Annotated in this window: 99 protein-coding genes, 1 rRNA gene and 3 riboswitches; of the genes, 73 read left to right on the top strand and 27 right to left on the bottom strand. The window is 36.8% G+C overall.

Features of this window, described 5'->3' with window-relative positions; genetic code table 11:
• Nucleotides 1-283: 283 nt before the first annotated feature.
• Nucleotides 284-817 (bottom strand): dihydrofolate reductase family protein, encoded by a 534-nt coding sequence (locus tag C7437_RS11025; RefSeq protein WP_111439739.1) that lies wholly within the window; start codon nucleotides 815-817, stop codon nucleotides 284-286.
• 201 nt (nucleotides 818-1018) lie between these two features.
• Nucleotides 1019-1657: a TetR/AcrR family transcriptional regulator gene (locus C7437_RS11020; protein ID WP_111439738.1), complete on the bottom strand. Its 639-nt coding sequence runs from the start codon at nucleotides 1655-1657 to the stop codon at nucleotides 1019-1021.
• A gap of 109 nt (nucleotides 1658-1766) precedes the next feature.
• Between C7437_RS11020 and C7437_RS11015 the strand changes: the two genes are divergently transcribed.
• Entirely contained in the window at nucleotides 1767-2516 is a 750-nt protein-coding gene (locus C7437_RS11015; RefSeq protein WP_111439737.1) for an SDR family NAD(P)-dependent oxidoreductase, read from the top strand.
• A gap of 948 nt (nucleotides 2517-3464) precedes the next feature.
• On the opposite strand, the gene C7437_RS11000 is transcribed toward C7437_RS11015, so the two are convergent.
• Nucleotides 3465-3839 carry an MFS transporter permease gene (locus C7437_RS11000; RefSeq protein ID WP_111439735.1) on the bottom strand — a complete coding sequence of 125 codons (375 nt, stop codon included), beginning with the start codon at nucleotides 3837-3839 and terminating at the stop codon, nucleotides 3465-3467.
• Nucleotides 3840-3960: 121 nt separating this feature from the next.
• Here C7437_RS11000 and C7437_RS10995 point away from each other — a divergent pair, with 121 nt between their 5' ends.
• Nucleotides 3961-4539, top strand: a complete 579-nt coding sequence (locus C7437_RS10995; protein WP_111439734.1) for a TetR/AcrR family transcriptional regulator — start codon at nucleotides 3961-3963, stop codon at nucleotides 4537-4539.
• A 281-nt stretch (nucleotides 4540-4820) separates the two neighbouring features.
• Here the strand turns inward: C7437_RS10995 and C7437_RS10990 are convergent, their stop codons facing one another.
• Complete coding sequence (locus tag C7437_RS10990; protein WP_111439733.1) at nucleotides 4821-5405, bottom strand: PepSY domain-containing protein; 585 nt, start codon at nucleotides 5403-5405, stop codon at nucleotides 4821-4823.
• Between the two features lie 528 nt (nucleotides 5406-5933).
• Between C7437_RS10990 and C7437_RS10985 the strand changes: the two genes are divergently transcribed.
• The 5 genes from C7437_RS10985 (at nucleotide 5934) to C7437_RS17335 (ending at nucleotide 16894) form a co-directional block, all read left to right on the top strand.
• Complete coding sequence (locus C7437_RS10985; protein ID WP_111439732.1) at nucleotides 5934-7544, top strand: DUF2075 domain-containing protein; 1611 nt, start codon at nucleotides 5934-5936, stop codon at nucleotides 7542-7544.
• A gap of 344 nt (nucleotides 7545-7888) precedes the next feature.
• Nucleotides 7889-9586: a DNA phosphorothioation-dependent restriction protein DptF gene (dptF, locus tag C7437_RS10980; protein WP_245909275.1), complete on the top strand. Its 1698-nt coding sequence runs from the start codon at nucleotides 7889-7891 to the stop codon at nucleotides 9584-9586.
• Entirely contained in the window at nucleotides 9586-10965 is a 1380-nt protein-coding gene (gene dptG, locus C7437_RS10975; protein WP_211310014.1) for a DNA phosphorothioation-dependent restriction protein DptG, read from the top strand. Before dptF ends, dptG begins: the two co-directional genes overlap by 1 nt.
• Nucleotides 10946-16216 (top strand): DNA phosphorothioation-dependent restriction protein DptH, encoded by a 5271-nt coding sequence (gene dptH / locus C7437_RS10970; protein WP_111439731.1) that lies wholly within the window; start codon nucleotides 10946-10948, stop codon nucleotides 16214-16216. The genes dptG and dptH overlap by 20 nt, the downstream gene beginning before the upstream one ends.
• 543 nt (nucleotides 16217-16759) lie before the next feature.
• Nucleotides 16760-16894 carry a hypothetical protein gene (locus C7437_RS17335; RefSeq protein WP_281269951.1) on the top strand — a complete coding sequence of 45 codons (135 nt, stop codon included), beginning with the start codon at nucleotides 16760-16762 and terminating at the stop codon, nucleotides 16892-16894.
• A 193-nt stretch (nucleotides 16895-17087) separates the two neighbouring features.
• Here C7437_RS17335 and C7437_RS10965 read toward each other — a convergent pair whose 3' ends face one another.
• Nucleotides 17088-19493 carry a DEAD/DEAH box helicase family protein gene (locus tag C7437_RS10965; protein WP_111439730.1) on the bottom strand — a complete coding sequence of 802 codons (2406 nt, stop codon included), beginning with the start codon at nucleotides 19491-19493 and terminating at the stop codon, nucleotides 17088-17090.
• Nucleotides 19486-19812 (bottom strand): nucleoside triphosphate pyrophosphohydrolase, encoded by a 327-nt coding sequence (locus tag C7437_RS10960; RefSeq protein ID WP_111439729.1) that lies wholly within the window; start codon nucleotides 19810-19812, stop codon nucleotides 19486-19488. Before C7437_RS10960 ends, C7437_RS10965 begins: the two co-directional genes overlap by 8 nt.
• 181 nt (nucleotides 19813-19993) lie before the next feature.
• Between C7437_RS10960 and C7437_RS10955 the strand changes: the two genes are divergently transcribed.
• Nucleotides 19994-20365, top strand: coding sequence for a rhodanese-like domain-containing protein (locus tag C7437_RS10955; protein WP_111439728.1), 372 nt, complete (start codon nucleotides 19994-19996; stop codon nucleotides 20363-20365).
• A gap of 267 nt (nucleotides 20366-20632) precedes the next feature.
• On the opposite strand, the gene C7437_RS10950 is transcribed toward C7437_RS10955, so the two are convergent.
• Entirely contained in the window at nucleotides 20633-21010 is a 378-nt protein-coding gene (locus C7437_RS10950) for a hypothetical protein (protein WP_111439727.1), read from the bottom strand.
• A gap of 26 nt (nucleotides 21011-21036) precedes the next feature.
• Entirely contained in the window at nucleotides 21037-21174 is a 138-nt protein-coding gene (locus C7437_RS17190) for a nucleoside triphosphate pyrophosphohydrolase family protein (RefSeq protein WP_245909274.1), read from the bottom strand.
• Nucleotides 21175-21549: 375 nt separating this feature from the next.
• On the opposite strand from C7437_RS17190, the gene C7437_RS10940 reads away from it, so the two are divergent.
• The 8 genes from C7437_RS10940 (at nucleotide 21550) to purU (ending at nucleotide 30120) form a co-directional block, all read left to right on the top strand.
• Nucleotides 21550-22668 carry a GGDEF domain-containing protein gene (locus tag C7437_RS10940; RefSeq protein WP_170122365.1) on the top strand — a complete coding sequence of 373 codons (1119 nt, stop codon included), beginning with the start codon at nucleotides 21550-21552 and terminating at the stop codon, nucleotides 22666-22668.
• A gap of 342 nt (nucleotides 22669-23010) precedes the next feature.
• Nucleotides 23011-23868: a MurR/RpiR family transcriptional regulator gene (locus tag C7437_RS10935; protein WP_111439724.1), complete on the top strand. Its 858-nt coding sequence runs from the start codon at nucleotides 23011-23013 to the stop codon at nucleotides 23866-23868.
• Complete coding sequence (locus C7437_RS10930; protein WP_111439723.1) at nucleotides 23865-25001, top strand: M20 peptidase aminoacylase family protein; 1137 nt, start codon at nucleotides 23865-23867, stop codon at nucleotides 24999-25001. The genes C7437_RS10935 and C7437_RS10930 overlap by 4 nt, the downstream gene beginning before the upstream one ends.
• Nucleotides 24998-25822, top strand: a complete 825-nt coding sequence (locus C7437_RS10925; protein WP_111439722.1) for a GNAT family N-acetyltransferase — start codon at nucleotides 24998-25000, stop codon at nucleotides 25820-25822. Before C7437_RS10930 ends, C7437_RS10925 begins: the two co-directional genes overlap by 4 nt.
• Nucleotide 25823: 1 nt before the next feature.
• Nucleotides 25824-26933: an o-succinylbenzoate synthase gene (menC, locus tag C7437_RS10920; RefSeq protein WP_111439721.1), complete on the top strand. Its 1110-nt coding sequence runs from the start codon at nucleotides 25824-25826 to the stop codon at nucleotides 26931-26933.
• An 88-nt stretch (nucleotides 26934-27021) separates the two neighbouring features.
• The gene (locus C7437_RS10915; RefSeq protein ID WP_111439720.1) at nucleotides 27022-28080 is read left to right on the top strand and encodes a YkvI family membrane protein; all 1059 of its coding nucleotides are present in this window, start codon (nucleotides 27022-27024) and stop codon (nucleotides 28078-28080) included.
• Between the two features lie 220 nt (nucleotides 28081-28300).
• The gene (locus tag C7437_RS10910) at nucleotides 28301-29050 is read left to right on the top strand and encodes a 3D domain-containing protein (protein WP_111439719.1); all 750 of its coding nucleotides are present in this window, start codon (nucleotides 28301-28303) and stop codon (nucleotides 29048-29050) included.
• A 167-nt stretch (nucleotides 29051-29217) separates the two neighbouring features.
• Entirely contained in the window at nucleotides 29218-30120 is a 903-nt protein-coding gene (gene purU / locus C7437_RS10905; protein ID WP_111439718.1) for a formyltetrahydrofolate deformylase, read from the top strand.
• Nucleotides 30121-30172: 52 nt separating this feature from the next.
• Here the strand turns inward: purU and C7437_RS10900 are convergent, their stop codons facing one another.
• Nucleotides 30173-30778 (bottom strand): hypothetical protein, encoded by a 606-nt coding sequence (locus tag C7437_RS10900; RefSeq protein WP_111439717.1) that lies wholly within the window; start codon nucleotides 30776-30778, stop codon nucleotides 30173-30175.
• The gene (locus C7437_RS10895) at nucleotides 30775-31416 is read right to left on the bottom strand and encodes a phosphate starvation-inducible protein PhoH (RefSeq protein ID WP_111439716.1); all 642 of its coding nucleotides are present in this window, start codon (nucleotides 31414-31416) and stop codon (nucleotides 30775-30777) included. The genes C7437_RS10900 and C7437_RS10895 overlap by 4 nt, the downstream gene beginning before the upstream one ends.
• A 247-nt stretch (nucleotides 31417-31663) precedes the next feature.
• Here C7437_RS10895 and C7437_RS10890 point away from each other — a divergent pair, with 247 nt between their 5' ends.
• Genes C7437_RS10890 through C7437_RS10880 form a run of 3 tightly spaced genes read left to right on the top strand, consistent with a single transcriptional unit; the run spans nucleotide 31664 to nucleotide 34615 of the window.
• Entirely contained in the window at nucleotides 31664-32788 is a 1125-nt protein-coding gene (locus C7437_RS10890; RefSeq protein ID WP_111439714.1) for an ABC transporter substrate-binding protein, read from the top strand.
• Between the two features lies 1 nt (nucleotide 32789).
• A complete protein-coding gene (locus tag C7437_RS10885) occupies nucleotides 32790-33794 on the top strand; it encodes a FecCD family ABC transporter permease (RefSeq protein ID WP_111439713.1) in 1005 nt (334 codons plus the stop codon).
• The gene (locus tag C7437_RS10880) at nucleotides 33791-34615 is read left to right on the top strand and encodes an ABC transporter ATP-binding protein (protein ID WP_111439712.1); all 825 of its coding nucleotides are present in this window, start codon (nucleotides 33791-33793) and stop codon (nucleotides 34613-34615) included. The genes C7437_RS10885 and C7437_RS10880 overlap by 4 nt, the downstream gene beginning before the upstream one ends.
• Nucleotides 34616-34824: 209 nt before the next feature.
• Here the strand turns inward: C7437_RS10880 and C7437_RS10875 are convergent, their stop codons facing one another.
• Nucleotides 34825-35631, bottom strand: coding sequence for an IclR family transcriptional regulator (locus C7437_RS10875; RefSeq protein ID WP_211310008.1), 807 nt, complete (start codon nucleotides 35629-35631; stop codon nucleotides 34825-34827).
• A gap of 191 nt (nucleotides 35632-35822) precedes the next feature.
• Between C7437_RS10875 and C7437_RS10870 the strand changes: the two genes are divergently transcribed.
• From C7437_RS10870 to C7437_RS10840, 7 genes are all read left to right on the top strand, one after another.
• Entirely contained in the window at nucleotides 35823-36590 is a 768-nt protein-coding gene (locus C7437_RS10870) for a dioxygenase family protein (protein WP_111439710.1), read from the top strand.
• Nucleotides 36591-36672: 82 nt separating this feature from the next.
• The gene (locus C7437_RS10865; protein ID WP_111439708.1) at nucleotides 36673-37521 is read left to right on the top strand and encodes an alpha/beta fold hydrolase; all 849 of its coding nucleotides are present in this window, start codon (nucleotides 36673-36675) and stop codon (nucleotides 37519-37521) included.
• Nucleotides 37522-38244, top strand: a complete 723-nt coding sequence (locus C7437_RS10860; protein ID WP_111439707.1) for a carboxymuconolactone decarboxylase family protein — start codon at nucleotides 37522-37524, stop codon at nucleotides 38242-38244.
• Nucleotides 38245-38256: 12 nt separating this feature from the next.
• Nucleotides 38257-38943, top strand: a complete 687-nt coding sequence (locus C7437_RS10855) for a CoA transferase subunit A (protein WP_111439705.1) — start codon at nucleotides 38257-38259, stop codon at nucleotides 38941-38943.
• A complete protein-coding gene (locus C7437_RS10850) occupies nucleotides 38940-39578 on the top strand; it encodes a 3-oxoacid CoA-transferase subunit B (RefSeq protein WP_211310007.1) in 639 nt (212 codons plus the stop codon). Before C7437_RS10855 ends, C7437_RS10850 begins: the two co-directional genes overlap by 4 nt.
• A gap of 20 nt (nucleotides 39579-39598) precedes the next feature.
• Nucleotides 39599-40717, top strand: coding sequence for a muconate cycloisomerase family protein (locus tag C7437_RS10845; protein WP_111439704.1), 1119 nt, complete (start codon nucleotides 39599-39601; stop codon nucleotides 40715-40717).
• Between the two features lie 4 nt (nucleotides 40718-40721).
• A complete protein-coding gene (locus C7437_RS10840) occupies nucleotides 40722-41915 on the top strand; it encodes a thiolase family protein (protein WP_111439702.1) in 1194 nt (397 codons plus the stop codon).
• A gap of 269 nt (nucleotides 41916-42184) precedes the next feature.
• Here C7437_RS10840 and C7437_RS10835 read toward each other — a convergent pair whose 3' ends face one another.
• A complete protein-coding gene (locus C7437_RS10835; RefSeq protein WP_111439701.1) occupies nucleotides 42185-43225 on the bottom strand; it encodes an acyltransferase family protein in 1041 nt (346 codons plus the stop codon).
• Nucleotides 43226-43323: 98 nt separating this feature from the next.
• Between C7437_RS10835 and C7437_RS10830 the strand changes: the two genes are divergently transcribed.
• Nucleotides 43324-43935, top strand: a complete 612-nt coding sequence (locus tag C7437_RS10830) for a GDSL-type esterase/lipase family protein (protein ID WP_111439700.1) — start codon at nucleotides 43324-43326, stop codon at nucleotides 43933-43935.
• Nucleotides 43936-44095: 160 nt separating this feature from the next.
• Nucleotides 44096-44509 (top strand): YugN family protein, encoded by a 414-nt coding sequence (locus C7437_RS10825; protein WP_111439699.1) that lies wholly within the window; start codon nucleotides 44096-44098, stop codon nucleotides 44507-44509.
• Nucleotides 44510-44690: 181 nt separating this feature from the next.
• Here the strand turns inward: C7437_RS10825 and C7437_RS10820 are convergent, their stop codons facing one another.
• Complete coding sequence (locus C7437_RS10820) at nucleotides 44691-45434, bottom strand: SDR family NAD(P)-dependent oxidoreductase (protein ID WP_111439698.1); 744 nt, start codon at nucleotides 45432-45434, stop codon at nucleotides 44691-44693.
• A 305-nt stretch (nucleotides 45435-45739) separates the two neighbouring features.
• Here C7437_RS10820 and tsaE point away from each other — a divergent pair, with 305 nt between their 5' ends.
• Genes tsaE through tsaD form a run of 4 tightly spaced genes read left to right on the top strand, consistent with a single transcriptional unit; the run spans nucleotide 45740 to nucleotide 48342 of the window.
• Nucleotides 45740-46192 (top strand): tRNA (adenosine(37)-N6)-threonylcarbamoyltransferase complex ATPase subunit type 1 TsaE, encoded by a 453-nt coding sequence (tsaE, locus tag C7437_RS10815; RefSeq protein ID WP_111439697.1) that lies wholly within the window; start codon nucleotides 45740-45742, stop codon nucleotides 46190-46192.
• On the top strand, nucleotides 46189-46875 hold the full coding sequence (tsaB, locus tag C7437_RS10810; RefSeq protein WP_111439696.1) for a tRNA (adenosine(37)-N6)-threonylcarbamoyltransferase complex dimerization subunit type 1 TsaB: 687 nt from the start codon (nucleotides 46189-46191) through the stop codon (nucleotides 46873-46875). Before tsaE ends, tsaB begins: the two co-directional genes overlap by 4 nt.
• Nucleotides 46865-47326 (top strand): ribosomal protein S18-alanine N-acetyltransferase, encoded by a 462-nt coding sequence (gene rimI / locus C7437_RS10805; RefSeq protein ID WP_111439695.1) that lies wholly within the window; start codon nucleotides 46865-46867, stop codon nucleotides 47324-47326. Before tsaB ends, rimI begins: the two co-directional genes overlap by 11 nt.
• The gene (tsaD, locus tag C7437_RS10800) at nucleotides 47323-48342 is read left to right on the top strand and encodes a tRNA (adenosine(37)-N6)-threonylcarbamoyltransferase complex transferase subunit TsaD (protein WP_111439694.1); all 1020 of its coding nucleotides are present in this window, start codon (nucleotides 47323-47325) and stop codon (nucleotides 48340-48342) included. The genes rimI and tsaD overlap by 4 nt, the downstream gene beginning before the upstream one ends.
• A 470-nt stretch (nucleotides 48343-48812) precedes the next feature.
• Here tsaD and C7437_RS10795 read toward each other — a convergent pair whose 3' ends face one another.
• Nucleotides 48813-50747 carry an ABC-F family ATP-binding cassette domain-containing protein gene (locus tag C7437_RS10795; protein WP_111439693.1) on the bottom strand — a complete coding sequence of 645 codons (1935 nt, stop codon included), beginning with the start codon at nucleotides 50745-50747 and terminating at the stop codon, nucleotides 48813-48815.
• 130 nt (nucleotides 50748-50877) lie between these two features.
• Between C7437_RS10795 and C7437_RS10790 the strand changes: the two genes are divergently transcribed.
• Nucleotides 50878-51525 (top strand): redox-sensing transcriptional repressor Rex, encoded by a 648-nt coding sequence (locus C7437_RS10790; RefSeq protein ID WP_111439692.1) that lies wholly within the window; start codon nucleotides 50878-50880, stop codon nucleotides 51523-51525.
• 60 nt (nucleotides 51526-51585) lie between these two features.
• Here the strand turns inward: C7437_RS10790 and C7437_RS10785 are convergent, their stop codons facing one another.
• Nucleotides 51586-52299 (bottom strand): CPBP family intramembrane glutamic endopeptidase, encoded by a 714-nt coding sequence (locus C7437_RS10785; RefSeq protein ID WP_111439691.1) that lies wholly within the window; start codon nucleotides 52297-52299, stop codon nucleotides 51586-51588.
• A 187-nt stretch (nucleotides 52300-52486) separates the two neighbouring features.
• Between C7437_RS10785 and groES the strand changes: the two genes are divergently transcribed.
• Complete coding sequence (gene groES / locus C7437_RS10780; protein WP_111439690.1) at nucleotides 52487-52771, top strand: co-chaperone GroES; 285 nt, start codon at nucleotides 52487-52489, stop codon at nucleotides 52769-52771.
• 54 nt (nucleotides 52772-52825) lie between these two features.
• Nucleotides 52826-54454 carry a chaperonin GroEL gene (gene groL / locus C7437_RS10775; protein ID WP_111439689.1) on the top strand — a complete coding sequence of 543 codons (1629 nt, stop codon included), beginning with the start codon at nucleotides 52826-52828 and terminating at the stop codon, nucleotides 54452-54454.
• 615 nt (nucleotides 54455-55069) lie between these two features.
• On the opposite strand, the gene C7437_RS10770 is transcribed toward groL, so the two are convergent.
• A complete protein-coding gene (locus tag C7437_RS10770) occupies nucleotides 55070-56095 on the bottom strand; it encodes an NAD(P)/FAD-dependent oxidoreductase (RefSeq protein WP_111439688.1) in 1026 nt (341 codons plus the stop codon).
• Nucleotides 56082-58421, bottom strand: coding sequence for a hypothetical protein (locus C7437_RS10765; protein WP_245909273.1), 2340 nt, complete (start codon nucleotides 58419-58421; stop codon nucleotides 56082-56084). Before C7437_RS10765 ends, C7437_RS10770 begins: the two co-directional genes overlap by 14 nt.
• 972 nt (nucleotides 58422-59393) lie before the next feature.
• Between C7437_RS10765 and C7437_RS10760 the strand changes: the two genes are divergently transcribed.
• A complete protein-coding gene (locus tag C7437_RS10760; protein ID WP_111439686.1) occupies nucleotides 59394-59963 on the top strand; it encodes an SF0329 family protein in 570 nt (189 codons plus the stop codon).
• 392 nt (nucleotides 59964-60355) lie between these two features.
• On the opposite strand, the gene C7437_RS16990 is transcribed toward C7437_RS10760, so the two are convergent.
• Nucleotides 60356-60523, bottom strand: coding sequence for a hypothetical protein (locus tag C7437_RS16990; protein ID WP_170122364.1), 168 nt, complete (start codon nucleotides 60521-60523; stop codon nucleotides 60356-60358).
• Between the two features lie 296 nt (nucleotides 60524-60819).
• On the bottom strand, nucleotides 60820-62853 hold the full coding sequence (locus C7437_RS10755) for a sensor domain-containing protein (RefSeq protein ID WP_245909280.1): 2034 nt from the start codon (nucleotides 62851-62853) through the stop codon (nucleotides 60820-60822).
• Between the two features lie 303 nt (nucleotides 62854-63156).
• Between C7437_RS10755 and C7437_RS10750 the strand changes: the two genes are divergently transcribed.
• Nucleotides 63157-63570 carry a BlaI/MecI/CopY family transcriptional regulator gene (locus C7437_RS10750; RefSeq protein WP_111439684.1) on the top strand — a complete coding sequence of 138 codons (414 nt, stop codon included), beginning with the start codon at nucleotides 63157-63159 and terminating at the stop codon, nucleotides 63568-63570.
• Between the two features lie 65 nt (nucleotides 63571-63635).
• Nucleotides 63636-64169: a thiol-disulfide oxidoreductase ResA gene (gene resA / locus C7437_RS10745; RefSeq protein ID WP_111439683.1), complete on the top strand. Its 534-nt coding sequence runs from the start codon at nucleotides 63636-63638 to the stop codon at nucleotides 64167-64169.
• Nucleotides 64170-64556: 387 nt separating this feature from the next.
• Here resA and C7437_RS10740 read toward each other — a convergent pair whose 3' ends face one another.
• Nucleotides 64557-65072, bottom strand: a complete 516-nt coding sequence (locus tag C7437_RS10740) for a CarD family transcriptional regulator (RefSeq protein ID WP_111439682.1) — start codon at nucleotides 65070-65072, stop codon at nucleotides 64557-64559.
• 133 nt (nucleotides 65073-65205) lie between these two features.
• Between C7437_RS10740 and C7437_RS10735 the strand changes: the two genes are divergently transcribed.
• The 15 genes from C7437_RS10735 (at nucleotide 65206) to C7437_RS10670 (ending at nucleotide 83559) form a co-directional block, all read left to right on the top strand.
• On the top strand, nucleotides 65206-65634 hold the full coding sequence (locus C7437_RS10735) for a MarR family winged helix-turn-helix transcriptional regulator (protein WP_111439681.1): 429 nt from the start codon (nucleotides 65206-65208) through the stop codon (nucleotides 65632-65634).
• A 168-nt stretch (nucleotides 65635-65802) separates the two neighbouring features.
• A complete protein-coding gene (locus C7437_RS10730) occupies nucleotides 65803-66096 on the top strand; it encodes a DUF1292 domain-containing protein (RefSeq protein WP_111439680.1) in 294 nt (97 codons plus the stop codon).
• A gap of 226 nt (nucleotides 66097-66322) precedes the next feature.
• Entirely contained in the window at nucleotides 66323-67039 is a 717-nt protein-coding gene (locus tag C7437_RS10725) for a 3-ketoacyl-ACP reductase (RefSeq protein WP_111439679.1), read from the top strand.
• Between the two features lie 1197 nt (nucleotides 67040-68236).
• Nucleotides 68237-69253 (top strand): sulfate ABC transporter substrate-binding protein, encoded by a 1017-nt coding sequence (locus C7437_RS10720; protein ID WP_111439678.1) that lies wholly within the window; start codon nucleotides 68237-68239, stop codon nucleotides 69251-69253.
• Between the two features lie 33 nt (nucleotides 69254-69286).
• Nucleotides 69287-70126 (top strand): sulfate ABC transporter permease subunit CysT, encoded by an 840-nt coding sequence (gene cysT, locus C7437_RS10715; protein WP_111439677.1) that lies wholly within the window; start codon nucleotides 69287-69289, stop codon nucleotides 70124-70126.
• Between the two features lie 11 nt (nucleotides 70127-70137).
• Entirely contained in the window at nucleotides 70138-71010 is an 873-nt protein-coding gene (cysW, locus tag C7437_RS10710) for a sulfate ABC transporter permease subunit CysW (protein ID WP_111439676.1), read from the top strand.
• Between the two features lie 16 nt (nucleotides 71011-71026).
• Nucleotides 71027-72100, top strand: coding sequence for a sulfate/molybdate ABC transporter ATP-binding protein (locus tag C7437_RS10705; RefSeq protein WP_111439675.1), 1074 nt, complete (start codon nucleotides 71027-71029; stop codon nucleotides 72098-72100).
• A 15-nt stretch (nucleotides 72101-72115) separates the two neighbouring features.
• Nucleotides 72116-72838 (top strand): phosphoadenylyl-sulfate reductase, encoded by a 723-nt coding sequence (locus C7437_RS10700; protein ID WP_111439674.1) that lies wholly within the window; start codon nucleotides 72116-72118, stop codon nucleotides 72836-72838.
• The gene (sat, locus tag C7437_RS10695; RefSeq protein WP_111439673.1) at nucleotides 72835-73977 is read left to right on the top strand and encodes a sulfate adenylyltransferase; all 1143 of its coding nucleotides are present in this window, start codon (nucleotides 72835-72837) and stop codon (nucleotides 73975-73977) included. Before C7437_RS10700 ends, sat begins: the two co-directional genes overlap by 4 nt.
• Nucleotides 73978-74000: 23 nt before the next feature.
• The gene (gene cysC / locus C7437_RS10690) at nucleotides 74001-74594 is read left to right on the top strand and encodes an adenylyl-sulfate kinase (protein WP_111439672.1); all 594 of its coding nucleotides are present in this window, start codon (nucleotides 74001-74003) and stop codon (nucleotides 74592-74594) included.
• Between the two features lie 65 nt (nucleotides 74595-74659).
• On the top strand, nucleotides 74660-74803 hold the full coding sequence (locus C7437_RS16985) for a hypothetical protein (protein ID WP_170122362.1): 144 nt from the start codon (nucleotides 74660-74662) through the stop codon (nucleotides 74801-74803).
• Between the two features lie 583 nt (nucleotides 74804-75386).
• Nucleotides 75387-75495, top strand: a riboswitch (SAM riboswitch).
• A gap of 158 nt (nucleotides 75496-75653) precedes the next feature.
• Nucleotides 75654-77513: a bifunctional homocysteine S-methyltransferase/methylenetetrahydrofolate reductase gene (locus tag C7437_RS10685; RefSeq protein ID WP_111439671.1), complete on the top strand. Its 1860-nt coding sequence runs from the start codon at nucleotides 75654-75656 to the stop codon at nucleotides 77511-77513.
• Nucleotides 77494-80931, top strand: a complete 3438-nt coding sequence (metH, locus tag C7437_RS10680) for a methionine synthase (RefSeq protein WP_111439670.1) — start codon at nucleotides 77494-77496, stop codon at nucleotides 80929-80931. Before C7437_RS10685 ends, metH begins: the two co-directional genes overlap by 20 nt.
• Before the next feature lie 523 nt (nucleotides 80932-81454).
• Entirely contained in the window at nucleotides 81455-82690 is a 1236-nt protein-coding gene (locus tag C7437_RS10675) for a Zn-dependent hydrolase (RefSeq protein WP_111439669.1), read from the top strand.
• A gap of 272 nt (nucleotides 82691-82962) precedes the next feature.
• Entirely contained in the window at nucleotides 82963-83559 is a 597-nt protein-coding gene (locus C7437_RS10670) for a TetR/AcrR family transcriptional regulator (protein WP_111439668.1), read from the top strand.
• Between the two features lie 257 nt (nucleotides 83560-83816).
• Here C7437_RS10670 and tatA read toward each other — a convergent pair whose 3' ends face one another.
• The 4 genes from tatA to C7437_RS10650 form a co-directional block, all read right to left on the bottom strand.
• Nucleotides 83817-84023: a twin-arginine translocase TatA/TatE family subunit gene (tatA, locus tag C7437_RS10665; RefSeq protein ID WP_111439667.1), complete on the bottom strand. Its 207-nt coding sequence runs from the start codon at nucleotides 84021-84023 to the stop codon at nucleotides 83817-83819.
• Between the two features lie 108 nt (nucleotides 84024-84131).
• Nucleotides 84132-85859 carry a GMC family oxidoreductase gene (locus tag C7437_RS10660; protein WP_111439666.1) on the bottom strand — a complete coding sequence of 576 codons (1728 nt, stop codon included), beginning with the start codon at nucleotides 85857-85859 and terminating at the stop codon, nucleotides 84132-84134.
• A gap of 33 nt (nucleotides 85860-85892) precedes the next feature.
• The gene (locus C7437_RS10655; protein WP_111439665.1) at nucleotides 85893-86642 is read right to left on the bottom strand and encodes a gluconate 2-dehydrogenase subunit 3 family protein; all 750 of its coding nucleotides are present in this window, start codon (nucleotides 86640-86642) and stop codon (nucleotides 85893-85895) included.
• 30 nt (nucleotides 86643-86672) lie between these two features.
• Nucleotides 86673-86930, bottom strand: coding sequence for a hypothetical protein (locus tag C7437_RS10650; protein ID WP_111439664.1), 258 nt, complete (start codon nucleotides 86928-86930; stop codon nucleotides 86673-86675).
• Nucleotides 86931-87473: 543 nt separating this feature from the next.
• On the opposite strand from C7437_RS10650, the gene C7437_RS10645 reads away from it, so the two are divergent.
• Nucleotides 87474-89069, top strand: a complete 1596-nt coding sequence (locus C7437_RS10645; RefSeq protein ID WP_111439663.1) for a catalase — start codon at nucleotides 87474-87476, stop codon at nucleotides 89067-89069.
• 155 nt (nucleotides 89070-89224) lie between these two features.
• Here C7437_RS10645 and C7437_RS10640 read toward each other — a convergent pair whose 3' ends face one another.
• Complete coding sequence (locus tag C7437_RS10640; RefSeq protein ID WP_111439662.1) at nucleotides 89225-89731, bottom strand: PhaP protein; 507 nt, start codon at nucleotides 89729-89731, stop codon at nucleotides 89225-89227.
• A gap of 77 nt (nucleotides 89732-89808) precedes the next feature.
• A complete protein-coding gene (gene phaQ, locus C7437_RS10635) occupies nucleotides 89809-90216 on the bottom strand; it encodes a poly-beta-hydroxybutyrate-responsive repressor (RefSeq protein WP_111439661.1) in 408 nt (135 codons plus the stop codon).
• Between the two features lie 225 nt (nucleotides 90217-90441).
• Between phaQ and C7437_RS10630 the strand changes: the two genes are divergently transcribed.
• From C7437_RS10630 to C7437_RS17330, 4 genes are all read left to right on the top strand, one after another.
• Nucleotides 90442-90912 carry a polyhydroxyalkanoate biosynthesis repressor PhaR gene (locus tag C7437_RS10630; RefSeq protein WP_111439660.1) on the top strand — a complete coding sequence of 157 codons (471 nt, stop codon included), beginning with the start codon at nucleotides 90442-90444 and terminating at the stop codon, nucleotides 90910-90912.
• Nucleotides 90913-91042: 130 nt separating this feature from the next.
• The gene (locus C7437_RS10625) at nucleotides 91043-91792 is read left to right on the top strand and encodes a beta-ketoacyl-ACP reductase (protein WP_245909279.1); all 750 of its coding nucleotides are present in this window, start codon (nucleotides 91043-91045) and stop codon (nucleotides 91790-91792) included.
• 63 nt (nucleotides 91793-91855) lie between these two features.
• Entirely contained in the window at nucleotides 91856-92938 is a 1083-nt protein-coding gene (gene phaC, locus C7437_RS10620) for a class III poly(R)-hydroxyalkanoic acid synthase subunit PhaC (RefSeq protein WP_111439658.1), read from the top strand.
• Between the two features lie 428 nt (nucleotides 92939-93366).
• Complete coding sequence (locus C7437_RS17330) at nucleotides 93367-93495, top strand: hypothetical protein (protein WP_281269950.1); 129 nt, start codon at nucleotides 93367-93369, stop codon at nucleotides 93493-93495.
• 78 nt (nucleotides 93496-93573) lie between these two features.
• Here C7437_RS17330 and C7437_RS10615 read toward each other — a convergent pair whose 3' ends face one another.
• A complete protein-coding gene (locus C7437_RS10615) occupies nucleotides 93574-94359 on the bottom strand; it encodes an SDR family oxidoreductase (protein WP_111439657.1) in 786 nt (261 codons plus the stop codon).
• A gap of 172 nt (nucleotides 94360-94531) precedes the next feature.
• Here C7437_RS10615 and C7437_RS10610 point away from each other — a divergent pair, with 172 nt between their 5' ends.
• The 15 genes from C7437_RS10610 to C7437_RS10535 form a co-directional block, all read left to right on the top strand.
• On the top strand, nucleotides 94532-95287 hold the full coding sequence (locus C7437_RS10610) for an exodeoxyribonuclease III (protein WP_111439656.1): 756 nt from the start codon (nucleotides 94532-94534) through the stop codon (nucleotides 95285-95287).
• A 103-nt stretch (nucleotides 95288-95390) separates the two neighbouring features.
• Nucleotides 95391-96671: an aminotransferase class I/II-fold pyridoxal phosphate-dependent enzyme gene (locus C7437_RS10605; RefSeq protein WP_111439655.1), complete on the top strand. Its 1281-nt coding sequence runs from the start codon at nucleotides 95391-95393 to the stop codon at nucleotides 96669-96671.
• Between the two features lie 183 nt (nucleotides 96672-96854).
• On the top strand, nucleotides 96855-98336 hold the full coding sequence (locus C7437_RS10600; RefSeq protein ID WP_111439654.1) for a nicotinate phosphoribosyltransferase: 1482 nt from the start codon (nucleotides 96855-96857) through the stop codon (nucleotides 98334-98336).
• A gap of 2 nt (nucleotides 98337-98338) precedes the next feature.
• Nucleotides 98339-99166: an ammonia-dependent NAD(+) synthetase gene (nadE, locus tag C7437_RS10595; protein WP_111439653.1), complete on the top strand. Its 828-nt coding sequence runs from the start codon at nucleotides 98339-98341 to the stop codon at nucleotides 99164-99166.
• A gap of 142 nt (nucleotides 99167-99308) precedes the next feature.
• On the top strand, nucleotides 99309-99929 hold the full coding sequence (locus C7437_RS10590) for a nitrous oxide reductase accessory protein NosL (RefSeq protein WP_111439652.1): 621 nt from the start codon (nucleotides 99309-99311) through the stop codon (nucleotides 99927-99929).
• A gap of 76 nt (nucleotides 99930-100005) precedes the next feature.
• The gene (locus tag C7437_RS10585) at nucleotides 100006-101298 is read left to right on the top strand and encodes a right-handed parallel beta-helix repeat-containing protein (RefSeq protein WP_111439651.1); all 1293 of its coding nucleotides are present in this window, start codon (nucleotides 100006-100008) and stop codon (nucleotides 101296-101298) included.
• On the top strand, nucleotides 101295-101744 hold the full coding sequence (locus C7437_RS10580; protein ID WP_245909272.1) for a nitrous oxide reductase accessory protein NosL: 450 nt from the start codon (nucleotides 101295-101297) through the stop codon (nucleotides 101742-101744). Before C7437_RS10585 ends, C7437_RS10580 begins: the two co-directional genes overlap by 4 nt.
• Entirely contained in the window at nucleotides 101741-102556 is an 816-nt protein-coding gene (locus C7437_RS10575) for an ABC transporter permease (protein WP_245909271.1), read from the top strand. Before C7437_RS10580 ends, C7437_RS10575 begins: the two co-directional genes overlap by 4 nt.
• Entirely contained in the window at nucleotides 102553-103236 is a 684-nt protein-coding gene (locus tag C7437_RS10570) for an ABC transporter ATP-binding protein (RefSeq protein ID WP_111439649.1), read from the top strand. Before C7437_RS10575 ends, C7437_RS10570 begins: the two co-directional genes overlap by 4 nt.
• Nucleotides 103237-104438: 1202 nt before the next feature.
• On the top strand, nucleotides 104439-105389 hold the full coding sequence (locus tag C7437_RS10560) for an AAA family ATPase (RefSeq protein ID WP_111439647.1): 951 nt from the start codon (nucleotides 104439-104441) through the stop codon (nucleotides 105387-105389).
• Nucleotides 105386-106591 (top strand): DUF58 domain-containing protein, encoded by a 1206-nt coding sequence (locus C7437_RS10555; RefSeq protein ID WP_111439646.1) that lies wholly within the window; start codon nucleotides 105386-105388, stop codon nucleotides 106589-106591. Before C7437_RS10560 ends, C7437_RS10555 begins: the two co-directional genes overlap by 4 nt.
• A complete protein-coding gene (locus tag C7437_RS10550; RefSeq protein ID WP_111439645.1) occupies nucleotides 106588-108774 on the top strand; it encodes a transglutaminase-like domain-containing protein in 2187 nt (728 codons plus the stop codon). Before C7437_RS10555 ends, C7437_RS10550 begins: the two co-directional genes overlap by 4 nt.
• 34 nt (nucleotides 108775-108808) lie before the next feature.
• Nucleotides 108809-108910, top strand: a riboswitch (purine riboswitch).
• A gap of 167 nt (nucleotides 108911-109077) precedes the next feature.
• The gene (gene guaA / locus C7437_RS10545) at nucleotides 109078-110631 is read left to right on the top strand and encodes a glutamine-hydrolyzing GMP synthase (protein WP_111439644.1); all 1554 of its coding nucleotides are present in this window, start codon (nucleotides 109078-109080) and stop codon (nucleotides 110629-110631) included.
• A gap of 83 nt (nucleotides 110632-110714) precedes the next feature.
• A riboswitch (purine riboswitch) is annotated at nucleotides 110715-110816 on the top strand.
• Nucleotides 110817-110902: 86 nt separating this feature from the next.
• Nucleotides 110903-112234, top strand: coding sequence for an NCS2 family permease (locus tag C7437_RS10540; RefSeq protein WP_111439643.1), 1332 nt, complete (start codon nucleotides 110903-110905; stop codon nucleotides 112232-112234).
• Between the two features lie 530 nt (nucleotides 112235-112764).
• Nucleotides 112765-112855: ribosomal RNA gene (locus C7437_RS10535) — 16S ribosomal RNA — on the top strand; the annotation flags it as partial.

The following is a 112855-nucleotide window of genomic DNA, read 5'->3' as shown; positions in this document are numbered from 1 at the left end:
GTGCTCTGGTTCTTGCAGCGGTAGAAGAAGCTTCAGAACCTCAATATTTACTTAAAATGATTACAGATGCATTAAAATTAGATACTCTTAACATGGTCCAATTAGGTAACGAAGAGTCCAGTAATTATCAAGTAATGAAAATCCTAGTGAAAATCCTGACCCTGTGTTAGAAACAACTTAAAAACAATTCAGAATTATGTTCGAGTTGTTTCAGATAAAAGGAACAAAAAATTACGAAAAGGACAAGACAGGTGTATGAGCTTCACTGTCTTGTCCTTTTTGCTTATCTTTTTACTTCATAACGGATCTCAGCGAATTGATTAAAACGATTGATGCTCTTTAAGGTAAGCTCTAATTCGAAATCAACTTCTTTAAACAAAGGAATTCCTTTCCCTATTAACACAGGAGATACTGTAATAATCAGCTCATCCACTAATTTTTTATTGATAAAAGAGTGTATTAGGTCACCACCGCCCATTACCCAAATATTTTTACCTTCCTTGTTTTTCAATTGATTCGTAAAGTCGACTACATCTCCACTGAAGAATTTGACGTTTTCATTATCCTGACTGACGGTTCTAGAGAAAACATAGCATTCCTTGCCCTCATAGGGGAAGCTTTCCAATTCTTGTTCTAGAAGCCAGTCATACGTGCGTCTGCCCATAATTACCGTATCTACTGTGTCGTAGAAGTCGGAATATCCATTATCGCCATCACCTTCGACCTTAAACAACCACTCAAGGGAGTCGTCCTCTGTCGCGATATACCCATCTAAGCTTGTCGCAATAAACAACACTATTTTTCTTTGATTTGTCATAAAATGCTCCTTATAATTCTCTTGAGCGAATATCTCTGTGTTCCAAACAAGCCTGACGCAATTCAGAAAAGTGTCTGGAACCTACATAATGGGTGGTCAACCGCCTTATAATGTTATAAGTTCATAAGAACCTGGTACAAGTAAAATACTTCATGCTTTGGTATTCAATTCTTCGTATTTGTTTGCTACACAGAGACAAAATCAGCGTGGCCGTACATATGATAAGAGTATCTCTTTTAATACCCTTTGCTGAATATGCGGTTCTATATCTTCTTCCTTAAAGGAAATGGATGATTTCAAAACGACATTATTTACGAAAGTACCAAAAGTATTAATAATAGTTATGAGGGCTTCTTTGATGGATAGATCCGTTCGAATAGATCCATCTTTTTTCCCATCTTCAATAATTGGAATAAGGCTATTGCTAATTTGTTTCTGAATCTCGATATAGTCATCCATGTCTGGTAATGGCTCTTTTGTAAAAGAAGCATAGCTTTCAAAAGCTTCTTGAAATTTAGAAGAGTTACTTTCAGGGGAGTTTTGATCTTCGAGCAAGTAATTTAACACATCTTCTAACCGTTCATACGCCGACTTAGGTAAGGCTGCAATCTGTTCGAATGCAGGAAGTATTCTTTCAAGGTTTTGAATAGCAACAGCAACAATAAGTTTATCTTTTTTGGGGAAATATCGAAAAACTGTGGCGATTCCGACTTCTGCTTCGTTTGCTACATCTTGCATTTGGACGCTATCTAATCCAAGTTTAAGAAACAAGCGCTGAGCTGCAGAAACAATATGTTGATAACGTGTAGATTTATTTAATTCACGAACACTTAGTGGCATTGGATAACCTCCTTTACTTTTTTATTATACATCGTTTAAGTTTGCACTTGTTCATTTTTAGGAGTAAAATAAGTGATAGTTAGACTATCAAAAATATGAGGTGAATGAAATGAGATTAACAGGTAAAGTAGCAGTAATTACAGGAGCAGGAAGCGGAATGGGAGAAGCGGAAGCATTTTTGTTTGCAAGAGAAGGTGCTAAAGTTGTTGTAACAGACATTAACTTTGAAGCAATAGAAGTAATAGTCGCACAAATAAATGAAGCTGGTGGAGAAGCGATTGCTATCAAACATAATGTAGCTTCAAAAGAAGATTGGCAAAACGTTTATAACAAAACAATTGAAGCATTTGGCAAATTAGACATTTTAGTAAACAATGCAGGAATTTCTTTGGCTAAGCCATTCATGGAACAGACAGAAGAAGACTGGGCACGTACATATGCCATCAACATCAACGGTACGATGCTCGGAATGCAATTAGCAATTCCGCTTATGGAGAAAAATGAAGGTGGTTCCATCGTGAATATTTCTTCCATCTCTGCATTAACAGGTATGGCAGGAGCAGGAGCTTACACAGCTTCTAAAGGTGCTGTACGCTCCATCACAAAAGCAGCGGCTGTTGACTACGGCAAGAAAAATATCCGTGTTAACTCCGTATATCCAGGCTATATCGTTACACCAATGAGTGCATCGCATATGGAGAACCCACAATACAAAAATCATTTCTTGTCACAAATTGCCTTGCCGAACCTGGGGAAAGCAGAAGAAGTAGCTGCAGCGGTATTATTCTTGGCGTCAGATGATGCAAGCCATATCACAGGCATCGAGTTACCAGTAGATGGTGGCGTTACAGCGAAATAATAGAAAAGAGCTTCTGAAGACGAGGCGATCAGATAAATAAAAAGAGCTTGTGGAAGTGATGATGTCACTTTCTCAAGCTCTTTCTATTTGAGAGATTGAATGTCCTTGTGTTGCGAATAATTCGGATAAAATTCAGAATAGTGTTCGGGTTGTTTCTGACACAGGGAACATAAATTAAATGCTCTGGTTCTTGCAGCGGTAGAAGAAGCTTCAGAACCTCAATATTTACTTAAAATGATTACAGATGCATTAAAATTAGATACTCTTAACATGGTCCAATTAGGTAACGAAGAGTCCAGTAATTATCAAGTAATTGGGCAATACGATGTTTCCAAGTATGAAGAAAAACCTTTCAAAACAGATTTCGATACGAAATAATTTCATTTTACAAACCGATTAAATAGAGTGAAGATTCCCTGTGTAAGAAACAATTCAGAATAGTGTTTGAATTGTTTTTGGCACAGGGAATAAATAATAACTTCATCTTTTGACAAAGTATTCACTTTAGAAACAGAAGAAGCAGTGGAATCATTCATTCGCATCGTGAACAATCCAAAAAAAGTGTGGAAATCGATCGTTCAGTTATAGCTCCTGAAAAAGTAAAGCAGGGTGAAGAACGATTAAAACGAATGTTATCTTGCTAAAGAAACTGATAGAAATAAGTGGTGAGGAGCGCACTCATGAACTTATTTCTATTTTTTTTGTCAAAAAGATCCCGATATTGTAGGTTTTTTGAGATAGACTGGGTGACTGGCACCGAAAGACTACAATTTGAAGCAATTCAGAATAGTATTCGAGTTGTTTCTGACGCAAAATCAAACGTTTGGAAGAATAACTTGAAAAGTTGGAAGAATAACTTAAAAAATTGGAAGGATCCGCCTTACATTTGGAAGAATAACTTCGAAAGTTGGAAGAACACATATCAAAAAGATGACACAGGGAACAAAATCAAGCTTTTCGGGCTTTTTGATAAACTAATCCAAATATAATTGTAAAGAAGAATACACTAGCTGCAGTTGTGATAATACAAGGCAAAATGTATTCTGAATCCATCGCAAATATTACATTTTTTCGGAACCAGTTTTGAAAAGGCAAGCCAAAGCCTAGTAGGACCGAAAAAAATAAAATCTTAATGCCGATATGCTTCCCTTTAATCTTTTTAATAGCACTATTTACACCTATACGTAGTAGCGCTAGACCTAAGCCAACAAACGTAAAGATCACTAGATAATATTTGACACTTTCATTTAAAATAAAACTTTTACCAATCATTATAAGTAATATAGTTAAAGCAATAGATAAAATAATCGATTTTTTCTTCATAATAGACCACATTTCCTTTCTAATGTTGTGTTTAATGTCTATATAAAGCTTACATTTTCGGGTATTCTTAAGCAATAAACAATATCGAACACAGTGTTGGACGGTTTGAAAGGAGAATATAATGTCTGTATACAATGAGATGAATAAAAAGACACAAGATGCCATTCAAAATGCTTTTATTGACTTACTGTTGGAAAAAGATTTTTCTAAAATTACAATTCGGGAGATTGCAGATTATGCTCAAGTGAATCGGGGAACAGTATATTTTCATTACGAGGATAAATTCGATTTATTAGCCAAAATAGAAGAGCAATTAATCATTCGATTAGCAGAGACAATCGAACATTTATCACCTAGCGTAGTTCTTCAGGAAGCACATGATGGTGTAATATCCAACTTTTCGAAAAGTGTATTTCAATATATTGAATCCAATCAAAAAGTTTTTAAAGCCTTACTCTCTCCTAATAGTGATGCTACATTTGCTAGGACCTTACGCCAATTTTTTGTCGATCAATTTTTATCAAAATTTACGAATGAAGATTTTTCAGCAAATAAAGCTCCAATAGAATATGTAGCTTCTTTTGCTGCATCTGCTTTCTTAGGTATCGTTGAACATTGGCTCACTACTGGCACAGAAAATGGCGATACAGCAGCCGAATATTATATCGATACGATTTTACTCATTCAGCGACTAAAATGATAGAAGCTGTTCAGCGAATGGCTGACCATTACTACACGCATAATATTTCTTCTGAATTTATTACCCATGATTGAGTGACGATTCCCTGTGTCAGAAACAACTAAAAAAAAATTCAGAATAGTGTTTGAGTCGTTTCAGACACAGGGAACAAATTAATTTAATGGTGTAGAGAGAGATAGACATTCCCTTTTCTCTTGTCACGGCAGTTTCAGCCCTATCCAGTAAATCGGAAATCAAAAAAACTGACAATCCTAGAACAAAGGGTAGCCAGTTAGGGGTGCTTAGTCGTTTTCGCTAGATAAAAATTCACCAGTTTCAGCATTCAAATGTACATCTACTTCATTGTTTCCTTCTTTAAATTCTCCTGTAAACAATGGTGTATTTGTGTTGTCATCTACTTCTAAATTCCACGAAACGAGTACAGCATTTTGAGCTTCGTCCTCCGATTTTGTAATCAATTCATCAATGGTCATCAAATCATCGACCATTAATTCTCGATCATCATTGTCTGCGTCTTTCTTTTCTGTATTATTTTTTGTTTCTTTTCCGTTTTCAGCATTTATTTCCCATTCAATTTCTTGAGTATCATCGAAACCATTTATTTCAAATGAGTATGCTCCGAAACCCTTGTCAAAATCAATTGAAGAAATAGCTACACTTGGATGAGCTTCTTGGAAATCAGCAATAGCTTGTTCATACGTGACTGAAAAACTTTTCCCCTCAAAGTTTGGTGCTGCAGAACTAGAATCAGATGATTCTGTTGTTGAACTTGCTGAATTATTTGTGGGTTCTTCTTGACCGCCACATGCTGCTAAGAGTATTAGTGCACTCCCGCTGATTAATCCTACTTTTAATTTCGTTAACATCGTCTCTCCTCCTCCTAGTAAAATTCTATATTAACACAAAAAATCGTTATGAACATTCAAATCCAGATAGACACCTACCATTACTACACGCATAATATTTCCACTAAATTTATTACCCATGATTTTTAAAATCAAGCAAAATGACTATACGACTTATCGGTAAATAAGTGCAAAAAGGGGCTTTTCTCCTGTATTTGCGCTTATTTTTAATTATGTCGTATGTCTATTTTGCTCATTTTTGGTTTTCGCGGTTTTAATATTGGTGATTTTTTTTAGGCATATTAATTCTAGGTGGACCATAACTACCTTTCATCATTTTAAAAAGACAGGGTATGGGATTATTTATTCAGAAATATTTACTGAGCTATACATTAATCGACATAATAAGACTAAACAATTGTTAAATGAATGGTAAAATATAGCTACTAGTATTTATTTCTGAAGGTTTGATTTATTTTGAGGTTATATCAAGTATCTGATTCTCAAGAAATTCTAAAAATAATTCCTTAGTTGAGAGGTGAATTGAATATGAGTAATGTAAGCATAAAAACAATGCCGTTTAATAAGTTGTCGTTAGATACTTTGCATAACAAACAATATACGGATTACCCGATTGTTTACTTTTTAAATAATAATACAACGGTCTATATAGGTGAGACGGTAGCTGTTAGAAATCGCATGAGAGATCATTTGAATAATCCTGAACGGAAATCATTAGATCAGATGACATTAATTATTCATGAAAAGTTTAACCGTTCAGCAACGTACAATATTGAAACAAAGCTAATCAATTATTTTTTAGCAGATGAACGATACAAGTTGCAAAACAAAAGCCAGACTTCCCAAAGTGTCATGCATAATTATCATGATAAACACTTTTATAATGAAGAAGTGTTTAATGATATCTGGAATGAATTATTGAAGAAAAATGTAGTTACTCATTCTAGAAGTGCTATTGAAAACAAGGATATTTTTAAAGTATCTCCATTTAAAGAATTATCAGTGGAACAGCTTGAGCTGAAAGAGAAAATTATTGATGTTTGTGAAGAGCGTATTAATGATGAAAAATCATATGTGTTTTTAATTAAAGGAGAAGCGGGTGTAGGGAAAAGTGTGGTATTAAGCTCCGTCTTCAACCGCATTCAAGAGTTAACGAAGGAAAAATCCTCCATTCTGTATAAGAAAGAGAACTATTTATTAGTAAATCATTCTGAGATGCTCAAAACTTATAAAAATATAGCAGGAAACGTGAAAGCACTTAGCAAAAATAATTTCGATAAACCCACTCCGTTTATTAATAAACGGAAGAAATTGAATAAGAAAGCTGACATTGTACTTGTGGATGAAGCTCATTTGTTACTAACGAAGCCAGATAGCTTTAATAATTTCGTGGAAGAGAATCAATTACAGGAAATTATAAAGCATAGTAAGGTCGTCATAATAGTTTACGATGAGAAGCAAGTATTGAAGATGAAAAGCTTTTGGAATGATGATAAGTTAATGCAAATTTTAGGTGATTGCAATACAGAAAAACCTTATATTTTAAGTGAACAATTCAGAATGCAAGCAAGTGATGAAATGATTCGTTGGATTGATCATTTCGTAGATAAAAAGATTGAAGCGAAACCTAAGAAAAATCAGTACGATTTTAGAATTTTTGATTCTGCTGCAGCGATGTATGATCTGATTCAAGAAAAGAATGAAGAATCCGGATTAGCAAGAATTGTCTCTACTTTTGACTATGTACATAAAAAAGATGGCGGAACTTACTATATAGAAGAAGATGAACTTAAAATACCGTGGAATACTACGGAAGGAAATGTTACTTGGGCAGAGAAAGCAGGAACTGTCCATGAAGCGGGGTCTATATACACAATCCAAGGGTTTGATTTAAATTATGTTGGTGTCATTTTAGGCCCATCTGTGTCCTACGATGAGGAAACAGATACTGTGAAGATTTTGACAAGTAACTATAAGGACACGGAAGCTTATAGGGGGAAAGATGGGTTTCTAGATAGTGAATTCGTAAAGGAAAAAATAATATTGAATTCTATTAATGTACTGATGAAAAGAGGGGTTCACGGACTATATATTTATGCGAGTGATCCTAAATTAAGAGCTAGATTGGTGGGTCTTTAAAAGTTTCCCTGTGTTAGAAACATTCACGTTAATTCAAACAATCGTGAATGTTTGAACTTTCATGTTTATTTCTGACGCAGGGAACAAAAATACAAGATTTTATTCTTTTGTCCTTTTTAGTAGAAAGAAATTAGTAGCATTAACTGATGGTCAAAAAAATGGAAATAATTCCACAAATTTACAAATTACAGTTATGCTACAATTATAGTAAAGTAATATAATATGGAGGGTTAAAGTTTATACTAAAGGAATTAATTTTAAGGGATCAATTCGCTAGTTTATCAGTCACTTCCGAGTTTTTGCAGGTTAATATTTTCCAACTAAATAAGTTAAGGTGATGACGAATGACTCAATATAAAGAACCCCTATTTTTAAAACAAATAAATATGTTACAAAGCTCATCAAAGGAAACGGTAGTGCATGCAAATTCTTTTGATGCTTTTCCAAACTATATGCATACCGAACGTCCGATAGAAAAGAAGATAATAGAGGCAATCGAGGAATTAGAGCATCAACCAAAAAAGCAATTAATATTATTAGCTGGATCGGTTGGAGATGGGAAAAGTCATCTTCTATCATTCTTAAAATCGAAATATCCGAATTATTTTCACCAGATTAACGTGCATAACGATGCTACAGAGTCACACAATCCAGAAGAATCCTCTATTAATACCTTAGAAAAGGTTTTACAAGAATTTAATGATAACCAAATACCCGAAAAACATACAATTGTAGCTATCAATATTGGTGTATTGCACAATTTTTATCATAAACAACAAGAAAAGCAGCAATTTAATGCATTAAGAGCATTTATAGAAGAAAGTGGTGTCTTTGACATCAATTCAAAGAAAACAGTAGAGCATGAGCAATTTCAGTTATATAACTTTGCTAGTGATATGATTTTTCATCTAGGTGAGCAAGGGGCATATTCCCCATTTCTTGAAGAAATTTTAAGGAAAATCATTGCCAATCATCCAGAGAACCCGATTTATCAAGCCTGGAAGCAGGATATGGAAGCGGGTTACACTACTATGGCGCACTTTAATTATCAACTACTGCAAAATTCAAGTGTTCAAAAACATGTGCTTGAAAAGCTATATCATATTATGTTGCTGGATAAAGTGCTATTATCTACGCGTGCTTTTTATCACTTTATTTTTACGATAGTTGTGCCATCTATTCAAGAAATGGATAATACAAAGACCGGTTTTGACCTCGAGCATGCTTTACCTAATTTATTATTTAATCATCCAGAACGCTCAAATTTACTCGAGCATATTCATAAAATCGATCCTTTAAATATTCGCAACCAAGCAACAGACGATAGTATTACAAAGTTGCATATTATAACGGACAAGTGGAATTATATTTCCCAGCAATTGCAGGAGAGAGAGAATAATAATTATCTGGCAGAAATATATCAACCTTTCATTAAAAATAAAATAGCTCAAAATGATATTTTATCGCTATCAAAATTTATAGTCCGTGCGAAAGATTTAATTGAGTCAACTATTTATCCTAACTATCATGAATTTATACGATACTTGCATAGCTATTACAAAGGGAGTGCCAACGATTTATCGCAGTTATTTAGGATTTTAAGATCAGCGTTTCTCAAATGGAAGGGGTCTCCGAAAAAAGATTATTACTTTGTAACAAATGATGTTACGAGAGCCTATCGCATGGCATTACACTTAAAGCTCAAAGAAAATGTGGGTGCAGATTTTGCGCAATCAAAAGATGCAACGGAAGTTAAACAGTTCAAAAATTTCTTGACAGTAGGTTATGGAAATATGTTATTTGAGCTTGATTTTCATTTATTTGAGTTATTAAAGAAAGTGCAAGGCGGTTATCGACCGAACACAGCTGAACTGAATAGTGCAATTCAATTCGAGGATTTTTATAAGCAATTAATAGGAAAATCGGAAGAAGAGAGCGAAGAATTGTTAATTGTTAGAACTCTGGACCAAAAGCAATATATTGTATCGAGACCAGGTTTCAGCTTTAACGGCAAGAAATTTAAAGTGGAGAAGATAAAGTGATGGAGTATACATTAGATTTTGAACGTATTAAAGATTTTGTGACGGATAAAAATGATAAGTATTCATTTGAACGAAGAAAGTATGTACGGGTTTTACCCTTACCTTCAAGAACAACGGGTGATCGTGCTGAGTATAAAGAAGGTTTTTCCACAGTAACAGCCGCATTGCTTCGTCTAATTGGTGGAGAAGCATTGGTTTTTTCCCAGCAATCGAGCTTCTATGAAGAAATTTTAGAGGCTGGAGAGTTTGACACAGATGAAACGAAAGAGGTTTTTAAAGAATTTTTACAGGCTGAGCTAGGAGAAGTAGATCGAGATCATGTGAATACAATTCAAAATATAAAGTATATAGAACAGCCGAGTTCAAAAGCAGAAGTTAAAGGCCAAACGCAAATTATTGAGTTTTTCTATGATATTTATATACGTGATCAACATGAAGAAATTGAACAAATCATCAATCAGCTTCAATCGAAAGGCTTAATGCAAGAAATTTTAAGTGGACACGTAGAAAAGAGCTCATTGAAATTAAAACAAAAATATAGAGTTTTGTTTACCTCATATCAAAAGCTTTTTAAAGAGGATTTAAGAGCATTAGCTAAAAATCCAGGGTTTTTTATTGGAAATATAGATGAGTTTTTTAGTCATTATACATTTATCGCGTTAACGCAAATTATTTTACAAACCAACAAGTTTAGTCGTTTTGAAAGTAATAATCTTCAATCATTGCCTTTTATGATGAACAATGAACAAGCTTCTACTTGGCGTATAAGTTATAAAGAGGGCTATAAACGACTAGAAGAACAAGTAGAAAGTTTTTATGCTCATGAACACCTGTTGAACATTTTAGCGCTTAATACGTTCACCGATGATGAAAACTTGTATTATCACGACTATAAAGCGGTATTGGAACAAGCTGGTGAGGATGCTAAAAGATGTTATATTGAGTCACTCTATAAGTGGGTGAACACAGTATATTGTTCATATAAAAATTTAGAACCACAAGTCCAATATGAAGGTCAAGACTTAGATGCAGCCTATAAATATATGTATGAAATGATTTGTAAAGGATTATCAAAAGAGCACTTTTCTCGTTTTCCTCAAGGATATACAGTTTTTATGAAAAGGTTTTATAGAAAGAACGGTGGTCAATTAGGAACGATTTTATCACTGAATTTAAAACAGTTATTACTTTTTGTTGCAGTTTCTGTTGGAGATAATTTAAGAATTGAATTAAATGAATTATGGAGGCAATTGGAACTACGGGGTATTGCATTTGATGATAATTCGAAAATGACCGTAGTAGCAATGCTAGATAAGCTCAATTATATTGATAAGAAAAGTGATAGTGGGGATGCACAGTATGTTAAGTCCATTTTATAAAATTGTAGCGAAACAACTTCAAAGCTTTTTTAATCAAAAAGCTAAAAAAAATGAAATAGGTCGGTATTATTTAGAATTACCTTCTGAAGAATACATGGAAAATATCGTGACAGCATTAAAAGAGTTGCCTGAAACTGAAAGGTTTGTGTATCAGGCATCAGAAGAAGCAAAGCCTTACGAAACCATTGCATTAGCTTATGATAATGCGAAATTTATAATAGCTTCCACATTAAATAATACACATGTAGATTTCATCGTTACATTACGTAATGAAATGAGTGAGCAAAAAGAAGATTGGGAAAATGCCTCAATTGTGATGATTTCCAACAAAAAATTAGATTCTATTCGTGGAGGTAGTATAAGTCTAACTGCAGAAGGATTCCCACTACATAGTTCTCAGGTTGTTGGTAATATAATGACAATGGTATTGAACAGTAGTTTACCAAGCCAAGATAAAGAAATGATTAAACATTATTTAAAACGGCATGGTGAAGTTCAACAATATCAAAATGTGTCTTTTTTAGATTTTGAAGACCTATTGAAATGGGTGAATCAAGAAGAAATGCAAAATGAGGATTATCGGATGATTAGTTATTTTCCGGATCCAGATTTAGCTAAGCTGATTGAAGAGCGTAATGTATTTGAAGAAAATACGAAAGATTTTAGTTTGCGTGATAAAAAAATTCAAGAAAGATTACGTGAAAATACAAATATGTATGAAGAAATTTCACGTATAAAAGAGCTTGGAGACGAAGAAAGAATTTTAAAGGAAAGATTTGACCAAAAGGTTGGAAGTAAACTAGTAAAAGATAAAGAAGATATCACTTTTGGAGATCTTATTTCCGCACAAGAAAAAGTTAATAAGATGAAGGCAATTTCCTATAAATCAGAGGAATCAAAGGTTTGGGTTGTTGAAAATGATGAAACGACTATTTTGAAAACTGTTTGGAAAATTGAAAGTCAATTGCGCACACATGATTTTATTATCTTTGTTCCAGCGTTAAAAGAAAATCAGTCAGTACGTGTAAGGTTACCATTTACGACAAATACAAATGAAATGTATATTAATACGAAATCTCGTCAACATACACGTTCATCAGGGTATGCTTTAGAGGTGAATATTCCATATAGTAAGAACTCTACTTTCGTCCAATCCAAGTATAAACATGAAGATTTAACGAAGGGTTCCTTTACATTTCGATTTTTAGTATTACCCATAGCCTCCAATCTTTTATCTAGACACCGTCAAAGCTTCTCACTTAATAAGGATGGCCACTTGGTGTTGGAGTTTAATGAAGAACAGGTTATTTTTGGTGACAATCCAGTTGCTGAATTTGAGATCACTGAAAAAGATTCCGTAATAAAAATACCGGAGACGGGAATGAAGTTAACATTTGCACCAGACGTGCTGGAAACAGAGACAACGAAAATTAACTTTGTTGTTAATATTGATAATATCAATATTACTTGCGAAGTGGAGGATGAGATTTTAGGTGCACCAACACTAACTGCTGCACAACTATGGCAGCGGAAAATTCAGCGTAAAATGAGTGTTGATTTTGTTGAGTTGGACCAGCGTATTATTTTAGGTGATAAACCATTTGTTACGAAAAAAGAAGCTCGTCATTTTTATGAAATAGAAGAAAAATGGGTAGCTGAAGGTTGGCAAGCTGTTCATAAGAAAATGACGAATCATTCTCCCATAGAAATTAGTATGCCTGAAAAATTGGCAACTAGTTATCAAGCATTTTTAGCCTACTTTCAAGTGCAAAATAACATACCATCATTCATGTTTTATAACGAAGAGTTGCGTATTTTAGCAGATAATTACGTAGAAAATTTTATTGATGCTATAGATAACATACAGCAAGGTCAGCATATGTCTGCTGAAGTACGAAACCTTTTATATTTAGGAACATTACAGGAAGACTCTACGATTTATATGACGCCGTTTTCTCCGTTAAATGTTGCTTACCAACTAGCCGTAGTAAATGAATTAGCTGGTGAAGAAGTGGATCGCCGAATTTTATCGAAGTTAAATGCAGCGTATACCATAACTTATCTAGTAAGTCCAGAGGATGAAATCTATAAGCCCGTGGCTAATGCGTCTCACGCAGAGTGGCATGAATTTAGATTGCAGCAACAGGTATCAATTGGTGAAACGAATGAATATTTAGCCAAGGTTGTGGAGGAAAAGCTAAAGCAATTTTCTGTGTACTATAAGTATTTATTTAGCTTAACGGAACAAGCCGAGTTTATTGTAAACGTAGTGAACATCGAGAATGATGAAGAAATTTTACGTGGAGTTGTTAATTGGTTAAAGTCTGAAATACAAAGACGGAAATCCATACAAGGGATACCAACTATAAAAATTTTAGGATATTCGCAGGGACATACAACATTATCTGCTTTTGAACGCTTTAATACTATTGAAAATATAGAGAAGTTGAATGAGATATTCAACATTGAATTTAAAATAGCCCAGTTTGAGGCGATAGATGTGTTCCAAGAAATTCAAAAGAAATTGATTTACGTTAAGAAGGAAATTAATATAGATGAATTTGAATATAGTCATCTGACATTTTATAAAATGTTAAGTGAAGAATTTATCTCTACTCAGACAGTACGACAAGCACCTAATGCATTAAATTTAGAAGGATTATACGTAACGCCGATCTCTAAGCGAACAGATGATGGGGGATATCGTGTTGGTTTTGGTATTGGTGAGTCCAATGTAAATAGATCACAATTAACGAAATTTGCAACGAAAATTAATGAACTAAGTGCTAATAGGAAAAATAAGGGAACAAACATTTATCAAAAGGATGTTATGTTGTGCTTGCATATAGCACCAGAGAATGAAAAATTTTTAAAATCTCTATATGATTCTTGTGTTTGGTTAGTATTTATTGATCCAGTAGTAGATTTAACATACTTCCAACAAACAGTAGATAATTTAGTCATAGTGCATTATTCAGACCAGTTATCGTCTTCATCACATTATGATGCAATTACTGTAACCAACAAATCGATACAGTATTATCAAGTTATTGAAGAATTTTTAGCTAGTGTCGAAATTCAAATGCCTAAAGAGAATATTACTCAGGTGATTAAAGCATTTAATACGTTTAATGGTGAATGGTTACTTCGTGCAGTCCAAGGGAATGGACATGATCGCCGAGAAAAAATGAGCGTAGTAGCCGCTATAAAGTATATGTTAATCGAAAAGCAAAATGAGCCAGATACATTGTGGATACCAATATCGATGGAAGAAATTGTTCGAGTAGCGGGGAATATTGGTTTAAGTAAAAAAGACGGTACATTTTCACATAAGCTTGCATCAAAAGGTAAGATGAGTGATGACCTATTGATGTTAGGGGTTAAGAAAACAGGTGACAAAGTAGAACTTATTTTCTATCCTGTTGAGGTTAAGATAGGAAAAAATAATGGATCGGTTATTTCGACTGCTATTCAGCAAATTACATCATTAGCAAAAGTAATAGAAAAAGAATTAACAGCTACCGTAAGCTTTGAAGCAAAATTTTTACGTAATTTCTTTGCAAAAATACTTATTGCAAACGCACGTAAAATGTTATTGAATGACTTTTACCCTGAAAAGAATTATGACTTGTCAGAGTCGGTAATTGAAAAATTATTAAATGATGAATTTGATGTTATCGTGAATCAGGAAATTATAGGTGCTATTGTTTCGTTTAAGGCAGAATCGTCAAAAATTCATCGTGAATTAATTAGTGATATTGCGATTATTGAAATTCCAGAACATTTAGCTTATAAGGCGATTGGATTAAGTATGGAAGATCTTGAGAATGAAGATTTTAGTAGTATTATGAAGATTGATGCGCCTGAAAGTGCGCAAATTGAACTTAATAATCCACCGGAAGAATTGCAGATATATGCTGATGAAATAATACTGTTAACTGATAATAGTGAGCCAAAGCAGAATGAATCATCCTCACTAGATACTCAAGTATTTAAAGAATCAGCTGCTACAACTGAAGACACTGATAAAATCGATGAAATGCCAGATATTATCAAACCACAACAGCCAGTAGAAACAAAGGTTGAGAAAATAGTAGTAGAGGAAAATGATTTAGCGATAAAAAAAATTCAGAAAACAAATAATGATGTTTCAGCGATTCGACCATTATTAGGGGATACATTAAGTGACCAGAAAAGTATTTATTGGGAATTCGGTCATTCAGCTTTGAACAATCGTCACATTGTAGTTGGTGGACGTTCAGGCGAAGGGAAAACTTATTTTATCCAATCACTGATTAAACAAATGGCTGAGCAAGGACAATCAGTGTTGATCATTGACTATTCAGCTAGTTATACACGAAATAAATTAGACGCAAATTTATTAGCTGAATTAGGTGATAAAGTTGTTGAGCGAATAGTATACGATGAAAAATTACCAATTAATCCTTTAAGACAGAGGAAATTTAAGACTGAGCTCGATACATTCCGGTTAGAGCAGCCTTATCAAGTAGCGGGTCGTGTAAAAGAAGTTTTTGAAAGAATTTTTGAGTTTGGTCCACAGCAATCAAGTGCGATATATGCAGCGATTCGTGACGGAATAGAAACGTATGGTCAGAGTTTTAATCTAAAGAAATTGCTGCTTCAATTACGTGAATCGGAAGATTTAACAACTGCAACATTAGCAACGATTATTAATAAACTACAGCAGTTTATAGATATTGACCCTTTTGATTATGATGAGAGTTTCTCATGGTCACAGTATTTCGAAAAGCCTGGTCAAATTACAATAATTCAATTTGCAGGTTTTGACCAAGACAATATTAAAAAACTAATGACTGAATTATTGTTATGGGATTTGTGGTATTATGCACAGCGTGGCGATGAGCAGCATCCACTACCAATTGTGTTAGATGAAGCACAAAACTTAAGCTTTAAAAGTGGTTCACCATCCGATAAAATTTTACGCGAAGGGCGTAAATTCGGTATTTCAGCATGGTTTGCAACTCAGTCATTTAATACCTTCAAGGCAGATGAACTGAGTGCATTAGAAAATGCACCAACTTCAGTTTTCTTCCGCCCTGTAGATAGCGATTTGAAAATTGTCTCTAGTAAACTACGCTTTGAAAAACGAGACCAATATTTAATCCATACATTAGGCAAAGGGCAATGCTTTGTACGAGGCAAAATTAAAAACAATGCAGGTGAACTTGTAGAAGCGATTAAAATGATACAAGTACCACCAATGAAATAGTAGTTTTAGCAAAAAAGAACATTCCTATGAAATCGTTCTTTTTTTATAAAAAAATTCTTGTGTACTTTTTATAAAAAACTAACAAATAGGTATATCTTGAATATTTTAATTTAATAAAGAGAATATAATAATATTCTGGTATCAATAAAATAATAAATGGAATAATACAGAGTTTTTATAAGGGCTTTAGAATTATAGAGAACCTAACGTAACGAATGAAGAAGATAGGTGAAGGGCTAGAATATAGAAATTGAAACATGGCCATTTAAAACAGGTACCCTATATTAGATACTTTCATGTTAATTCAAACAAAAAGTGAAATTCATGTTTATTTCTTACACAGGGAACAAACAACCATAGGTAGTTACCAGAGATGAATATTACCATCCTGCAACTATTCTTCTTGTCGTTTTAAAAGTTCTAAAGTTTCAATACTACTGCTTCCATCAACAAACAAACCTCTATTAAATCGAGTTATTAAAGCTCGCCAAGATTATTAAATATCCAAAAAAGAATTACTCAGTAAAACCTTGGAGAGAGGTAATGGAAAAAACTATTCTAGCTATTTTTGACGGTAACCAAGAAGTTTATAAAAAAGTCATGGCTAACAATTCTAATTTCTTATCAATTGATGGTAAAGGAATGAGGTTACCGAAAGAAATAATTAATGGACATTAGATGGAAGGCGACTTAAGTGCGCAAGCAATATATAATTTTTGTTTGAAAATTTTTGATGAAGCTGGAAATGATAAAGATAAATGGCATGTTGAAACAGAAATTAAATAGATAGATTAATAAAAAGGACTGAGAAATTTCTCAGTCCTTTTTAGCTGGTGTAGAGTTTCTTTTTGCAAGGTATATGTTAATTAAGTTAAGGCATCTTCTCCCCCTTCTTCTCAAAATACCAATGCAACCGAAACCCACAAATCTCCTTTGTCCACTCATAAACAATCTCATTAACCGAATCCACCACATCAAAATTCAAAGCAAACTCTCCATTATCAAAAGTAATTTTCCCTTTAGAAGATCCGCTCCATTTGGTCATTGGCATTCGCTCTATAAGTGAGGTAGCTTTTTTCAAGTCAGTGTCGATGACGTCTATTTTCTTTCTGTATTCTTTAGCTGTTAAGTAGTCGACAAAGTAGGGAGCAGCATCTTTTGCTTTTACTGGTTCATGCCAACGAACTACACCTCTTGAAAGTATGTAACTTAACAGGACCATTTTGTAGCTTTTAGTCATGGCTGTTCTTTCTACTTCTTCCAGCCAATCTTTATACAATTTATAAGCCTCTAATTCCTGCTCATTTAATTCTCCAGCTTCTTTTAACATTCCAAAATAAGAACCAAATTCTTTTTTGACATTGGTTGCTATAATCCCTGATTTTAGATGGTAGTCGAGATAGGTTGGTCGTGATCCCATTTCTTCTTTTAGTGTGAAATATTCATAGATAAGTCGCTGTTTATGGGATACGGCTTTTCTGGCCATTTCTTTTACTAAATCGATAATTTCTGTTTCGAGATTTACTGAACAAAGCTTCGGTAAGGAAGTTTGTACTGTTTTTAGTTCGAATTTATCTGTTGGTTCTGGTGTGAATACGGAAAGTTTTGTATCAGCGTTTCGGTAGTTTCCGATTAAATCAATAATGACGCAGTGTGATTTTCCTTCTGCTAGTCGTAGTCCACGCCCGATTTGTTGGGTGAATACGGCAATGGATTCTGTTGGACGTACAAATAGAAGGGTGTCTACTGTTGGGATATCGACTCCTTCATTAAATAAGTCGACTGTAAAGATGATATCGATTTTGCCGGATTCTAACTGTTTTCTAGCATTCATTCGTTCATTTCTTGGTGTTGTTCCACTTAGTGCTGTGGAACGATAGCCAGATTGTGCAAAGTAATGACTTAGGAAGTTTGCTTGTTTAACTGTGGAGCAGAATGCGATTGTTCTTGTTTGTTTTCGCTGAATCCAAGCTTGTAATATCTTCTCTGCCATTTCTTCTCTTAATTGAACACGAGCTAATTCTTCCTCATCGTACCCGTTTCCAATCCAACGAATTTGCGAGTAGTCTGTATCATCGTATACTCCGTAGTAATGGAAGGGAGCGAGCCAGTTTCGTTGAATTGCGTCGATAAAATGAATGCGAATTGCAACATTTCCATCACAGATGCTAAAGACATCTTTGTTGTCCAAGCGTTCAGGAGTTGCGGTAATACCTAGTAGAAACTTCGGCTTAAAGAAGTCTATGACTCGTTCATAGCTAGGAGCAGCTGCGTGATGAAATTCATCGATCACGATTAAATCAAAAGCTTCAGGATGAAATTGCTCTAGATGGTATTTTTGAGAAAGTGTGAGAATGGATGCAAAGACAAAGTCAGCATCTTTATTTTTTTCAATAGCATTATATAATCCAGCAGTTTTTGTAGGATGAACATGTAAGAAGGAAGTTTTCGCTTGGTTCAGTATTTCTTCTCGGTGTGCAACAAATAATACTCGCTTGAATTGCTTCGCAAAGAAAGCTGCTAAATAGGTTTTGCCTAGTCCAGTTGCGAGAACTACGAGTGCTTTGTCGTATTCATCGTGCATCGTTTCCTGTAAAGCTTCTAGTGCTAACACTTGTGCTGGGCGGGGAATGAGTTGAGCCGTTTCAGTTACATATAGTTCTTCTTGTTCATTCACTGTTGATTCAGATGAAGAGGGGCCAAACATAACTTCTTGCTCTTCCTGTTCAGACCATTTTTGACTCAGTGGGACAGTCATATTCGCTTGTTCATATGCCGAAGCATAGGTTGCTAGTGTTTCTTTATTTAATGAAATCGTAGAAGAGGAATAAAACAGCTTCATAAATTCATCCATTGCCTCATCGAAAACGGGACCACTTACTGCGGCTGGTGCAAGAAGACTCCATTCAATCCCTTTTTGCAGGGCAGATGCAGATAGATTCGAAGATCCTACTATTAAATGATTATTATTTTCTGAACGAAACAAATAAGCCTTTGGATGAAAGGATATTCCGCTACTTTTATGTAATCGAATTTCTGCTCCGGGTAATTCTTGAAGAAGTAATTCTAATGCTTGAGGTTGTGTGATATAAAGATAATCACCAACTAAAATCTTCAGTTCCGCATTGCGACTCAGTGCTTCTTTTAGTGAAGGGAGGACAAGCTTCACACCTGATTTCATGGCGAATGCTGTGACCCAGTAAATGCTCGTTGCATCACTAGAAAGCTTGGTTAAATCTTGAATCAGATTCGATGTAATGAGCCGCAGATCACTCATCTTCAACCTCTATCAAATAAATCCCTTCTTCAAATCCGCCACGTTTTTCTTTCTTAGCAATACGGATTTCCTCTAGTTCTTCATAGGTAGCCTCATGTATGGGAAGAGCTGCATGGATTAGTTCTAAAATATCGGCTAGTTCTTCCAGTGCATCTTGGCGATTGTTTGTTTCTTGGAACTCTTTTACTTCTTCGTATAATTTATTTTTGATTTCCGTTAAGTGTTCTGCTGGTTCCAACGTTCGTGTGGAGAATTTGCCACCTGACTTTTCGATAACTTGTGGGATTAGATCTCTTACTAGTTTGTTGTAGACTGGCATGAAGATTCCTCCTTTTGTTTCTTATTATAGGGAAGAAATGACAAATTTGAAAGTTGGACTTGTGGAGTTTCTTTTTGCTCGAGAAAGGAAGACGACTCTTTAGGACGAAAAATTGACTCGAAATACCTTATGGGGTATATTAGTTTAAGAAATATTTTATCTCTATTTAGGAGGAGTTATGATGAAGAAGACTTTGGTAGTTCTTTTTATAATGGCGTTAATGCTAGTTTTAGCTGCATGTGGTTCAGAAGAAAGTTATGAAACAATTGATATGGATGAGATTGAAGCAAAGGTACAAGAGGGGTATAAGGTTCTAGATGTACGTGAGCCAAATGAGTATGCTGGTGGCCATATTGTGGGAGCAGCGAACAAGCCTTTATCGGAGCTTCAGTCGAGTAATTTTGAAGGGATAGATCAAGCGTCTTCTTACATTGTCATTTGCCAAAGCGGAAACCGTTCAAAGGAAGCAAGTAAGGTTCTAGCAAGTGAAGGCTATACTATCGTGAATGTGTCGGAAGGAATGTCTTCTTGGACAGGGGAGATAGAGAACTAAAAAGGGGTACCTATTCAACAGATTTTTGTTGGGTAGGTATTTTTTTTGATAGCGATATGGCCCTGTGACAGAAAGATTCATGTTTGTTTCTGACACTGGGAATGAAATTCGTGACCCTGTGTCAGAAACATTCACGTTAATTCAAACAATCGTGAATGTTGTGATATTCATGTTTGTTTCTGACGCAGGGAACAAAAAAATTTCGTTATTTAATCACGAAGAATTCAATCACGAAAATTTGCTATAGTGCGCGGTATTTATTTAAATTTAGCCAAAATCAGATTCATTAGGATTAGGTTGAATTGTATATAACATAATACCGTCATGTCCCTCGTCTTCTAATTTTTGAATTTCTACGTCATTATTTCTATCAAGAGCTTTCTTAAATTTTGCACAAATAAATGATACAGTATAATCCTCTTGAGCTTGAAGGATAATTTCACTATCATTATGCTCAAGAACTAATTCGCTATTACAGATTTCACAATTACCAACGTCATAATTTCCAAAGCCACTTTTCACATTCTCTAAAAAACATGAAGGACAATAATTTTGTATTTCTGCACCATACTCTTTAAACTCATCTGTTTTGATTAATTCCTCGTTTTTTATTGTTTGATTACATTTATAACACTTTGTAGTCAAGATATCATCTCCTTATAGAATATATATTATAAATAGTTAGTTGTACCATAGCAAATTTCCGTTAAGTGTTCCGCTGGATCCAACGTTCGTGTGGAGAATTTGCAACCTGACTTTTCGATAACTTGTGGGATTAGATCTCTTACTAGTTTGTTGTAGACTGGCATGAAGATTCCTCCTTTTGATTCTTATTATAGGGAAGAAATGACAAATTTGAAAGTTGGACTTGTGAGTTTCTTTTTTGCTCGAGAAAGGAAGACGACTGATTTGGCTATATGATTTTCATTAATCCTTAATATGTATACACATAGTGCAAAATACAGTGCTTGTTTTGAATATTTGAATCGTTTAGACTATTAGGTAGATCTAGTTTCTATTTATTTATAGTGTAAAATACAAATCTTACCTTGGATATAAGATAAGGAAACAAGGGAAAAGGTGAATATATGAAACTATTTAACGTAACCAATAATCTTTCAGTTGAAAAGCAGAAAATGCTAGAATGGCAAATGTTTTATGAAAATATTCAGAGGAGTAAGCTTTTGGCCAAAATTGTTATTTTGTTTGAAGTTTTTTTAATTATCATGAATATTTCTTCCTCTGAAAAATTTTTGAATATATATGTCATCCTGTATATAACCTTATTATTTATCGCCACAGTAGTGTTGTTGTTTGCTTTGAGGTTTGAAAAGGGCGATATTTATGACGAGGCTCGTTATAAAAAGTATCAAAAAGGTCTTTTCTTATTGGTGTTTCTATTTTTGTTATGGGGATCAGTTGTGACGCTGGTGGATCAGCTGGGCTACGGACATATTATGGCATTTGTTGTTAATGTAATGTGTGTTTCGGTACTATTAAATACTTCGTATAAGCTGTTTTTTTGGTTGTATACAATTCCAACTGCTGTGTTAGTAGTTGGTTTACCGTTCTTTCAAGCTTCTAGTGAGGTGTTGATAGGACATTACGTAAATTTATCCGTTTTTTTATTCTTCTGTTGGTTAGTATCTAGGATGTTATATATGGGTTATTATAGAAATTTCTATAATAAGGTATTACTAGAAGAAATGAACGAAGAGCTAGCATTTAACATCGATGAAAATGTGCAAATCAATCGGAGGTTAGAGCAAGCGAATGAGCAACTGAAGCAGCTAACATTAATAGATGAATTATCAAAAATTCCGAATCGCAGAGGCTTATATGAATACATTCACAAGTATTTGAGTTTAGCAGATTCGGAGCGTTGTCTGTCAATAATTATGATCGATATTGACTATTTTAAGCAATATAACGATTTATATGGACATGTGGAGGGAGACAAGGTAATTCAATCTGTCGCCCAGCAGTTGAATGCATCGATTGATCGAACCTCTAGCTTAGCTGTAAGGTATGGTGGTGAGGAATTTATCGTCGCAGCTTTTGATATGAAGGAAGCTGAAGCCTACCAACTTGCTGAACGGATTCGCCTTGCAGTTGAAGAAATGAAGATTCCACATGAACTTTCACCTATATCATCTTATCTTTCCATAAGCTTAGGACTGGCAACAAATTATTTAGCAGATGAGGGAGAAATTGAATTATTAATACAAAAAGCAGATCAAGCTCTTTATGAGGCAAAGAAAAATGGTAGGAATCTTGTTGAAGTAAGTGAAAAAATGAACTGAATGATTAATATTTGAAAAAGGTCGCTAAAGGCTATAAAGAAAAGAGTACGTATTCAACAAGTAGTTTGTTGGATACGTACTCTTTTCTTTCATTAATAAGCTGTTACTGCGATTGTAAATAGAACCTGTGTCAGAAACATTCACGTTAATTCAAACAATCGTGAATGTTGTGATATTCATGTTTGTTTCTGACACAAAAATGACTTGCGCTTTTCTCAATATAGAGTGATTAATATATTGTATTCCGCTGAATATTGTGATAAGTTTATAAATATCAAAATGAAGTGAATACTTCATATTTTTAATATAATGATTAATTTCCTTCACAAAGGAGTTTGAGCCTTGGTATTACTAGATTTAATACGAGAACATTTTACAACGATGTCGAAAAGTCAAAAGAAAGTTGCGAACTACGTATTAGAGAATCCAAATGATATTGCCTTATATTCTGCAGCAGAGTTTGGATCCAAAATTGGGATTAGTGAATCCACCGTCATTCGTTTTTCGAATTCACTTGGTTTTTCTGGCTATACGGAACTGCAAAAAATAGTTCGGGAGCAATTTTTTAAAGAAAGTAGTTTAACGAGTTACCAGCAGTCTAAAATGGATATTCCAAAAGATATTAGTTTCCATAAACAAGTGATGGAAAAGGACCGAGAATCCATTTTAGTTACGATGAATCAAATAGATGAAAATGCATATCATGCTGCCGTACAAAGACTGTCAAATGCGACATCCGTCTATGTACTAGGTCTTCGCTCTTCCTATTCGGCTGCCAATTGGCTTTCCTTTTCTTTAGGATTAGTAAAAGAAAACGTCCATTTTATGCGACCTGAGACGGAGGATATTATCCGTACGATCTCACAAATGGATGAGCATTCTGTTGTCATTATCATTTCTTTCCATCGCTATTTGAAAGAAACGATTCAAATAGCCGAGCTTATACGTAACCAAAAGTCATATATTATCGGAATAAGTGACTCCGTCTTAGCGCCAATTCACGCGTATAGTGATGTATTATTTCCTATTTATACAGCAAACAAAACTACGTTAGATGCTGTTTCCCCTCTCTTTTCACTTATGAATGCAATTGTTGCCGGATTAATCGTGGAAGAAAAAGAGAATTTCATGAAAAGGCAAGCATTATATGAAAAGATTCCGGATCATTTTCTATACGAGGAAGGAAAGGATCCATTATGAAACAAGCATTATTAAATATAAAACCCACTGTGGAGTCGTTATTTCAACATCTTCATGCAAATCCTGAACTTAGCTGGAAGGAATTTTTAACGACTGCATATTTGAAAGATTTTCTTACTCGAGAAGGATTTCATGTTACTACTTTTAATGACTCAACCGGGTTAGTAGTTACTGTTGGAAGTGGGAAACCTTGTGTTGGACTTCGGACAGATATGGATGCCCTTTGGCAGGAAGTGGACGGAGAGTTTAAAGCCAACCATTCTTGTGGCCATGATGCACATATGACAATGGCGGTAGGTACACTTCTTTTATTGAAACAATTAGGTATTCCGAAACAGGGGACATTAAAAGTATTATTTCAGCCAGCAGAGGAACAAGGTACAGGCGCTCTTTCTTATATTGATAAAGGGCTAGTCGATGATATTGACTATTTGTACGGTGTTCATCTTCGCCCAATTCAAGAAATTCGAAACGGTTTTGCTGCTCCAGCCATTTTGCATGGTGCTGCAAAACTAATTAGTGGGAAAATACATGGAGTGGAAGCACATGGTGCTAGGCCACATCTTGGTGTTAATGCAATTGAAGTCGGTGCGCAAATTGTGCAAGCAATACAAGCTATTTATCTAGATCCAATGATGTCGTATTCGGCAAAGCTGACTAAATTCCAAGCAGGCGGTCAATCTACCAATATCATTCCTGGCAACGCCGAATTTAGTATGGATGTACGGGCACAGTCTAATGCCGCGATGAATGAATTGATCGCCAAAGTAGAGCATGTGATTAGGTCCGTTGCTACACTAAATAATATAACGATTGATTTTCAAATCGATACAGAAATTGCGGCTGCGGAAGTGGATGATTCAGCGGTTGAATTGATGAAAGTGGCAATCATCGATACGATTGGTCAAAATTATTATGTACCTCCTATCGTTACACCAGGCGGAGAAGATTTTCATTTTTATACATTAAAAAGACCTTCTATCAAGGCAACTATGCTTGGTTTAGGTTGCGATCTAACCCCTGGTTTGCATCATCCAACTATGACATTTAACCAGGAGAGCATGTTAATTGGCATTGAAATTCTAGCCCGTACGATCATGGGTACTTTTCAAACAAAGGAGTATCTAACATGAACCAAATAACGATGCGCGTTTTAAAAACAGTCGAGGAAATGAAGCTAGTTCAGCAATTAGAAGAGAAGGTTTGGGACATGGCTGCAATTCCTGTCCATCAAACACTTACTGCGGTTAAAAATGGTGGATTAATCATCGGTGCATTTGACGAGGGAAAATTAGTCGGCTTTTCTTATAGTTTTGCTGGCTTTAAAAACAAAGAAGCATATTTATGCTCACATATGCTAGGTATTCATCCAGATTACCAGTTGCAAGGCATCGGAAAAAAATTAAAAGAACAACAACTGAGCGTGGCAAAAGAGATGGGTTACAAACTGATTACTTGGACATTCGATCCACTCGAAAGTCGCAATGCCTATTTGAATGTTTCCAAGCTTTATGGCATCGCAGGTACGTATATTGAAAACTGTTACGGGGAAATGACAGGCGGGATTAATGCTGGCTTACCAACTGATCGTTTACAAATTGAATGGTGGATTACGAGTGATCGTGTAGAGGAGAAATGGATGCCAAGCAATATGATTTTCGATAACCCTTTTCAAACTGTTTTGTCGGAACAAAATCAGCCAATCTTAGTGGAACCCGATGTATTTGACCCAACTGGACAAGGATATGAAGTTCCTATTCCTCAGCAATTCCAAGAAATGAAAAAAGCAAGCCCGGAAACAGCTTTACAATGGCGTTTGCAAATACGAAAAATTATCCAAACCCTCTTTTCAAAAGGCTATGCACTCGTTGCCGTACGAAAAACAGTTGAACCGGTAAACTACTATCAATTTGTGCAAAGAACGACAATTCCATTACAAACGAAGGAGAGCTAATATGCTAATCAAAGAAATTAATATCCGCAAAATGAAAATGACGATGAAAGCCCCTTTTACAACAAGTTTCGGAACTTTCCAAGATAAAGAGTTCCTTTTACTAGAAGTTACAGACGAACTCGGAAATACAGGTTGGGGAGAATCCACGGCATTTCACTCTCCTTGGTATAACGAAGAAACACTCGAAACAAATTTACATATGATCCGAGATTTTTTAATCCCACTTGTATTAGATAAAGAGATTGCGCATCCAGACGAAATAAATGAACTTTTTGCTCCTATTCGCAAAAATAATATGGCGAAAGCAACAGTTGAAGGTGCCATTTGGGATTTATATGCTAAACGCAATCAATTAACTTTGGCCCAAGCACTTGGTGGAACCGCTGAAAAAATTGAAGTTGGTATTAGTATCGGTATACAACAAAACGTAGAAGATTTAATCGAATTAGTGCGAGGATATGTAGCGGAAGGTTACAAACGGATCAAAGTTAAAATAAAACCTGGCTTTGATGTGGATGTAATTAAAGCACTTCGGGATGCATTTCCTCATGTTCCATTAATGGCAGATGCGAATTCAGCATATACATTGGATGATATCGACGTTTTAAAACAATTAGACGAATTTAATTTGACGATGATTGAACAGCCTTTAGCTTCGGATGACATTATCGATCATGCAAAATTACAAAAAGAATTAAAAACACCTATCTGTTTGGATGAGAGCATTCATTCATTGGAAGATGCTCGCAAAGCAATTGAACTTGGTAGCACAAAGATTATTAATATTAAAATCGGACGTGTTGGTGGCTTAACTGAATCGAAAAAAATTCATGACTACTGTATGGAGAATGATATTCCTGTATGGTGTGGTGGTATGTTAGAGTCAGGAATTGGACGTGCTCATAACGTGGCATTAACGACCCTTCCGAACTTTATCTTACCTGGTGATACGGCTGGTTCTTCGCGCTATTGGGAGGAAGATGTTATTACGCCGGAAGTAGTAGCAGTAGATGGATATATTACGGTTCCTACAAGTTACGGTATTGGATATGAGCCAAATATAGAGGTAATGGACCGTTTTACTGTAGAAACATTTAATTTTAAAGAATAACTGAATAAGCGCCCTTTACATTTTCACAGATTGGGCGCTTTTTATCTCAAATTGTCGGAATAGTATAAATAACGAGGAGTTCAAATATATGAAAAAAAGTTTTCAAATTGGATCAGCTTTTATCGGAATAATTGTAGGTGCAGGTTTTGCTTCAGGTCAAGAGATTTTACAGTTTTTCTCCAGTTTTGGTTATGTAGGTATTGCAGGCTCTATACTCGCTACTATTCTTTTTGCTTTCCTCGGGATGAATTTAACCCAGTTAGGAAGCCGTTTACAAACGACTTCTCATAAGGATGTCATTTACCATATTTGCGGTCGATATTTAGGTGCTTTTGTTGACGTCATTATTACGTTTTTCTTGTTCGGAGTAACGGTGGTTATGTTCTCTGGCGCTGGTGCTATTTTTGAAGAACAATTTGGTTTACCTGCAATTGCCGGAAGTCTTTTTATGGCTGTTATTACAATCGCAACTGTTACGTTAAATGTTCAAAAAGTAATTGGTTTGATTAGTGCGGTTACGCCATTCTTATTAGTAATGGTAGTGGTGATTGCTGCATATTCTTTGTACCATTTCGATCCTTCTTCTATTGATATGGATGCGGCCGTTGCCAAAACATCTCCGGCAGCTTCTAATTGGATAATGGGTGCGTTATTGTATGTTTCTTATAATATTGCAGCCGGCGTGGCGATGATTACGGTAATCGGCGGGACTGTGAAAGATCAAAAAGTAGCGGGACGAGGCGGAATTATTGGTGGTCTCGGATTAGGTTTACTTATTATACTCATTAATATCACGATGTTAACGCAAATGGATAAAATTGCGGATGTTGCGATGCCGATGATTACACTTTCCAATGAAATACACCCAGTAGTTGGGTTTATTATGGCGATTGTACTTATTGGTATGATTTATAACACAGCAGTTGCGATGCTTTATGCATTTTCTGCACGTGTCGTGAAACCTGAAAAACCTTCGTTTAAATTATTTACCATTCTATTTGGTGCGATTGCTTTTATTGCTAGTTTCCTAGGTTTTGTCAATCTTGTCGGTACCGTATATCCAATCACAGGTTATTTAGGTTTCTTATTAATTGCTGCGATTATTGTTTCTTGGGTTATGTATAAACGAAAAGGTACGAAAGTTTAATAGAAGAAAAGGGTCCTTTCGCTATGAAAATAGGGAAAGGACCTTTTAAATTTATGACTCTCGAGAAATAAAGTGGGGTTAGGTCGTATTTCAGCCATTCTTTTGTTCCTGTAATAGAAAAGGAATTTACTAAATACATAATGTTTATGTTTAATTCCTCATACTTTGGGACAATACTTTGAAAGATTTACCAATATTCTTTCAAAGGAGAGGTTATTAAATGAAAATTAAATCCATTGTTTTCATTCTATTATTAACATGTATAACAGGCACCATGACATATGCATACACTGACGATGCACTGCATTACGAAGATTTACTTGTGAAGTTAGCTAAGAAGGAAAAATTAGAACCGACTAAGATGTATACGGTAGCAGAGGGGGACAATTTGTATCGGATTGCATTAAAGAACGATATTACGTTAGATGAACTCATGTCCTGGAATGACCTGGCAAACGTAACTATTCATCCTGGGGATCAACTCGTTGTTAGTGGGGATGAGAAACTGGTCAAACCAGTAGAAGATGTAGCGGTTAAGGTAGTTAAAACAGTTGATCTGACAAAAAATATCGAGACAACAAAGGAAGTCAAAACAGTTGATGTGACAAAGAATATTGAGCCGACCAAGGTAACGGAACCAGTTGCTAAGGAAAATCCATCTCCTGCTCCTAGTGAAGCAACGCGAGAACTAACGGTTTCGGCAACCGCGTATACCGCATACTGCGAAGGATGTTCCGGGACGACTGCTTATGGCATTGACTTGCGTTCTAATCCTGATCGGAAAGTGATTGCGGTAGATCCATCTGTCATTCCACTTGGTACGAAAGTTTGGGTGGAAGGTTACGGAGAGGCAATTGCGGGAGATATAGGCAGTGCTATTAAAGGCCATAAAATCGATCTATTCATGCCGTCTTATGATAATGCGATAGCATGGGGAAGACAAACGGTTAAGCTTAAAATACTCAACTAAAAAGGCATGCCTGTGCAACAAACGATGATCACCCGTTTGTTATACAGGCACTTTTACATAAGAAAAGCGAATGTGCCAGTCACCGTTAAATGGATTTTTCTTGAGATTCCACGTAGAATGGAGGATAATAGATAAACCAATATAATTGACACAGGAGTTGTACAGATATGACAAGTAGTACCCAAGTGCAAGTAAAGAAATCAACTAAAAAACTAGAAAATCTAGGCCGCCTTTTAGTGAAATGCCCAGACAAAGCAGGGATTGTAGCCGTGGTGTCTACATTTTTACATAATCATAATTGCAATATTATTGAATCTAGTCAATATTCTAGTAATCCAGAACAGGGTATGTTTTTCATCCGAATTGAATACCACTGTGATAATTTGCAAGAAAAGTCAGCTCAATTGGAAAAAGATTTTGAAGTTATTGCGAAGTTCCATGAGATGGACTACAATTTCTCGTATCGCAACGAACGACTTCGAACGGCGATCTATGTATCAAAAGAAGCTCACTGTTTGATGGAGCTCTTATGGGAATGGCAAAATGGCGATTTAGATACGGATATTGTGGTAGTTGTTAGTAATCACGAAGATGCCCGTCCTTTTGTAGAAGCATTAGGAATTCCGTTCCATTATATTCCTGCAAATAAGGAAATTCGTAAACAAGTAGAAGCGGAGCAGATTCGTTTAATGGAAGAATATAAAGTAGACTTGTTAATTCTTGCGCGTTATATGCAAATTTTAACACCTGAATTTGTAACCCATTTCGAAAGTCGAATCATCAATATTCACCACTCATTCTTACCGGCATTTATCGGCGCAGGCCCATATGAGCGCGCATATGAACGAGGTGTGAAGCTGATCGGAGCTACGTCGCATTACGTAACGAACAATTTGGATGAAGGTCCAATTATCGAACAAGATGTAGAACGTGTCGATCACCGTGACGATGTTTCCGACTTGAAGAAAATTGGACGTCAAATCGAACGCCGCGTTTTAGCGAAAGCTGTAAAATGGCATATCGAAAATAGAATTATTGTAGAAGGCAATAAAACAATTGTGTTTCATTAATGAGTAATAGATCCAGGCCAGAAACTACGGGAAGTGGTTTCTGGCCTGGATTTTACATTTCTCCTTTTGCTAACCAAGGGATGAAGCCGTCTAGAAAACGTTCTGTAGCTGGCATGAAATAGGATCCAAAATGATAGTCGGGATCCAAGGTTGTGATAATCCATGTACCATTTGTACTTACTTTATCTACATACATAACTGCACCACCATCTTCGGTAGTGATTAGTTTTTGCGCACCTTCCACTGGCCAAAATACACCGTGTTGATGCCATGTTGCATCTTCTAATGTTATGTAGTTAAACAAATCATAGGTTGGTTCTGCTAAAACTAGGCCACTTTCTGCATCTTTCTCCAGCCACCACCAGAAGTTTGTTTCGCGTTCTTCCCATTTCTGATTAGGTAGCCATTCCCATGGTTGTGGGCCAAATGCGACTACAATTCCACCTGCTTGTGCAAAGTCAATTATTTTTTCTTTTGCTTGCAAGAGAAGCTTTTCATTTAATTGAGAAGGAACAAAAAGAACTTCCACTCCCTCTAATGAAGTATTCAAAAATTCAGGTAAGTAGATTAGGGAATCAATGTATTGCTTATATCTTGGTTCAGTAAATGTACGATGATGGGAGGCATTTCCGCTATAAATAACTGCGATTTTTCTCATGACTGATTTCCTCCTTGTTGTAACTCTTTAAATTCATCTTCAATCCATTGTAGTAACTGATTACTAATACGATCTGTTGATTTGTTTTGCATGCGAAGAGCAAATAAGTCCCGCCCTGCATGTACTAAAATCGTACCTTTAGTAGAATAACGATCAATATATGTAATTGGCATTTGATCATGGAATGTTAATAGTACTTCTGCATTTGCTGGTATAGGAGCATGCGTAACTCTAGAAAAGAAGCCAGCAACCCCTTTGTTATATGTCATATCATCTGTTGAAACACCATCGAAAATCGGGTGTTGTTTCTCTACAAAAATTTCATAATCTTTATGACTTTGAATGTTTCGAGGTGTGAAAATTGGACATCCAGGTAGCCATTCCTTGAATAAGTGACCACAGAAAATAACGATTTTTCCTTCATTCAAAAAGTCTTCTATAATCGATTTATTTTTGTACAAATATTCTTGGTCAGCAAAGTCATGAACGACGATACAATTGAAAGAAGACAAGTCCATTTCAGTTAAAGAATATTGATCAACCAATGTAAAGTTTGCGGTCATAAATGGGTTGGTACGATTACTTAAACCAAATGCATGTCCTGGATCTAAATACAAAATAGGGTTAACTTGAGCCATAGTGGGCCCTCCAATCATAATTTACAAATAATTGATAACGGTTCTCATTTGATTAAATTCTAGCATAGATCTATTTATTAATACAATTATAAATGGAATTTTAATATACTTAAATAATTAAAATTTATTATAAATTTCTGAATATTATATACACACGGGTATGTATTGACGCATTTGTATTTTTATTATATATTATTAGAATGATTTTGAAAATCATTCTCAACAAAAAGACTGTGAGGAACAAAAAATGAGAAATACATATAAATATTTATTGGGCTCTGCCTCTATAATGTTATTACTAGTAGGTTGCGGTGATTCAAATACGGAAGTAAGTAAAGACCTTAAGCCAACAGCAGAAACAAAAATGATTGTCGATGAATTAGACAGGGAAGTAGAAATTCCAACAGAATTAAATAGTATTGCGATGGGTGGGATACTACCTTATTTCTCTACTTGGTTTATAGCAACAAACTCAACAGAGGAAATCGTTGGAATTCATCCAAACTCATACAACGCAGCTTCACATTCTATATTAAAAGACATTTCACCATCAATTTTAGATGCGAAAACAAACTTTATCGAAAATGGGGAAGTAAATATAGAGGAATTGATAACCTTAAATCCTCAAGTCTATTTTGAAATTGCTAGCCAAGAAAAAACAGTAGAAAAATTAGAGGAAGCAGGTATTACTACGGTTGCTTTAGATACAAATACTACTTCTTTAAACCCGCTGGATACATTAAATCGTTGGTTAACTTTAACTGGTGAAATCACTGGTGTAACAGACCGTCCTGCCGAAATTATCACAGTGGGAGAAGCAAACCAAAAGATGATTGATGATACCTTAGCTGAAGCTGATATCACGGAGGAAGACAAACCACGCGTAATGGTTTTACAATATCATAGCGATGGCGAAATTTCGGTTGCTGGTTCCAATATGCATGGTAATCGTTGGTTGAATTCTACAGGTGGTATTGACGTTGCTGCAGATGAAGTGGATGGTATCAAAGCAGTGAATATGGAGCAAATTTATAATTGGAATCCAGACATTATTTACATAACGAACTTTACAGAAACTCAACCAGAGGATTTATATAACAATGTATTTGAGGGACAAGATTGGAGTCAGGTAAAAGCAGTACAAGAGAAGAAAGTCTATAAAATGCCATTAGGTATTTATCGTTGGTATCCACCAAGTGGGGATGCACCATTGATGCTAAAATGGATGGCACAAAAGAATTATCCGGAATTATTTACTTATGATATGAATGAAGAAATTAAAGATTATTATAATCGCTTCTATAGCTATGATTTATCAGATGAACAGGTGGAAGAAATATTTAACCCATCATCTGAAGCGGCGAAATATTAAAATGAAGTCTAAATTAATCAAAATATTACTTTGGACATTGCCGTTAATCGTAGGATTACTGTCTATTGGTGTAGGACGTTTTGAAGTTGATTTTATCGTACAAATTAAAATATTACTCTCACAAATTATTCCAATAGAACAAACATGGACTCAAATGGAAGAAACCGTTGTTATGAATGTTCGATTACCTCGTATTATTCTAGCAATGTTAATCGGTGGTGGTTTATCCATCGCCGGTGCCGCATTTCAGGGAATGTTTTCGAATCCGCTTGTTAGCCCAGATATTTTAGGAGTATCTGCAGGTGCTGGATTCGGTGCATCCATTGGTATTTTATTCTTTGGGAATAGTTTTACAATGCAGATAATTGCATTAGGAATGGGTATGTTGGCAATTGGTTTTACTTTTTTAATTGGTGGAGTAAAACGTGATATGCCTATCTTTATGCTTGTGTTAGCAGGGGTTGTTACAAGTGCCTTATTCCAAGCATTGATTTCACTTGTGAAGTTTTTAGCCGATCCGGAAGAAAAATTACCTTCCATTACATATTGGTTAATGGGGAGTCTTGGAACAGCGAGCTACTCAGATTTATTAACGGCTGGACCACTAATTGTCATCGGTATTTTAATCTTATATGTATTGCGTTGGCGTTTAAATATTTTATCTTTATCTGAAGAAGAAGCAAAATCACTTGGTGTTTCTGTCACTAAATTGAAGTGGATGGTCATTTTAGGAGCGACACTAATTACAGCATCAGCTGTTTCTATTGCAGGAATTATTGGCTGGGTAGGGTTAATAATTCCGCACATTGCTCGTATGATTGTCGGCAGTAATAACCAGTATGTGCTACCTGCCTCGATTTCTATTGGTGCAGTGTACTTGCTAATTATCGATAATTTATCAAGAAGCTTAACAGCTGCAGAGATTCCTCTGTCTATTCTAACAGCGATTATCGGTGCTCCATTTTTTGCTATCTTACTCCGTAAAACTGGAGGTGGCTGGGGTTGATTTTAAAAGTAAAAGACGGGAACTATTTCTACAAAAAAGCTAAAAAAGGGAATCCGCAAAAGTATTTGTATAATGATGCTATTAATTTCGAGTTACATCCAGGGGAAATTTTATCCGTCCTTGGTCCGAATGGTGCAGGGAAAACGACTTTATTGAAATGCATGATGGGTTTATTGAAATGGGAGCAAGGGTCAACTTTACTGGACGGAAAACCCCTTACTTCCTTAAGCACAAAAGAAATTTGGACAAAAATAGGCTACGTACCACAGGCTTCTAGAATGACATTCAGCTACACTGTTTTAGAATTAGTGACGATGGGAAGAGCTATTTATATTCAAACATTTGCTCAGCCTTCTGAAAAAGATCGAATGCTTGCACTCGAAGCACTAGATTCAGTAGGAATTAAACATTTAGCAAATGAACTCTGTACTGCAGTGAGTGGTGGGGAATTACAGCTAGCATTAATCGCCCGAACATTAGTAGCAGAACCTGAGATTTTAGTGTTAGATGAACCTGAATCACATCTAGATATGAAAAAACAACAAGTTATTTTACAAACAATTAAGCGATTAGTAAAAGAAAAAGGCCTTGCATGTATTATTAATACACATTATGCGAACCATGCATTTTACCTCGGCGATAAAGTACTCATGGTTGCCAAAGATCAGCCTGTGCTAACAGGGAAAGTATCAGAAATTATGACAGAGGAAAATGTATTCAAATATTTCCAAATTGAAGTGAAGCGTCTACGTCATGAAACAGATGGTCAAGTATTTGAAACAATGGTTCCCACATATTTTGGTTCCAATCCAGATCAATGATAGTGCTGATCTGGACTTTTGTTTGAGGAGAGTTAGGGTATTTCTCCTAATAAATGGCTTAACGCCTGAAAGAAATTTCTATACGCCCGAATCCAGAAGCTATCCGCCTGAAAGTTGGAGGATGGGACGTAAAAGGTTCTCGAATAAAAAAAGCAAACTCTCAAGAAGATTTCTTTCTTGGAGTTTGCTTTTTTATTATATATTCGTGTTTAAACATATTGAGAATTATTTGTTGCGGCCATGGCTTGGCTGATTTTCTCTACACTTTCTTGTAGAAGTGGGAGAAACTCATCTCTGAGCACTTCTTTGGAAATTCTACCTGCGTGTGCGGAGCAGTTCATGGCAGCGAATACTTTGCCACTTGCGTTTCGTATTGGGACTGCGATGGAGCGGAGTCCTTCTTCCAGTTGTTGGTCGACGCCTCCCCAGTTTTGTTCCCGAACGTCTTGCAAAGTCTGAAGTAATTCCTGTTTGTTGTGTATTGTTTTATCTGTAAATTTTTCGAAGTCTAAGTTGTTCATATATGTTTCTAACTCTTCCGGAGATAAGTTTGCTAGTAAAACATGGCCCATAGATGTTGCATAGGCGGGTAATTTAGATCCGACGTCCAAGTTGATGGACATAATACGTTTCGTCGAAATACGAGCGACATATATAATATTTGTGCCATCTAATATGGAAATTGAGCAGGATTCACCGGTTTTCTCGACAAAATCACGCATGAACGGATGGGCGATGCTCCATGTATTATTGGATGACAAGTATGCATAGCCTAGTGATAGTGTGCGAGCTGTTAGAGTAAACAAGCCGTTGCTTGCTTCTGCAAAGCCAAGATACTCGAGTGTTAGAAGAATTCTACGAGCAGTTGGTCGACTGAGTCCGGTGATTTTAGAAACATCGCTTATCGTTAAAGCTTTGTTATTTTGTGAGAATGCTTGAATAACTTGAAGTCCTCGGTCTAGCGATTGGTTATAATCTCCAGTATTTTTGAAATTATCTAAATTATTTGTTGACAAATATATGACCCCCTTGTTAAGATGAACTTGTACGAATAAAGAAATAGCGTACGTATATCGTACAACTTGAACATACATTATGCAATATTAACGGAGAAAAAATTTTTTATATAGAAATGAATGCGGTTACAAGATTGATTTTTTAGAGTTCTTGGAAGAGTAATCAAACAATTATCAAGGGGGAAATTAACATGGCAGAAACAGTAGTAAAGAATGAACGTGTATTACAAGCATACGAAGGTTTTGTGAAGCATATGAAAGCTTTCTTGGATGAGCAACAATTTAATCATGAAGAATATACAAACTTCGTACATTGGGCAGATCGCCTAGGTAAAAGTGGAGAAATTCCGTTATTCCTTGATGTATTCGTGGAATCTTACGTATTAGAAGCAAAATATAAAGACTCTCCAGGTACAGAGCCATCATTATTAGGACCTTACTACGAAGAGAATTCACCTGAACTTGAAGGATCAAAAGTTGTTATTCCACAAAGAGCCGATGAGGCAGGAGACAAAATGAAATTCTTCGGTAATGTGAGCTCAGTAAACGGGCCAATCGGAAAAACAAAAGTAGAGTGGTGGCAAGATGATGCAGACGGATTGTATTCAAACTATGATTCTGATGCACCAGATTTCAATTTACGTGGCCAGTTCTACACAGATGAAAATGGAGATTTTGAAGTAGAGTCGATTGTACCGATTCCATATCAAATTCCAACTAGTGGACCAACTGGAGAATTCACATTTGCAGCTGGTTATCATGCATACCGTCCAGCACATATCCATATCAAGTTCGATCACGAAGGTCATGAAACATTAATTACGCAAGTGTTCTTTGAAGGGGATATATGGTTAGAAACAGATGTTGCAAGTGGTGTTCGTTCATCTCTTACAACAGAACTAAGAGATAAAGGCGACCATAAAGAAGCTTCGTTAAACTTTGTAATGCGAACTGAATAAATTTTCAATTGTATAGCTGTCGAGGAAATCTTGACAGCTATTTTTATTAAAGTTATAAAATATAAAAATGGAGGTTCTAGTGATGGAATTTTATAAAGTAAATGTAAATGGAAATGACATACAAGTAGCGGATTATCCTGGTGAAAAGGGTCCTATTATTGCGATTCACGGACTAACTGGTACACATAAACAAATGCATTACTATGCAGAGAAGTTAAAAGGGGAATACCGTTTTATTTCTGTAGATTTACGCGGTCGTGGAAATAGTGCTCAAACGGATCCTGAAACGTCTATCTTCAAGCATGCGGATGATATTTTAGGCTTGATTCGTGAGTTGAAAATAGAAAATCCAATTTTATTAGGATATTCGATGGGTGGATTTATATCCGCAATTGTTGCGAGCAAATTAAAATCTGTGCAGGCCTTGATTTTATTGGACGGAGCGGCAAAAGCTTCTGAACATCAGCGCGGAATTGTGCAGCCTTCTTTAGGAAGAATCAGCAGGGAGTTTACGTCAAAAGCGCATTATGCAGAAGAAACTAAAAAAATCTATACAAACTTAGGTGTCAAGTGGAATGACGTGTTACAAGAAACGGTGGAATACGAAGTAGGAGACGCAGGGGACCACTGGGAAAACAAATCGACGGAATCTCGTATTGTTGCTGATTTTAATAGCTTCTTTACATTTAGTCCAAAAGAGATTTTCCCACAAATCGAATGTCCAGCACTTCTAGTGTATGCAGAAGGGACTATTGGTTCGATGGGTCCGTTGTTTTTAATAACAGACTATGATGAAACAAAGGAATCCGCAAATAACTTGGAAACAGTCGTATCGGATTGCAATCATTACACAATGGTGTTTGAAGAACGTACAGAAATTAATGGATATATAGAAAATTTCTTGAACAAATTGAATACAGAGGTGAAATAGATGAGTAAAGGTTTAGAGTATTTTAAACAGGTATACGGTGAAGTTCCAGGATGGGTGCAGAAAATGCATGATTATAGCCCAGTTGTACTGGATCACTATACAGCGATTCGCGGGGAAATTATGCAGGACGGTGCACTTACTCGTAAGGAAAAAGACGTGCTTATTGCAGGTATGAATGCAGCGAGATTGTATCCTAGAAGCATGGTTTATCATACGAAAGGTGCCATTGATTTTGGTTCGACGATTCCTGAGCTAGTAGAATACTTTTTAGTTGCCTATTTATATGGAGGAAACGCGTCGCTTCAAGTGTCATTAGAAGCACTTGCCTATGCACTAGAGTTAAAGGGTGTTCAAGTGGAGCAACCAACGACGGACCTGGAAACAGTGGAAGCACTATTTGACACAATGATTACATGGCTTGGAGACGAGGATACGACTTTCTTAGTAGATTCTCTTGAAGTGATTCAAAGTGGAGACGAAGCGCAGATTGAGGCAAAGCTTTTGGGTGATGGCCATGTGTCGACACGTTTGAAGCATTTAGCCATGGTTGGAAATTATACGACGCAACTGCGCGGAGCAGATGCTGCACCTTGGATGGAAAAAGCGCGACAAGCAGGTGCTTCGGAAGCGGATCTAGCCGATGTTGGGTACATCTGTATTTTGACAGCAGGTATTCCATCATGGTTTGAGCTTAGTGATTCATTAAAATTGGCAGATAAATAAGGAGGGGCATGCATGTCTAAAATTACAGATAGTATCGAGGAAGCTCTATCCCATGTAGAAAGTGGAAATACGGTTTTAGTAGGTGGCTTCGGACTAGTAGGAGCACCTCTTTCTTTAATAGAAGGTTTAACAGAAAAAGACGTGAAAGATTTAACGATTGTCAGCAATAATCTAGGGGAATCAGGAAAAGGTCTAGGCATTCTGTTGAATCAAAACAAGATTAAAAAAGGGATCGGTTCTTATTTCACAAGTAATCGTGATGTGGGTGACAAATATCAAAAAGGGGAAATCGAGTTAGAGTTACTTCCTCAAGGAACATTGGCAGAATCTATGCGTGCTGGTGGAGCAGGTTTAGGTGGCTACTATACGACGACTGGCGTTGGGACTGACCTTGCAAAAGGGAAGGAAGAACGCGAAATCGATGGCGTGACTTATATTTTTGAAAAGGCCATTCGTGCCGATGTAGCACTGATTCGTGCGCATAAAGCAGACACGCTTGGAAATTTAGTGTATTACAAAACAGCTCGTAACTTTAATCCATTAATGGCTACTGCTGCGAAAAAAGTAATTGTGGAAGTGGACGAAATCGTGCAACCTGGCGAGTTAAATCCAGAAGAAATTGTTACTCCCTTTTTATATGTAGATGTCATCATCAAAGCACAACAAATATTAACAAATGAAGGAGTTGTGAATAGATGACTTCGATGAATAAATCAGATATGCAGCATGTAATAGCGAAGCGTGTAGCGCAAGAGCTTGAAGGTCCTTGCGTTGTAAACTTAGGGATAGGTATCCCGACTTTAGTTGCGGAGTATATGGATGCAGCAGATATTTACCTACATACGGAAAACGGCTTGCTCGGTGTGACGGATGTGGAAGCAGATCAAATCGATCCAAATCTCGTGAATGCTGGAAAATTGCCAGTTGGTGAAGCTATTGGTGCATCGTATTTCAATAGTTCGGATTCGTTTGCGATGATTCGTGGTGGACATGTGGATGTTGCGATTTTAGGCGCACTTCAAGTAGAACAGACTGGTGTCATTGCAAACTGGGCTGTTCCTGGTAAAAATATCATGGGTGTTGGCGGTGCGATGGATTTACTAGTTGGTGCGAAAAAAGTGTTTGTAACGATGAGTCATACGTCGAAGGATGGTAGCAGCAAGATATTGAAAGAATGCACCTACCCGATTACGTCAACTCGAAGTGTGGACATGATCTTCACGGAGTTAGCTGTGTTTAAAGTGGTTGATCACCAGCTGAAGCTAGTGGAGTTAATGCCAGGAGCGACAATAGAAGAAGTTCGCGAAAAAACGGAAGCTGAATTCACAGAGTAAATAAGGAGAGTTGGTTGAAAATGAAAATACGTTCGTTCGATGTATATATTCTAGATTTACCGACAATTCGTCCACATCAATTAGCAATGCATACCATTGTTTCACAAGCGATTGTCGTTGGTTGTGTGACGGATGAAGATGGACGTGAAGGATGGTCCGAAGTAGCGACTATTGGTGGAGCTTCATACGGGGAGTCGACTCCTGAAGCAATTAAAGCAAATATTGATACGTATATTACGCCACTAGTAATAGGGAAAGATCCTATTCATTTCGATAAAATTATGTTTGAAATTTCGAAACTAGTTCGAGGGAATAATTTTGCGAAAACGGTTGTAGAAGCAGCGATTATCGACTTGGCGGCGAGAAGTAAAGGGGTTCCAGCGTTCGAATTATTCGGAGGTCAAATCCATACTTCATTGCCAATTGCTTGGACGCTTGCAAGTGGAAACACGGAAAAGGATATTGAAGAAGCACAGGAATTTTTACGCCAAAAACGCCATAATATTTTCAAATTGAAAATCGGTAAGGGCGATCCGTTTAAAAATGTGGAGCATGTTCGCAAGATTAAAGCAGCAGTTGGTGACCAGGCGCGCATTACGGTCGATGTCAATCAAGCATGGGATGAAGATACAGCAAATTATTGTATAGAAGCTCTAGAAGATGGCGGCGTTTCGATGGTAGAGCAACCACTCCCAACGTGGAATTATGAAGGAATGGCAAGACTGACTAGTCGTTTCAAAGTGCCGATTATGGCAGACGAAGCAGCAAATAGTGTGCAAGATGTGTTCCAAATCGCGAAGCACCGCGCTGGAAATTGTATCGCCTTGAAACCTTGTAAAGCAGGCGGATTAACGCAAACGAAGAAAGTGGCAGGTATTGCGGAAGCTGCTGGTCTTGGTTTGTACGGTGGAACGATGATCGAGTCTAGTTTAGGTACGGCGATTTGTGCACAGTTATATGCGACGATTCCAGAGATGAAATTTGGCACGGAGATTTTCGGTCCTTTGTTGTTTAAAGACAATATTACGGTGAATGACATGCAGTATGAAAACTTCGAAGTAGTGATTCCGACGGGACCAGGTTTCGGCATGGAAATCGACCGTGAAAAAGTGAAGCATTATACGAGAAGTGAGGGATGATAAATTGAAAAATGTAGTAATCGTCGATGCGGTGCGTACAGCAATTGGGAAACTCGGAGGCAGCATTGGAAATGAAACAGTAGATTTCCTTGGAGCTCACGTAATTTCAGAATTGTTGCGTCGTACAGAGTTGGATAAAGGTGCAGTAGAAGAAGTTATTTTAGGACAAGCAAAACAAAGTGCAGATGTATCGAACTTAGCGAGAGTCGCAATGCTTCGCGCAGGAATTCCAGTAGAAGTACCTGGCTACACAGTTCATCGTCAGTGCGGATCCGGTGTGCAAGCAGTAAATTCTGCAACACAACAAATTCAGACAGGTCTGAGTGATATCATTATTGCAGGTGGAGCAGAGTCAATGAGTACGGCGCCTTATTACGTAAACGGTGTTCGATTTGGTACAAAATCTGGGGATGTTTCATTAAAAGACCCAAACACTGCAAGCCAACCAGGATCTCAGCCAAGAGAGATTTACGGTGAACTAAATATGGGGATTACTGCTGAAAATGTTGCAGAAAAGTTCGGTATTTCCCGTGAAGCACAAGATGAATTTGCTTTGAGTAGCCAAGAAAAAGTGAAGATTGCTATTGAAAAAGGCTATTTTGAGAAGGAAATTGCTCCTTACCCTGTGAAATCGCGTAAAGGCATTGTGGAGTTTAAAGTAGATGAACATCCACGCGAAACAACATTGGAGAAGTTAGCATCGTTAAAGCCGGTGTTTAAAGACGGCGGCACGGTAACTGCTGGAAATGCGAGTGGTCGTAATGACGGAGCAGCTGCTTTGTTAATAATGTCCGAAGACGAAGCATTGAAACGTGGATATAAACCAAAAGCACGCATATTGGCACAAGCTTCTGTTGGTTGCTCACCAGAATTGATGGGAATGGGTCCGGTGCATGCAACGCTGAAAGCATTGAAGCAAACGAATTTAACCATTGCTGATTTAGATGTTGTGGAGCTAAATGAAGCATTTGCAGCACAAGCAGTTGCATGCGTAAATGAGTTAGGACTAGATTATAGTAAAGTGAACCCGAACGGAGGAGCCATCGCAATGGGCCATCCAATCGGTGCTACCGGTGCGATTCTACTGACGAAACTAGTGCATGAGTTGGAACGTACTGGTAAGAAGTATGGAGCGGTAACGCTGTGCATCGCGGGTGGTTTAGGAATCGCGACGATTGTGGAGAATTTACAAGTTTAGGTTTTGATAGATAGTTTGGAGCCGAGGGGAGTCATTGACTTCTCCTTGGCTTTTTATACGTGCCAGTCACCTGGTTCTACAATTCCACCTTTTTGAAACAATCAGCCCCCCACCCCTGTGTTAGCCACAAATGGAGTCTGACACAGGGACAGTACGCAAGATATGTGGAGATGTGATCGGGAGCCGTTCTATGTCATCCTCAAATTTTTAAAAAGCAAACTTTCAAGAGAAGTTACTCTTAGAAGTTTGCTTTTTACTAGTTATGAGCGCTATATTGGTTTTTTCGCTCGTATATCACCGAGTAGCAATTTTCCGTGGGGAATAAATTTATGAAGGGCCATGGATATAATAATTGGGACGACTAAGCCAAGTACTGTAAAGCCAATTATTTCGTATTGGAAAAAGTCATTCATTATTGTGTCTGTGAATAAATGCAAGTACATAATAGTGATCGAATGTTTCTCTAACTTTACTAGCCAATGCAATGGCATAATTTTGGTGATCCTTTGGAAAAAACCGATAATCATAACAATAAAAGAAATAGGAATGATTAAATCTAATAATAAGTGATCGTATCTTAAAAATTTCAGACTTAGATGGTAATCGATAAACCCTAAATCATTCGCAACAATCGCACCAACTGCAACGGTTATTGCACTAAGGAGCCAAGGCAATGTTATGTTTATCAAAACTGATTTTGCATAATAACCTATTGCAAAATAGACAACGGTCAATAATACAACATCTATATTCCAAAGCATAGGAATTGTTTGAGCAGCTTCATCTGATGCCCCACCAATAACATGCATAGTGAAAATACTTTCTAAATGAGCGACTAAATAGAATACTACTAGCAGTGTAATTTGTTTTATTCGACTTAAATACTTTGTCATCCACATAAACAATAAATACGTGAAAAATAATGTAGTGATAAACCAGAATACGCCATAAGGCCCTCGTGCAAATCGACCTGCAATAACGAGCTTCCATAAGTCTTGTAAGTACCAAGAGAAATCGAAGTTTCCAGTTGCTATCTCGATGCTATATCGAATAGCTGTAATGACGAAAAGGAAAAATAAGTAAGGAATCATTAACTGCATAAATCTTTTTTTTATGATTGCTTTAGAGGATTCATTTTTTGCAATTTCTTTAAAAAATAATCCACTTAATAGGAAAAAGGCTGGCATGTGAAACCAGTAAATATATGTAATGAATGGGAAGTCCAACTCTCCAGGATAATGACCGATCACAACTAAAATCATCAAAAACCCTTTTAGTGCATCTACCCATATTAATCTTTTCTTCTGCATTGTTATTCCTCCAAAATATTTCCCTATCTATTATACTGTAAATATAAGCATAAATTGTATTTCAATTGAATGACAATAATAAGATAGGGGGAATTGATATGAGAATAGTTTGTTTTGGAGATAGTATTACCGCAAGGAAAGAAGGCTATCCATCGCCTGCATTGACATATACACTTGGCTCTAAAAGGAAGAAGGATCAATTTATCAATTCCGGCATTTCTGGGAACACGACGGAGCAAGCAAGGGTACGTTTCGGTCAGGATGTATTGTCTAAACATCCTGACATTGTCACGGTTTTATTTGGAGCGAATGATTCTTCTGTACATAAGTTTGTAGACTTGGAAACGTTTGAACAAAACATAAGGTATTTTACGAAGGAGGTTGGACCGAAGAAAGTCATTCTTATTTCGCCTGCTCCAGTGGATGAAGCACTTCAACCAAATAGGTCGAATGAGCAATTAGCGAAGTATGCACAAGTTGTAAAAGAAATTGCTGATGAAACAGGAAGTTACTTTATTGACTTTTTCAGCTTTTTTTATTCGAAACCGAATTATAAAGAGTTATTAGTAGGTGAAAAAAATGACGGTTTACATTTCGGGGAAGCTGGATATGAAATTTTGTCAGATTTGATTGTTCAAAAGTTAAGTGAAATAGATGAGGAAAAGCCAGGATTTTTCCGTAGATGGTTGAATAGGTTGGGGAGGCATTAAGAACTTCTTAACAGATAAGAAAGTAAAAGAATTCCCTCGACTTTGAACACAGTAGGTGCGATTTTTTCTAGATCGCTCTGGACAGTTTTTTAGCTTCCGCTTTTCTTTTTGTATTTTTTCTGTGAAATTTGGAAAAGATATGATAAAGGAGCTGATGTGTATGTTGGAGTTAGAAACAGATCTTGAAGGAAAGATGACTAATTTTGGTGACTTACGTAATCGTATTAAAGGTCTTGGTTATTCAATCGGTGGAAATTGGGATTACCATAAGGGCAGCTTTGACAACGTTTTATGGCGTGAAGCAGGAGAGACCATTTACTTAAGGCTTCCATTTGAAGTGTTAGAAGGTGATTTGGATCATCATGCGGCGTATATTAAGTTTCAAACTCCTTATGTCATTAAACATGTTGTGAATGTTGGAATGGATAAGGATGAAAATTCATTGCTTGATGCTACTGGGTTTAACCAATTCCAGAAACCTGCTGATCCGGATGGACGCATAAGAAATAAAAACAAATGGGCGCATGCAGGGGAAATGGCTGTGGAACAGGTAGTGAATTTAATAGGTGAATGATCACATTTATAAAAAACCGTTTCGGATTACTAGCCGAAACGGTTTTTTTTAAGAAGGTTAGTTATGGCTGATCTTGTATATTGAAATGTCCCTGTGTTAGAAACATTCAGGTTTATTTAAACAAACGTGAATATTTAAACTTTCATGTTTGTTTCAAACACAGGGACAAAAAATGAGGTGATTATTGTGCAGTATAACCGCCGTCAACAGGAACAACTGTACCTGTAACAAAATCGTTTTCTGCTAAGAACACAAATGCATGCGCGATTTCATCCGGATTTCCAAGTCTTCCGATTGGATGTTTTGCCACTAATCCATCGTAGAATTCGCCTAATGCCTCTTTATTAACCATGCCTGATACAACGTAACCAGGAGATACAGCATTCACACGGATATTGCGACCTGCATATTGAAGTGCCGCAGATTTAGTCATCCCTACAACAGCGTGTTTCGAAGCAACATAAGGATATGCACCTGCCTCTGCAACTAGACCTAAGATAGATGATGTGTTAAGTACAACACCTCCACCTGTTTTTAAGAACTCTTGAACGGCATATTTTGTACCAAAGAACACACCATCTTGGTTCACACGGATAACTTTATGATAATCATCATATGATAATTCATGCATTTCGCCTAAACTACCTATGCCCGCATTATTTACAATAACATCTAATTTACCATATAATTGAACTGCTTTTGCAACTAGGTTTTTAACGGATTCTTCACTGCCTGCATCTACTTGTACAAATGATACTTCAAGACCTTCTGCTTTTAATTCATCAGCTTTTGCTTGACCTACTTCTACGTTAAAATCAGCTAATACAACTTTTGCACCTTTTTCTGCGAAGGCTTTTACGGTTGCTAAACCAATTCCACTTGCCCCACCTGTTACAATCGCTACTTTTCCATCTAATTTTCCCATTTTGAATTTCCCCTTTCAAAATTTCAAAGTCATTTTCAGTTAAGAAAACAACTTCAAGTACATTTATGTTATGTACTTTTGTGAACAAGTTAATAATAAGTCATTTATTAATTATTTTCAATTAATGAATAATAAAGTATAAGAATTTCATCGTGAAAAAAGGGAGCTTTAGTTGCTTTATTTTTGGAAATGAATATATCTCAGGAATCTTACAATTTCACTTCCATCTACCCCATACTACCATTCCTCGACATTATTCTTTATAATAGAAGCAAATAGATTTGTACTTGAAAGGATAGCGACCGATGATATATGAACAAACAATTAATTCGGAGCAGGAGACGGAAATGCTTGCTCTTCAAATAGCTGATCAATTAAAGCCTGCGGATGTGCTAACTTTAGAAGGTGATCTTGGAGCAGGGAAGACGACGTTTACGAAAAGTGTGGCGAAAGGTCTTGGAATTACGCGCAATGTAAATAGTCCGACCTTTACGATATTAAAGCAATACGAGGGTAGGCTTCCTTTGAATCATTTAGATGTATACCGTTTAGAGGGAACCGACGAGGATTTAGGTTGGGATGAGTTGTTCTACGGGGACGCGGTAAGTATTATTGAGTGGGCCCATTTAATAGAAGAGGATTTGCCGCCTGAACGATTGGCGATTCAGATTAAGCGACTAGGTGAGGACAAGCGAATGTTTACGTTTGAGCCTTTTGGAAAACGATACGAACAATTATGCGAGGAGCTTTTTGAATGATTTGGTTAGGGATAGATACATCACAAACACCGCTTTCGGTAGCAGTTGTGAAGGATGATCAAGTACTTGCAGAGTATAAATCATCGATAAAAATTACCCATTCAATTGGGACAATGCCAGCGATTGAAGAATTGCTGAAAAAAGTAGATATTCAGCCCAGTGAATTGGATGCAATTGCGGTTGCGAATGGACCAGGATCATATACGGGTGTAAGAATAGGTGTCACAATAGCTAAAACACTTGCCTGGACTTTAAATATACCGATTTTTTCGGTTTCAAGTTTACAGCTATTAGCAGCGAACGCACCATACTTCCCTGGAGTTGTATGTACCATCATGGATGCTCGTCGTGGTAATGTATTTGCAGGGATTTATGTGGACGGTGAAACTGTGCAAGAAGCGCATATGTCACTCCCAGAATTATTAGAAACAGTGGGTGAAATGGGACAACCGGTTTTATTCGTTGGAATGGATGTTGCAATACACTGGGAACAAATAAAAGAAGTGCTTGGAGACAAGGTGCAACGTGCAAATGCAGCTTTTTCTTTACCGAGTGCTGCTGTGTTAATTGAGTTAGCAAAAGGCCAGGAAGCAACCGAAGTACATTCAGTTGTACCAGAGTACTTGCGAATTACAGAAGCAGAAGCAAACTGGATGAAAGAGCAGAAGAAAAATGGTAACTAATGAGCTTATTACGTATAGAAAAATGACACTTGAGGATATTGACCAAGTGCATTTAATAGAAGAAGAAGCGTTTACAATTCCTTGGACAAAGGAAGCATTTGAGCATGAGATGACAACGAATTTGTATTCATACTATATCCTTGCTGAAACAGAGGCCAAAGAAATCATTGGATACTGTGGCATGTGGATTGTACTGGATGAATGTCATATTACGAATGTAGCAGTTGCAGAGCGTATGCGAGGGAATAAAATTGGTGAGGGCTTAATGCGGGAAGCAATTCGTATCGTGTTAGAGCAAAAAGTAGTACTAATGACGTTGGAAGTACGTGTAACGAATGATGTGGCGAAAAACTTATACCACAAGCTTGGTTTCAAAGATGGCGGGATACGAAAAAATTATTATACTGATACACGAGAGGATGCTCTTGTAATGTGGGTGGAATTTAAATGACAAAAGATCAATATATATTAGGAATCGAAACGAGCTGTGACGAAACAGCAGCTTCTATAGTGAAAAATGGGCATGAAATTATTTCGAATGTAGTTGCTTCTCAAATTGAAAGTCATAAGCGTTTTGGTGGAGTTGTACCAGAGATTGCTTCTAGACATCATGTAGAACAGATTACAATTGTTATAGAAGAAGCATTAAATAAGGCGAATATGACGCCAAAAGATATAGATGCAGTAGCAGTTACAGAAGGACCGGGGCTTGTTGGAGCACTTTTGATTGGTATAAATGCAGCGAAGGCTTTTGCATTTGCGAATGGGCTTCCATTAGTAGGTGTACATCATATCGCGGGGCATATATATGCAAATGCACTCGTTCAACCGATGGAATTTCCTCTTTTAGCGCTAGTCGTTTCAGGTGGTCATACCGAACTTGTAGTTATGAAAGAAGATGGCCAGTTTGAGTTAATCGGAGAAACGCGTGATGATGCGGCGGGTGAAGCGTATGATAAAGTAGCGCGTGTATTGAATTTACCTTATCCAGGTGGACCCCATATTGACCGATTGGCGAATGAAAGTGATGGAGCAGTTCCGTTTCCAAGAGCTTGGCTTGAAGAAGGTTCATATGATTTTAGCTTTAGTGGCCTAAAATCATCGGTGATTAACTATCAACATAATGCAGAACAGCGCGGAGAGGAAATCAATCCGAATCATTTAGCGGCAGGTTTCCAACAAAGCGTTGTCGAAGTACTCACAGCAAAAACACTTCGTGCAGCTCGCGAATTTAAAGTTAAGCAAGTCATAGCAGCAGGTGGCGTTGCTGCAAATAAAGGGCTTCGTACTTCCCTTGTACAAACATTTGCAAAAGAAAATATTCCATTTTTTGTACCGCCCATTTCCTTATGCACCGACAATGCCGCAATGATTGCAGCAGCTGGAAATTCTATGTTCTCAGTAGGGAAAACAGGAGATTTGTCGATGAATGGACGTCCAGGGCTAGAATTGAATAGTTGGAAATAATCTCAGACTATTTTAGAACCATCATATTCAATCTGAAAATCCTTGAATCCTCTTTTCTTTGACAAGAAAAGAGGATTTTTTTAACAGGTATATAACTAGTTGTCAATAGGGAACATTCGTACTTATGCACAATTTGTGGATAACCTGTGGGTAAGTTAGTTGGATTCAATATATAGTATGTAATTCTCATGCATGTATGTGGACAAGTTTAATTGGGACCTGTGGACAATGTGGATAAAGCTGTTGATATCTTGCTATTACTATATTTATACTGTGTATAAAACTGTGGAGAAAAAAATGTGAAAAAAACGACTTGACCTACATATATGGGCGGAATTCGACAAAGAAGTTACTTAAGTAATCATAAAAGAAGAAAACATGTGAACATTTTATGAAAAAAACAGGAGATTTGGAAGGGTTGTTTGTTTTGAGACAGAAAAAGCTAAAAGGACGCCTCATTGGGCATCCTTTTAGTTTTGTGCTATTTCCTCTAGCTGTTCTTGTAATTCAAGCCATTCACTAGACAAATCATCTTGTTTTTCTTTTAAAGCATCTAATTCTTGTTGTAACTTTTGAACAGCTTCATGATCCTGGAAAATTATCGGATCACATAGCTTTTCTTCTATAGAAGCAATGTCTGCATCCACTATCGAAATCTGGCTTTCTAATTCCTCCAGTTGACGATTAAGCTGACGTTCTTTTTTCTTCGCTTCTTTATCAATTGTGGAAGTACTTGTCTTCACGACAACCGTTTTTTCAGTGACTGCATTTTCTAAAGCTAACTCCTCTAACTCTTCCTTCTTTTCCAAGTAGTAATCATAATCTCCTAAGAAAAGAGCAGCGTCATCATTAGATAGTTCAATAACTTTCGTTGCGATTCGGTTAATAAAGTATCGGTCATGCGAAACAAATAAAATCGTTCCTGGGAAATCGAGTAACGCATTCTCGAGTACTTCCTTACTATCTAAGTCTAAATGATTCGTAGGCTCATCGAGTATAAGTGTGTTTGCTTTTAAAAGCATTAATTTTGCAAGTGCCACTCGTGCTTTTTCTCCACCGGATAAATTAGACACAGTTTTTTGTACGTCATCACCAGTGAAGAGAAATCGTCCAAGTACGGAGCGAACATCTTTTTCATTCAACAGTGGCCATTCATCCCATAACTCTTGTAGAACGGTTTTATTGCCGGAAAGAGCTGCTTGCTCCTGATCATAGTAACCAAATTGGACGTTTGTTCCATATTGAATGACGCCATTTATAGTGTTTAATTGTTTCATAATCGTTTTGAGTAGAGTCGATTTGCCGACACCGTTTGGACCGACAAGTGCGATACGATCTTGTTTGTAGACGAAAAATGAGATGTTAGACGAGATTTTTTTCTCTGGATAACCGATGGAAACATCGTCTAAACGAAGGACGTCATTACCACTAGGGCGGTCAATGTCAAAACCAAACTTCGCTGATTTTTCGTCGCCGTCTGGTGAATCCATCCAGTCTGTTCTTTCAATGATTTTCCGTCTAGACTGAGCCATTCCAGTTGTTGAAGCTCGGGCTAAGTTGCGGTTGACGAAGTCTTCGAGTTTGGCTTTTTCTTCTTGTTGTTTTTCGAATGTTTTTTTGTCCTGTTCATAGTTTTTTGCTTTTTGAGTTAAATATGCACTATAGTTTCCGACATATCTCGACACATTATGACGAGATACTTCATAGACGAAATTCACAACTTGGTCTAAGAAATAGCGGTCATGGGAAACGATTAAGACAGCACCACTATAGTTTTTTAAGTAATTTTCTAGGAAGCTTAGTGTTGCTATATCTAAATGGTTAGTAGGCTCATCGAGTATCAGCAAATCTGGTTTGCTCAAGAGCATTTTAGCCAGAGCGAGCCTCGTTTTTTGTCCTCCAGATAATGCTTGGACTGGTAAGTCATAATCAACCGGAAAAAACTGCATCCCGTGTAAGATGGAGCGCATGTCTGATTCGAATCGGTAGCCGCCAGCTTCTTTAAAAGCGAGTTGTAATTCGTCGTATGCTTCAGCTACGCGAGTATATGCTTCCGTGTTTTCATAAATAGCCGGATCAGCCATTTGCATTTCTAGGGAACGAAGCTCTTTTTCGGATTCTATTAAATGGGCGAAAATGGTCTTCATTTCTTCCCAAATAGTCAGTTTAGATTCGAGTCCAGCATGTTGCTCTAGGTACCCTAAACGTATGTTTTTAGGCATGACAATCTCACCGGTGTCATAGGATATTTCACCAGCGATTATTTTAAGTAAAGTAGACTTTCCAGCACCATTGCGGCCGACAAGTGCAACGCGGTCACGGTCTTGGACTTCTAATTTTACATTTGTTAATATATCTTCTCCGTTAAAGGATTTAGTTACTTGATTGACTTGTAAAACAATCATGATATTCGCACCTCAATTCTTTCTTAAGTGTAATAGATGAGGCCAAGTGTTGCAATCCAATAGCTTTACAAGGTTAACAATGTCTAGTAATATAATATCGATTTGCACCAATGAAATAGGAGGGTTTTTAATGAAACCTGAACCACCAAAAGTACCAAGAATTCCTCAAGCTACGACAAAAAGACTTCCTTTATATTATAGATTTCTACAAAGTTTTAATAATGCAGGACAAACAAGAGTTTCCTCCCAGGAATTAAGTGAAGCGATGAAAATAGATTCGGCAACAATCAGACGCGACTTCTCTCATTTTGGCGCATTAGGGAAAAAAGGATATGGCTATGATGTCGCTAATTTATTGGAATTCTTTAGACACACTTTGGATCAAGATGAAGCATCAAATGTTGCATTAGTTGGGGTCGGAAGTTTGGGATCTGCTTTTTTAAAGTACAATTTCCAAAAAAATCATAATACAAAAATTGTTATAGCTTTTGATAACAAGGCTCCAGTAGAGGGTAAATTGATGAGTGATATTCCTGTTTTTAATCCAAGTGTTATGGAAGAAAAACTGGCTGAATACGGAGTTGAAATTGTGATTTTTACAATCCCAAGTCGTTCTGCCCAAGAGGTTGCGGATCGTCTATCGAAAACACCGATTAAGGGAATATTAAATTTTGCACCAATTCGATTAGTCGTTCCAGATCATATTCGCGTGCAGTCCATTGACTTGTCTGTGGAATTACAAACGCTTATCTATCTAATCCGAAATGAGCTAGCTTAAATACATAAGAAAATAAGCCTTCCAACCGAATAGTAATCGGGTGGAAGGCTTGTTTTATTTTCAGGGCATTTGTGAGAAGGTTTTAAAGAACTTTTGGATGTCATCTCCATAAAACTGTACAAGAACTACAAAACCATTTAACAGCATATGAGAAATAATCGATGCCATAATACGTTTAGTTTTGTGATAAATAAACGCGAATATAAAACCAGATACCGCATATAGTAGGATGTGCGTAAAGTCGAAGTGAATTATAGCAAAGACAATCGCACTGACAGAAGCAGCAACAAAGAAATTAGTTTTTGGCAATAAAGAACCGAAAATGATACGACGGAAAATCAATTCTTCTAGAATAGGTGCGAATAGGACAATCGATAAAATTGCTAACGGAACTTCCTGAGCAATTTCTATAAATTGAGCGGTATTTTCTGAACCAGGTTTTACACCAAGCGCTTCCTCAATTCTTGCAGCTAGTGCTTGCCCTACGAATACTAAGAAGAAACCAATTATTCCCCATCCGACTGTTTTCAGAAGCGTAGACTGTGTCCCTTTTAAAGGGATTAAGAAACCAGTATCTTTTCGTACCAAAAGGAGGGTAATAAGTGTAGCGATCCCCATTCCAAGGAAGACCCACCACCCAGACGCTAAAAGAGCAGGATTTTTAAATTCCATCGAAGTAAATAGCTTAAATAAAAGTGGTGCAAAAATTGCGCCAGAAACCTGCATAGCGCAGTAAGTGATTAATATATACAAACCAGTTTTTTGTTGTTTCATGTAAATTGATTCCTCTCTGCTTTCCTAAACTCTCTTTATTGTAAATGAAATATGAAATAAACAAAAAGATAATCTTCTTGCTTGCAATATCTTCTCAGATTATTTATTATTAAAAGTGTGTTAGCACTCAAAGAGTAAGAGTGCTAATAAAAATAAAAATTCTACTATTTTAGGGAGGTAGTTTCACTTGTTAAGACCATTAGGTGATCGTATTATTATCGAATTAATCGAGGTTGAAGAAAAAACAGCTTTCGGCATCGTACTTCCGGATTCTGCTAAAGAGAAACCACAAGAAGGTAAAGTTTTAGCGGTAGGTACTGGACGAGTTCTTGATAACGGCGCTCGCATCGACTTAGACGTGAAAGTAGGAGACCGTATCATCTTCTCTAGATATTCAGGTACAGAAGTAAAATATGAAAGCAACGACTATTTAATATTACGCGAAAGCGATGTACTAGCTGTAATCGGCTAATAAAAACTAAAATTAAAAATAAAACAAGATAATAATTGGGAGGTAACTATTAACATGGCAAAAGAAATTAAATTCAGTGAAGACGCTCGTAGTGCAATGCTTCGTGGGGTTGATAAACTTGCGGATGCTGTTAAAGTAACGCTTGGACCTAAAGGACGTAATGTTGTACTTGAAAAGAAATTTGGTTCACCACTTATTACTAATGATGGTGTAACTATTGCAAAAGATATCGAACTTGAAGATGCATTCGAAAACATGGGTGCTAAATTAGTTGCAGAAGTTGCTTCTAAAACAAACGATATCGCTGGTGACGGTACAACTACTGCTACTGTTTTAGCTCAATCAATGATTCGTGAAGGATTGAAAAACGTAACAGCGGGTGCTAATCCAGTAGGAATCCGTAAAGGGATTGACCTTGCAGTTGCTGCAGCAATCACTGAACTTAAAGCAATTTCTAAACCAATTGAAGGCAAAGAGTCAATTGCTCAAGTTGCTGCAATTTCTTCTGGTGATTCAGAAGTTGGAGAGTTAATCGCAGAAGCTATGGAACGTGTTGGAAACGACGGCGTTATTACAATCGAAGAGTCTAAAGGTTTCACTACTGAACTTGATGTAGTAGAAGGTATGCAATTCGACCGTGGATATGCTTCTCCATACATGGTAACGGATTCAGATAAAATGGAAGCTATTTTAGAAAATCCATATATCTTAATCACAGATAAAAAAATCTCGAGCATTCAAGATATCCTTCCAGTTCTTGAGCAAGTTGTACAACAAGGGAAACCACTTTTACTAATCTCTGAGGATGTAGAAGGGGAAGCATTAGCTACTCTAGTTGTAAACAAATTACGTGGTACTTTCAATGCTGTAGCTGTTAAGGCTCCAGGATTCGGGGATCGTCGTAAAGCAATGTTAGAAGATATCGCTATCCTTACTGGTGCTGAAGTAATTACAGAAGACCTAGGATTAGAATTGAAATCTACAAACATTACACAACTTGGACGTGCTTCAAAAGTTGTTGTAACAAAAGACAACACAACAATCGTTGAAGGTAACGGAGCAACTGATCGCATCGCTAGTCGCGTAACGCAAATCCGTGCTCAATTAGAAGACACAACTTCTGAATTCGACAAAGAAAAACTACAAGAACGCCTTGCAAAACTTGCTGGTGGTGTGGCAGTAGTGAAAGTCGGAGCAGCAACTGAAACAGAACTTAAAGAACGTAAACTTCGTATTGAAGATGCTTTAAACGCAACTCGTGCAGCTGTTGAAGAAGGTATCGTATCTGGTGGTGGTACTGCACTAGTAAACGTATACAAAAAAGTAGCAGCGGTTGCTGAAGCACAAGAAGGCGACGTAGCAACTGGTCTAAGAATCGTACTTCGTGCATTAGAAGAACCAGTTCGTCAAATCGCTAACAACGCTGGTCTTGAAGGATCAATCGTTGTTGATCGTCTAAAACGCGAAGAAATCGGTATCGGTTTCAACGCAGCAACAGGCGAATGGGTTAACATGATGGATGCTGGTATCGTAGATCCAACTAAAGTAACTCGTTCAGCATTACAAAACGCTGCATCTGTAGCTGCAATGTTCTTAACAACAGAAGCAGTAGTAGCAGACATCCCAGAAAAAGGCGGCGGCATGGGCATGCCTGACATGGGCGGCATGGGCGGCATGATGTAATTTAGCTTAGAAACCCTTGTAAATAAAGGGTTTCAAGTTCAATTTACATTACTTGACCACTTTTTGACCACTTCAGTGTATAAAAAATGCATATGACTAATTTTAGAGAAGGTCTCTCATCAGTTTACTAAACTGTTGGGAGGCTTTTTCTTATGTGTTTTTTATCGTATGTGCATAAATGTTCATAGTGGTATTTATATCGCTAACTCCTCGGAGATTCTTCTCGTTGTTGCCAGTGACTCGGAGTCGGAGCTCGAGAAAAAGGTGCAGGAGATAAAGAAGAACTGCGATGTTTGCCTGAAACCAGGAGGACCCGATTATTGGACAAAACGGTGATGAAAGTAGTGGAAAGAGGGTCCGCAGTTTCACGTATGCGCCGAACAAATCCATGGATATCATGAAGGGATTTGTTATCCCCACAGGCGAATATTATTATTTCCAGCCCTCAGTCGATGCGTTGAATACAGTCATAGGGAGACAGGCTGAAACATAGATGCAGTCCAATAGCGATAAGAATTAAATCAAAACCCCGATCCTCCGTTACCGGACTTGATCGGGGCTTTATTATGCGTGGTCTTTTTTGCACAAGTGATATGTTCAGTAACCCAAACTCATTTAGAATCCGCGGAAACTTGGAAGAAGGGCGTAGAGCTGCTTTAATTTTTCCACATCATGCTCAAACCAGTTACGGATCCATTTGCGGTATCCAAGAATTATATTGTCCTCTTTTTGCCCCGCATTCATGATTTGTGCAATTGAGTGTGCCGCCATCATCCCTGACATGATAGCTTTGAGGACACCATGGGAAGAAGCAGGGTCTAGTACAGTGGCAGCATCTCCAACTAAAAAGTAACCAGGTCCCCCAGGTTGGCTGATTGCTCGCCATGTAACATCAGCGCCCTTCGGTTTACCCATAGGTTTCAGTCCTTGGAATTCTTCAGGAATCCAACCGCTTTTCAATGCTACATTGTCAAAAGATAATTGAGTCCATTGGTACACATTTGGACGCACTCTGGCAGTCCAGGTCCATCCATGGTTGTGTGCTACAATAGCTGGCGATGCATCCCGCACGGGACATGTTCCTGTTGCATAACCGAATCGGGCAATAAGACGGGGAGAGTAGGTATTGATTTTCAAATTCAATTTCTGAGCTAGCCATTGTCGCCTACCTGTCGCATCGATTAGAAATGAAGATTGAAGCTCGCCATCAGAAGTTACTGCTCCTGAAACGCGGTTATGAGTAACAATCGGGCGTAAAGCACGGCAAGGTTGACGAAGGTCGACACCTAACGAGATGGCTCGATGGAGTAGAATCGAGTCAAAATCGGCGCGCCACGCTTGAAAACCGAGCCATTGTCCAGACTCGTCTGAACCGAATGGGACGAAGTGGCGGTTTCCCTCCCATTGCACCCAAATTCCCTCATGTCGTAGGAATCCCGCTTTTCCAAACTCATCTGTGACACCCAATTGCTGCAAAAGAGGTTCAATTCCAGGATGAAGCGTTTCCCCGGGGCGATCGCGAGGAAACTGCTCCTCCTCAATAATAACTACCCGTAAACCGTTAAGTGCGCACAAAATAGCGGCAGCAGCGCCCGCAGGTCCACTGCCAATAATGATTACGTCCGGATTAGAAATTGACATTTTGTACTATCCAATCACTGCCTTCACGTTTAATTAAAATCTTTACTCCGTTAACGAAGAGGATTACTTTTTCATTGATTTTAACATGAACTTTCCGAAAATCATTTCCGGCAGGCGATGTTTTCCCTCTGAGATACATTTCAAATCGATACACAGTACCCCTAGGTGTTGCAGCTGGAAAAATCAATAAATGGGTACTTTCCTGTGCCGTTTGCAATTCTTTATCAGATAGATCAACTTCCCGAAACGACAGGACACCCCAATTTGATTTCTCATCATGAGCGATACCCAATGCAGCGTAGACATGTGCCATCGTTGAAAGTCTAGCCTGATATTCTCTAATATCGATTCGACTAGTTAGACTCAAACTGAAACTTTTATATAATGCATTATTCACATAATCTACGTAATCAAATGAGGTATATTCGATGACTTTTTGACCTTCTTTGTGTTGAGGCCCGGAAACTCCATCCCAAGGGAGATTTCCTGCTTGACCAATCTCTTCATCGGTCAGAGGGCTCACTGTAGGATAGAATCGGGTCTGATTTAGGTTTGGTCCAAAAGTTCTTGCTGCATCAGGAGCAACAGCTGGCCAAAAAGTACTTAGGGCTGCACACAATTTAGTATCTTCAGGAAAAGGGCTGCCAAGTCCGTAAGCAGCAAGAAATTTTACCGATTCACCTCCTGTACCCTCTTGGGTGCGATCAAAGCTTACATCCCAACCAGGCGCAAATACTCCAGCTGCCGCATCCGGCAAGCTGGAATGCCGAGTTGTTTCCGGTACTTTACCATACTTTGTATCTTGCGGAGGAATCTTATAAGGTAAGGACACGATTGCTGTCATTGTATCATCTTGGCTATTAAAGACGGTTTTTTTGATTGTATTGCTTCCAATCAACGCCTCCGTTTTTAATTCGAGATTTGCAGCCCTGCGAGTATAGGATAATGCTGTAGGACCGCCTCGTTGCCAAATTTCTCCTCTTAATGCCTTTGGAACAGACTGATGCCACCAATCCATGACTTCCCTTTGGTCGCAGTGAGGAAAAAAATCCAGTGCGGTTACCAACGAGTAAGCCGGATGATTGCTAAGAAATGCAAAAGCTAATTCCGGACATATCGCCTTTATCCACCCATCTGCGGTGTAGTCAATATAGTGAACCGCGTCGTACCCACCTTCTTTAATTTCTTCCATTAAAGAACTCTTTTCATTGAGATCTATAATTTTCCCATTTTTCATTTTATGGCGAATATGAACATATTCAGGCGCCCGACGGGCACCATTAACGGCGCTGATTTTTAGGCTGGAAGAAAAAAGTTTAGGGTTTTTAGGAACCTTGAATGTGAGCGTTTTGCCTTCGTATTGTGCCACCTCAATTAAGGGATGCGGAACTGGTACAAGTACATTTGTGCCAAATTCAGGACTATCGGACAACTTTGCAATTCCCTCTTTAAAGAAGAAAGGGGATTGGCTGATGTGTGGCTCAGACCAACCTGCGTCCTTACCAAGTTCAAGGTGAATACGTCGCAACTTTTCATTAACATGATGTGCTTCAAGACTCACATTTATATTAAATTCACTGATACACTCTGTTCCGCTGAAAAGTTTATGGAGGGGAATCCAAAACAATCTTCTCATATCGCCTTTCCTTTGCTCTTCACTTCTAGAGATAGGTCCAAATTCGTTTTCGTTTCCTTTGCGTTGAACTGCTATATAAACCGAGTAACGAGCGGGCAAGACACGAAAGGCAAAATCATCATCCTTGACATTAGGAAGAAACCCTCGATTTTTAGGGGAATAGAGTGGTTCGGTTGTTCCGACCCGGGCGACTCCCGTACGTGAGAAACTTAAATCTGCGTGTTTGCGGTGAACCGTTTCTGGTGCAGGACGATATTCAGAAGCAAAGACGACAATCGCTAAGTCCTCATTTCTTCCTACACGGCTACGAATCTCAGATAGAGAAGGGGGAGTGATACCGTAAACGTAGTTTTCTACTATTTCAAGTTCCCTTAATGTGGGAAAGGAAGTTAATTCTAAACCATCCACACCGGTCACAACGTTTGGGGAAGCTAAGGAATGATAAAATAAGCTTCGAGCAGGATGCCCCGGCTCAATTCCTCTTGTTCCTTCAAGGGAAAAGTCTTCGAAACCCTTCAATTTTCGATTGATTTTTGCTTGAATATCTTTGAGGAGTTCCTGTTTTAAGTCTGCGGCAGTAATATCTATACCATGCTGAAGAAACAAATCTCTCCAGCCATGTACCGCAAGTCGATTACATATTTGTCTCACTTGTTCAATCAAAGGCAATATTTTCCATCCTTTCTTCATCTTTACCTGCTGGTTTTCAATGTTTGTTTGGACATGAACAATAATCATCTTCGTTCGGTTAAACTCGGCAGACCCAAAATCACGTGGATTGAGCTTACGGATATGCGCTGCTTTAATGGAAGAAGGTCACAGAAATGATCAGTCTTTTTTATAAAGGAATGCTTCCATTGAATACATTAAAAGCTTGTTTTGGACAATCCTTTCACAAAACAAGCTTTTTCATTTTATTCATTAATCAAGGTTATTAGTATCAATTTGGTCAAACTTTATTATAAAGCAACATCGCGCCAAGGTAGCAACGAAACATTAGAGGGAAATATGGTGATTACGATTGAGCCAGGCATCTATATTGGGGGGGAGGTGGATATCGACACTTCATAGCCAACTGTGTAACAAAGGATGGCTATGAAGTGCTTACAACATTTCCTACTGATCTAGTAGATATGACGATCACTAAATCGAACATATTGGCAAAGCTAAAAGGGAAGTTTATACAGAAGTATTTGAAGCTTTAACGTTAAGTTTGGCATGAGGTTTAATGGGAAATATATATCACGTTAGCTTATCAAATCGCGGGGATGCTTACCAAACCAAATCTGATAACTTCTACAATCGAATTCGTTTTGTTTATATTGAATATTGCTGTAGTACAGGTGAAAAGAGCAATATGAAAATAAGAGGTGACCCTGATGGGTCACCTCTTATTTATGGTAGCGATGGTTATTATTGATACGGTATGCTCAATATATCTTTTTAAATCATATTGTTGCCTTAAGCCGAATGTCCATATTACTTATAGCTGTTGTTTCATCAGTCTGGATATTTTATTCCCTTACTATTATCGATACATCAGAAATTCAAGTCACACTTAAACCTTGTATTTAGTATGAACCATGTGTTGGTTATTGTATTATGTATAATAGAACGACTGCCTCAATAAATATTTATAATATAAAAATTAAGGAGAATTACATGGCCTGGAGTAAATTGAAGAAAAATCTGGAGAGTTTTCTCTGCCCCGCATTATATGGAAGGGTTGAATACAGTGCAACCGGCTACCGTTATTTACCTGATAAAGCAGGGCTTTGTTATATTGCGGTAGATAAAAAGAATGTACTCAATATGAGTGATATAACTACCTTAATCAGATGGTATCAGACGGAGCTAGAAATTAAGAATGATTCAGATATCCAAATTCCTATCAACAATGAGGAAATTGAAGCGGTAAGAAAAGAAACCAAGGGGATAGTTCCCGAGGATCGTCTACAAGTAATTGCAAGGGCTAGAAAATTATCCGAATATGCAAAGGAGCTTTTGTCAGCGCAGTCATCATTAAGTAAATCAAATTTTATCATTGTAGCTAATAAGTTTTTATCCACTTCTATAGAGGAAAGCTTAGAGAGCAATGATATCCTATTAAATATTCTAGCTTTGGTGGACAGACGGGTTGGAAAAAAACGAATTTTAAACATGACTGTGAAGATGAAGTTAAAGCATCCAATTGTGCAGTATTTTTATGAACTACGGCTTAGTACGTTATGATAATAAATAACTCATCACCTGAACATCACTTATTGCAAGAAAAAATTATCTCCATTTAGATTTTAGTTTTATCCATGAGCTGGTTATCAGAAGAATGGAAACCTTCCCATCTCCTGAAAACCTTTCATTCCTTATTGATTTCCTTCGTGTTCAATTCAAGAGAATTTATACATTTGTTATTGAGTTTACTGAGCTAGCAATTAGAGTAATAAACTCGGGGAAATCAGTGGTTAACTTAGGAGGAGTGTGTGAATAGATGCTAACATTTTTCTAGATCGCTCCGGACGGTACGAAAGACTTACACTTAAATAAAAAGAGGAGCCGCATGCTTACCTTATTTTCCTCAATATAAAAACCTCACAAATCATTGTGAAGTCTTAAGTGGATGCTATTCAGTTTTGATTAATGTTCTTTAATTGTTTTCGATAATCAGCAATTTTACCATAAGATTCTTCCAGTTGCTGAATAGCATTCGCGGCTCTTGATTTGATATATTTCTCAATGCACGCGTATTCTTCTGCAATCTTTTCTTGTAATTCAATCTTCATATGTCTGTTCAATTACACCATTCCTCTCATAATATTCCATAATTGTAACAAGAATATTCTTGTTTGTACATATAATTCTGAAATTTCTAAATTAATTAATAATTCCTGTTTAAACTTCTACTTTCTTCATCTCCTATTTATTTTTTCTTTCACAAACCGCTTCTGCTGTTGCATACACCATTCAATTTTCTACATAATAAAGGGATGTCATTTAAGACATCCCTTTATTATGTAGAAAATATTCAACTTTTAAACCTAAAAATTCTAAATGTTCCTTTGTACTGACGGTATTGTGACTCTTAGATCGTTCATTTTGATTCCAGTAAAGCTCTATCCTTCATATTCTTGGGGTATTTAATGCCAAGCTGTTGCAAACGTTGAATAAATTGGTCTTCATTCAGTGGCTTATCGTAAAAATACCCTTGCACTTGAAAACAATTATTGGTCTCCAAGAAATCTATCTGTTCTTGCGTTTCTACACCTTCAGCGATAACATCTAATTTTAAATTATTTGCTAGAATAATCATAGCTTGAAGAATGGCTTCACTTTTTAGATTTACTCCAATACCATCCGCAAAAAACTTATCTAATTTTATTTTGGATATTGGTAAATTACTAATATAGGAAATGTTTGAGTAGCCTACTCCAAAATCATCAATCGCGATGCGTATGCCCGCTTCCTCAATATCTTGCAAATGATCATGGATAATAGATGATGAAAAAACTTGCAAGTTTTCAGTGATTTCAATTTCTAATATATCTCGAGGAATCGAATGCTTTTCTAATTGATACAAAAGAAACGAAACAAATGAAGGCTCATTTAAAGATGTGGAAGATACATTAAATGATATTCGTCCAGAGAATCCATGTATTTTTTTCCAGTTGTTATAGGATGATAAAGCTGTATCAATTATATGTTCTGTAAGCATTCGTATCTGATCTGATTCCTCTGCGATAGAAATAAACTCTTCTGGTGAAATGGGACCCAACTCTACATGATTCCATCTAGATAATACTTCAATTCCAATAATTTCTTTTTCTAAAATATTTACCTGAGGCTGAAAAACCGTATAGAAACGATCCGTTAAAATTGCTTCTTTCATACTTTTTTCTATAAGGATTCGTCTATTCAATGAATCGGACATGCTATTTTCATACATTTTCCATGAATTTCCTCTGCTTTTTTTGGCTTCATACATGGCTGTATCTGCAGCTGTAATTATGGAATCAACGGAGCTACCATCTTTCGGAAATATGCTTAGACCTATACTTACGGATGTATTTATAAACGGTAAGTCTTTTGTATTAAATGGTTTTTCTAAAATAGAAAGAATATGGTTCGTGTCATTTTGAACTTGCTGATCGTTGACATATGCGTTACAAAGAACAAATTCATCTCCTCCAAATCGAGCAAGAAAGAATTGTTCTGGGAGTTCATTTTTTAACCTTTTCGCGACCTCAAATAAAAAGGAATCCCCGATTTCGTGTCCATATGCATCATTCACAAGCTTAAAATTATTAATATCTATAAAGTAGAGAACAAATGGACTGCCAACTTCTAACTTCATTTTTAGATTTTTATACAAAAGAAGTCGGTTAGGAATACCAGTTAAATAATCGTGGTAGGCAGTTTCCCAAAGCTTTTTTTCTTTTGCTTTTTTCTCATTAATATTCACAAAATAAACCGATATTCCTCCGTTTTCTTGAGGAAAAGCATTTATTTCAAACCAGGTTTGTAAAGGTTCATAATATTCTTCAAAACTAGTTTCTTCACGTTGAATCATCGTTCTCATATAATGTTCTTCAAACTTAGTCTGTAAAGTGTCAGGGAATTCCTTCCATAAATTTTTCCCTAAAAATGTTTCTTTGGACGATAATAATAACTTTTCAGCTTTTTTGTTTATATATATTATTTTCCAGGTTTCATCGAGTGAGAAAAATGCATCTGTCATACTCTGTAAAATATCTTGTGCATCTAAACGCTTTTTTTCATAATTACTAATATCTCTATGTACAATGGTTGCTCCCTTAATCACTCCTTGTTGAACAAGTGGGCTCACAATCATCGAGAACCATCTATTTTCTGTGGGAGACGGGCAAGCATAATTTATGTCAAAGAAAGCTTTTTTTCCATTCAGTATATCTAATATTCCGTTATATTCTTTCAGAGAATTGGAATTTTTTAAAACTTCTAGGTAATTCACACCAATATCCGTTTGTACAAGATCTCCTTCATTTACAATAGAAAAGTTTTTCCATGCTTGGTTTGTAAATGTGATTTTTCCATTTAAATCAATTGACGCTACATGATCTATTAATGAATCTATTATTTCTTTATGCATCTTTCGCACCTCACTTCTCCTGGTTCCATAAATATTGTATAACCGCAAGCTTCCCATCTGCGTCTAAAACAGCTGTAATATTAAATGTTCCTTGCTAAATGAAGTGAAATAGATACTTTCGGCATGTATATAAAACCGATTGGTACAACAGAATTTATATTGCTTTAATAATATCACAAAATTTTAAATTCTAAAATATATTTAGTTGTTCGTTTTTTGAAGGGTACATTAGGTTAATTAAACTTCATTTATTGACTGAAAAAGGCATTCACACTACAATGAGTAATGTGAGGTGGCATAAGCATGTTAATTCGTAAATTTAAAATTAATGAAAGTGGATTGAACCGTTTTTTTGGACCCCTTGAAGCAAAAATTATGGACATTCTATGGAACGATATAGAGATGACTATAAAAGATGTTCAGCAAGTTCTCGATAAGAAAAAGGTGACGAATTTTAACACAGTTATGACTGTCATGAATCGATTAGTCGAAAAGGGAATTCTTCAAAAGAGGATAGAAGGTAGATCGTCATTATACAGTCCAGTCCAATCTAGAGTGGAATTTTTGAATGCACAATCCAAAGAAATGACGAACGAATTGATGGATGAATTCGGAAACATTGTTGTCACCCATATGCTCGAGGCGCTTGAAGATGTAGACGATGATCTTGTTGCTAAACTCGAGCAAAAAATTAAAGAATTGAAAAAGGACATATAGCTCATGTCCAAATGTCAATCACTAAAAACATACTTGTTTTCATGAAGGAAAGGACTGTTGAAACGATGGAAAAAAAGAAAAAAAGGTTTTACATGCGTTCTGCTATTTTGGTAATAATGGTTGCTGCAATTGTTTTCACAATCTATTCTAATTTAACGAAAGAGAAGACAGCGGTATTACAGGTAGGAGATGAAGCGCCTGATTTTGTACTAACGGATATGAATGGGGAACAGCATCGATTATCTGAATATAGAGGACAAGGTGTATTTTTAAATTTTTGGGGAACTTGGTGTAAACCGTGTGAACGAGAATTTCCTTTAATCAATGACCAATATCAAGAAGTGAAAGATGACGGTCTTCAAATATTAGCAGTAAATGTAGGAGAATCTGATTTTGTTGTTCAAAAATTTGTAAATCGTAAAGCCTTAACTTTTCCGGTTTTAATTGATAATAATAAAAGTGTAATGGAAACTTACAATATTAATCCTTTACCAACAACTTTTCTTGTTAACCCAGAAGGTAAGATAGAGAAAATAATTACAGGGGAAATGAGTGAAGAAATGATTAAGGAATACATGGCGCAAATAATGCCAATCTAAATAGTAAAGCAGCCCATCAATTCAACGGAATTGATGGGCTGCTTTTTATAGGTTGTACAATATATGACGTTGGTAAAATAAAATCCTGATCCACGCTGATTTTCGTTACGAGCGGGCGCGCTCCGGTGGGGTCTCACCTGTCACGCTAATCCCACTGGAGTCGCCGCTCGGAACGAAAATCAGCTAAGAGAATATAGGAAACATAAGTTCAAATAGATATAGAGAACAAGATTTGAAAAACTATATAAAAAAGACTGCCTCAAAAATCAGTTTTCCTGACTTTCTGGACAGTGCCGCGACAAATAAATAAATAAATTATAGACGAGTAAAGTTCTTCACCAACGTCATTTGACGAAGTACCTTTTTATATATAATGATCAAGAAAATTTAGTCAGTGGTATTTTCCTTCTGTATGTTAATGTAATTATCGACAGTTTCAAATATTGAGTCAGTACTAACGCCCAAAGAGTATGCTAGTTCTGAAAATAATATATTTTGTAATGAAGTTAAAAGTGCTTTATCTTGATCAACAAATTTTACTTTGTCGTCTATGGCTTCTTGGCTTTTTTGTTTTAACGTACTGAGTATTTTAGAAATCTCTTCACGATTACCACTGTTCACAATATCAGAATAGACTTTGTTTCTTTCTTTATTGTTTTCGATCCACTCGATACCTGGTAATTTAAATGATTCTAATATTGTTTCTGCTCTTTCTTTATCCATAATTTCGAGCATCATTACTTTATCATTATCTACAGGGGTGCTAATTTTTAGTTTGTTATTATTAAGTGGATGTAAAACATAATAAATTTTTGTAACGTCCAAATATGTTTTTTCACATACCTCGTCTATTTGACATATTCCATGTGTGGAATACATGATTAAATCGCCAACATTAAACACTCTAAACTCCTCCTAATGTAAAATCATCAACAAAGTTAATTTTAAATCAAATGACCTGAATTGTCAATTTAGTTGACAATTATTGACGGGTTTTGTATATTTGGTAGCAGTGAAAGTGATAGGAGTGAGAGGTTTGAATGATGAATTCCAAAACCTAGATTTTATAGACTTACTAAGCGAGCGACACGTTCTACTTCGAAAAATGGCCGAGAATTTATGGAATGACAGTAGTGATATTAATATTTCAACTTCAGAATGGTATATCATAGCTAGGATATACAAAAAAAAACCTACCATTTCGTATATTTCCAAAAATGTAACTATTTCAAGACAAGCAACTCATAAATTGATTAGAAGTCTGGAAGCAAAAGGATTAGTAGAGATTTTTTCAGTAGAAAATAATAAAAGAGACAAATGCTTACAGTTAACTGCATTAGGTGAAGAATGTTATGAGACATATAAGTCCCTAAAGGTAGATTTAGAAAGAAAAATATCTGAGAGTATTGGTAATGAAAACCTAATGCGGATTAAAGATATTCTAAAATTAGATTGGGGATTATAAAGTATTAGCACATTCCATTATGATTTGTTTGCATAAATAGAACCAAGCCTTCATATAACTAATAAGGTTTGGTTCTTTTATTTTTGCTAAAAAATACGTAATGTTGGATAATTAGGTATGTAAGTTGAAAAGTAACGTAGGATGAAATTATGTGAGGAGGAATTTAGAATGGAAGAAGAATTAGAGAAAATTGAAGTTGGGGCAATTTTTATGGTGCTAGATGAAAACGACGAAGAGCAAGAGATGGAAGTGCTTGGTTTGTTAACTGTTGATGAAATCCAATATGCGGCTGTAGGTTTTACCGATGATATTGAATCTGAATCAGAAGAAGATATGGATTTGTTCTTTTTCCGAGTAGAAGATGACGAGGAATTATCCTTCATCGATACGGATGAGGAATTTGATAAAGTGTCTGCAGCTTTTAAAGAATTAGAAGAAGCGGCAGCAACAGAAGTAGAATAACTGATTACACAAAAGAGGGGAAATATTCTCCTCTTTTTTTGAATGAGAAAGTATAAAGATTTGCATGGTTTGGCTTATGTAAAATGGCCAGTGTATTATATTTTCTTTGTAAAATAAAAGTTTTATAAGCCGGTTTATTATACAATTATCCTTGATAAAGGTAATCTATTTATATAGAAGAATGAACTCGAGATGCAATAAATAAAAATAGTTAGGGGAGATACATATGCAATTAATTACTGGCAAGACTGCACTTATTACTGGAGCGGGTAGAGGAATAGGAAGAGCAACGGCAATCGCATTCGCAAAAGAGGGCATTAACGTTGGACTATTAGGACGAACTATTGAAAATTTAGAAAAAGTAGCAGCTGAGTTACAAGAATTTGGTGTGAAGGTTTCATTAGCTACTGCAGACGTTTCTAATATGGAGTCAGTAAATGCAGCAGTTGAATCAATTAAAACTGAACTAGGTGCAATTGATATTTTAGTAAATAATGCAGGGATCTCTAAATTCGGTAACTTCCTTGAAGTAGATCCAGAAGACTGGGCGAAAATTATTCAAGTAAATGTAATGGGTGTGTATTACGTAACTAGAGCGGTATTACCTGAAATGATCGAAAGACAAACAGGAGACATCATTAATATTTCATCTACTGCGGGTCAAAAAGGTTCGCCTGTAACGAGTGCTTATAGTGCTTCAAAAGCAGCTGTAATTGCATTAAGTGAATCATTAATGCTAGAAGTTAGAAAGCAAAACATTCGTGTTACTACATTAACACCGAGTACAGTAGCTACTGATATGGCAGTGGAGTTAAAATTAACAGATGGCAATCCTGAAAAAGTAATGCAACCAGAAGATATCGCAGACTTCATGGTAGCTCAGCTTAAAATGAACCCAAGAGTTCTACTTAAATCAGCTGGATTATGGTCAACAAATCCTTAATTGTGTGATAATTTTAAAGCCTAACTTCTTCAATGAAGGAAGGTTTTTTTTAAAAGAAAAAAATCAACTAAATACCTTATGGGGTATAAAATGATAATGTAGATAATATTACTGAGGTTTCAATGTACTATTTTTCGTTTTTAGGTATTTGCTTATATGAATACTACAATGATCTAACAACTGACCGTGAAAAAATTGTAACGGAATATAATTTTAAATAATAAGCAAGTATAAGAATCCCATTGATTTTGAACGCGATTTTTACTATTTTTTCTAGATAGCTCTGGACGGTTTTTTTAGCTTACAAAACTACTTAAAAGACAAAAAATGGGTGAGAAAGCGACCGCGTCACTTTCTCGCCCATTCCTCTTTTTATAATTGTGTAACTCATGGCTGTCCGCCGCTCTCCAAAAATAATCGGAATTATTGTGTGAAAGCTTTGGTTAAGAAGAGAGGAGCCGCATGCTTACCTAAATAGGACGCCGAAGATGATATTTCGGCTTTCATGTCACGTCTTACTTGGATGAATGCTTCTCCACTTTTTTGAACCACTTCTAAACAGAATCTTGTTTTCTTCTAGTAACTTATATAGACAAGGAACTCTTCTATAAAAATAAGTAAGCATTATTTTGTAGAAGAGCCGATGGAGCCTGAAATTGCATCTTCAGGCGTTGATTATTACATAGAAAAGGATTTCCTCTTTTATTCCCAAAAGCATTTGCCCTTTTCCCTTCGATATTTTAGGGGAGCGATGGACAAACAATCGTAATAGGAAGACCGAAAACAGAGATGAGCTACATGACGCAGTCACGTAGCTCATCTCTGTCTTTCTCATTTATCCTATTATCGTAAGTTTTGTGCAAAGTGAACTATAAAAGTCCAAATAGAAAAAGGGCGCATTAGCTGTTTTTTTACTTTAGGAACGAGCATTATTCATTTAATTTTAGTTTTTACTGTTATCCAAAAACAAAGTATTGACATTATTCCAACCATTCTTATATACTATGTCTATAAGAATGGTTGGAATTGATAAATACTGATGCTTACTAGAAAGCTAGAGGCTTCATATTGAAGAGGGGGAATCTCTTTCAATGTGAAGTCTTTTTTTAAAAACTAAATACATACTTAACTGATAGGCTTAATTTGCTGATTGGTACTACTGAAGGCAAAGTAAAAATAATGAGGGGGCATTTTGCCATGAAAAGGAAAGTATTATTTAAGAGTACTGCTTTTATTCTTTCTACATTATTACTACTATCTGGATGTGGTGAAGAAAATGGGAATGGGACTGTAGAAATTTTGAATGTGTCATATGATCCGACAAGGGAACTATACCAAGAGTTTAACGAAGCATTCGCGAAGTATTGGAAAGAAGAACAGGGTCAAGAAGTGAAAATCCATCAATCACATGGTGGTTCCGGGAGTCAAGCGCGTTCGGTGATTGATGGACTAGAAGCTGATGTTGTGACATTGGCATTAGCATATGATATTGATGCGATCGGTAATCAAGATTTATTAAATAGTGATTGGATTGAACGTTTAGATGATAACTCGGCACCATATACGTCAACAATTGTTTTTTTAGTTCGCAAGGATAACCCAAAAGGTATTAAGGACTGGGATGATTTAACGAAGAAAGACATATCAGTTGTCACATCAAATCCTAAAACATCAGGTGGTGCACGTTGGAATTACTTGGCTGCATGGGGTTATGGGCTTGAAAAATTTGATAATGATGAAGAAAAAACAAAAGAATTTGTTCAAAGTATTTATAAAAATGTAGAGGTTCTTGACTCTGGTGCACGAGGATCTACAACTACTTTTGTTGAAAAAGGTTTAGGTGATGTATTAATTTCTTGGGAAAATGAAGCATTCCTTTCATTAAAAGAATTTGGTGAAGATGAATTTGAAATTATCGCGCCGTCAACGAGCATTTTAGCAGAACCTTCTGTTGCTGTAGTGGATAGTGTTGTGGATGAAAGAGGTACAGAAGAAGTGGCAGAGGCTTATTTAAACTATTTATACACAGTTGAAGGTCAAGAAATTGCTGCAAAAAACTATTTTCGACCTCGTAACGTAGATGTAGTAGCAAAATACAAAGATCAATTCCCAGAAATTAAATTATTCACGATAGATGAAGTGTTCGGTAGCTGGAAAGAAGCACACGAAACACATTTTAAAGATGGTGGAGTATTTGACTCGTTTTATGAATAAATAGATGCAGTGAACTGATTGGTGGTATGTGAAATGAAGAGAAAACGAAGAAAAAAGAACGTCCTACCTGGTTTTGGACTAACCATGGGTATTACGACAATGTATTTGAGTATAATTGTTCTCATTCCGTTGTCCATGGTATTTATTGAGTCTTCCAAACTGGGGTGGCAAGGGTTCATTGAAGTAGTAACAAGTGACCGAGTGTTACATGCATATAAAATTAGTTTTTTAACTGCGTTTTCCGCTGCGTTAATAAATGCCGTGTTTGGTTTAATGATTGCTTGGGTGCTAGTACGTTATAGTTTCCCAGGAAAGCGTCTTATTGATGGGCTGATCGATTTACCATTTGCACTTCCGACAGCTGTTGCAGGTATTGCACTGACGACATTGTATGCAGAAGATGGTTGGATAGGGCAATTTTTTACCCTATTAAACATAAAGGTTGCCTTTACCCCACTAGGAATTACGGTTGCTTTAGTGTTTATTGGCTTACCATTCGTAGTTCGGATAATCCAACCAGTGCTTGAAAATATAGAAAAAGAAGTGGAAGAGGCAGCATCCAGTTTGGGTGCAACGAAAAAGCAAATTTTCACTAAAGTCATTTTTCCAGAATTGTTGCCATCGTTGCTTACTGGATTTTCACTAGCCTTTGCACGTGGTATTGGGGAATATGGTTCGGTCATTTTTATCGCGGGAAATATGCCGATGAATACAGAAATTGCACCACTTATGATCATGACGAAGCTGGAACAATTCGATTATGCAGGTGCAACAGCAATTGCTGCTGTGATGCTTGTTGTGTCTTTCCTTTGTCTCATTATTATTAATTTACTTCAAAAATGGAGTAGAAAGCATGAAATGCAAGGTGAATAGGAGGTGATGTAATGGCTACAGATCTAGTAAAAAATGAGGGAAAACATATACATAAACCAACAGCGGTCAAAAAGGAAACGAACTGGACAAAGCGTGTATTGATTACTGTAATGTTCTTGTATTTATCGATATTCCTTCTTGTCCCTCTTGTTTATATTTTTGTCAAAGCTTTTGAACAAGGCTCAGGGGTTTATTTTGCAGCTATTACAAATAGTGATGCGTTAGATGCAATAAAGTTAACGTTGCTTGTAACACTTATTACGGTACCGTTAAATACCGTGTTTGGTATCGCAGCGGCTTGGCTAATTACGAGATTTCAATTTAAAGGCAAGCAGCTATTATTATCCTTAATTGAATTACCATTTGCAGTATCACCTGTTATTGCGGGTCTAGTTCTCGTCCTCTTTTTTGGACCTCGAGGCGTCATGGGTCCGTTGTTTTCAGAACTCGGTATTAAAATTCTCTTTTCCACACCAGGGATTGTTATTGCGACGATGTTCGTGACACTTCCTTTCGTTGCAAGGGAACTTATTCCTGTTATGCAGGCGCAAGGGAAGGCGGAAGAGGAGGCAGCCATTTCACTTGGAGCAAGTGGGTGGCAAATGTTTGTACGTGTAACATTGCCTAATATTAAGTGGGGATTACTTTACGGTATGATTCTTTGTAATGCTCGTGCCATTGGTGAGTTTGGTGCAGTATCGGTCATATCTGGCCGTATACGTGGTATGACCAATACGATGCCTTTGCATGTTGAAATATTATACAATGAATATCAATTTTCTGCGGCTTTTGCTGTCGCATCCTTAATGTCACTTCTTGCAATCCTGACACTTACTATTAAAGCGTGGATTGAATGGCGCGCAGAAAAACAACAAACAGCTTAAGAATGGATGATGACATATGACAATTGAAATATCCAATGTAACTAAGCATTATGGTTCGTTTGAAGCACTAAAGGATATTAGTTTAAATATACCAAAGGGTGAGTTAGTAGCGCTTTTGGGTCCTTCGGGATCGGGGAAGACAACATTGCTACGTATGATTGCAGGGCTTGAATCGATTGAAGAAGGGACCATTTCTTTTGATGGTTCAGACTTAACTGACAAGCATGTAAACCAGCGTGATGTGGGTTTTGTATTTCAGCATTATGCATTATTCAAGCATATGACGGTATTTGATAATATCGCATTTGGCTTAAATGTACGTAAAAAGCGGTTACGTCCCTCAAAGAAAGAAATTGAAGTGAAGGTGAATGAGTTATTAGAGCTTGTCAAGTTGAGTGGATTTGCCAAGCGTTATCCAGGCCAACTTTCGGGTGGTCAAAGACAGCGTGTAGCACTAGCTAGAGCACTCGCTGTAGAACCTCAAATGTTACTGTTAGATGAGCCTTTTGGGGCTCTTGATGCAAAGGTGCGGAAGGAATTAAGAAGTTGGTTACGAAAATTACACAATGAAATTAATGTAACAAGTGTTTTCGTTACACATGATCAAGAAGAAGCGCTTGATGTAGCGGATCGTATAGTCATTATGAATAATGGGAAAATTGAACAAATTGGCACGCCGTCAGAAGTGTATGACAACCCTGCGAGCCCATTCGTGTATGACTTTTTAGGAAATGTAAACTTATTCCATGGGAGATTGCATAAAGGAAAGTTAAATTTAGGTTATGCCCAATTTGATGCGCCAGATTATCTGGATGCAATGGATAAGAATGCAGTTGGTTATGTAAGACCGTATCAATTGAATATAGAGAGAGAAAAGAAAAGCGTGGATGCCATTGCGACAAAGGTTTATTTCATCCATTCCATTGGTCCCAAGTGGCATATTGAATTAAAACGTGAGGATAGCGATACGTATGTAGAAGTAGAGCTAAATAAAGCTGAACATGCCCAGTTGGATTTAACGGTTGGTGAAGTAGTCTATGTACGTCCAAAAGAAATGAAAGTATTTATTCCGGAAGATTTTGTTATTTAAAAGGGGGAAGAAATTGTGCTGACGTATGAAAATTGGAAAGAGCCAACAACTTCGTTTGATATTGATGAAACATATAAAGGAGCACTAAATGTGCTTGAATGGAGCTTTAAAGAGTATGGCAAAGAAATTGTATATGCCTGTAGCTTTGGTATTGAAGGTATTGTGCTAATTGATTTAATAGCGAAAGTGCAGCCTAATGCACAAATTGTTTTTTTAGATACAGATGTCCATTTTAAGGAAACGTATGAAACGATTGAAAACGTGCGTAAAAAGTATCCAACACTTGAGATTGTCATGAAGAAGCCTGCCCTAACTTTATTGGAGCAAGCGACCCAATTTGGCGATAAATTATGGAAAACTGATCCAAACCAATGTTGTCAAATCCGCAAACTTGACCCACTGAATGAAGTATTATCGGGTGCAAAAGCATGGATTTCTGGTTTGCGTCATGAACAATCTGAAACCCGCAGACATGTTCAATTCATTAACAAAGACACTAATTTTGAATCAGTGAAAATTTGTCCTCTCATCCATTGGACTTCGGAAGATGTGTGGAGTTACGTACGAAAGCATGAACTAACGTACAATCCACTGCATGATCAGGGTTATCCAAGTATTGGTTGCGAACATTGTACATCAAAAGTTACTGCTGGAGAAGATTCACGTGAAGGAAGATGGCAAGGACAAGGAAAAACAGAATGCGGCTTACATAGCCGACAAATAGGAGGAAAAGCATGAGCATTCAACCACATGGCGGCGTTTTAATACAAGCGTACGAACCAAACACAGACATTACTACTATTAATAAGGAAATTGTACTTGATGCAACTTCTCTAAGTGACTTGGAATTGATAGGTATTGGAGCATATAGCCCAATTGCAGGATTTTTAACACAGGCAGATTATGAATCTGTCGTAGATAATATGAGACTTGCATCAGGTCTAGTTTGGAGTATCCCTATTACATTGCCGATTACAGAAGAGGTAGCTGCGGCAGGTTTAGCTATTGGCGACCAAGCGAAGTTAACATATGAGGGTGAAGTGTACGGCATTATTGAAGTGTCTGATATTTATACACCAAATAAAGAAAAAGAAGCGTTGCAAGTATATGGAACAGATGATTTAGCGCATCCAGGAGTGAAAAAACTTCATGAACGTCCAGCTATCTATGTAGGTGGTAAAATCACATTGATCAAAAAGACATCGAAGTTATTCCCTGAATATACTTTTGAGCCAAAGGAAACACGTGAACTATTTGAGAAGAATGGTTGGAAAAAAATCGTAGGCTTCCAAACACGTAACCCAGTCCATCGCGCACATGAGTATATCCAAAAGGTAGCTCTTGAAAGTGTAGACGGTTTATTTTTAAACCCACTAGTTGGGGAAACGAAATCAGATGATATTTCAGCAGAGATTCGTATGGAAAGCTATGAAGTGTTACTTGATAAATATTATCCAAAAGAACGTGTACAACTAGGTGTATTTTTAGCGGCGATGCGTTATGCGGGACCAAAAGAAGCAATTTTCCATGCATTAGTACGGAAAAACTATGGCTGCACACATTTCATCGTCGGTCGTGACCATGCTGGTGTGGGTGACTATTATGGAACATACGAGGCACAAGAATTGTTTGAGCTATTTACACCTGAAGAAATCGGCATTCAACCATTTAAATTTGAACATAGCTTTTATTGCACAGCTTGTGAAGGGATGGCAACAACGAAAACATGCCCACACGATGCCGAAAGTCGTATTATTTTATCGGGTACAAAAGTACGTGAAATGTTGAGAAATGGTGAAATCCCACCTAGTTCATTTAGTAGAAAAGAAGTAGTAGAAGTATTAATAAAAGGACTTCGTAAAGAAGCATTTTCATAAATGGAAAAAGGGAGGAATAAATAATGAGTACAAACATCGTGTGGCATGAGGCATCCATTGCAAAAGAGGAACGCCATAAGAAAAATAAACATAGAAGCTTTATTTTATGGTTTACAGGTTTATCTGCATCGGGGAAATCTTCTGTTGCCAATGCATTTGCCCATACTCTATTTGAACGAGGCAATCAAACGTACGTATTAGATGGTGATAATATTCGTCACGGTTTAAACAATGATTTAGGGTTCACAGAAGAGGACCGTAAAGAAAATATTCGTCGAATTGGTGAGGTGGCTAAGCTTTTTGTAGATAGTGGACAAATTGTTTTAACTGCATTTATCTCGCCGTATCGTGCAGATCGATCGTTAGTACGTGAACTAGTAGAAGAGGGCGATTTTCTTGAGGTATATGTTAAATGTTCGGTAGAAGAATGCGAAAAACGCGATCCAAAAGGTTTATATAAAAAAGCACGCAATGAAGAAATTAAAAACTTTACAGGCATTAGTGCACCTTATGAGGAGCCGATAAATCCAGAAATTATTTTAGATACGGAGCAGTATTCTATCGAGCAATGTGTAGAGCAACTCACAGCAATTTTACTTGAAAAAGGGCTTATTTAATTTCTTTTTTGCATAATCTATTTCTTGGAGGATAAACTAACCTCTAAGAAAGGATGTGTGATTAAATGGAAGAAAGTAAATTCGCTGACCTTGACCGTGAGCAATTACAAGAAATTAATGAATTAGAAGGTAAACTTGGAGTCACATTAATTGCATACGATAGTGCAGCAACCTTAAATAATGGTTCTAATGAAATGCCATCCATATAAACTAATGATGCCTTGCAGAAATGCAGGGTATTTTTAATGAAGTAAGTAATCTGTTCAAACATTTAATGAAATAGAACTTCAACCTGTTAGACTCAAATACCTTCCAATTTGTGGCTGAAAAAAGAAAGCGCTCCTAAAACCAACCAATCAAAAAAACTCGCAAAACTCAAAAATGGCCAAAATCTACATACGACATATTTTAAAATAAGTACAAAATATGTAAGGAAATTCTCTTTTTGCACTTATTTTCGGATAAGTCGTATGTTCATTTTACTGTATTTTATAAATCGGGATTAATAACTTAAATAGAATATTAAACGCGTAGAAATTTTAAATATCTAATTTGGTTTTGATAGTTTACAGCCATGTAAGTCAAAGCTTTTTAGTTTGCTCCTCAGCGCTGTGTTGGTTTTTTTGGCGTGGTTTAGTAGCCTGTCCATTTGCTGTCTTACTTAAAGATAGGTGCTTCCACTTTTCTTAATCGACAAGATATAAGAAAATTCTCTTTTTTACAAAAAATAATCTTGACTGATAAGAGATGTCACGGTAGTATAATTATAATAAGTAAAAACTGAATAGTGAATTCTTATCGAGAGAAGCTGAGGGACTGGCCCTATGAAGCTTCAGCAACCAGCCTTTGATGTGGTCAGGTGCTAAATCCAGCAGGCATCTAAATGTCTGATAGATGAAGAGGAACGAATTGATATCGTAAAGCCTTCTTTTCCTAGAAGGCTTTTTTTGAATATAAGAAAGAATAATACTTTTACTGGGTAACTGTCTAGCGCAAGCAATGTTGTTCCTCGGGGCAGTAATAGGCGCTTTCGCTTTTCTAAATAGGGAGATGAGTAATTTGGGTTTGTTAGAAGAACTAAAGACTAGAATGTTAACTGCGGACGGTGCTATGGGAACTCTGCTTTACTCGTACGGAATAGATTACTGTAATGAAGAATTGAATCTGCAAAAACCAGAAATTATAGAAAAGATTCACCAAGATTATATCGCTGCTGGAGCAGATATTATTCAAACGAATACATACGGTGCAAATGCGATTAAGTTAGAACGCTATGGATTAGAGAATCAAATAAAAGAAATTAATGAAGCAGCGATTCAAATTGCTAAGCGAGCTGCTGCACCTGGTGGACAATTTGTACTTGGAACAATTGGAGGCATCCGAGGGATTCGAAAGAGTGATGCAACGATTGAGGATATTGTCCGAATGGTCGATCAGCAAGCGAATCATTTACTTACTGGAAATCCAGACGGGTTACTATTAGAAACATATTATGACTTTGAAGAGCTATCGGCGACAGTCAAATACTTACGTAGTATAACGAATACACCGATTATTGCACAAGTATCGATGCATGAACCAGGTATTTTGCAAAATGGATTGGCGCTGAATGATGCACTGCATCAGTTAGAAGCACTAGGAGCAGATATTGTCGGGGTCAATTGTAGACTAGGTCCGCATCACACAATTCAAGCATTTGAAGAAGTAACGCTACCTAAAAAAGCTTTTTTATCTGCTTTCCCAAATGCGAGCTTACTCGACGTAGAAGATGGTCGTATTGTCTACGAATCAGAAGCTGATTATTTTGGTAGAGCTGCTTTACTTCTTCGTGAAGAAGGCGTGCGCTTAATAGGTGGTTGTTGTGGAACGACTCCAAAGCATATTGAAGCAGTCAAAAAATACATTGGAAACCTGGCACCAATCACGAACAAAGTAGTGACGCCAAGAAAGCCGATTGTTATACGAGACGCAGAGCCACCAAAATCACAACCAATTCATGAAAAAGTAAAAACGGAACGAACAATTATAGTAGAACTAGATACTCCACGTCACTTAGATATTACAACTTTTATCGAAGGTTCAAAAGCATTGCACGCGACTGGAATAGATGCTATCACAATGGCTGATAATTCGTTAGCATCTCCGCGTATTAGTAATTTAGCGATGGGGTCTATGCTGAAACTAGAGCATAAAATTCGTCCGCTAACACATATTACATGCCGAGATCGTAATCTAATCGGGCTGCAATCTCATTTAATGGGACTTGATGCACTTGGAATGCATGATATATTAGCAATTACTGGTGACCCGACAAAAGTGGGGGATTTCCCAGGTGCGACAAGTGTGTATGATGTTTCGAGTATGGAACTAATCCAATTGATTAAACAGTTGAATGAGGGTATTTCATTCTCAGGAAAACCACTCCGAAAGAAAGCGAATTTCTCAGTTGCGGCTGCTTTCAATCCTAATGTTCGAGTTTTGGATCGAGCGGTGCAACGACTAGAGAAGAAGATTGAAAGTGGAGCGGACTATTTCATCACGCAACCAGTGTTCACAAAAGAGAAAATTCAAGAAATATATGAAGCAACGAAGCACTTATCGACGCCAATATTCATCGGTGTAATGCCGCTTACTAGCATTAGAAGCTCGGAGTTTTTACACAATGAAGTACCCGGTATTAAGTTATCGGAGGACGCGTTAGAAAGAATGCGGGCTTGTGGGGAAGATAAAGACCGCGCGACTGCAGAAGGTATTCAAATAGCGAAAGAGCTAATTGATACAGCAGCTGAGTTATTTAATGGTATCTATATTATTACACCTTTCCTTCGATATGATACGTCACTGGAATTGATCAAATATATTCAAGAAATCGATGCGAAGAAAGAGAGAGATCACACCTATGTCCAAACATCTAATTGAAGAAGAACTCCAAAAACGAATTCTCATCATTGACGGAGCAATGGGCACAATGATTCAAAATGCAGATCTTTCTCCAGAAGACTTTGGCGGAGAAGAATACGATGGCTGTAATGAGTATTTGAATATCGTGAATCCTGAGGTTATTGAAAATATACACCGTGCATATTTAGAAGCCGGTTCTGATATTATTTGTACGAACACATTTGGCGGAACACCCGTTGTATTAAATGAATACGATCTTGGTGATCAAGCTCATGAGATTAACTTACGTGCAGCGCAATTTGCAAAAAAATGTACAGCTGAATTCTCTACACCTGAATGGCCACGTTTTGTAGCTGGTGCAATTGGACCAACGACGAAAACGCTATCTGTTACAGGGGGAATTACGTTTGACGAATTGACGCATGACTTTTATGTACAAGCGAAGGCATTAGTAGAAGGCGGCTCAGACTTAATTTTATTAGAAACGAGCCAAGATATGCTAAACGTAAAAGCAGCGACTATCGGTATTAAACAAGCATTTGATGAAACAGGAATAGAACTTCCGATTATGATTTCTGGAACAATTGAGCCAATGGGTACGACTTTAGCTGGACAAAGTATTGAAGCATTCTATATTTCTATTGAGCATGTTAAGCCACTTTCAGTTGGACTAAACTGTGCAACGGGACCTGAATTTATGACGGATCATATCCGCTCACTTTCAGAGTTATCCGATGGTTACGTTAGTTGTTATCCGAATGCAGGTTTACCAGATGAAGAAGGTCATTATCATGAATCACCAGAATCACTTTCTAAAAAGTTAAAAGGCTTTGCAGAAAAAGGATGGTTAAACCTAGTTGGTGGATGTTGTGGAACGACTCCTGCTCATATTAAAGCAGTGCGTGAAGCAGTAAAAGACATTGCTCCACGTAAACCTACAGAAATCAATCATGGTCATGTTGTATCTGGAATTGAACCGCTTCAATACGATGATTCGATGCGTCCATTATTCATCGGGGAACGCACGAACGTTATTGGTTCACGTAAATTTAAACGATTGATTGTTGAAGGGAAGTTTGAAGAAGCTTCTGAAATTGCTCGTGCTCAAGTTAAAGGCGGCGCACATGTTATTGATATTTGTCTTGCCAATCCTGACCGTGAAGAAATAGAGGATATGAAACTTTTCATGCAAGAAGTAGTGAAAAAAGTAAAAGTACCACTAGTAATTGATTCAACAGATGAAAAAGTTATTGAAGAAGCACTAAAATATTCACAAGGTAAAACAATCATTAACTCGATTAACCTGGAAGATGGAGAAGAGCGATTCGATGCAGTTATGCCACTTGTGAAAAAGTACGGAGCAGCTGTAGTAGTTGGAACGATTGATGAAATAGGAATGGCCGTTACACGTGAGCGTAAGCTTGAAATTGCGGAACGTTCGTATGATTTACTTGTGAATAAATGGGGACTAGCACCGGAAGATATTATCTTTGACCCGCTGGTATTCCCAGTAGGGACAGGAGATCAACAATATATAGGTTCAGCGGTTGAAACAATTGAAGGCATTCGTTTAATAAAAGAAAAAATGCCTCGTACGTTAACGATTCTTGGCGTAAGTAATGTATCATTTGGTCTTCCACCTGTTGGTCGTGAAGTATTGAATGCCGTTTATTTATACCATTGTACACAGGCAGGGCTCGATTATGCGATAGTGAATACGGAGAAATTGGAGCGATTTGCGTCTATTCCTAAACCAGAAATTGACATGGCAAACGAGTTGTTATTTACAACAACGGACAAAACACTTGCTGATTTCACTGCTTTTTATCGAGATAAGAAAAAAGAAAAAACAGAAGATGATATTCCTAAAACAGTTCCGGAACGTTTAGCTTATTATATTATTGAAGGAACGAAAGAAGGGTTAATCCCTGATTTAGAAGCAGCACTTCACATGTATGATACTCCACTAGATGTCATTAATGGACCACTTATGGCTGGGATGTCTGAAGTAGGGCGTCTATTCAATGAAAACCAACTCATTGTTGCGGAAGTACTTCAAAGTGCAGGTGTCATGAAAGCCTCTGTTGCTCACTTGGAGCAGTATATGGAGAAAAAAGAAGACGACTCTGGTAAAGGGAAAATTGTCCTTGCTACTGTAAAAGGCGATGTTCATGATATCGGGAAAAACTTAGTTGAGATTATTTTAAGTAATAATGGATATAAAGTAATAGATGTTGGGATTAAAGTTACCCCAGCTAGATTGATCGAAGTAATTCGTGAAGAAAATCCAGATATTATAGGCTTGTCAGGGTTGCTTGTTAAGTCTGCTCATCAAATGGTCATTACAGCACAAGACTTTAAAGAAGCGGGTATTGATGTACCGATACTTGTAGGTGGAGCAGCTCTATCTCGCCGTTTCACAGAAACAAAAATTTCTGCTGAGTACGATGGTCCAGTTCTATATGCAAAAGATGCAATGATCGGATTAGACCTTGCAAATCGTTTGCAAAATCCGGAAGATAAAGAAGTTTTATTAGAAGAACTTGGTATTCAACAAGAGAAACGTAAAGTTTCAGAGGCGACTCGTGCTTCCAAACAAGCTGTCGCAGTTTTACAAAAGCCAGTAAAAACTGTCCGAGAAGATGTCCAGGTTTACCAACCGAAAGATCTTCGTCGACATGTGCAAAAAGATTACTCTATGGCGCATCTTCACCCATATGTAAATATGCGAACATTAATCGGCCATCATTTAGGGTTAAAAGGATTCAGTGAGAAATTATTAGTACAAAAAGATGAGCGTGCAACTGCACTTCATGAGCTAGTAACTGGATTCTTAACGTCGGGTATTTTGAAACCAAGAGGGATGTATCAATTTTTCCCTGCTCAATCAAGTGGAGACGATGTTATTATCTATGATCCTACTGACTCAAAAACGGAAATTGAGCGTTTCACATTCCCACGCCAATCTGCAGAACCATTCCTATGTTTAGCTGATTACTTGAAGTCAGTGGATAGTGGAGAAATGGACTATGTTGCATTTATGCAAGTAACGTCTGGTCACGGTGTACGTGCAGAAGCGACGAAACTAAAAGAACAAGGGAAGTTTTTAGAAAGTCATGCATTGCAGGCTACTGCTCTAGAAGTGGCAGAAGGATATGCTGAACGAATTCACCAAGAAATTCGAGATCAGTGGGGCTTCCCAGATGCAACGGACTTTACAATGCGTGATCGTTTCGCTGCCAAATACCAAGGCCAACGATTCTCTTTCGGCTATCCAGCTTGTCCAAATCTAGAAGATCAGTCTAAATTATTTGGCTTGTTACGACCTGAAGATATTGGCGTCGAGTTAACAGAAGGATTCATGATGGAACCAGAAGCATCCGTTTCTGCAATGGTATTCGCACATCCAGATGCGAGATATTTTGTAGTGGATTGATCAATAAAACGAAAACACCGCCTACAGGTATTTATTCTGTAGGCGGTGTTTTTTGGGTTGTACAATAAATGACGTTGGTGAAATAAAATCTTGATCCACGCTGATTTTCGTTCCGAGCGGACGCTTTTCCGTGGGGCGTGCGGTGAGCCTCCTCGTCGCGAAAACCGCGCTCCTGTGGGGTCTCACCTGTCATGCTAATCCCACCGGAGTCGCCGCTCGGAACGAAAATCAGCAAAGTGAATATTGGAAACATAAGTTCAAAAAGATTTAGAAAACAAGTGAGATTCCCCGTAGAATAAAAGTCGACCAAAACCATTATTCTGGAGGGAACTCACTTGTTACATACTAATAGTGTAAAATCTTTGCTCAATTATTCAAGACCCAAACATTACGAAGGGTGCGGTGTCAGAAATATGTTTATCCATTTAATATTTTCCTTGTTTAAAAAATTCTTAATTTAGAATATTCTTACTCTAAGTGAGGTAAAATAGAGTTAATAATAGTGGGACAGGGGGATGCTTTTATGGATCGTAAGGAGAGATATGAATTACTCTTTAATAATATTAATCAATATAATTCTGGTGAAGAGGGTATTACAAGAATCGCATACTCAAACGAAGAGCAGACATGTACGCATGCATTTATGCGTTTGTGTATGGCAGAGGATTTAGATATACGCATGGATGCATGTGGAAACGTTATCGCCAGAAGAAAAGGAAAAGTAGAAAGCCTTCCACCTGTTGTCATGGGATCTCATCTTGATACAGTTTATCAAGGAGGTAAATACGATGGTGTAGTAGGTATTACTGCAGCGTTGGAAGTGATTAGACGTTTAAATGAAGATGGAATTGAAACGGATCATCCAATTGAAATTATTTCGTTTGCTTGTGAAGAGTCTGCTCGTTTTGGTGTATCAACAGTAGGTAGTAAAGCGATGGTTGGTCAATTTGACAAGAACAGATATCGAGATTTAATGGATAAAGACGGTATCACGATGGAAAAGGCATTTGCCCTATGTGCACTAGACTTCAATAGTGTTGAACAAGCAAGTAGAGCTGATGAGAGGTTTAAAGTATTCATGGAAATTCATATAGAGCAAGGACCAGTACTTATAAATAATGAGAAGAAGATAGGCATTGTTACTGGGATAGCTGCTCCAGTGCGACTTCATGTGAAAGTTAAAGGAAAAGCTTCACATTCTGGAACAACACCTATGAATATGAGGAAAGATGCTCTTCTTGGTGCTTCTGAAATCTCATTAGCTCTTGAAAAAGCTGCAAAAAGTGAAGAAGAATTTGGAACAGTTGCTACTATCGGTGTTTTGAATGTCTATAATGGTGCAATGAATGTCGTGCCTGGAGACGTGGAATTTAAAATAGACATTCGATCTACTTCTCTAAATTCAAGGAAACGTGTACTTGATCAATTAAATGAAACAATTGAAATAGTAAAGAAAAACAGACAATTAGAAATTGAAAGTATAGAAATCAGCTCAGAGGAGCCAGTACTGCTATCAACAGAAATAAATGATGTGCTAAAAAATATTTGCGACGAAAAAAATATTCCTAATCAAACGATGCAAAGTGGAGCGGGGCATGATGCGATGAACATGGCTAAGCTATGTCCAGTGGGCTTAATCTTTATCCCTTCAGTAGATGGACTAAGTCATCATCCAAATGAATATACTCCGCTAGATGATATATTGGTAGGAATAGATATACTAGAAGCAGCAATCCTACATTACGCAATCATTCATTAAAAGCTAGCTATTTACGAAAAATAGCTAGCTTGGCTTATTATTTATTCTTATTATTCTCTTCTTTTGTCTCCTCTAATTTGGATTCATCCGCGACATCATCCATGAAAGGTATGATTAAATCATTAGTTCTGAAGGGCATGTCTGTCCTTCTACTATATAATATTGTATGAGTAGTGAAGGTATGCATTAATACCTTGAAATGACTAGAGGTAGCATTAAGTAATGTTGTATAATTTATTTCACGAGTTGTAGTGAATAGAAGAGGGGTGTACATGAATTTGGAAAAACCTAATGATGCTAATAGAAGTATTCGGAGAACAAAGCGAATTTTTAAGTCGCACTTTATCAGTTTAATACGTGAAAAAGGATATAAAAATGTGACTGTTACAGATATAGTTGAGAGGGCTGATTATAATAGAAGTACTTTTTATCTATATTTTAAAGATAAAGAAGATTTGACGGAAGAATTGATTACGGAAGTTTTAGAAGAGCTAAACCATGCATTTCATCGACCTTTTGAAGATGCTAAAATTGTTGCTTATAATCGTATTTTGCCATCTTCTAATACTTTCTTTCAACATTTATATGACTATAAAAATTTTTACAGTCTTTTAACGATACAAGATACAATACCAGGATTGCAGCAAAAGTTTCTGGAGAAAATGAAGGAAATATTTGACGCGATTACGTATATAGATACTGAAAAAGAAGAAATTCAAATTGAACATTTCAATACATATAAAATGTATGGATCATATGGTGTAATTTTGGAATGGATTGAGGGTGGGTATGTAAAATCACCAGATGAAATAGCGAATAACCTTTTAGAAATATTCAAGACGAGTACTAGTTCTTTTAGATTTACCTAAAAGAGCTTTAAAAAATATTTCATCGACTTAATACTAGAAAAGGGTTAATATACGTTGCCGCCACTGAAAATCAAACAATCATTAAAAAAGCTATATTGTCTTCATTGACAACGGTTTTTCAAAATGAAGAAAGAATTATTTATTTCCGAAACAATCCAATTGTCACGTTTGGAAAGGAAGAAAGTAGGGGTCCATTATAAAATGTTAAATAAAAAAGAGTCAACTATTTTTTATGATAGTTGGCTCTTTCGATATTATTATTTTTTCTTTTCAAGTTCTATTTCTTTACCTTCTACTTTAATATCTTCTTTTTCTTCATCATTTATGATATCTCGTGTAGAGGTTTTAAATTCTTTCAATGTTTGCCCAACAGCTCGACCTAATTGAGGTAATTTTGATGGTCCGAAGATGATTAAAGCAATTATTAAAATGAGTATTAAACCTGGTACGCCTATATTTGGCATGGTGTTTCCTCCTTGTCTTTGATACAAGATCTATCTTAATATAACACAAACTAAACAAAAATGAGAAACCCTTATTTTAGAAGGAGCTCATCTCAGCTAAAGAGTTCCTTAGTTTTTAGGTGTGATTAATTGACCGCCACCATTTTTCAAGAACTCAATGATTCCTTCAGTTGCACGATAAGTTAATGCAGCCATAGTTGGCGTTGGGTTTGTAGGGCCAAAGTGAGGGAACGCTGAAGCTCCGCACACGAATAGGTTGTCTACATCCCACATTTGCATGTAGTTATTAACTGCAGAGTTTTTAGGACTGTCTCCCATAATTACGCCGCCGCCATCATGTTGGAATGTAAATCTACCACCGAAATGCTCAGCCATTGGGATAGTATCGACAATGTCAGCACCCATTTCTTTTACTAATTCTTCACATTTTCCTACTAAAAATTCATTACGTTTATGGTCGTGATCTGTATAATCAAATGTTACACGAATTAATGGATCTCCATTGTCATCTGTATACGTTGGATCCAAATCAAGATAATGATTTTTATGCGGCAATATTGCTCTTTGAGAAACGACTGACAATGTACGGTAATAGTAGTGTAAAGAATTTTTCTTAAATTCTTTACCCCAGTTTGGTGTTCCCATAGGTACTGGGTTATTTGCGATTGGTTCATTTCCAAATAAGTGCATTTCAATTTGACCACCATGGATGAAATCCAAATTGCTATGATCGAAATTATCTGCATTGAAGTCGTTATAAGCTGAACCTAATGAGCCCGTACCGATGTAACTATTAAACTTCTTCTCTTCAAAATAACCGATTGCACCGGTAATAGTATGGTGGTCTGTGTAGTTTTTCCCAATCATTCCTTTACCAGTTTTAGGATTATATTGTTCACCAATACCAGATAATAATAATAACCGAACATTATTAAAGATATAGCTAGTTAATACGACAACATCTGCTGGTTGTTCGAATTCTTCCCCTGTACGAGTATCTTTGTATAATACACCAGTTACTTTTGTTCCATCATATAAAACACGAGTTACTAATGAATGAGTACGAAGTTCAAAGTTACCAGTTTTTTTCGCAGTCGGAATAACTGTAACGATTGGATCGGCTTTAGCACCGTATTCACAGCCATAACTACCACAAAACGAACAGTATTGACATGCATTTAATGTTTGTCCATCTGGATTTGTATACGCTTCTGAAACATTGGCAGTTGGAACTACGAAAGGATGATAGCCAAGGTTTTCTGCAGCTTCATGGAACATTTTCATTTGCTGTAATTTTTTTAATGGTGGAGTAGGGTAATCAATTGAACGAGGTCCAGCTAATGGATCAACTTCACCTGAAATACCAGCCATTTGTTCGAATTTAGAATAATATGGTTCAATTTCATCGTAAGTAATTCCCCAGTCTTGGATTGTAACTCCTTCAGGAATCTTACTTTCACCATACTTTTCAATTGTTTTACTACGAATTTCAAAGTCATAAGGGAAGTAACGATATGTTTGTCCACCCCAGTGAGCACCGCCACCGCCAGTACCAGTTCCAACTACAAGGGCACCTTCGTCACGAACTGGTTTTGCTTCATCGTCTAACGTATTTCGGAAAGTAATGGTATCTTTCGTTAATTTTTGCATTAATTCTTTCCGAACATTATATTTTAATTCATCGTGACCATGTAAGTAATCTTCAATCGATCTTTCGACACCACGCTCTAAACCAACTACTTTATAGCCAGCTTTTGTTAGTTCAGCAGCAACGATACCACCTGTCCAACCCATACCTGTTGTAACAACATCAACTTTTGGTAACTTTGTAACCATAATAATCCCCCTCGTATTCTTTTATTTCATGAATTAATGTTTATGTCCACCCAAACTAATAGGTTCTATTAATACAAACTCTTCTTTGTCTAAATAGGAAGTATATGACATTTGTGCACCTGGGAATTCTTTCATTTTCCAACCGGCCATGTCTTTATTGCCTCCATATAATGGGTCAGAAAAACAACCTTGTAATGTAGCAGCTCTAAGTGAGCTAAAGAATACAGCTGAACTGACTAATTCTATTTCGACTTCTCCATTTTGGAAAGAAGTTAAAATAGCGATTTGTTGTTCTTCCGTTAAATCTTTAAATAATGTGCCATCATGTTCTTTTTCAGCAACTTCATTTAGTTTCCGAACACCTTGTAAAAAGATTTCACTATTGTTTAGCGGAACTTCACCTTTTTTAAAGGGACCTTTTCTATAATCGTCGGCATTAGTTCCCCAAGGGCTAGCAAGTTGTTTGTCGATAAAATATGGTGCTCCTAATGCAACTGCACCGGGGCCATTATCATCTTCAGGATAAATAAGTTCTGTAGCAGCACTAAGTGCTTCGAAATCTTTCTGGCGTACGAAAAATAGACGTGTATCGCTATAATCAATGGTTGTATGGCTAGTTTCATTACCAGCTGTATGCGTTGAAGTTTCTGTTTTCCCGCCTATTAAACTCCCAAGTGCACCACCTAATACAAGTCCGCCAACTGTTAATCCTGAATTTTTGATGAACGTTCGTCTAGAAGAGCGTTTATCTAAAATAGGACTTTTCTTTTCTTGTTCTGACATAATCAAACCCTCCAAGTGTTAATAAATTTATTAATGGACAATAGCTTGCCAATTATAAACGATAGAAAATACCGCGGTAGCTACAAGCAAACTAGCAATAAAGTAGGTATGTTTTTTTCCTGTCCAACAAAGGACGATGACGGATAACCCAATACCTGCACCTAGTAGTGTAAACCAAGGGAAAACACTATCGTGAAAATGAAGGAATAGTGCAAAATCACCTACTAGAAACAGAGCAAAGAAAACTTCATTTAACAATTTTAATTCTTCTATATTGTATTGAGACATAGACATTCTCCTTTATAAAAATTTATCCCGCATTAACTGGCAGTGAGATTCCTTTTTCAATTAGTGGGGATGAGGAAAACCCTCACTGATTGAAGCTTCACTTTATTAAATAGAAACTTGTATACTTTCTATTTACTATGCAAACAATGAAAGTTTAACAATTTCGTGATAGTTTCACAATCATTAATACACGGCTCAATGCTCACTCACACAACAGATTAATAGTTAGTGTTGTTTATTGGGTTAAATTTTTAGAGGATGTTGGAATGTTTTTCAATTATATAGCTTAGGCCGTATTCATTTTCCACCTTAAGCCCGTATGGAAAAAGTTCTGTATAGGGGAATGATAAAAGTAATTATACAAAGGGCATTTAGAGACATTTGTATGCAATAGACGAAATCAGAAAGAACGCAAATAATTTAGTCCTGGGTAAAAATATGTATTTAATTTTCAAGTATAATCAAAAGTTGGAATATTTACTTTGGCTTCTGGACAGTCTATAGGGGAATAAAGATACTATAGACTGTCTAGGAGGGGAAAAAGTGAAAAAAGATCAACATAATAACGAAACAAACATAGAAGAGGAGGATACGCTAACCAATAGACAAGGACACCCTATTACGAACAATCAAAATATGCGAACTGTTGGTAATCGTGGTCCTGCGACACTTGAAAACTATGATTTTATCGAAAAAATAAGTCATTTTGACAGAGAACGTATTCCTGAACGTGTTGTGCATGCTCGTGGTGCAGGTGCTCATGGTTATTTTGAAGCTTACGGAGCAGCCGGCGATGAGGATATTTCCAAATATACACGGGCAAAATTGTTTCAAGAAAAAGGAAAGCAAACACCTGTTTTTGTTCGTTTCTCGACTGTTATTCACGGTGGACATTCACCAGAAACACTGCGTGATCCAAGGGGATTTGCAGTAAAGTTTTACACAGAGGATGGAAACTGGGATCTCGTAGGGAACAACTTGAAGATTTTCTTTATTCGCGATGCCGTTAAATTTCCAGATATGATTCATGCATTTAAACCCGATCCTGTTACAAATATTCAAGATGCGGAGCGTTTCTTCGATTTTTGTGCGAGTTCACCGGAGTCTTTTCATATGGTTACGTTTGTTTATTCACCTTGGGGCATCCCGGCAAATTATCGAATGATGCAAGGTTCAGGAGTAAATACCTATAAGTGGGTCAATAATGAAGGAAAGGCCGTACTTGTGAAGTATCATTGGGAACCGAAGCAAGGCATTCGTAACTTAACCCAGATGGAAGCGGAAGAGGTTCAAGCGAAAAACTTTAATCATGCCACGCAAGATCTATATGATGCAATCGAAAAAGGTGATTTTCCAGAATGGGAATTACTTGTTCAGACAATGAGTGATGATGAGCATCCGGAGCTGGATTTTGATCCACTGGATGATACGAAATTATGGCCAGAGGATCTGTTTCCTTGGAAAGCCGTTGGTAAAATGGTGTTAAATAAGAATCCAGATGATTATTTTACCGAAGTGGAACAAGTTGCGTTTGGGACAGGGGTACTTGTTGATGGACTAGATTTTTCGGATGATAAAATGCTGCAAGGCCGTACATTTTCATATTCGGATACCCAGCGTCACCGAGTAGGAGCAAACTATTTACAACTTCCGATTAATGCACCTAAAAAGCGTGTAGCTACAAACCAAAGTGGTGGTCAAATGTCTTACAGATTAGACAGAGGTCCTTTCCAAAATCCACATATCAACTATGAACCTTCTATACTAGATGGATTACAGGAAGCAAAACAATTAGGGAAAGAACACACACCGATGATTACAGGAAACTTGGTTCGACAGTCGATTGAACGAGATAACAACACGAAACAAGCGGGAGACACATATCGTAATTTTGAGCAGTGGGAAAAAACGGAGCTAATCTCCAACCTGGTAAATGACTTAGCTAATTGTGATAAAAGGATTCAAGATAAAATGATTGCACTTGCAGAAGAAGCGGATAAAGACTACGGTCATCATTTAAGAGAAGGTTTAAAGAATGCATCAAAAGGGGGGACCAGTCAAAAACCACTTGGAAATATCGCTGGTAATAATGCCTCGCAAGATGCAATTGACAAAAGCCACGGAGCAGAACCATATTAAGGTGTTACTTCATCCACTGCATTTATCATTTATACAGTTACATGAGTTTTGTGCAAAGCGAACCGAAAAGGTATATAGAAAAAAGGCCCTTTAGCGTTTTTCTTATCACAAAAAAAGAGGAACTATCAATGAATATGATAGTTCCTCTTTGTGTTTTAAACTCCTGCAGTTACTAATAAACCTTTATGAGCTTCTTTTAACTCTTCTGTTACTTCTTCTATTTTACCTAAGACTTGAACACGCTCTTGTTTTTGTTGTTCAAGAGCAGTCTTAACAGTTGATTCCCATTGATTTTGAGATTGAAGTATAAGTTCAAGCATAGTAGTATTTGGTTTCCAAGACAACGTTTGTACTTTTTCGTTGATTTCTTGAATATTAGTCAACCATGCAGCCTCATTTGCTAGCGGGCCGTTATTAATTTCTTTAAAGCTATTTTGAATTTTTTCTTGCCATTCAATTGCAGCTTTTTTTGATTCCTCTTCAATTGTCTTGAATGTTGATACACTAGAGTCTAATAATTCTTTTTGAGCAGTGAATGCTTGCAATGTTTTTTTCTGAACATCATCTTGGAAGTTTTGAATTGTTTTAAAGCTGTTTAACCATCCGTCCCAAATTAGATCTACACCGTTAGCCACTTGTTCTTTCATCTGTTCTTTCATCATCAATAATTCCTCCTCTTATCTAATTCAACACGTTTTAAAATTTATAATGAATGCAAGTATTTGCATAACATTTAGTATCAATCCACTTCTTCGTCTTTATCGGAAGAAGATTTTGGAGTGAAAAAAGGGTTGTAAACATTGAAAAATTGATTCAACATTTTTTGATACTGATTTAAGGACCCTGCCCATAAATCTAAGTATTGTTCTCCAGCTTTCGTAATAGAATAAATACGTTTAGCTGGTCCACCAGATGTTGTGTCCCATTCAGAAGTGACGAGTGCATCTTTTTCTAGCTGACGAAGAATTCGGTAAAAATTCCCTTGATCGACAGACTCGACTCCGAATTGAGTAATTTTCTCCATTAACTCATATCCATGCGTATTCCAATCACGTAAGTGCAATAACATAATTGGGATAAGGAAATTTTTTGGAGCACCAATAGAAGCACTTTTACTTTTCTTTGTTTCATCCGATTTGGATTCCATAATTAACCACCAGCCTTAATAACTTTTGTCTATAGATGTAATTTACACCTATATGTACAAAGTGTCAAGTCAACAATTTCTGAATAATTTGAGAACCTTTGTAGAAGTGTGTCGAAAATATCAGTTTATTGTCTAAAAAATGGTATTTACACCAAATTAACATGCCATTTATAATATATTCGTGTTAAGATGATTGAGAATTCAAATAAAGGAGATGATTTTCCATTGACGCAAAATACTTCGTTTGATGCTTTTACCATGTGGAAGGGTTTATATGAAAAAACAGAAAGCACATGGAGAGATTCAATTCAAGAGACACTTCAAAAAGAGTCATTTGCTGAAGGTCTAGGGCAGTTCCAAAGTCAGTATCTTCAGTATCAAGAATTAGTGAATAATATGACTGCATCTTATTTGAAACAAGTGAACATGCCTTCTCGTGAAGAGATTGCGAATGTTGCAACGCTTGTAATAAATGTAGAGTCTAAACTAGATGATTTAGAAGATCAAATTGATGGAAATAAAGATAACACTACTAAAGAAATAGAGCATTTAAAAAGAGTAGTTACAACACTAGATAAAAAATTAGATAGAGTTATTCAATTACTAGATAAATCTTCTGGATCCGCGACTAAGACGAATAGTGTCCAAATTCCTGAAGTAAGTCCAGTGCCTGCAATATCTAATGCAAAAAAATAAGGTTGATTTTCTTTTAGAAGACAAATAGTAGCGTACCCAGGTAGAGGGTAAAATGGTCGATTATTTTCATTAAAATTAATTGGGGAGTGTATGTAGAATGGTAGAATTACAAAGAGACGAATTGGTGAAAATGGATTCTTTAAAACCACTAGCTGGAAAAGTGGCAGTTGTTACTGGAGCTTCAAAAGGAATTGGAGCTGAAATTGCTAAAGTACTAGCAAGAAATGGTGCAATAGTTGTTGGTAGTTATCTAAGTAGCCCTAGTGCAATGGAAGATGTATTAAAAGAAATCGAACAAGAAGGCGGTACTTCGTTTGCACTTAAAGCAGACGTATCAATAGAAGAAGATTCACAAAAACTTATAGAAGAAACATTGAAACGTTACGGTAAAATTGATATTCTCGTAAATAATGCCGGGATTACAAAAGACCGTACTTTCCGTAAAATGTCTAGACAAGAGTGGGAACAAGTAATTAATGTCAATTTAAATAGTGCCTTCAACACAACGTCAGCAGTAATAAATCATATGCTAGAGCAAAAATTTGGACGCATTATCAATATTAGTTCAATCATTGGCCAAGCTGGTGGTTTTGGTCAGACGAATTACTCTGCATCTAAAGCTGGATTACTAGGTTTTACGAAGTCATTAGCTCTTGAAACGGCTCGTAATGGTATTACAGTAAATGCTATTTGCCCTGGATTCATCGAAACAGAGATGGTTGCAGCAATGCCTGATAATGTGAAAGATGCAATCATTGCAAAAGTACCAGTTCAACGTTTAGGAAGCACTTCTGAAATTGCAGATGCAGTTGTATTTTTAGCACAATCAAGTTATATTACTGGGCAAGAAATCAATGTTAATGGTGGACTTTACATGTAATAGAAGCTTTCGGGGATGGGAGCTTTTTATATATAGAGGTACGCTAGTTTGAGGAGGAATCTCATGATTGAGTTAGGTACGAGGCAATTAGAGGAATGGATGGACGGTTTACCGAAAGATAAAAGCTATCAACAGTTAAAAAAATTCACGGAAATTATTACGACAGATGCTGAACCAGAAGTTGGACAAACACCTAAAGAAGTCATTTGGACGAAAAACAAAGCAAAACTTTATCGTTATCAACCTGCAATGAAGAAAACAAATAAAGTACCAATCCTGATGATATACGCACTGATAAATAAGCCGTATATTTTAGATCTTTATCCTGGAAACAGCTTAATAGAGCATTTAACGAATAAAGGTCACGATGTTTACTTACTAGACTGGGGTACACCTGGTTATGAAGATCACAATATGAAACTTGATGATTATATAGTAGATTATATTCCACGAGCAGTAAAAAAAGTGTTAAACACTTCAAATGCAAAGGAAATCACACTTTTCGGTTATTGTATGGGTGGAACGATGACAGCAATTTTCACTGCACTTTATCCGCAGTTGCCAATTCGAAACCTTTTATTAATGACTAGTCCTATCGATTTTGGAGATGCTGGACTTTATTCTAACTGGTTGGATAAACGCTATTTCCAGTTGGATAAATTGGTAGATACATTAGGCAATATTCCTTTTGAAATGATTGACTTCGGTAATAAGTTGCTTAATCCTATTTCCAATGTTGTTGGACCATATGTCAGCCTAGCGGACCGTTCAGAAAACGAGAATTTCGTTTTAAATTGGAAGCTAATGCAAAAATGGTTAAACGATGGAATTCCTTTCCCTGGGGCATCGTATAAACAATGGATTAGAGATTTTTATCAGGACAATAAATTGATTAATGATCAGCTTGAAGTTCGTGGTCGTAAAGTGGAACTAGCAAATATTAATTGTAATTTATTGAATATTTCTGCAACACGTGACAATATTGCGCTTCCGCATCAGATTGCACCTCTGAATGATAAAGTATCGAGTAAAAACAAGACTCTTCATAGTGTAGAAGCAGGGCATGTATCAGTTGTTGCGGGTAGAAAAGCAATTAACGAAATTCATCCTTATATTGAAAATTGGATCACAGAAAATTCTAAGTGATATAAATAGGTAGTAATTCTCCTCTATTATATTGCGTAGGTTATAAACAAATGTACATTACTAAGAAATTTTTAGTAATGTACATTTTTTATTAGAAAAAGAAAGCAGAAGAACTTCATCGACTTTGAAAACACAGTGGGTAAGATTTATTTCGGTTGTACAATATATGACGTTTGTGAAAAAAACTGATCCACGCTGATTTTCGTTACGAGTGGACACTTTCCGTGGGGCGTGCGGTGAGCCTCCTCGTCGCGAAAACCGCGCTCCTGTGGGGTCTCACCTGTCACGCTAATCCCACTGGAGTCGCCGCTCGTAACGAAAATCAGATAAGAGAATATAGGAAACATAAGTTCAAACAGATATAGAAAACAAGTGAGATTCCCTGAAGAATAAAAGACGACAAAACCATCATTCAGGAGGGAATTCACTTGTTATATTCTCAAAGTATAAAATCTTTACTCGATATTCAAGACCCGCACATTACGAAGGGTGCAGTGTCAGAAAAATTGACTAAATGGTTTCTAAAAATGGGACTCATTCATCCCGAATTATCTTAACGATTACGAGTGTAAATCCAACGAAGCGAACCAAAAACGTCCATGTAAAAAAACGGGGATTTAGCGCTTTTCTTATCTTTAATATTTGTAAGATTGTCCACCGTCAATTGGAATAACTGCTGCATTGATGAAGTTTGCTTGATCGGATAATAAGAACGCTACTAAATAAGCAACTTCTTGTGGTATACCAAAACGTTGCATTGGGTTAACTTTAACAAATTCTTTACCAGCCTCTTCCCAGTTATCTCCACCCATTTGTTTCAATGAATTTTCAACCATTGGTGTCATAATAGCTCCGGGTGCAATTGCTTTAATACTTACGCCAAATTGCCCATATTCAATAGCGGAGTTTCTAGTTAAACCGACAACACCGTGTTTACTTGCAGAGTAACCTGACTGATTACCGACTCCACGAATACCACCAACAGAAGCTGTATTCACAATAGAACCAGAACCTTGTTCTTTCATCACGGCTAACACATATTTCATACCGTAGAATACACCATTCAAGTTAATAGAAATTACTTTTTGGAATTCATCAATACCGAAATCTTCTGTCAGATTTTGTTTTCCTTCGATTCCAGCATTGTTAAAGAATCCATCAATTCGTCCATAGGTTTTAACAGTTTCGTCTACATAATTTTTTACCGCGACTTCATCTGCTACGTTAGCTGTTATTAAAAGTACTTCAGCTTCTGGTGCAACTTCTAAAATTAGTTTTTTTGTTGCTTCTAATCCATCTTTATTTAAATCTACTAAAGCGAGTTTTGCCCCTTCTTTGGCTACTTGAATAGCACTCACTTGTCCTAAACCAGAACCTGCTCCTGTCATTAATATAACTTTTTCTTCAAAACGGTTACTCATAATATATCTCCCTCTCTTGTGTCTAATCATTGAACATCTTGAATGTGAGATAAATATACACCTATCAATTCAGTAAATCAATTACTTTGCTTGCAACATATTATGGATAGATTTGATATCCTATATACTAAAGAAGTATTTAGATTAGGTTTTTGTTTTGGGAGGAATATAGATGAAGCTAGTATCTTGGAATGTAAATGGTATTCGAGCTTGTGTAAAAAAAGGATTTTTAGATTATTTCCATGAAGTAAATGCCGACATTTTTTGTTTGCAGGAAACAAAATTACAGGAAGGCCAAATAGATTTGCAGCTAGATGGGTATAATCAATATTGGAATTATGCAGTGAAAAAAGGGTATTCCGGGACGGCTATATTTACGAAAGAGAAACCAATCTCTGTAAAATATGGCGTGGGAGATTTAGATAATGAAGAAGAGGGAAGAATTATTACGCTTGAATTTGAACGTTTTTATTTAGTAAATGTGTACACACCTAATGCAAAGCGTGATTTAACAAGACTTCCATATCGTCTCGAATGGGAAGATGAGATGCGCCAGTATTTGAAAAAGTTGGACGTGGTGAAGCCAGTAATCATGTGCGGGGACTTAAATGTGGCTCACGAGGAAATAGATTTGAAAAATGCTAAATCTAATAGAGGGAACTCCGGTTTTACAATAGAAGAAAGAGGCAAGATGACCAATTTACTGGCGGATGGATTTATAGATACATTCCGTTACTTTTATCCAGAACAAGAAGATATGTATTCCTGGTGGTCGTATATGAGTAAAGTGAGGGAGCGTAATATAGGTTGGAGAATTGATTATTTTATTGCTTCTGAAAGATTAGCAACTTATTTATTGGATGCTTCGATTGATACAGATGTTCTTGGGAGCGACCATTGTCCAGTCATTTTGGAGTTAAAATCGTGACTCACTTATGAAATATTCATAATCTTTCCAAAGAGGCTTCAATACTTTAGCTAAATAGAGTACAATATTTAGTATATTAACTACTATGATGGAGGTACTATAGATGAATGCTTTAGCCGTACAATTAAATGAAAAAATGCAACAAGAAAATCCTGCAATTTTTGATATGTTATCTGATTTAGGACAAAATTTGTATTATCCTAAAGGTATCCTGAGCCAAAGTGCTGAAGCAGGAGCTAAAGCACATCGCTTTAATGCAACAATTGGAATTGCCATTGAAAACGGTGAACCAATGCATTTCCGTCATATTCAAGAAAAACTAGCATACAAGGCAAAAGATATTTTCCCTTATGCACCTCCTCAAGGGAGTCAAGCGCTGCGTTTAAAATGGCAAGAAAAGCAACTTGCTGAAAATCCATCGATGCAAAATAAATCAATTGGTTTACCAATCGTAACAAATGCATTAACACATGGTTTAAGTATTATTGCAGATCTATTTGTAAACCCAGGGGATGTATTGGTGACAACTGAACAATATTGGGGCAACTACAATACTGTTTTCCAAGTAAGAAGAGGCGGTAAAGTTGCGACGTTTCCCTTATTCAATGAAGAAGGCGGATTCCATGTAGAAGCTTTCCGTGAAACACTTGCAAAACAAACAGATAAAGCAATTGTTCTATTAAACTTCCCGAATAATCCTACTGGTTTTACACCTTCTGTTCAAGATGCAGAAGCGATCGTAGAAGCTTTAATAGAAGCAGCTGAAAATGGCTTGAAATTAGTTGTTTTACTAGACGATGCATACTTTGGCCTGTTCTACGAAGATACTATTAAAGAATCAATTTTTGGATTATTAGCTGATACACATCCAAACATTTTACCCGTAAAAATAGATGGAGCTACAAAAGAAAACTATGTTTGGGGATTACGCGTTGGTTTCATCACATACGCTGCTACTCCAGCTGTATTAGATGGTTTGGAACAAAAAACAAAAGGGATTATTCGAGGTACGATTTCTAGTGGACCATCATTATCTCAAACAATAATTTTGGAATCTCTACAATCTCCTGATTTCCAAAAAGAAAAAGAAGAGAAGTTCCAAATTATGAAAGGCCGTGCAGTTAAAACTAAACAAGTATTAGCAAATGAGAAGTTTGCAGATGTTTGGACTTATTATCCGTTTAACTCTGGCTATTTCATGTGTTTGAAACTAAATAATTTAGATGCCGAAACACTTCGTCTACACTTACTTGATCAATACGGAGTTGGTGTTATTGCGAGCAATAACACAGATATCCGCGTAGCCTTTTCATGTGTAGAAGAAAGTGATATCGAGGAATTGTTTGAGTTAATTTATCGAGGTTGTACCGACTTAATAAAATAATAGTAAGACTTAGAAACTGTTTGAGAAGGAGACTTCTTGAACAGTTTTTTTTGATAAAAAAGTATATAAGTTTATCGCGCTCAAAGGAGCAGGTTTTTTCTGATTATTTTGTGTTAGATATACCAAGCAATTGTGTAAATAGTGTATACTATGTTCAATAGTTAGGAAAAAGGGGATTTTGAAATGAAAAAAAATTATCCAGACGACGGACTTGCTTTACATACTGATTTATACCAAATTAATATGGCAGAATCTTATTGGGCCGACAATATGCATGAACAAAAAGCCGTTTTTGAATTGTTTTTCCGTAAGCTTCCTTTTGGAAATGGATACGGTATTTTTGCCGGATTAGAAAGATGTCTTGATTATTTAAAAGAGTTTCATTTTACAGAAAGCGATTTAGATTATTTGCATACTGAACTTGGATACAAAGAAGATTTTATCGATTATTTACGTACGGTTCGTTTTACAGGGGATGTCTATTCAATGGTTGAAGGTGAGCTGGTTTTTCCAAATGAGCCAATCATGCGCATTGAATCTACATTAGTGGAAGCGCAGTTAGTAGAAACAGCTCTTTTAAATATCGTTAACTACCAAACGTTAATCGCAACAAAAGGATCTCGTATAAAACAAGTTGTAAAAGATGAAATAGTAATGGAGTTTGGATCACGACGTGCACATGAGATGGATGCAGCACTTTGGGGTGCTCGAGCAGCATTTATCGGTGGAGTTGAGTCTACAAGTAATGTACGCGCGGGTAAAATGTTTGGTATTCCTGTTTCAGGAACACATGCACATTCACTTGTGCAAGCATATAAAAGCGAATATGATGCTTTCCATTCATATGCAAAACGACATAAAGATTGCGTCTTTTTAGTAGACACATATAATACATTGAAAACAGGAGTTCCAACTGCCATTAAAGTAGCAAAAGAGCTAGGAGATTCCATTAACTTTATAGGAATTCGATTAGATTCTGGCGATATTTCATTCCTTTCAAAAGAAGCTAGAAAGATGCTGGATAAAGCTGGGTTTACAGATGCAAAAATTATTGTTTCGAATGATTTAGATGAATACACTATTTTGAACTTAAAAGCACAAGGTGCCAAAGTAGATAGTTGGGGAATCGGAACGAAACTCATAACAGCGTATGATCAACCTGCACTTGGAGCAGTGTATAAGATTGTTTCCATTGAAAATGATAAAGGTGTGATGGAAGATACGATCAAAATTTCTTCAACTACAGAAAAAGTGACTACACCTGGTCAGAAAAAACTGTATCGCATTATTGATAAAGAAAATGGTAAAGCAGAAGGCGACTATATTGCGTTGCATGATGAAGATCCAACACATGAAGTACGCTTAAAGATGTTCCATCCGGTTCATACTTTTGTCTCTAAATTTGTAACGAACTTTGAAGCGAAAGAGTTACATGTGAAGGTGATTGAAAAGGGACAAGTGGTTTATGAAAACCCGGACTTAAAAGATATGCAACAGTATGCACATGATAACTTAGATTTACTTTGGGAAGAATACAAACGTTCACTTAATCCAGAAGAATATCCAGTAGATCTAAGTCAAAAGTGTTGGGATAATAAAATGCGTAATATTGAAGAAGTAAAAGAAATGGAACATAGTTTTAGTGCGCAAAATGGAGGCTTGTAATCATGTCATCTAAACAATTAGAAATTATTGAGGCGCTGCAAGTAAGGCCAGAAATTGATGTAGAATTTGAAGTTCGCGTAAGTATTGACTTTATGAAAGCTTATTTAACAAAGCATCCTTTTTTAAAAAGCATGGTGCTTGGAATTTCAGGTGGACAAGATTCAACTTTAGCAGGGAAGCTTGCTCAGTTAGCAATTGATGAGTTGAATGCAGAAGCTGGAGAAGACAAGTACACATTTATCGCAGTGAGTTTACCTTTTGGTGTGCAATTTGATGAAGAAGAACGTCAAATGGCACTTGATTTTATCCAACCATCTAAACGAGTGACGGTTAATATTAAAGAAGCAGTGGATGCAAGTGTTCGTGCCCTTGAAGAGGCAGAAATCACTCTTTCTGATTTTGCAAAAGGAAATGAAAAAGCAAGAGAGCGTATGAAAGCTCAATATTCAATAGCTGCAATGCATAATGGAATTGTTCTTGGAACAGATCATGCAGCGGAAGCAGTGACTGGCTTTTATACAAAATTTGGAGATGGTGGAGCCGATTTAACTCCCATTTTCCGTTTAAACAAAAGACAAGGAAAGCAGTTGTTGAAGCATCTAGGGTGCCCTGAACAATTATACTTAAAAGTACCTACTGCAGATTTAGAAGAGAATCGACCTGCACTTCCAGATGAAGTAGCTCTAGGTGTAACATATGATGAAATAGATGATTACTTAGAAGGTAAAAAGGTATCTCAGGAAGCGCAAGAAAAAATTGAAGGATTATACAATCGTTCGATGCATAAACGACATTTGCCGATTACGGTGTTTGATGATTTTTGGAAATAAGAAAAGTTTTGAATCTCTTTTGATAGAGATTCAAAACTTTTCTTTTTTTTCACATTATCGCCTTAATATAGACGAACTAACTTTTATTTAATTTCACATTTATTATGTAAACTGAAACAAGAATGAAAGGGGCGAATGTTTGATGAAAAAAATAATTGGATTACTACTATTTATGACTGTTCTTATGCTTACCGCTTGTGGTCAAACAGAAACAAATACAAAGGATGCTAAAGAAGAAGAGAAAGTAGTAGAATCTACTCCAGTAGTTACAGAAGTGGTAGCGGCAGTAGATGAAAGATTGATGGAACCAGAAGCAGGTACAGTTTGTGAATACTGTCAAATGACTGTGTATGATGCAACTCATGAGTTAGGTGTATTCACAGCGCAAGGAATAAAAAGCGACGGGACAAATACTTTCTTTGATGATGTAGGTTGTATGTTAAACCAAGAACGGATAGACGGAGTAGAAATGGAGAAATTTGTTCGAGATTATACAACGAAAGACTGGCTTACTCTAGAAGATGCAATCATTGTAAAAGCAGATATTAAAACACCGATGAATTACGGTTATGTATTTTTTAAAGAGCAAAATAATGCAGATGAATTTATGAAAGAAAATGCTGGATCTGCACTAACGGAAGTAGCAGCTATTGATGTTGTTTCTCATGAACGCCATTTGATGAAAATGGAAAAAATGAAAAATGCGGAAGGTAGCGAACAAATGCATGACATGCCAGACGCAGAAGCAAGCGAACAAAAATAAAAATTGCAAATAAGAGGGTGGGGCTAGAGTTTTGAACTCTAGTCCATTTACCTATTAAAAGGGAGAGGTCCTTGTTGTGAAAAGAATAATGGTACTCGGTTTCTTGTTTGCTATTTTTTTCCCATTCGAAGCTCGTGCAGATGAACTTGACCTGCAGAAACTCATTAATCAATCATTGTCTGGAGAGGAACTACAAATTCCTGCAGGTGTTTATAGTGGTCCTATTACCATTCAAAAAGAAATTTCTTTAGTTGGCAACGGAGATGTGATTATAGAAGGGGACGGCGAAAAACCGATTATTTCAGTAACAGAAACGGAAAATGTAAAGATACAATCTCTAACGCTTCATGGACAAGGTAATGGAGACGGAAATAGTGGAATCCATATGAAGGATGTTAAAAATATAGCGATAGAAGAAGTGAAGATGACGAATGTAACGAGTGGCGTGAAGGCAGAGCGGGCAAGGAAACTGTATCTAAGCAATTTAACGATTACAGGTTTATCGGCGCATTTTTCTGAAAAAGGAAATGGACTATCCATTTATGACTCGGACCAAATCGAAATATATAATACAACGATTCATGATGTACAAGATGGGTTTTATATGGAAAGGGTGGAGCAATTAAAACTAGTTGGAAATCATGTTTCGTCTAGTAGATATGGTATCCACATTATGTATGTAGACTATGCCAGAGCGTCAGACAATGAATTTCAAGAAAATGTTACGGGCATGATGATAATGATGACGAATAATACGGACATAGTTCATAATTTTATTTATGATCATCAAGAGTTAAATGGAAGTGGCATGATTTTGTTTGAAGGAAAGCATATTAATATTGAAAATAATGAACTTGTCTCCAATACTGTAGGCTTATCTTTGCAGTCGATTTCTGATTCTATCGTAAAAAATAATCAATTTAGGACAAATCAAACAGGCGTTACCTTAGTCAAGTCAGCAAAAGAGACGAAGGTTACGAATAATGAGTTTTCTGGGAATATAGTTAATCTGCGCTCTGATGAAAATGGAGGGATAATTCATCGAAACTATTATGATGATTATCAAGGGCTAGATATGGAGGAAGATGGTATTGGAGACACACCTTATTCAGCTGTTCAAAGTTTTGGACAATGGATGGTTAGAAAACCAGTATATCAATATTTCGTAGAGGCGCCCGCTGTTGTTCTATTGAATGAGTTGGATAGTCAAACAAAACAAACAGGAACGGTATTAATCGACGAAGAGCCTAAAATGTCCATGACCACGCAAAAACGAGAAGATAAGCAGATCAATTTCGCTCAATTGATAGGGGCTTTGCTTTTAGTTTTAGGTCTAATTGGATTATGGAGAAAGGAAGCATTGATATGAAGAAATTTGTTGCACTTGTTATTACGGTTTTATTATTGCAAGGATGTGGAGCAAAAGAGTTTATACCACGAGAAATCGTTGCCGAAACGGATGTTTGTAAAGTGTGTAATATGAGTATTGTTCATGAGGAATATGCAGGACAAGTGGCATTGTCTAATGGGGACTATGAAATGTTTGATGATCTAGGTTGTCTTGTTCAGTATGTTACTACGTTAAATGAAGGAGAAAAAGGAGCAGGGTTCATAAAGGATGCTACTACGAATGAATGGATTGACGTCGACCAAGCTACGTTTGTTTATCACAAAGATTTTTGGACACCTATGTCCTATGGTGTTTTGGCATTCGCTACCGAAGAGACTGCGAAAAAATGGATTGAAACAGAAGGTAAGGGAGAAATGCTCACAACAGAAGAGTTAGCTACCCACGAATGGGGTGTTAATAAGTGATTAATTCCAAGTTTGTTCGATTAGAATGGAAGCAAATGTTAAGAAGTCGTTGGATGCAATTGGTGGCTTTGTTATTTGTTTTTGTCTTTGCTTCTGTTTCCCTTATTCAACAAATGGCTTTACCAGAAGTAGAAGGCTTTACGCGTCAATCGGCTGCTGCCTTGAACTTACAGCTTTTTTTGTTGCCTTTATTTTTATTAACGATCGGAAGTATGAGTATTGCAGGGGATGTTGAGTCTGGTTGGTTGTCTCTATTAAAAACGTATCCAATAACACTTCGACAATATGTTTTCGGGAAATATGCTGCACTCTTACTGTCCTTTTTTGTGATGCTCGCTCTATCTTTTAGTGTCGTGATCGGGACAGGGGCATTCGTTGGTCAATTAGGGATTAGCTGGGTATTCGTCGTCCTATCTTTTTTAATCGTGTTGATCTTTGCTGCAATAGCTTTACTGATAGGTGCGATAGCGAAAAGCCGATTACATGCATTAGCATTGTCGCTTGTTCTGTGGGCTTCCTGGCTACTGTTACTTTCTTATGCATTAATGGCGATTGGCACTTTTTCTGCCGGACATGTACTTCAAAAGTTGCTGATTGTTAATATACATATAAATCCTGCAGAGTGGCTAAGATTTGGTTATTTTTTATTGTCTAAACAGGAGGCTGTTTTGGGTCCTGCATTTTATTCGTTTACCAATTTCTATTCTTCCCCATTTGGTTTATTCGTTTATGCTTGCCTTTCTGTCCTCTGGATTATTTTGTCTTTAGGCTTCGCTGTTTTCATTCTTGATAGAAAGGGGAGAGTGGAATGATTGTAAAAGGGCAAAAAATAGCTAGAATCTATTCGAATGATCGTGGCTTGAAGGACGCCTCGTTTTTATTGAATGAAGGAGAAATCATTGCGCTTGCTGGGGGGAATGGAGCTGGAAAAAGTACGCTAATTCGTTTACTGACTGGTCAAGAAAAGCCAACCTCTGGACAACTAGAATGGGGTAGTGAGCAATCGGTTAATTATATGCCAGATGATGTAGATTTCCCACTAACTTTATCAGCAGAAGAGATCATTAACTTGTTAGGCTCATTGAAAAAAGTGGGGCAAGCAGAGCAAGAAACTGTGTTAAAGAGAGTAGGGCTTTGGGAAGAGAGAAAGCAAACGGTCCGTCATTATTCAAAAGGAATGCGCCAACGCTTAAACTTAGCACAAGCACTATTAGGACCTTCAAATTTTTTACTATTAGATGAACCAACAAATGGACTAGATCCGTACTGGGTTGCGGAGCTTAAAAAAATGGTTTTAGAGCAAAAGGAGCTAGGTAAGACAGTGCTATTTTCTACTCACTTACTTTCTTTTGCCCAAGAGCTCGCAGAGGAAGTGCTACTACTGCATCAAGGAAACATAATAACACAAGGGAATTTAGAGCATGTGTTACGTGAAAATGATTGTAAAAATCTTGAAGAACTTTTTATTATGAAAATCCAAAATAATCTTTGAGTCCGACTAATGTCTTGTCTCGCTAGTAGTTAGCATAATTACTTGGGAGGCAATTTAAAGAGGAGGAGCTTAAGATAGTGGCACATTCACTTTCTTAAGCTCCTCCTCTTTTTGGCCCCCAACATCAAAAATGCGCAAAACTCACATACGACATATTTTAAAATAAGTGCAAAAACAGGAGAAAAGTCTCTTTTGGCACTTATTTTCGGATAAGTCGTATAGTCATTTTTCTATATTTTGTAAATCATGATTAAAAATTTAAATAGAAATATTACACGTGTAGAAATGGTAGTGCCTAATTTATATTTGTTGATTCACAATCATGTAAGTCAAAGTATTTGGGGTGGCTTTTGTGAGCGCGCCCAGGAGTTAGCCACAAATCCACGGGGCATTTGTGTTGAACTCCTGGGCGCTGTGTTGGTTTTTCTGCCTTTTTTTGTAACCTATCCCTGTGTCAGCCACAAATTGAAATAACATTTGAGTCTGACACAGGGATAGGACGCAGTTTTTCAAGTATCCCGTTGCTTTCCGTTCCAGCTGGAGGCTTTCCGGGGGAGTCACTATCTTGCACTCTAAGCAACTAAAACTGCACGTTAAAATTCTATAAATTGGCTGATCCGGTGAAATGCTTAATAGTAAGATTATGCTACTTTTTAGCGTAATTGTTTTTGTTCGCTTTGTTTATCAGATGGTTTTAATTTAAAGTGTATATTGTTAATTCCTTCAAATTTTACGTTATTGTAGGGGTAAATAAAGCTGTTTTCTATGAACGGAAGATGTTTTCTATATCTATTTGAACTTATATTTCCAATATTCACTTTGCAGATTTTCGTTACGAGCGGCGACTCCAGTGGGATTAGCGTGACAGGTGAGACCCCACAGGAGCGCGGTTTTCGCGACGAGGAGGCTCACCGCACGCCCCACGGAAAGCGTCCGCTCGTAACGAAAATCAGCGTGGATCGGTTTTCTTATGATTTTCTTATTTGTATCGATAAGTTTCGTCCAAAGCGACCCGACAACGTCCATTTAGAAAAGGGTGCTTCCGCTTTTCTTTATGTCTAGCTCCAGCACCTTACCCCATTTGCCTGTCGGGGCAGTAATAGGTGCTTCCGCTTTTCTTATTTGTATTATATTGTAATTTTCGGTATGCTAAATATATTATATTAATTTTCGGACTAATCTATTAACTAGGTGGGAATTTAATGACGGGACAAACACAAATTCAAGCAATAATTACGAATATTGAAAAGGTAATGATTGGCAAGAAAGATGTTGCGGAGCTTGCTGTTATCGCATTGCTTGCAGATGGACATGTACTTCTGGAAGATGTACCTGGAGTAGGGAAAACGATGATGGTTCGAGCACTTGCGAAGTCTATTGGAGCAGAATTTAAACGTATTCAGTTTACACCAGATTTATTGCCATCTGATGTAGTCGGAATTTCAATATATAATCCGAAAGAGATGGAATTTGAGTTTAGACCAGGTCCAATACTAGGGAATATTATACTCGCAGATGAGATTAATCGAACTTCTCCTAAAACGCAATCTGCATTACTAGAAGCGATGGAAGAAGCAACAGTCACCATAGATGGAATTACGATGCAGATTCCAAAGCCGTTTTTTGTAATGGCTACCCAAAATCCTATTGAGCATGAAGGAACATATCCACTTCCTGAAGCTCAGCTTGACCGTTTTTTATTGAAACTGAAGATGGGTTATCCGCATCCAAGTGAAGAAATTGAAGTTTTGAATAGATTAGAAAAATCTTCTCCGATCGATGAATTATATCCTGTTATTTCATTAGAAGAATTAATAAACCTTCAACGAAGAGTAAAAGAGATTAAAGTGGACCAAACGATGAAAGGCTATATTGTTGAACTTGCCAATAAAACGAGAGAAGATACTTACATTTATCTTGGTGTTAGCCCGCGTGGCTCGATTGCGTTAATGCGTGCTTCTCAAGCGTATGCGATGTTGCAAGGGAGAGATTATGTGACACCTGATGATATTCAATATTTGGCACCATTTGTATTTGGACATCGTGTTATTCTTCGTCCAGAAGCTAGGTATGATGGTGTTTCTACAGAGGAAGTGCTACTGCGGATCATCAAAAGAGCACCCGTTCCTATTAAAGGGAAAGTAAATCAATGAAAAAAGGTTTTAAGCAATTGAAGAGGCTAAAAGGTGTATTAGGAGTTAGTGTGCTTCTAATTGCAGCCTTTGTTTATGCCATGTTTCAAGGTGGCTTCGTTAGTTGGTTTCTTTTTTATCTGATCATTCCTCTTTCGCTTTATTCTTACCTCTTATTCTTTTATCCTTTATCTAAAATAGAAGTAGAACGAACGATTGAAACACGCAAAATGCACAGTGGCGGTAAACTGATGGCTACTATTCAAGTGAAAAGAAATAATCGATTTCCTCTGTTATATACTTCTTTTGAAGAGGTGGTAGGAAAGACGTTAAAACCACATATATCTTGGAAGCAAATAACCTTTTGGGGGATAAAAAAAGAATTTAAATGGACTTATGAAGTGGAACATACTCCAAGAGGAGAGCATGAATTAGAAGGTGTTACTATTCGAGTGAGTGATTTGTTTGGCTGGGTGAAAAAAGAAATATTTATCGCAAATAACAAAACAATCCTTGTCTTTCCTAAATTGACGGAAATGGTGTACATCCCAATTGAGACAAAGTATGACCAAGGAGCAGCAATTTCAAGAAATCAATCGATTAAAGACACTTCAATGGCAACAGGTATACGTTCCTATCAACCTGGAGATCGAGTTTCTTGGATTCACTGGAAATCGTTTGCTCGCACGCAAACACTACAAACAAAAGAGTTTGAGGACAGACAATCTCAGGACTTGTTTGTATTGATGGACCGTTCTCCTTCCATCCTTTTTGAAGATGTAGTCGATTTAACTGCATCTATTATGCAAGCGATTGTTAGACATCAGGCATCAAGTGCTTTTCTTTCTGTTGGCGAAGATCGTTTGTTTGTACCAGCAGTGCAAAGTGAGGAACAATTGCAACGCGTTTTATACCATTTAATGAAAGTTTCTGCAGATTTAAAAAATCCATTGGAGCAAGTAATTTTACATGATGTAGCAATTTCTCAGGTAACCACTCTATTATTTATCACAAGTAACTTAACGCATGAATTTTTACATAGTGTTCAAAAGGCAGCGAGTAATTTACGTGTTTGCATATGCTTTGTTGTAAAGGGTAAAGAGGAAAAGCTCCTGCCTAATGAGCAGTCAATTCACCAATATGCTGAAAGTCGAGGAATTCGAATTCATGTAATTTCGAAAGACCGGTTTTCTCAAGCCTTCCTGGAGGTGAGTCGCTCATGAATGAAAAAGTAGTCAAAGGATTATTAACTGGAACTATTTATTTTTCCGTTTTTCTACTATTAATTGAATGGCTCAAGCCTGTTATTGAGTTAACAGATACAGAACATTTAAAATTATTTAGTTACTTTTTAGGGATTTCTCTTCTTTTTTATTTTGTTCAATTGAATTGGAAAATAACTACTCCTTTGAAGTTAATATATATTGGAGGGGTAATAGCATTCCTTTACACAGAAGAAAGTTTATTCTCCAGGGAGTCAGTGTTCTTCTTAACTGATACAATCCAGTTCAATATGCAAGCTTTACTGTCTCAACAATGGACAGGTGTGACGGATGATTTTCGTACATTGCTATTTTTTGTTCTTTTATGGATGACTACTTATTTATTGAATTACTGGATAAGGGTAAGAAAAAATATATGGCTATTTTTTATCATGACCGTTTTGTTTGTGACTATATTGGATACATTTAGTCCTTATAATGGAGAGAAAAGTATTGTTACTGTATTAATGGTTGGATTTTTCGTATCAGGGGTCCTATATGCCAAAAAAGTAATGGGTGAAAATAATAAAAAAGCCAGTGTTTCCTTCCTTGCTATATTATTTGCAAGTTTGTTTGGAGTGATCGTCTTAAGTGCAGTAATTGCTTATACGCTTCCGAAAGCAGGACCAAGTTGGCCGGATCCAGTTCCGTTTCTTACCTCAGTGAATAATTCTGCTACTAGTGAAGATGGAGGAAGTAAAAGAGTAGGTTACGGAGAAAATGATGAACAACTAGGTGGAGCTTTCATAGGAGATGATTCCCCTGTTTTTCGTGCAACCTTACAAACTAAACAATATTGGAAGATCGAAACGAAAGATACGTATACGTCAAAAGGATGGATTCAATCAGATACAGAAGACGAATTAGTTAGTTCTGATAAGACTTCCCATTCAATCGTTTCAGATATTCTATCAGGAACTGAAGAGGAAAAAGTAAACTCAAGTATTTCCATGATGCAAGAATTTCCTTTTGTCATGCAGCCTTATGGAATTACTAATGTGGCGAGTGTTGTGCCATTTACTGCAACTATGACCGTGGCAAATCAAAAGCTTTCAACATTTAATGGTGGTAGTCCATTTTCAATACTTGATTATGATGTAGAATACAGCGAACCTTCATATAGTCTGAGGGCTTTAAGGGAAACAACGACGGAAAATCTTGGTCAGCTTTCTAGTGATTTTGATCGTTATTTGCAGCTTCCAGAATCACTACCGGACCGAGTAACTGAACTAGCTACTAAGATTACAGAGGATCAAGATAGTTTATATGAAAAAGCCAAAAAAATTGAACGGTATTTCCGTCAAAGTGGATTTTCATATAGTCAACAGTTGGCTGCAATCCCAGAAGGGGATACAGATTATGTAGATCAATTTTTATTCGATACAAAGGTAGGTTATTGTGATAATTTCTCTACATCCATGGTAGTCATGCTGCGTTCACAAGGCATACCAGCAAGGTGGGTGAAAGGCTTCACAGCTGGAGAAGTTGTTCAAACAGAAAGTAATAGAGATACTTACGAAGTGACGAACAATAATGCACATTCTTGGGTGGAAGCTTATTTCCCAGGCGTTGGTTGGATGAATTTTGAACCGACGATCGGTTTTTCTAATGGTCCTAACTTAGAATATGATTTAGAAACGCAGTCGGATGCTATTGAGGCTCCTAAACCAGTTGAGCCAGATACACCTGAGAATAAAAATCCTGTTAAAGAAAATACGGAAGTTTCTAGAAGCTTTACTGAAGTGATGCAAGATTTTGGGAAATGGATTTCGAATAATAAGGCAGCAATCATTTGGTCGTTAGTTGGATTGTTTATGCTAAGTTTAATCTTGTATCAATTCCGACGTAGATGGATCTCTAAAGTATTGATTCCTCTGAATAGAATGCGAAAGAATGATTGGGAGTCTTATGAAAAAATGTATCATCAGCTACTGTGGCTACTGAAACTATACGGACTTGATCGAGAACAGGGACAAACATTGTCTAGTTATGCAAAAACAATTGACGCCTATTTTGGTGGTAATGATATGAGGAAGTTAACGGATGCATATGAAAAAGGGTTTTATGGGGACGATAAAGATAGCATTAATTACGCTTCGTTGAAAGAAAAATCGGAAAATTTAATTAATCGGTTTAGCAGTTGATTTTCGATTCGACAACCTGTAAACTGAAGTCAAATTATAATGACCAAGTTGCCCTCGTATATGTTCGAAGATATGGTTCGGATGTTTCTACCAAGTTGCCGTTAACAACTTGACTATGAAGGTGAATGCAGTCATGTCTTTTTCAGGCATATGCATTCACCTTTTTGATGTAGAATCTAAACGCGTAGAAAGAGGTATACTTTCTTACGCGTTTTTTTATCTTATTTCTTAAGCGTGCAAACGGGTCAACTCTTATTTTTTGGAAGCACAACTTGGTTTAATAAATAGAAGAGGTGGATATAAATGTCTTTAACACCATTGTTAAAAGAACAAGAAAAAATTGTCGTTCTAGATTTCGGAAGTCAATATAACCAACTAATTACGCGTCGTATTCGTGAATTTGGCGTATACAGCGAACTACTTCCACACACTGTGAGCGCAGAAGAACTGAAGAACTTAAATGCTACAGGTATTATTTTCTCTGGCGGACCAAATTCTGTATATGATGAAAATGCATTTCACATCGATCCAGCAATTTATGATCTAGGTGTACCTATCTTAGGGATTTGCTACGGAATGCAGTTAATGTCTCAACATTTCGGTGGAAAAGTAGAAAAAGCTTCTCACAGAGAATATGGTAAAGCAGAAATTGACGTGAAAAATCCGACAGCTTTATTTGGAAAACTTCCATCAAGCCAAGTAGTATGGATGAGTCACGGAGACCATGTAACTGTTGCTCCGGAAGGATTCGAAGTAATTGCAACTAGTCCTTCTTGTGAAGTAGCTGCAATGGCAAATGAAGCGAAGAATTTCTACGCAGTTCAATTCCATCCAGAAGTAAGACATTCTGCTTACGGAATAGAATTACTTCGTCAATTCGTATTTGACGTTTGTCATGCAACAGGTGACTGGTCAATGGGTAGCTTCATCGATATGCAAATTCAAAAAATCCGTGAAGAAGTTGGGGACAAAAAGGTACTATGTGCACTAAGTGGCGGAGTGGATTCATCTGTAGTTGCAGTATTAATCCATAGAGCAATAGGTGATCAATTAACTTGTATGTTCGTAGACCACAACTTAAACCGTAAAGGTGAAGTTGAACAAGTAATGAAAACATTCACAGAAGACTTCGATATGAACTTGATTAAAATAGATGCTCGTGAGCGCTTTATGAGCAAATTAGCTGGTGTTTCTGATCCAGAGAAAAAACGTAAAATTATCGGTAACGAATTCATCTATGTATTTGACGAAGAAGCATCTAAATTACAAGGGATGGATTTCTTAGCACAAGGTACTCTATATACAGATATTATTGAGTCAGGTACGGCAACTGCTCAAACTATCAAATCTCACCATAATGTAGGTGGGTTACCAGAAGATATGCAATTCAAATTAATCGAGCCATTAAAAACATTATTCAAAGACGAAGTACGTGCATTAGGTCTTGAACTTGGCTTAAGTGAAAAAATCGTTTGGCGTCAACCATTCCCAGGTCCGGGTCTTGGTATTCGTATTTTAGGTGAAATAACAGAAGAAAAACTAGAAATCGTTCGCGAATCAGATGCAATTCTACGTGAAGAAATCGCAAAAGCTGGTTTAGACCGTGATGTTTGGCAGTACTTCACAGTGCTTCCGGACATCCGCAGTGTAGGTGTTATGGGCGATGCACGCACGTACGATTACGCAATCGGTATTCGTGCAGTTACTTCTATTGATGGGATGACTTCTGACTGGGCACGTATCCCGTGGGATGTTCTTGAAAAAATAAGTGTTCGTATAGTAAATGAAGTAGCGCACATTAACCGCGTGCTGTATGACATCACGAGCAAACCACCAGCGACAATAGAGTGGGAATAGTCAAAAAACGAACTATTATTAAATGAATCTAAAAATCGTTCGGAAATAGTGTTGATTTTCGAAAATATCAATGGTATATTACATACATAATTTAATTATGTCGTCGTATAACATTGGGAATAAGGCCCGAAAGTCTCTACCAGATTACCGTAAATGATCTGACTACGAAGAATGGAAGTATTGTTCTTTTGTATATTGGAGATATTAAGCATGCGACTGTTACTTAGTCGTATGCTTTTTTTGTTGTCGATGCAATAAAATGGAGGATCTCATGAAAAAGTATTTTCAATTCGAAGAGTTAGGTACAAACTATCGCCGAGAAATTATCGGTGGTTTAACGACATTCCTTGCTATGGCATACATTTTAGTAGTAAACCCAATGATTTTATCACTTGAAACAGTCGAAGGTTTACCAGATTCCATGCATATGGATAAAGGTGCTGTATTCACAGCTACAGCAATTGCTTGTGCACTCGGTTCAATTTTGATGGGAGTATTAGCAAAGTATCCAATCGCGCTTGCTCCGGGTATGGGGCTAAATGCTTTCTTTGCTTACACTGTAGTTCTAACATTCGGAATTCCTTGGGAAGTAGCTTTAACTGCTTGTTTTGTTGCAGGAGTAATCTTCATTCTTCTTTCATTAACTGGCATTCGTGAAACTATTATTAATGCCATTCCAGCTGAATTAAAATATGCTGTTGGAGCAGGTATTGGTTTATTCATCACATTTGTTGGATTACAAAACGCGAAAGTCATCGTAAATAATGATGCTACACTAATTGGTATCGGAAACTTAGCTGATCCTAATGTATTATTAACAATCTTTGGTCTAATCATTACAGTAATTATGATGGTAAAAGGCATCTCAGGCGGTATATTCTACGGTATGCTAATAACAGCCATTGTTGGTATGTTCTTTAAACTAGTACCAATTCCAGATGCTATCTTTAGTAAAGTTCCGAGTTTGGAACCGACTTTTGGAGTAGCTTTAGAACCAATTTTCAATGATTCCGCTTCATTAATGACAACTCAATTTATAGTTGTTGTCCTTACATTCTTGTTTGTTAACTTCTTTGATACTGCTGGTACATTAATATCTGTAGCAAATCAAGCCGGATTAATGAAAAATGGTAAACTAAAAAATGCTGGAAAAGCGCTTATGGCTGATGCAATTACTACAACTGTTGGTGCTGTTGCCGGTACCTCTACTGTTACTTCATATGTAGAATCTAGTGCAGGTGTTGCAGCTGGTGCTCGTTCTGGTTTTGCTGCGGTAGTTACAGGGATTTTATTCATATTAGCATTGTTCTTCTACCCAGTATTGAGTGTTATCACTTCAGCTGTAACTGCACCAGCATTAATTCTTGTTGGGGTTCTTATGGTAAGTACTTTAGGTGACATTGATTGGAGAAAATTCGAAACTGCAGTTCCTGCGTTCTTCGTAATAATATCAATGCCATTTACTTATTCAATTGCAACAGGTATAGCAATCGGTTTTATCTTCTATCCAATCACAATGATCGTTGCTGGAAGGATAAAAGAAATACACCCAATCATGTATGGTCTTTGGGTAATATTTGTTTGTTACTTCATATTCTTGTAAAACTCTTATATAGAAGGAAGGAGGCCTTATTGGTTCTCTTTCTTTTTTTGTGGAGAAACTAGGAGTATGTTTAGTTTGAAGTTAGATTTTAGGGTGATTCGACAAGGTTTGATAATAATACCTAAAATAGTTGCGTTTTCTAGAATATCATGTTATTGTCTTAATACACCTTTAAACGAATTAAGTGTATGTATTTCTTTTGAAAAGTAAGTTGAGAAAAACATTGATTTTAGTTTGAGGTAATGTTATAGTAATCAAGTTGTCTTTTCCATTACTTGTTTTCTTCAGAAAATGAAATAAAAGTAAGTATTGACAATGATAACAAAAAATGTTATGATATAAAAGTCGTCAAAACGACGTGATAAAATGAACATTGAAAACTGAACATGCAAAACGTTAAGAAATACAGCTTATTGACTAACTTAGGTTAGCTCGATAGCAAAACATTTTTGACATCATTTAATGATGATGCCAGCAAAACAAAATGAGCTTTTAAACTAGTTCTAATTTGTTGAGTTTTATACTCAACTATTATGGAGAGTTTGATCCTGGCTCAGGACGAACGCTGGCGGCATGCCTAATACATGCAAGTCGAGCGAATGATGAAGAAGCTTGCTTCTT

Source organism: Psychrobacillus insolitus, assembly GCF_003254155.1.
GTDB lineage: Bacteria > Bacillota > Bacilli > Bacillales_A > Planococcaceae > Psychrobacillus > Psychrobacillus insolitus.
Note: the sequence above shows the minus strand (reverse complement) of the source record. Positions and strands in the feature narration are given on the sequence as shown.

Coding starts and splice junctions, on each gene's coding strand:
- C7437_RS11025 (WP_111439739.1), bottom strand. CDS start 817: ATGACAAATCAAAGAAAAATAGTGTTGTTTATTGCGACAAGCTTAGAT.
- C7437_RS11020 (WP_111439738.1), bottom strand. CDS start 1,657: ATGCCACTAAGTGTTCGTGAATTAAATAAATCTACACGTTATCAACAT.
- C7437_RS11015 (WP_111439737.1), top strand. CDS start 1,767: ATGAGATTAACAGGTAAAGTAGCAGTAATTACAGGAGCAGGAAGCGGA.
- C7437_RS11000 (WP_111439735.1), bottom strand. CDS start 3,839: ATGAAGAAAAAATCGATTATTTTATCTATTGCTTTAACTATATTACTT.
- C7437_RS10995 (WP_111439734.1), top strand. CDS start 3,961: ATGTCTGTATACAATGAGATGAATAAAAAGACACAAGATGCCATTCAA.
- C7437_RS10990 (WP_111439733.1), bottom strand. CDS start 5,405: ATGTTAACGAAATTAAAAGTAGGATTAATCAGCGGGAGTGCACTAATA.
- C7437_RS10985 (WP_111439732.1), top strand. CDS start 5,934: ATGAGTAATGTAAGCATAAAAACAATGCCGTTTAATAAGTTGTCGTTA.
- dptF (WP_245909275.1), top strand. CDS start 7,889: ATGACTCAATATAAAGAACCCCTATTTTTAAAACAAATAAATATGTTA.
- dptG (WP_211310014.1), top strand. CDS start 9,586: ATGGAGTATACATTAGATTTTGAACGTATTAAAGATTTTGTGACGGAT.
- dptH (WP_111439731.1), top strand. CDS start 10,946: ATGTTAAGTCCATTTTATAAAATTGTAGCGAAACAACTTCAAAGCTTT.
- C7437_RS17335 (WP_281269951.1), top strand. CDS start 16,760: ATGGAAAAAACTATTCTAGCTATTTTTGACGGTAACCAAGAAGTTTAT.
- C7437_RS10965 (WP_111439730.1), bottom strand. CDS start 19,493: ATGAGTGATCTGCGGCTCATTACATCGAATCTGATTCAAGATTTAACC.
- C7437_RS10960 (WP_111439729.1), bottom strand. CDS start 19,812: ATGCCAGTCTACAACAAACTAGTAAGAGATCTAATCCCACAAGTTATC.
- C7437_RS10955 (WP_111439728.1), top strand. CDS start 19,994: ATGAAGAAGACTTTGGTAGTTCTTTTTATAATGGCGTTAATGCTAGTT.
- C7437_RS17190 (WP_245909274.1), bottom strand. CDS start 21,174: ATGCCAGTCTACAACAAACTAGTAAGAGATCTAATCCCACAAGTTATC.
- C7437_RS10930 (WP_111439723.1), top strand. CDS start 23,865: ATGAAACAAGCATTATTAAATATAAAACCCACTGTGGAGTCGTTATTT.
- C7437_RS10925 (WP_111439722.1), top strand. CDS start 24,998: ATGAACCAAATAACGATGCGCGTTTTAAAAACAGTCGAGGAAATGAAG.
- menC (WP_111439721.1), top strand. CDS start 25,824: ATGCTAATCAAAGAAATTAATATCCGCAAAATGAAAATGACGATGAAA.
- C7437_RS10915 (WP_111439720.1), top strand. CDS start 27,022: ATGAAAAAAAGTTTTCAAATTGGATCAGCTTTTATCGGAATAATTGTA.
- C7437_RS10910 (WP_111439719.1), top strand. CDS start 28,301: ATGAAAATTAAATCCATTGTTTTCATTCTATTATTAACATGTATAACA.
- purU (WP_111439718.1), top strand. CDS start 29,218: ATGACAAGTAGTACCCAAGTGCAAGTAAAGAAATCAACTAAAAAACTA.
- C7437_RS10900 (WP_111439717.1), bottom strand. CDS start 30,778: ATGAGAAAAATCGCAGTTATTTATAGCGGAAATGCCTCCCATCATCGT.
- C7437_RS10895 (WP_111439716.1), bottom strand. CDS start 31,416: ATGGCTCAAGTTAACCCTATTTTGTATTTAGATCCAGGACATGCATTT.
- C7437_RS10890 (WP_111439714.1), top strand. CDS start 31,664: ATGAGAAATACATATAAATATTTATTGGGCTCTGCCTCTATAATGTTA.
- C7437_RS10885 (WP_111439713.1), top strand. CDS start 32,790: ATGAAGTCTAAATTAATCAAAATATTACTTTGGACATTGCCGTTAATC.
- C7437_RS10870 (WP_111439710.1), top strand. CDS start 35,823: ATGGCAGAAACAGTAGTAAAGAATGAACGTGTATTACAAGCATACGAA.
- C7437_RS10865 (WP_111439708.1), top strand. CDS start 36,673: ATGGAATTTTATAAAGTAAATGTAAATGGAAATGACATACAAGTAGCG.
- C7437_RS10860 (WP_111439707.1), top strand. CDS start 37,522: ATGAGTAAAGGTTTAGAGTATTTTAAACAGGTATACGGTGAAGTTCCA.
- C7437_RS10855 (WP_111439705.1), top strand. CDS start 38,257: ATGTCTAAAATTACAGATAGTATCGAGGAAGCTCTATCCCATGTAGAA.
- C7437_RS10850 (WP_211310007.1), top strand. CDS start 38,940: ATGACTTCGATGAATAAATCAGATATGCAGCATGTAATAGCGAAGCGT.
- C7437_RS10845 (WP_111439704.1), top strand. CDS start 39,599: ATGAAAATACGTTCGTTCGATGTATATATTCTAGATTTACCGACAATT.
- C7437_RS10835 (WP_111439701.1), bottom strand. CDS start 43,225: ATGCAGAAGAAAAGATTAATATGGGTAGATGCACTAAAAGGGTTTTTG.
- C7437_RS10830 (WP_111439700.1), top strand. CDS start 43,324: ATGAGAATAGTTTGTTTTGGAGATAGTATTACCGCAAGGAAAGAAGGC.
- C7437_RS10825 (WP_111439699.1), top strand. CDS start 44,096: ATGTTGGAGTTAGAAACAGATCTTGAAGGAAAGATGACTAATTTTGGT.
- C7437_RS10820 (WP_111439698.1), bottom strand. CDS start 45,434: ATGGGAAAATTAGATGGAAAAGTAGCGATTGTAACAGGTGGGGCAAGT.
- tsaE (WP_111439697.1), top strand. CDS start 45,740: ATGATATATGAACAAACAATTAATTCGGAGCAGGAGACGGAAATGCTT.
- tsaB (WP_111439696.1), top strand. CDS start 46,189: ATGATTTGGTTAGGGATAGATACATCACAAACACCGCTTTCGGTAGCA.
- rimI (WP_111439695.1), top strand. CDS start 46,865: ATGGTAACTAATGAGCTTATTACGTATAGAAAAATGACACTTGAGGAT.
- tsaD (WP_111439694.1), top strand. CDS start 47,323: ATGACAAAAGATCAATATATATTAGGAATCGAAACGAGCTGTGACGAA.
- C7437_RS10795 (WP_111439693.1), bottom strand. CDS start 50,747: ATGATTGTTTTACAAGTCAATCAAGTAACTAAATCCTTTAACGGAGAA.
- C7437_RS10790 (WP_111439692.1), top strand. CDS start 50,878: ATGAAACCTGAACCACCAAAAGTACCAAGAATTCCTCAAGCTACGACA.
- C7437_RS10785 (WP_111439691.1), bottom strand. CDS start 52,299: ATGAAACAACAAAAAACTGGTTTGTATATATTAATCACTTACTGCGCT.
- groL (WP_111439689.1), top strand. CDS start 52,826: ATGGCAAAAGAAATTAAATTCAGTGAAGACGCTCGTAGTGCAATGCTT.
- C7437_RS10770 (WP_111439688.1), bottom strand. CDS start 56,095: ATGTCAATTTCTAATCCGGACGTAATCATTATTGGCAGTGGACCTGCG.
- C7437_RS10765 (WP_245909273.1), bottom strand. CDS start 58,421: ATGAAGAAAGGATGGAAAATATTGCCTTTGATTGAACAAGTGAGACAA.
- C7437_RS10760 (WP_111439686.1), top strand. CDS start 59,394: ATGGCCTGGAGTAAATTGAAGAAAAATCTGGAGAGTTTTCTCTGCCCC.
- C7437_RS10755 (WP_245909280.1), bottom strand. CDS start 62,853: ATGCATAAAGAAATAATAGATTCATTAATAGATCATGTAGCGTCAATT.
- C7437_RS10750 (WP_111439684.1), top strand. CDS start 63,157: ATGTTAATTCGTAAATTTAAAATTAATGAAAGTGGATTGAACCGTTTT.
- resA (WP_111439683.1), top strand. CDS start 63,636: ATGGAAAAAAAGAAAAAAAGGTTTTACATGCGTTCTGCTATTTTGGTA.
- C7437_RS10730 (WP_111439680.1), top strand. CDS start 65,803: ATGGAAGAAGAATTAGAGAAAATTGAAGTTGGGGCAATTTTTATGGTG.
- C7437_RS10725 (WP_111439679.1), top strand. CDS start 66,323: ATGCAATTAATTACTGGCAAGACTGCACTTATTACTGGAGCGGGTAGA.
- C7437_RS10720 (WP_111439678.1), top strand. CDS start 68,237: ATGAAAAGGAAAGTATTATTTAAGAGTACTGCTTTTATTCTTTCTACA.
- cysT (WP_111439677.1), top strand. CDS start 69,287: ATGAAGAGAAAACGAAGAAAAAAGAACGTCCTACCTGGTTTTGGACTA.
- cysW (WP_111439676.1), top strand. CDS start 70,138: ATGGCTACAGATCTAGTAAAAAATGAGGGAAAACATATACATAAACCA.
- C7437_RS10705 (WP_111439675.1), top strand. CDS start 71,027: ATGACAATTGAAATATCCAATGTAACTAAGCATTATGGTTCGTTTGAA.
- sat (WP_111439673.1), top strand. CDS start 72,835: ATGAGCATTCAACCACATGGCGGCGTTTTAATACAAGCGTACGAACCA.
- cysC (WP_111439672.1), top strand. CDS start 74,001: ATGAGTACAAACATCGTGTGGCATGAGGCATCCATTGCAAAAGAGGAA.
- C7437_RS16985 (WP_170122362.1), top strand. CDS start 74,660: ATGGAAGAAAGTAAATTCGCTGACCTTGACCGTGAGCAATTACAAGAA.
- metH (WP_111439670.1), top strand. CDS start 77,494: ATGTCCAAACATCTAATTGAAGAAGAACTCCAAAAACGAATTCTCATC.
- C7437_RS10675 (WP_111439669.1), top strand. CDS start 81,455: ATGGATCGTAAGGAGAGATATGAATTACTCTTTAATAATATTAATCAA.
- C7437_RS10670 (WP_111439668.1), top strand. CDS start 82,963: ATGAATTTGGAAAAACCTAATGATGCTAATAGAAGTATTCGGAGAACA.
- tatA (WP_111439667.1), bottom strand. CDS start 84,023: ATGCCAAATATAGGCGTACCAGGTTTAATACTCATTTTAATAATTGCT.
- C7437_RS10660 (WP_111439666.1), bottom strand. CDS start 85,859: ATGGTTACAAAGTTACCAAAAGTTGATGTTGTTACAACAGGTATGGGT.
- C7437_RS10655 (WP_111439665.1), bottom strand. CDS start 86,642: ATGTCAGAACAAGAAAAGAAAAGTCCTATTTTAGATAAACGCTCTTCT.
- C7437_RS10650 (WP_111439664.1), bottom strand. CDS start 86,930: ATGTCTCAATACAATATAGAAGAATTAAAATTGTTAAATGAAGTTTTC.
- C7437_RS10640 (WP_111439662.1), bottom strand. CDS start 89,731: ATGATGAAAGAACAGATGAAAGAACAAGTGGCTAACGGTGTAGATCTA.
- phaQ (WP_111439661.1), bottom strand. CDS start 90,216: ATGGAATCCAAATCGGATGAAACAAAGAAAAGTAAAAGTGCTTCTATT.
- C7437_RS10625 (WP_245909279.1), top strand. CDS start 91,043: ATGGATTCTTTAAAACCACTAGCTGGAAAAGTGGCAGTTGTTACTGGA.
- phaC (WP_111439658.1), top strand. CDS start 91,856: ATGATTGAGTTAGGTACGAGGCAATTAGAGGAATGGATGGACGGTTTA.
- C7437_RS10615 (WP_111439657.1), bottom strand. CDS start 94,359: ATGAGTAACCGTTTTGAAGAAAAAGTTATATTAATGACAGGAGCAGGT.
- C7437_RS10610 (WP_111439656.1), top strand. CDS start 94,532: ATGAAGCTAGTATCTTGGAATGTAAATGGTATTCGAGCTTGTGTAAAA.
- C7437_RS10605 (WP_111439655.1), top strand. CDS start 95,391: ATGAATGCTTTAGCCGTACAATTAAATGAAAAAATGCAACAAGAAAAT.
- C7437_RS10600 (WP_111439654.1), top strand. CDS start 96,855: ATGAAAAAAAATTATCCAGACGACGGACTTGCTTTACATACTGATTTA.
- nadE (WP_111439653.1), top strand. CDS start 98,339: ATGTCATCTAAACAATTAGAAATTATTGAGGCGCTGCAAGTAAGGCCA.
- C7437_RS10590 (WP_111439652.1), top strand. CDS start 99,309: ATGAAAAAAATAATTGGATTACTACTATTTATGACTGTTCTTATGCTT.
- C7437_RS10580 (WP_245909272.1), top strand. CDS start 101,295: ATGAAGAAATTTGTTGCACTTGTTATTACGGTTTTATTATTGCAAGGA.
- C7437_RS10570 (WP_111439649.1), top strand. CDS start 102,553: ATGATTGTAAAAGGGCAAAAAATAGCTAGAATCTATTCGAATGATCGT.
- C7437_RS10560 (WP_111439647.1), top strand. CDS start 104,439: ATGACGGGACAAACACAAATTCAAGCAATAATTACGAATATTGAAAAG.
- C7437_RS10555 (WP_111439646.1), top strand. CDS start 105,386: ATGAAAAAAGGTTTTAAGCAATTGAAGAGGCTAAAAGGTGTATTAGGA.
- C7437_RS10550 (WP_111439645.1), top strand. CDS start 106,588: ATGAATGAAAAAGTAGTCAAAGGATTATTAACTGGAACTATTTATTTT.
- guaA (WP_111439644.1), top strand. CDS start 109,078: ATGTCTTTAACACCATTGTTAAAAGAACAAGAAAAAATTGTCGTTCTA.
- C7437_RS10540 (WP_111439643.1), top strand. CDS start 110,903: ATGAAAAAGTATTTTCAATTCGAAGAGTTAGGTACAAACTATCGCCGA.